The 115343-nt window shown below is 60.1% G+C and carries 92 protein-coding genes, 1 tRNA gene and 3 rRNA genes (2 of these 96 running past the window's edge); 63 read left to right on the forward strand and 33 right to left on the reverse strand.

The features are described from left to right. The 3 genes from DXB53_RS00255 to DXB53_RS00265 form a co-directional block, all read right to left on the reverse strand. Nucleotides 1-841 carry the 5' end (the start) of a carbohydrate-binding domain-containing protein gene (locus DXB53_RS00255; RefSeq protein ID WP_158556469.1) on the reverse strand. Its footprint begins 950 nt before the window's first position, so 841 of the gene's 1791 nt are visible here — the first part of the coding sequence; it begins with the start codon at nt 839-841; its stop codon lies off the left edge, out of view. 271 nt (nt 842-1112) lie between these two features. Then, a complete protein-coding gene (locus tag DXB53_RS00260; protein ID WP_158556470.1) occupies nt 1113-2888 on the reverse strand; it encodes a carbohydrate-binding domain-containing protein in 1776 nt (591 codons plus the stop codon). Nucleotides 2889-3095: 207 nt separating this feature from the next. Beyond that, complete coding sequence (locus DXB53_RS00265) at nt 3096-4409, reverse strand: NCS2 family permease (RefSeq protein ID WP_117582871.1); 1314 nt, start codon at nt 4407-4409, stop codon at nt 3096-3098. A 193-nt stretch (nt 4410-4602) separates the two neighbouring features. Here DXB53_RS00265 and DXB53_RS00270 point away from each other — a divergent pair, with 193 nt between their 5' ends. Both DXB53_RS00270 and bsh read left to right on the forward strand, forming a co-directional pair. After that, on the forward strand, nt 4603-5022 hold the full coding sequence (locus DXB53_RS00270) for a peptide deformylase (protein WP_117582872.1): 420 nt from the start codon (nt 4603-4605) through the stop codon (nt 5020-5022). A 131-nt stretch (nt 5023-5153) separates the two neighbouring features. Then, nucleotides 5154-6119: a choloylglycine hydrolase gene (gene bsh, locus DXB53_RS00275; protein ID WP_117582873.1), complete on the forward strand. Its 966-nt coding sequence runs from the start codon at nt 5154-5156 to the stop codon at nt 6117-6119. Nucleotides 6120-6221: 102 nt separating this feature from the next. Here bsh and DXB53_RS00280 read toward each other — a convergent pair whose 3' ends face one another. Then, complete coding sequence (locus DXB53_RS00280; RefSeq protein WP_117582874.1) at nt 6222-7133, reverse strand: DMT family transporter; 912 nt, start codon at nt 7131-7133, stop codon at nt 6222-6224. Between the two features lie 118 nt (nt 7134-7251). On the opposite strand from DXB53_RS00280, the gene DXB53_RS00285 reads away from it, so the two are divergent. Both DXB53_RS00285 and DXB53_RS00290 read left to right on the forward strand, forming a co-directional pair. Next, nucleotides 7252-8109, forward strand: coding sequence for a LysR family transcriptional regulator (locus DXB53_RS00285; RefSeq protein ID WP_233503763.1), 858 nt, complete (start codon nt 7252-7254; stop codon nt 8107-8109). A gap of 201 nt (nt 8110-8310) precedes the next feature. Further along, nucleotides 8311-9792 carry an aminotransferase class I/II-fold pyridoxal phosphate-dependent enzyme gene (locus DXB53_RS00290; RefSeq protein ID WP_117583002.1) on the forward strand — a complete coding sequence of 494 codons (1482 nt, stop codon included), beginning with the start codon at nt 8311-8313 and terminating at the stop codon, nt 9790-9792. A 199-nt stretch (nt 9793-9991) separates the two neighbouring features. On the opposite strand, the gene DXB53_RS00295 is transcribed toward DXB53_RS00290, so the two are convergent. Continuing rightward, a complete protein-coding gene (locus DXB53_RS00295; protein ID WP_117582876.1) occupies nt 9992-10402 on the reverse strand; it encodes a peptide deformylase in 411 nt (136 codons plus the stop codon). 214 nt (nt 10403-10616) lie between these two features. On the opposite strand from DXB53_RS00295, the gene DXB53_RS00300 reads away from it, so the two are divergent. Then, a complete protein-coding gene (locus DXB53_RS00300) occupies nt 10617-11528 on the forward strand; it encodes a hypothetical protein (RefSeq protein ID WP_117582877.1) in 912 nt (303 codons plus the stop codon). Nucleotides 11529-11923: 395 nt separating this feature from the next. Here the strand turns inward: DXB53_RS00300 and pdxT are convergent, their stop codons facing one another. Together pdxT and pdxS are read right to left on the reverse strand one after the other, a co-directional pair. Beyond that, nucleotides 11924-12511, reverse strand: coding sequence for a pyridoxal 5'-phosphate synthase glutaminase subunit PdxT (gene pdxT, locus DXB53_RS00305; protein WP_117582878.1), 588 nt, complete (start codon nt 12509-12511; stop codon nt 11924-11926). A gap of 20 nt (nt 12512-12531) precedes the next feature. Then, nucleotides 12532-13422 (reverse strand): pyridoxal 5'-phosphate synthase lyase subunit PdxS, encoded by an 891-nt coding sequence (pdxS, locus tag DXB53_RS00310; RefSeq protein WP_117582879.1) that lies wholly within the window; start codon nt 13420-13422, stop codon nt 12532-12534. A gap of 145 nt (nt 13423-13567) precedes the next feature. On the opposite strand from pdxS, the gene DXB53_RS00315 reads away from it, so the two are divergent. Next, complete coding sequence (locus tag DXB53_RS00315; RefSeq protein ID WP_117582880.1) at nt 13568-15004, forward strand: PLP-dependent aminotransferase family protein; 1437 nt, start codon at nt 13568-13570, stop codon at nt 15002-15004. Between the two features lie 542 nt (nt 15005-15546). Continuing rightward, nucleotides 15547-16428, forward strand: coding sequence for a hypothetical protein (locus DXB53_RS00320; protein ID WP_117582881.1), 882 nt, complete (start codon nt 15547-15549; stop codon nt 16426-16428). A gap of 242 nt (nt 16429-16670) precedes the next feature. On the opposite strand, the gene DXB53_RS00325 is transcribed toward DXB53_RS00320, so the two are convergent. Then, nucleotides 16671-17234, reverse strand: coding sequence for a ferritin family protein (locus DXB53_RS00325; RefSeq protein WP_070097113.1), 564 nt, complete (start codon nt 17232-17234; stop codon nt 16671-16673). 253 nt (nt 17235-17487) lie between these two features. On the opposite strand from DXB53_RS00325, the gene DXB53_RS00330 reads away from it, so the two are divergent. The 6 genes from DXB53_RS00330 (at nt 17488) to DXB53_RS00355 (ending at nt 23220) form a co-directional block, all read left to right on the forward strand. Further along, a complete protein-coding gene (locus DXB53_RS00330) occupies nt 17488-18708 on the forward strand; it encodes an iron-containing alcohol dehydrogenase (protein ID WP_117582882.1) in 1221 nt (406 codons plus the stop codon). 8 nt (nt 18709-18716) lie between these two features. Continuing rightward, nucleotides 18717-20096 carry an aldehyde dehydrogenase gene (locus tag DXB53_RS00335; RefSeq protein ID WP_117582883.1) on the forward strand — a complete coding sequence of 460 codons (1380 nt, stop codon included), beginning with the start codon at nt 18717-18719 and terminating at the stop codon, nt 20094-20096. A 91-nt stretch (nt 20097-20187) separates the two neighbouring features. After that, nucleotides 20188-20514, forward strand: coding sequence for an HIRAN domain-containing protein (locus DXB53_RS00340; RefSeq protein WP_117582884.1), 327 nt, complete (start codon nt 20188-20190; stop codon nt 20512-20514). 18 nt (nt 20515-20532) lie between these two features. Beyond that, nucleotides 20533-20712, forward strand: coding sequence for a hypothetical protein (locus DXB53_RS00345; RefSeq protein WP_117582885.1), 180 nt, complete (start codon nt 20533-20535; stop codon nt 20710-20712). A gap of 66 nt (nt 20713-20778) precedes the next feature. Next, nucleotides 20779-21324, forward strand: a complete 546-nt coding sequence (locus tag DXB53_RS00350; protein WP_117582886.1) for a metallophosphoesterase — start codon at nt 20779-20781, stop codon at nt 21322-21324. Between the two features lie 138 nt (nt 21325-21462). Beyond that, a complete protein-coding gene (locus DXB53_RS00355) occupies nt 21463-23220 on the forward strand; it encodes a DUF2130 domain-containing protein (RefSeq protein ID WP_117582887.1) in 1758 nt (585 codons plus the stop codon). 78 nt (nt 23221-23298) lie between these two features. Here the strand turns inward: DXB53_RS00355 and DXB53_RS00360 are convergent, their stop codons facing one another. From DXB53_RS00360 to DXB53_RS00370, 3 genes are all read right to left on the reverse strand, one after another. After that, entirely contained in the window at nt 23299-25980 is a 2682-nt protein-coding gene (locus DXB53_RS00360) for an RNA helicase (RefSeq protein WP_117582888.1), read from the reverse strand. Nucleotides 25981-26289: 309 nt separating this feature from the next. Continuing rightward, on the reverse strand, nt 26290-27129 hold the full coding sequence (locus DXB53_RS00365; RefSeq protein WP_117582889.1) for a tRNA (guanosine(46)-N(7))-methyltransferase TrmB: 840 nt from the start codon (nt 27127-27129) through the stop codon (nt 26290-26292). A gap of 118 nt (nt 27130-27247) precedes the next feature. Continuing rightward, the gene (locus DXB53_RS00370; protein WP_022094355.1) at nt 27248-28120 is read right to left on the reverse strand and encodes a hypothetical protein; all 873 of its coding nucleotides are present in this window, start codon (nt 28118-28120) and stop codon (nt 27248-27250) included. A gap of 267 nt (nt 28121-28387) precedes the next feature. Here DXB53_RS00370 and DXB53_RS00375 point away from each other — a divergent pair, with 267 nt between their 5' ends. The 4 genes from DXB53_RS00375 to DXB53_RS00390 all read left to right on the forward strand — a co-directional run bounded on the left by DXB53_RS00375 (nt 28388) and on the right by DXB53_RS00390 (nt 32890). Next, nucleotides 28388-29110: a helix-turn-helix domain-containing protein gene (locus tag DXB53_RS00375; protein WP_117582890.1), complete on the forward strand. Its 723-nt coding sequence runs from the start codon at nt 28388-28390 to the stop codon at nt 29108-29110. After that, nucleotides 29110-30006, forward strand: coding sequence for a DUF4097 family beta strand repeat-containing protein (locus DXB53_RS00380; protein WP_158556471.1), 897 nt, complete (start codon nt 29110-29112; stop codon nt 30004-30006). The genes DXB53_RS00375 and DXB53_RS00380 overlap by 1 nt, the downstream gene beginning before the upstream one ends. A gap of 97 nt (nt 30007-30103) precedes the next feature. After that, a complete protein-coding gene (locus tag DXB53_RS00385) occupies nt 30104-32011 on the forward strand; it encodes an elongator complex protein 3 (protein WP_117582892.1) in 1908 nt (635 codons plus the stop codon). Continuing rightward, a complete protein-coding gene (locus tag DXB53_RS00390; protein WP_117582893.1) occupies nt 32012-32890 on the forward strand; it encodes a spermidine synthase in 879 nt (292 codons plus the stop codon). It abuts the gene before it with no gap. A gap of 27 nt (nt 32891-32917) precedes the next feature. On the opposite strand, the gene DXB53_RS00395 is transcribed toward DXB53_RS00390, so the two are convergent. The 9 genes from DXB53_RS00395 to DXB53_RS00435 all read right to left on the reverse strand — a co-directional run bounded on the left by DXB53_RS00395 (nt 32918) and on the right by DXB53_RS00435 (nt 42659). Beyond that, nucleotides 32918-35362 (reverse strand): DEAD/DEAH box helicase, encoded by a 2445-nt coding sequence (locus DXB53_RS00395; RefSeq protein ID WP_117582894.1) that lies wholly within the window; start codon nt 35360-35362, stop codon nt 32918-32920. A 116-nt stretch (nt 35363-35478) separates the two neighbouring features. Continuing rightward, nucleotides 35479-36783: an ATP-binding protein gene (locus DXB53_RS00400; RefSeq protein WP_117582895.1), complete on the reverse strand. Its 1305-nt coding sequence runs from the start codon at nt 36781-36783 to the stop codon at nt 35479-35481. Continuing rightward, nucleotides 36776-38530, reverse strand: a complete 1755-nt coding sequence (locus DXB53_RS00405; RefSeq protein WP_233503764.1) for a TerB N-terminal domain-containing protein — start codon at nt 38528-38530, stop codon at nt 36776-36778. Before DXB53_RS00405 ends, DXB53_RS00400 begins: the two co-directional genes overlap by 8 nt. 87 nt (nt 38531-38617) lie before the next feature. Continuing rightward, nucleotides 38618-39403, reverse strand: coding sequence for a DUF554 domain-containing protein (locus tag DXB53_RS00410; protein ID WP_233503765.1), 786 nt, complete (start codon nt 39401-39403; stop codon nt 38618-38620). 49 nt (nt 39404-39452) lie between these two features. Beyond that, entirely contained in the window at nt 39453-40883 is a 1431-nt protein-coding gene (locus DXB53_RS00415) for a hypothetical protein (protein WP_117582896.1), read from the reverse strand. 18 nt (nt 40884-40901) lie between these two features. Beyond that, on the reverse strand, nt 40902-41183 hold the full coding sequence (locus DXB53_RS00420; protein ID WP_117563505.1) for a hypothetical protein: 282 nt from the start codon (nt 41181-41183) through the stop codon (nt 40902-40904). Continuing rightward, nucleotides 41167-41766: a hypothetical protein gene (locus DXB53_RS00425; RefSeq protein WP_147330884.1), complete on the reverse strand. Its 600-nt coding sequence runs from the start codon at nt 41764-41766 to the stop codon at nt 41167-41169. Before DXB53_RS00425 ends, DXB53_RS00420 begins: the two co-directional genes overlap by 17 nt. Nucleotides 41767-41856: 90 nt before the next feature. Beyond that, nucleotides 41857-42366, reverse strand: a complete 510-nt coding sequence (locus DXB53_RS00430) for a hypothetical protein (RefSeq protein WP_117582898.1) — start codon at nt 42364-42366, stop codon at nt 41857-41859. Next, on the reverse strand, nt 42363-42659 hold the full coding sequence (locus DXB53_RS00435) for a hypothetical protein (RefSeq protein WP_089573322.1): 297 nt from the start codon (nt 42657-42659) through the stop codon (nt 42363-42365). The genes DXB53_RS00430 and DXB53_RS00435 overlap by 4 nt, the downstream gene beginning before the upstream one ends. Nucleotides 42660-43005: 346 nt before the next feature. On the opposite strand from DXB53_RS00435, the gene DXB53_RS00440 reads away from it, so the two are divergent. From DXB53_RS00440 to DXB53_RS00450, 3 genes are read left to right on the forward strand one after another with little or no spacing between them, the layout of a single operon-like run. Further along, entirely contained in the window at nt 43006-44607 is a 1602-nt protein-coding gene (locus DXB53_RS00440) for an FAD-binding oxidoreductase (protein ID WP_117582899.1), read from the forward strand. A gap of 2 nt (nt 44608-44609) precedes the next feature. Further along, entirely contained in the window at nt 44610-45425 is an 816-nt protein-coding gene (locus tag DXB53_RS00445) for an electron transfer flavoprotein subunit beta/FixA family protein (RefSeq protein WP_117563500.1), read from the forward strand. Next, nucleotides 45426-46631 (forward strand): electron transfer flavoprotein subunit alpha, encoded by a 1206-nt coding sequence (locus DXB53_RS00450; RefSeq protein WP_117563499.1) that lies wholly within the window; start codon nt 45426-45428, stop codon nt 46629-46631. Here DXB53_RS00450 and DXB53_RS00455 read toward each other — a convergent pair. Then, nucleotides 46628-47440: an HD domain-containing protein gene (locus DXB53_RS00455; RefSeq protein WP_117582900.1), complete on the reverse strand. Its 813-nt coding sequence runs from the start codon at nt 47438-47440 to the stop codon at nt 46628-46630. The two genes, DXB53_RS00450 and DXB53_RS00455, sit on opposite strands and share 4 nt — an antisense overlap. 162 nt (nt 47441-47602) lie before the next feature. On the opposite strand from DXB53_RS00455, the gene DXB53_RS00460 reads away from it, so the two are divergent. The 4 genes from DXB53_RS00460 to DXB53_RS00475 all read left to right on the forward strand — a co-directional run bounded on the left by DXB53_RS00460 (nt 47603) and on the right by DXB53_RS00475 (nt 51069). Then, a complete protein-coding gene (locus DXB53_RS00460) occupies nt 47603-48259 on the forward strand; it encodes an AzlC family ABC transporter permease (RefSeq protein WP_255413543.1) in 657 nt (218 codons plus the stop codon). Beyond that, the gene (locus tag DXB53_RS00465; protein WP_117582902.1) at nt 48249-48572 is read left to right on the forward strand and encodes an AzlD domain-containing protein; all 324 of its coding nucleotides are present in this window, start codon (nt 48249-48251) and stop codon (nt 48570-48572) included. The genes DXB53_RS00460 and DXB53_RS00465 overlap by 11 nt, the downstream gene beginning before the upstream one ends. A gap of 141 nt (nt 48573-48713) precedes the next feature. Beyond that, a complete protein-coding gene (locus DXB53_RS00470; protein WP_117582903.1) occupies nt 48714-49736 on the forward strand; it encodes a 2-keto-3-deoxygluconate permease in 1023 nt (340 codons plus the stop codon). 190 nt (nt 49737-49926) lie between these two features. Beyond that, a complete protein-coding gene (locus DXB53_RS00475) occupies nt 49927-51069 on the forward strand; it encodes a diguanylate cyclase (protein ID WP_158556472.1) in 1143 nt (380 codons plus the stop codon). Between the two features lie 100 nt (nt 51070-51169). On the opposite strand, the gene DXB53_RS00480 is transcribed toward DXB53_RS00475, so the two are convergent. Both DXB53_RS00480 and DXB53_RS00485 read right to left on the reverse strand, forming a co-directional pair. Then, nucleotides 51170-52105, reverse strand: coding sequence for a DMT family transporter (locus DXB53_RS00480; protein WP_117582905.1), 936 nt, complete (start codon nt 52103-52105; stop codon nt 51170-51172). A gap of 99 nt (nt 52106-52204) precedes the next feature. Beyond that, a complete protein-coding gene (locus DXB53_RS00485; protein ID WP_117582906.1) occupies nt 52205-55951 on the reverse strand; it encodes a phosphoribosylformylglycinamidine synthase in 3747 nt (1248 codons plus the stop codon). Nucleotides 55952-56135: 184 nt separating this feature from the next. Between DXB53_RS00485 and DXB53_RS00490 the strand changes: the two genes are divergently transcribed. Continuing rightward, nucleotides 56136-57698, forward strand: coding sequence for a cation:proton antiporter (locus DXB53_RS00490; protein ID WP_117582907.1), 1563 nt, complete (start codon nt 56136-56138; stop codon nt 57696-57698). A gap of 283 nt (nt 57699-57981) precedes the next feature. Here the strand turns inward: DXB53_RS00490 and DXB53_RS00495 are convergent, their stop codons facing one another. Both DXB53_RS00495 and DXB53_RS00500 read right to left on the reverse strand, forming a co-directional pair. Next, a complete protein-coding gene (locus tag DXB53_RS00495) occupies nt 57982-58731 on the reverse strand; it encodes an SDR family NAD(P)-dependent oxidoreductase (protein ID WP_117582908.1) in 750 nt (249 codons plus the stop codon). Nucleotides 58732-58945: 214 nt separating this feature from the next. Then, on the reverse strand, nt 58946-60289 hold the full coding sequence (locus DXB53_RS00500) for a homoserine dehydrogenase (protein WP_117582909.1): 1344 nt from the start codon (nt 60287-60289) through the stop codon (nt 58946-58948). A gap of 250 nt (nt 60290-60539) precedes the next feature. On the opposite strand from DXB53_RS00500, the gene DXB53_RS00505 reads away from it, so the two are divergent. The 8 genes from DXB53_RS00505 (at nt 60540) to DXB53_RS00540 (ending at nt 68644) form a co-directional block, all read left to right on the forward strand. Then, nucleotides 60540-61706 (forward strand): ABC transporter substrate-binding protein, encoded by a 1167-nt coding sequence (locus DXB53_RS00505; RefSeq protein WP_117582910.1) that lies wholly within the window; start codon nt 60540-60542, stop codon nt 61704-61706. A 271-nt stretch (nt 61707-61977) separates the two neighbouring features. Then, nucleotides 61978-63165 (forward strand): ABC transporter substrate-binding protein, encoded by a 1188-nt coding sequence (locus DXB53_RS00510; RefSeq protein WP_117582911.1) that lies wholly within the window; start codon nt 61978-61980, stop codon nt 63163-63165. 139 nt (nt 63166-63304) lie between these two features. Then, nucleotides 63305-64186, forward strand: coding sequence for a branched-chain amino acid ABC transporter permease (locus tag DXB53_RS00515; RefSeq protein WP_117582912.1), 882 nt, complete (start codon nt 63305-63307; stop codon nt 64184-64186). A gap of 9 nt (nt 64187-64195) precedes the next feature. Further along, nucleotides 64196-65275, forward strand: a complete 1080-nt coding sequence (locus DXB53_RS00520) for a branched-chain amino acid ABC transporter permease (RefSeq protein WP_117582913.1) — start codon at nt 64196-64198, stop codon at nt 65273-65275. Continuing rightward, nucleotides 65265-66125: an ABC transporter ATP-binding protein gene (locus DXB53_RS00525; protein ID WP_117582914.1), complete on the forward strand. Its 861-nt coding sequence runs from the start codon at nt 65265-65267 to the stop codon at nt 66123-66125. The genes DXB53_RS00520 and DXB53_RS00525 overlap by 11 nt, the downstream gene beginning before the upstream one ends. Nucleotides 66126-66137: 12 nt before the next feature. Continuing rightward, nucleotides 66138-66839 carry an ABC transporter ATP-binding protein gene (locus DXB53_RS00530; protein WP_035137222.1) on the forward strand — a complete coding sequence of 234 codons (702 nt, stop codon included), beginning with the start codon at nt 66138-66140 and terminating at the stop codon, nt 66837-66839. Nucleotides 66840-67165: 326 nt separating this feature from the next. Further along, the gene (locus DXB53_RS00535) at nt 67166-67843 is read left to right on the forward strand and encodes a copper homeostasis protein CutC (RefSeq protein WP_117582915.1); all 678 of its coding nucleotides are present in this window, start codon (nt 67166-67168) and stop codon (nt 67841-67843) included. 3 nt (nt 67844-67846) lie between these two features. Continuing rightward, nucleotides 67847-68644 (forward strand): DUF4931 domain-containing protein, encoded by a 798-nt coding sequence (locus DXB53_RS00540; RefSeq protein ID WP_117582916.1) that lies wholly within the window; start codon nt 67847-67849, stop codon nt 68642-68644. Between the two features lie 30 nt (nt 68645-68674). Here DXB53_RS00540 and DXB53_RS00545 read toward each other — a convergent pair whose 3' ends face one another. Beyond that, complete coding sequence (locus tag DXB53_RS00545) at nt 68675-69673, reverse strand: bile acid:sodium symporter family protein (RefSeq protein ID WP_117582917.1); 999 nt, start codon at nt 69671-69673, stop codon at nt 68675-68677. Nucleotides 69674-69948: 275 nt separating this feature from the next. Between DXB53_RS00545 and recJ the strand changes: the two genes are divergently transcribed. The 12 genes from recJ to rrf all read left to right on the forward strand — a co-directional run bounded on the left by recJ (nt 69949) and on the right by rrf (nt 86661). Then, a complete protein-coding gene (recJ, locus tag DXB53_RS00550) occupies nt 69949-73236 on the forward strand; it encodes a single-stranded-DNA-specific exonuclease RecJ (protein ID WP_117582918.1) in 3288 nt (1095 codons plus the stop codon). 15 nt (nt 73237-73251) lie between these two features. Continuing rightward, on the forward strand, nt 73252-75612 hold the full coding sequence (locus DXB53_RS00555; RefSeq protein ID WP_117582919.1) for a bifunctional (p)ppGpp synthetase/guanosine-3',5'-bis(diphosphate) 3'-pyrophosphohydrolase: 2361 nt from the start codon (nt 73252-73254) through the stop codon (nt 75610-75612). An 84-nt stretch (nt 75613-75696) separates the two neighbouring features. After that, a complete protein-coding gene (locus DXB53_RS00560) occupies nt 75697-76380 on the forward strand; it encodes an MBL fold metallo-hydrolase (protein ID WP_117582920.1) in 684 nt (227 codons plus the stop codon). A gap of 194 nt (nt 76381-76574) precedes the next feature. After that, on the forward strand, nt 76575-77441 hold the full coding sequence (gene fba / locus DXB53_RS00565; protein WP_035137086.1) for a class II fructose-1,6-bisphosphate aldolase: 867 nt from the start codon (nt 76575-76577) through the stop codon (nt 77439-77441). Between the two features lie 353 nt (nt 77442-77794). Then, nucleotides 77795-79228: a transglutaminase-like domain-containing protein gene (locus tag DXB53_RS00570; RefSeq protein WP_117582921.1), complete on the forward strand. Its 1434-nt coding sequence runs from the start codon at nt 77795-77797 to the stop codon at nt 79226-79228. Nucleotides 79229-79267: 39 nt separating this feature from the next. Then, nucleotides 79268-79354, forward strand: a tRNA-Leu gene (locus DXB53_RS00575). Nucleotides 79355-79785: 431 nt separating this feature from the next. Beyond that, nucleotides 79786-80355 carry a translation initiation factor IF-3 gene (gene infC, locus DXB53_RS00580; protein WP_006234423.1) on the forward strand — a complete coding sequence of 190 codons (570 nt, stop codon included), beginning with the start codon at nt 79786-79788 and terminating at the stop codon, nt 80353-80355. Between the two features lie 32 nt (nt 80356-80387). After that, nucleotides 80388-80579, forward strand: a complete 192-nt coding sequence (rpmI, locus tag DXB53_RS00585) for a 50S ribosomal protein L35 (protein ID WP_006234422.1) — start codon at nt 80388-80390, stop codon at nt 80577-80579. Between the two features lie 46 nt (nt 80580-80625). Then, complete coding sequence (gene rplT, locus DXB53_RS00590; RefSeq protein ID WP_006234421.1) at nt 80626-80985, forward strand: 50S ribosomal protein L20; 360 nt, start codon at nt 80626-80628, stop codon at nt 80983-80985. Nucleotides 80986-81521: 536 nt separating this feature from the next. Beyond that, nucleotides 81522-83027, forward strand: a 16S ribosomal RNA gene (locus DXB53_RS00595). A 399-nt stretch (nt 83028-83426) separates the two neighbouring features. After that, nucleotides 83427-86400 (forward strand): 23S ribosomal RNA (locus DXB53_RS00605). A 145-nt stretch (nt 86401-86545) separates the two neighbouring features. Then, nucleotides 86546-86661, forward strand: a 5S ribosomal RNA gene (gene rrf / locus DXB53_RS00610). The 16S, 23S and 5S rRNA genes sit together here, the layout of an rRNA operon. A 131-nt stretch (nt 86662-86792) precedes the next feature. Here the strand turns inward: rrf and DXB53_RS00615 are convergent. Continuing rightward, on the reverse strand, nt 86793-87260 hold the full coding sequence (locus DXB53_RS00615; protein ID WP_117582923.1) for a hypothetical protein: 468 nt from the start codon (nt 87258-87260) through the stop codon (nt 86793-86795). 275 nt (nt 87261-87535) lie between these two features. Here DXB53_RS00615 and DXB53_RS00620 point away from each other — a divergent pair, with 275 nt between their 5' ends. Further along, a complete protein-coding gene (locus DXB53_RS00620) occupies nt 87536-87967 on the forward strand; it encodes an Hsp20/alpha crystallin family protein (protein WP_099432389.1) in 432 nt (143 codons plus the stop codon). Nucleotides 87968-88048: 81 nt separating this feature from the next. Here the strand turns inward: DXB53_RS00620 and DXB53_RS00625 are convergent, their stop codons facing one another. Next, nucleotides 88049-88858 carry an MBL fold metallo-hydrolase gene (locus DXB53_RS00625; protein WP_199409648.1) on the reverse strand — a complete coding sequence of 270 codons (810 nt, stop codon included), beginning with the start codon at nt 88856-88858 and terminating at the stop codon, nt 88049-88051. A gap of 48 nt (nt 88859-88906) precedes the next feature. Between DXB53_RS00625 and tilS the strand changes: the two genes are divergently transcribed. From tilS to DXB53_RS00650, 5 genes are all read left to right on the forward strand, one after another. Next, entirely contained in the window at nt 88907-90448 is a 1542-nt protein-coding gene (gene tilS / locus DXB53_RS00630) for a tRNA lysidine(34) synthetase TilS (RefSeq protein ID WP_199409651.1), read from the forward strand. Nucleotides 90449-90595: 147 nt separating this feature from the next. Further along, nucleotides 90596-91144: a hypoxanthine phosphoribosyltransferase gene (gene hpt, locus DXB53_RS00635; RefSeq protein ID WP_055251779.1), complete on the forward strand. Its 549-nt coding sequence runs from the start codon at nt 90596-90598 to the stop codon at nt 91142-91144. A 61-nt stretch (nt 91145-91205) separates the two neighbouring features. Next, nucleotides 91206-93275 carry an ATP-dependent zinc metalloprotease FtsH gene (gene ftsH / locus DXB53_RS00640; RefSeq protein WP_233503768.1) on the forward strand — a complete coding sequence of 690 codons (2070 nt, stop codon included), beginning with the start codon at nt 91206-91208 and terminating at the stop codon, nt 93273-93275. A gap of 166 nt (nt 93276-93441) precedes the next feature. Continuing rightward, nucleotides 93442-94632 (forward strand): pyridoxal phosphate-dependent aminotransferase, encoded by a 1191-nt coding sequence (locus tag DXB53_RS00645; RefSeq protein ID WP_117582926.1) that lies wholly within the window; start codon nt 93442-93444, stop codon nt 94630-94632. 159 nt (nt 94633-94791) lie between these two features. Beyond that, complete coding sequence (locus DXB53_RS00650; RefSeq protein ID WP_117582927.1) at nt 94792-95613, forward strand: phosphatase; 822 nt, start codon at nt 94792-94794, stop codon at nt 95611-95613. 68 nt (nt 95614-95681) lie between these two features. On the opposite strand, the gene rlmD is transcribed toward DXB53_RS00650, so the two are convergent. Continuing rightward, nucleotides 95682-97130: a 23S rRNA (uracil(1939)-C(5))-methyltransferase RlmD gene (gene rlmD / locus DXB53_RS00655; protein ID WP_117582928.1), complete on the reverse strand. Its 1449-nt coding sequence runs from the start codon at nt 97128-97130 to the stop codon at nt 95682-95684. A gap of 347 nt (nt 97131-97477) precedes the next feature. Here rlmD and DXB53_RS00660 point away from each other — a divergent pair, with 347 nt between their 5' ends. The 4 genes from DXB53_RS00660 (at nt 97478) to DXB53_RS00675 (ending at nt 102272) form a co-directional block, all read left to right on the forward strand. Beyond that, nucleotides 97478-98338, forward strand: coding sequence for a transporter substrate-binding domain-containing protein (locus tag DXB53_RS00660; RefSeq protein ID WP_099432383.1), 861 nt, complete (start codon nt 97478-97480; stop codon nt 98336-98338). A gap of 150 nt (nt 98339-98488) precedes the next feature. Next, nucleotides 98489-99142, forward strand: a complete 654-nt coding sequence (locus tag DXB53_RS00665; RefSeq protein WP_099432382.1) for an amino acid ABC transporter permease — start codon at nt 98489-98491, stop codon at nt 99140-99142. Beyond that, complete coding sequence (locus tag DXB53_RS00670) at nt 99135-99899, forward strand: amino acid ABC transporter ATP-binding protein (RefSeq protein ID WP_117582929.1); 765 nt, start codon at nt 99135-99137, stop codon at nt 99897-99899. The genes DXB53_RS00665 and DXB53_RS00670 overlap by 8 nt, the downstream gene beginning before the upstream one ends. A gap of 297 nt (nt 99900-100196) precedes the next feature. Continuing rightward, a complete protein-coding gene (locus tag DXB53_RS00675; protein WP_117582930.1) occupies nt 100197-102272 on the forward strand; it encodes a translation factor GTPase family protein in 2076 nt (691 codons plus the stop codon). A gap of 129 nt (nt 102273-102401) precedes the next feature. Here the strand turns inward: DXB53_RS00675 and DXB53_RS00680 are convergent, their stop codons facing one another. Then, nucleotides 102402-103367 (reverse strand): DNA/RNA non-specific endonuclease, encoded by a 966-nt coding sequence (locus DXB53_RS00680; protein ID WP_117582931.1) that lies wholly within the window; start codon nt 103365-103367, stop codon nt 102402-102404. 129 nt (nt 103368-103496) lie between these two features. Beyond that, a complete protein-coding gene (locus tag DXB53_RS00685) occupies nt 103497-104507 on the reverse strand; it encodes a LacI family DNA-binding transcriptional regulator (RefSeq protein WP_233503769.1) in 1011 nt (336 codons plus the stop codon). A 415-nt stretch (nt 104508-104922) separates the two neighbouring features. Here DXB53_RS00685 and DXB53_RS00690 point away from each other — a divergent pair, with 415 nt between their 5' ends. The 6 genes from DXB53_RS00690 (at nt 104923) to DXB53_RS00715 (ending at nt 110915) form a co-directional block, all read left to right on the forward strand. After that, entirely contained in the window at nt 104923-106395 is a 1473-nt protein-coding gene (locus DXB53_RS00690; protein WP_117582933.1) for a PTS fructose transporter subunit IIC, read from the forward strand. 144 nt (nt 106396-106539) lie between these two features. Further along, nucleotides 106540-107808, forward strand: coding sequence for a class II D-tagatose-bisphosphate aldolase non-catalytic subunit (locus DXB53_RS00695; RefSeq protein ID WP_117582934.1), 1269 nt, complete (start codon nt 106540-106542; stop codon nt 107806-107808). Nucleotides 107809-107933: 125 nt separating this feature from the next. Beyond that, entirely contained in the window at nt 107934-108617 is a 684-nt protein-coding gene (gene fsa, locus DXB53_RS00700; RefSeq protein ID WP_006235616.1) for a fructose-6-phosphate aldolase, read from the forward strand. A 64-nt stretch (nt 108618-108681) separates the two neighbouring features. Then, nucleotides 108682-109512: a transketolase gene (locus DXB53_RS00705; RefSeq protein ID WP_089573497.1), complete on the forward strand. Its 831-nt coding sequence runs from the start codon at nt 108682-108684 to the stop codon at nt 109510-109512. Then, nucleotides 109512-110450 (forward strand): transketolase family protein, encoded by a 939-nt coding sequence (locus DXB53_RS00710; protein ID WP_117582935.1) that lies wholly within the window; start codon nt 109512-109514, stop codon nt 110448-110450. The genes DXB53_RS00705 and DXB53_RS00710 overlap by 1 nt, the downstream gene beginning before the upstream one ends. Before the next feature lie 12 nt (nt 110451-110462). Further along, entirely contained in the window at nt 110463-110915 is a 453-nt protein-coding gene (locus DXB53_RS00715) for a PTS sugar transporter subunit IIA (RefSeq protein WP_089573499.1), read from the forward strand. Nucleotides 110916-111226: 311 nt separating this feature from the next. On the opposite strand, the gene DXB53_RS00720 is transcribed toward DXB53_RS00715, so the two are convergent. Next, nucleotides 111227-112105 (reverse strand): ATP-dependent sacrificial sulfur transferase LarE, encoded by an 879-nt coding sequence (locus DXB53_RS00720; protein ID WP_117582936.1) that lies wholly within the window; start codon nt 112103-112105, stop codon nt 111227-111229. 173 nt (nt 112106-112278) lie between these two features. Between DXB53_RS00720 and DXB53_RS00725 the strand changes: the two genes are divergently transcribed. Then, the gene (locus DXB53_RS00725) at nt 112279-112929 is read left to right on the forward strand and encodes an HAD family phosphatase (RefSeq protein ID WP_117582937.1); all 651 of its coding nucleotides are present in this window, start codon (nt 112279-112281) and stop codon (nt 112927-112929) included. On the opposite strand, the gene DXB53_RS00730 is transcribed toward DXB53_RS00725, so the two are convergent. After that, on the reverse strand, nt 112926-114038 hold the full coding sequence (locus DXB53_RS00730) for a LacI family DNA-binding transcriptional regulator (RefSeq protein WP_117582938.1): 1113 nt from the start codon (nt 114036-114038) through the stop codon (nt 112926-112928). The genes DXB53_RS00725 and DXB53_RS00730 overlap by 4 nt on opposite strands. Before the next feature lie 558 nt (nt 114039-114596). On the opposite strand from DXB53_RS00730, the gene glmS reads away from it, so the two are divergent. After that, nucleotides 114597-115343: the start of a glutamine--fructose-6-phosphate transaminase (isomerizing) gene (gene glmS, locus DXB53_RS00735; protein ID WP_117582939.1), read on the forward strand. 1101 nt of this gene lie beyond the right edge of the window; only the first 747 of its 1848 coding nucleotides appear in the window; it begins with the start codon at nt 114597-114599; its stop codon lies beyond the right edge, outside the window.

Raw genomic sequence — 115343 nt, forward strand, 5'->3', positions numbered from 1 at the left:
CCTCGACGGCGGCGTCTTTCTCGGAGCTCGCCTTGACCTGGCTGCCGTCCGAGATATTGATGTTGCCGCCGCTCCAAATGGCCTCACCATCGGCTGAGCTTGCCTCGACTGTGCCGCCACCCTTGATGGTGAGGTTCTTGTCGGTTCCGATACCCTTGTCCTTGGTAGCCCTGGCGGTGACGGCCCCGCTGTCGTCAATCGTGATATTGCCGTTTGCCCTGATGCCATCCGATACGCCCGTGGCGTTGACGTTGCCCGAACCTTTGATAGCGAGATCGCCCTCGGCGTCGATGGCATCAAACCCAGCGCTCGTGGCGTTGACGGATCCGGCTCCGTCGATGTTGATATTACCCGTGGAAAGGATAGCGTCCTCAGTAGATGTCACGCTGAGCGTGCTGCCCGCGTCGCCTTGGATATTGAGCTCGGCGTTCTCATTCTTGCCATGAGAAGCCTTGATGCCTTCGATCCAGTCGGCAGTGACGATGTTGTTTCCCGAGTAATTCACGTTGAGCTTGCCTGCGGCCTGGATCTCGCCGCCGTTATAGTTGTTGAGCTTCAAGTCGTCGGCGCCGTCCCACGACCAGGTGCCGGTCTCGTCGCCCGCCGCAGTGCCGGCGTTGTATTTGGTTTCGCCGACCTTGACCCATTCCGCCGCGAGCGAGACGCTCGGCATGAGCAGCGAGCTCACCGTGAGCGCGCACACGGCGCCTACGACGATGCGGCGCGTCACGCGGCGCCAGCTGCCGTGCGCGAGTCCTATGCGACGGCGAACGTCGGGTTCGGCAACATGGGTTCCGGCGGTAGTGTCATTGCGTTTGGGGGTCGTGAACAAGGCTGCCATGGTTGCTCCCGTTCTCATAGGGCCTATACGGCTAGGTTCAGCGTATCTGCTGGATGTTGCCGGCGGTAGTGCCGTTTGGAGGGCAAAATGGCCAAAATGGGGGAGAAATAGGCCGCACGCCGGCGCAGGGACCGACGCTAAAAGAAAAGCGCGGGGCCGCATGGCGACTCCGCGCTTTATTGTTCAGCTTTTGCAGCCTTGCCCTTACGCTACGAAGAAGTAGACGGGGAAGGCAAGGGCTGCGATCCACCCGTCCTGTGCGAAAAAGTGTTTACGAACGTTTGCGACTCGCCAGGGCGCCTGCGGCGATGGCGGCTGTTCCCGCAAGGGCGGCTGCCACGATGGCTGCGTTCGAGGTGTCGCCGGTTGCCGCGAGCTTGCCGACGGTCTTGGCTCCCTTGGCTGCAACTGCAACGGTCTTGGTTGTCTTCGTGCCCTCGGACTTGGAACCCTCGGGCTTGGTCTTGCCGTGCTTTTCCTCGGGCTTGGTCTCCTCGGGAGGCACGATGACCGTGCTCTTGGCGACAGCGGCGTCATAGGGGGAGTCAATCGTGGCATCGCCCGTGCCAATGGTCTGCCCCGCCTCGTAGACGATGCCGTCGCTGAGCTCTTCCTTGTTGCGATAGTCAATGACTTTGCCGCCTGCAGGCGTCTGGATGATGGCGTCCTTGATTTCGATGGTGCCGATCGCCTTGCCGTCCGCGCTCATGGCAAGGGCGAAGATAGCCGCCGTGTCTCCCTCGGCCGTGACCTTGCTGCGGACGATCGAGATGGTCGCGGGCGTGATGCCCTTCTCGGTCTGCGCGAAGATGCCGATGTTCAGGCCCTCGGACTCAGGGATGATTTCGTCGTTTTGGTCTCCACTGTAGTGGTCGGGGCCGTCGCCGCCGGTCTCGGCATAGCGGGCTATGGCCTTGACAACGGAGTCGCTGATGTAGATATGGCCACCCGCTTCGTCGGAGTAGAAATTACTGGTGGAGATTGCAACCGAGAACCTGCCTTCTGCGAGCGCATCCACAGTCGAGCCGTTCTTGATGACGATGTTGTCCTCATCGGTGAAGAGTGCGCTGGCTTCCCCGCCATCTGAGCTTGCGCGGACCGTCACGGTCGCGCCATCGAGCGTGATGCCCTTGTAGACATAGATGCCATACCCAACGCCACTTGCGTTGAGGGAAGCGTTCGTGACCGTGAGGCTGTTTTTACCGTCGATGGCGGCGTCTTCCTCGGAGCTTGCCTTGACCTGGCTGCCACCCGAGATCTCGATGTTGCCGTCGGCCCAAATCGCATTGTCTTTGGTAGAGCTTGCCTCTACCTTGCCGCCGCCCTTTATGATGAGGTTCTCGTTAGCATCGATACCCTGATCCTCGGTGGCCTTGGCGGTGACGGTTCCGCTGTTGTCGATCGTGATGTTGCCGTCGGCCCTGATGCCATCCGAATCGCCCGTGGCGTTAACGTTTCCCGAGCCCTTGATGGTGACATCGCCCCCGGCATCGATGGCATCGTGCTCGGTGCTCGTGGCGTTGACAGTGCCAGCGCCGTCGATGTTGATGTTGCCGACGGAAGTGATGGCGTCACGAGAAGATGTCACGTTGAGCGTGCTGGACGCGTCGCCCTGAATATTAAGCTCGGCGTTCTCGTTCGCGCCATCCTTAACCTTGATGCCGCGGCCGTTGTCGTTAGTGACGGTGTTGTTGCCCTCGTAGCTCACGTTGAGCTTGCCCGCTGCCTCGATCGCGCCGCCGTTATAGCCGTTGAGCTTCATGTCGTCGGCGCCATCCCATGACCAGGTACCGGCGGCGTCTCCCGTGGGGCCCGCGGCCGCTTCGTGGCGGACGCCGCCAACGTCCACCCACTCGGCTGCGAGCGAGATGCTCGGCATGAGCAGCGAGCTTACCGTAAGCGCGCATACGGCGCCTACAACGATGCGGCGCGTCACGCGGCGCCAGCTGCCGTGTGCGAGCAGCGTGCAACGGCGCAGGTCGGGCTCGACAAAATGGGCTCCAGAGGTTTTGTCATTGCGCTTGGGGGTCGTGAACAAGACGGCCATGGTTACTCCCATCCTCATAGGGCCTATGCGGTTATATCCAGCATATCTGCAGGATGTAGCCGTCGGTAGTGCCGTTTGGAGAGCAAAACGTCCAAAACTTGCGAAGCAATACATCGCGCGTCCGTGTGGTGCCTGGCTTTAAAAGCAAAGCGCGGAGCCGCTCGATGCGACTCCGCGCTTTGCTGTTTGGTATTGCGAATCTTGCGCCTACGCTACAAAGAAGTAGACGAGGAAGGCGAGGGCTGCGATCCACATGAGCGGCTTGATCTTGGAGGCCTCGCCCTTAAAGAGCGCGACGATCACGTAGGCGATAAAGCCCAGGCCAATGCCGGCAGAGATGGAGTAAGTGAAGGGCACGCCGGCGACAATCATGAACGCCGGGAAACCCTGCGACACGTCGGACCAGTCGATCTCGGAGGCCTCGCTCATCATGAGGTAACCGACGTAGACCAGAGCACCGCAGGTGGCGGCGCTGGAAACGATGGTGACGATGGGGGAGAAGAACGCGGCGAGAATGAACAGCACGCCGGTGGTGACAGAGGTGAGGCCCGTGCGGCCACCGTCGGCAGCGCCAGAGGTGGACTCGACGAAGGTAGTGATGGAGGAGACGCCCATAAAGCCACCGGCAGCAGCGGCCACGGAGTCGACGACCAGGATGGGACGGATGTCCTCGACATTGCCGTCCTCGGTCAAGAACTCGCCCTGCTTGGCGACGGCCATCGCGGTGCCCATGGTGTCGAAGAAGTCACTCATGAGCAGCGAGAAGGCAACGACGAGCAGCATCGGGTCGGTCAGAACCTTCACGATGGCCATGTTGCCATCGGCGGTGCTGGCAAACGGGGCGCCAAAGGTCGAGAAGTCGAGCGGTGCGATGAGGCCCTCGGGCGCATGGGTGACGCCCAGCGGGATACCGGCGATAACGGCAACGATGATGCCGATGAGCAGCGAGCCCGGCACGTTGCGGGAAGCCAGGGCAACCGTCACGACGATGGAGATGATGCCGACGATAAAGGTGGGGGAGGTGATGTCGCCCAAGCCGACGAGCGTACCGGCGCCAGCGGTGATGATGCCGGCGTCGCACAGGCCGATCATGGCGATAAACAGGCCCAGACCCACCGAGATGGCGTGGCGCAGGACCACGGGGATGGCATCCATGATGGCCTCGCGCAGGCCGCAAAGGACGAGCAGCAAGATGACGATACCTTCGAGGAAGATAACGCTCATGGCAACGTGCCAGTCACCGCCGCACATGGTGGTGGTGATGCCCGCGATCATGGCGTTGATGCCCAGGCCCGACGCGCAGGCGAGCGGGCGGTTGGCGAAGATGCCCATGCAGATGGTCATGATGCCGGCGCCCAGGCAGGTGGCGCAGGCGAGCGCTCCCGCATCGATGCCAGCGCCCGAGAGCACTGCGGGGTTGACGGCGATGATGTAGGCCATCGCCAGGAATGTTGTCAGTCCAGCGCGAAGTTCGGTCCCGATTGTGGACTTGCGCTCACTGACGTGAAATAGTTCGTCCATGCATACCCTTTCCTTGTTCGGCCCCGAGTTTAGGCCGATTGACACGAACTCACCTACTATATCGCCTTTGAAAGGTTGATGTTCCTCGCGTGTTGAAGTTCGGCGCTTTGTAGCAGACGGACGGTATTATTCGCATGAAAATGTGTAGGTACCGTATACTTAAGCGGTTACAACGACCCCTATGGAGGAACGTATGATTAAAGAGCTCTGCCACGACGAGGCTATCCTGTCCCAGCGTTGCGAGGTTGCGACCGTCGAGGACGAGTCGGTTGCTCAGGACCTGATCGATACCATCAAGTCGCTCGACGATGCCGGCTGCCTTGCCGCCAACCAGATCGGCGTTACCAAGAAGGTCTGCGTCTACCTGGACGACGCCGGCGAGCCCCACGTGCTCTACAACCCTCGTCTGGTGTTTGGCCTGGGCGCCAGCAAGATGGAGGAGAGCTGCCTGACGCACGACGAGATCACCAAGTCCACGCGCTACATCAAGTGCAAGGTTGCCTTTGACCAGATCGTCGACGGCAAGATGAAGGAGTGCCGCCGCGATTACGCAGGCTTTGAGGCGCAAATGATCCAGCACATGATTGATCACTGTCTTGGAAAGTTGGTCTAAGGGGACCAAAGCACCGCACCTCGTCGTTTTTAGTCCGGGTATGACATTGTTGTCATGTCCGGACTTTTTTGTTTAGCGCTCCTTTGTTTGGTGACAATGACCTTAGTAAGAATATTGAGCTAGGAGGCGCTATGTGCACGAGCATTCGATTTACCGATAATTCTGGCCACATGTATCTGGGCCGTAACCTCGACTGGAGCTTTGACTACGGCCAACAGGTTCGCGTGATGCCGCGCGGGTTTCACATTCCGTATTCGTTTATCGACGACGCGACAGCGGCACACGCGGTGATCGGCATGTGCATCGATTACAAGAACTACCCCATGTTCTTCGACTGCGGCAACGATGCGGGCCTCGCCGTGGCGGGTCTCAATTTCCCGGGTTATGCCAAGTATGCCGAGGACCCTGTCGACGGCAAGACCAATATCGCGGCCTATGAGTTTCCCCTGTGGGTGGCAGCGACGTTCTCGACGGTCGACGAGGTCGAGGCTGCGTTGCACGATACGGTGATTGTCGCCAAATCTGCCGGAGAGGGGCTGGGCGTGTCGCTGCTCCATTGGATTATCGGCGACAGGCAGCGTAGCATCGTGGTCGAGATGATGGCTGACGGCCTGCACGTATACGACGATCCGGTCGACACCCTTGCCAACCAGCCGACCTTCCCGTGGCATATGGAAAATCTACGCACCTATATCACCGCCACAAGCGATTTTCCGCAGACGGCGACGTGGCGTGGCGCCGAGCTTAAGCCTTATGGTGCGGGTGCCGGCATGCGCGGTATTCCGGGTGACTGCTATTCGCCGAGCCGTTTTGTAAAGGCGGCCTATCTCAATGCCAATTACCCGCAAAAGGAGAGCGAGGCCGAAAACGTCGTCCGCATGTTCCGCTCGCTCGAGGGCGTGGCGATGATCGAGGGGGCGTCCAAGATGGGCGATGGCAAGTTCGAGAAGACGATCTACACCGGATGCTTTAGCGCTCGCACGGGCAATTATTACTATGCGACCTACGACGACCCGTCGATTCGCTACGTGAGCTTGATGGATGCCGAGGGTGCGAGCCCCGATAGGCTCGTGGTTCCCGAGCCGCGTCGCTCGTAGCCGATAGCTTCACTGCAATGCAAAGCGCCCCTGCGTCTCCTGTGAGGTGCAGGGGCGCTGCGACCTGGGCTTTATCCCGCATGCGCCCCGAGAAAATGTCCCTTAAGCGCGTGCCGCCTGGGCGACACCGGCCTTGGCGTTTGCGCGTTTGCCGGCGAGTTCGCAAAAAATCGCGCCGCCGATGATAAGTGCGGCGCCCATCAGGCGGACCGGTGTTATGGCTTCGCCTAAAAGGACGGCGGAGAACACGACGGCCGAAAGCGGCTCGAGGTAGCCAACGACCGCGACGGTCTGGACGGGCAGCTTGGCGACGGCACTAAAGTAGAGTAGGCAACCGATGCCGGTGTTGACGACGCCGAGCATGACGACGGCGCGCCAATCAATACTGGCGGCGACGCCGGCGGACAGGAATGAGGGAGCGCCCTGCGTGATGAGCGTGAGGACCAGCGCGGTCACAAAGGCGGCACTCACCTGGAGCGCGGAGTTCTCGAGGCCTTCGATGTGTGGTGCACCCTTGCTAGCGATGACCATCAGCGCATAGCAAAATGCCGAGGCGATGCCGCAGACGATACCCGCAATGGGCATATTGCCGCCTAGACCTTGCGCTGCAATGAGAAAAGCACCGCAAGCAACGGCGATAAAGCCGGCGATTTTGCCGCCGGTCAGCTTTTCGCCAAAGATGAGCGGGGAGAGCGCCATAACGATGATGGGGCCGCAGTAGTACAGCAGCGAGGATACGCCGACGCCTATCGTCTGATACGCGCGGAACAGAAAAATCCAGCTGGCGCCCAGTGCGGCTCCCGAAAGGATCAGGGCTGCGGCTTCTCGGGGGCGAGATGGTGCTTGCAACGTATGGCGTTGGGTGATGGCGAGGATGGTGACAAGCGAGAAGGCTCCCAGAAAGGTGCGCAGCAGCACGATATCGGAGCTCGGCAGCGCGATAGCCGCGGCGATGATGCCGTTAGAACCAAACAACAACAATGCTGCTAAATACGTAAACAGTCCGTTGTTCATGCGCTGCCATCCCCTCTATATCCGAACATGTTCACTATGGGTGAACTGGCTTTAGAAGAAAAGCGAATATAATGCATGGAAAACATAACAAAAACTCATGCAAGGGTGGGGACGTGCTGTGGAGACCAATATCCAAAAGATGCAAGTGCTGCTCGAGACGGTGCGTGCCGGCAGCTTTACGCGTGCTGCAGAGCGGCTGAGCTACTCGCAGTCGGGCGTGAGCCGCATGGTGGGCGACCTTGAGGCAGACTGGGGTTTTAAGGTGCTCGACCGCAGCCGCGAGGGCGTGGTGCTTTCTGCCGACGGGCGGCAGGTCATGCCGGCAGTCGAGGCGTTATGCGAAGAGTTTGGCCGCCTGCAGCGACGCGTGGACGAGATGCGAGGGCTCATGCGTGGCAAGATCTGTATCGGTACGTTTTCGAGTGTGGCGACCCATGTACTGCCGCCGGTGATTGCGCGCTTTCGCGCCGATCACCCGGACGTCGATTATGAGTTGCTGATGGGCGATTACTCAGAGATCGAACAATGGGTGGCAGAGGGTCGCTGCGATCTGGGCTTTATCCCGCGTGAGCCACGCGGCGCCGGCATGGCATCGCGACCGTTGGTGCAAGACGAGCTGATGGCCGTGGTGCCAGCGGACTCCTCGCTTGCCACCGCGGAGGTCGTTTCCCTTGCCGATTTGGCCAACGAGCAGTTTATTCTGCTGGAACGCGGCACCGATGACGAGATTACGCCGCTGTTTCGTCGGGCGGGACTGACAGTGCGATCAAAACTGTCGACCTGGGATGACTATGCGATTATGGCCATGGTCGAGGACGGCCTGGGCGTGAGCATTCTTCCCGCGCTCATCTTGCGCCGCTGTCAGTTCGATGTTGCCGTGCGTTCGCTCGAGGGACATCCCCATCGGCAAATCAATGCGATATATCGCACGACTGATGTTTCGCTTGCCGCTGCCCGATTCCTTGAATACCTCTAAACGTGTATACGTCATTGTCCGCCTTGGGCAAATCTTGGGGTTCGGTACATTTTCTTATGAAATTGAACTTTCGAATGAGGTGCCGCGCTATACTGCTGCCTAAATTGAACCTTAGTTCAATTCGTGTTCTATAAATTGAACTTTGCCAGCAAGGAGGTTCCTGTGGCCCAAGAGACGTTTAGCGATCGCCTGCGACAGGCTATGTCCGATCGCGATGTTCGACAGTCGGACGTGATTCGTGCATCGGAGATGTTCGGCAAAAAACTCGGTAAGAGTCAGATGAGCCAATATGTGAGCGGCAAGACGATCCCGCGGCGCGATGTGGCAGAGCTGCTCGCCCGCATTTTGGAGGTCGATGTTACCTGGCTGCTCGCCGGTGACGCCGATCAAAGCGAGGCATCATCGCCCCGCAACGTTTCCAGGCCCGAACCCCATCCCTCAGCTCAAATTCCAAGGAGCGCCACCATGCGTACTTTTTCTAAATCCACCAAGCTCGATAACGTCCTGTATGACGTGCGCGGTCCTGTCGTCGACGAGGCCGCCCGTATGGAGGACGAGGGCGAGCGCATCCTCAAGCTCAACATCGGCAATCCGGCACCCTTTGGTTTCCGCACGCCCGATGAGGTCATTAAGGACATGCGCCAGCAGCTGCCCGACTGCGAAGGCTATTCCAACTCGCGCGGCCTGTTCTCCGCGCGCAAGGCGATTATGCAGTACTCGCAGATCAAGGGCCTGCCCAATGTTCAGATGGAGCACATCTACACGGGCAACGGCGTGTCCGAACTCATTCAGCTTTCGATGAACGCGCTGCTCGACAACGGCGACGAGATTCTGATCCCCAGCCCTGACTATCCGCTCTGGACGGCGTGCGCAACCCTTGCCGGTGGTCATCCCGTGCACTATCTGTGCGATGAACAGGCGGATTGGTATCCCGACCTGGAGGATATGGAGTCCAAGATCACGAGCGCGACCAAGGCCCTCGTCATCATCAACCCCAACAACCCCACGGGCTCTGTCTATCCGCGCGAGGTGCTCGAGGGCATTGTTGAGATCGCGCGCAGGCACCAGCTCATGATTTTTGCCGACGAGATCTACGACCGCCTGTGCATGGACGGCTACGAGCACGTCTCCATTGCCTCGCTCGCCCCCGACCTGCCCTGCATTACGTTTAGCGGCCTGTCCAAGTCGCATATGATCGCGGGTTATCGCATTGGCTGGATGGTGCTTTCGGGCAACCAACGCTGCATGAGCGACTTCATCATGGGCATCAACATGCTCTCTAACATGCGCCTGTGCTCTAACGTACCGGCTCAGTCGATCGTCCAGACGGCACTCGGCGGCCATCAGTCGGTCAACGACTACATCCGCCCCGGCGGTCGTGTCTACGAGCAGCGCAACTTTGTGTACGAGGCGCTCAGCAAGATCGACGGCATCTCGGTGGTCAAGCCGCGTGCGGCGTTCTATATCTTCCCCAAGATGGATGTTAAAAAGTTCAACATCACCGACGACGAGCAGTTTGCCCTCGACCTGCTGCACGAGAAGAAGATCCTCATCACGCGTGGCGGCGGCTTTAACTGGGGCGAGCCCGACCACTTCCGCATCGTGTACCTGCCGCGCATGGAAGTGCTCAAAGAGTCGCTCGAAGACCTCGCCGACTTCTTTGACCATTACCGTCAATCGTAGGGGATTAGGTGTCTGCCGCCACAAGAATCGAGGCGTAGCAGGATAGACATACGACAGCGAGCGAGCCGCATTTGCGCCAAGGTGACGTGAAATGAGAGGGCGCTGACCTTTTGGTCGCGCCCTCGAAATTGAACGTCAGATTGGCGTGAATGCGGCTCGCGCAGCGTCAAGTGGTCCGCCGTTCGGTAGAACGGCGGAACTAGATCACAATTCCGTTGCAGTGGTCGATTTCGTGTTGGATGATCTCGGCGGTGTAACCCGAGAAGTTTTTGATGCGGTGGACGAAGTTCTCGTCCAAATACTCCACCTTAATGCGACGATAGCGGGTACAGGGACGCTCTCCAGCCAGCGAAAGGCATCCTTCGCTCGTCTGATAGGCATTGACCTGCTCAAGAATTTGAGGGTTGTACATCAACAGCGCCCTGTTGCCATCCTTTACGCAGATGATGCGTTTGCGCACGCCGATCATGTTGGCGGCGAGACCCGCGCACTCGTGCTCATGCTCATGGAGCGTATCCAGGAGGTCCTGCCCGGTCACGGCGTCATCGGGACCCGCGTCTTCGGAAGGCGGGCGTAAAAAGAACTCGGATTTCATGATGGGCTTAATCATGGCGGGCTCCTTAAGGTGGACACGTTTGGTTCAGGTCATGATACCGCGACATGTCGCATTAATGTGTGCACATAGATTCTGCAGCTAGATTGGCGGGCGACACCATAAACTAATGGACGTTTTGCCGAGAGGCATGAATGTTTAAAGCGCAAAGAGTGCGCGACGGGCCCCGCGAATGGGGCGATGATGCCCGAGAGGGCCAAGAAGGAGTCTCATGTCCGAGAACGAAGAGATCATGAACGAGACCGAGAACGAGACCATGGCTGCCGAGGTTGAGGCAGTCGAGACCGTGGAGACCGAAGCTGCCGAGGTTGAGGCTGCTGACGAGGTTTCCGCCGAGGAGGAGGCCGAGGTTGTCGAGGCCGCCGTTGATTACGATGACGAAGAGCTGATGGACAAGATGCAGAAGGCCGCCCGCCTGCTGCGTAGCCGTCGCTTTGCTATTTCCAAGGAGGAGGAGGCCAAGGCCGAGCGCATGGCAAACATCGAGCGCGCCATCAAGCTCCTTGACCTCAAGCCCAAGATGGAGCAGAAGGAGATGTCCGACCTGCTGGGCATGCGCCTCCGTGAGCTCGATGGCCTGATGGCCGAGGCCGAGGCTGCCGATCTGGTCGGCCGCATCGACGACGCCGAGGGCGATATGCGCAAGATCGTCGTCTTCGCTGCCGAGGATGCTGCCGAGGGCCTGGTCGAGCTTGCCAACAAGAAGGAGAAGCTCCTGCCCGAGCTTTCTTATGAGGAGGCCACCGAGCTGATGGCCGCCCTCGATAAGGTTATCGCTCCGCTTGTCGCCATGGGCTTGGACGAGGACCGCGGTCCTCGTGGCGGCCGTGACGAGCGCGGTGGCCGTGGCGGTGACCGTGGCGGTCGCGGCGGCTTTGGCGATCGCGGTGGCCGTGGCGGTGACCGCGGCGGTCGCGGCGGCGATCGCGGCGGCCGTGGCGGCTTTGGCGACCGTGGCGGCGACCGCGGCGGTCGCGGCGGCTTTGGCGGCAACCGTGGTGGCTTTGGCGACCGTGGCGGCAACCGTGGCGGCTTCGGCGGCAACCGTGGCGGCGACCGCGGCGGTCGCGGTGGTGATCGCGGCGGCCGCAACGGTGGCGGCTTCCGCGGCAACCGCTTCTAATTGGGTTGCGCGGTTTTACCAAACCGCGCAACTGCTCGACGCTGCGCGGCCACCAGAGCGACAAATTGTCATTCAAAGAGGACGGCATGACCAGAAGGTCTATGCCGTCCTCTTTTCATGCCAATTTGTTCGCTCTGGTGGGCGCTCGCTTTCGTTGCCGAAACATCGACATTGCCTTGGTCGAAACCTGCCAAAAAGGGACAGGTTTATTTTGGTCGGTTTTATCTGGGCAAACGTGGTCATCTATCGCAATGTAGTCGTTGGGGACGTTCTTGTTTGAGTAGTCGTTTAAGAACGTCCCCAACGACTACATAGTATGAGAGTGGATAATCTCCTGGTATGAGCCCATATTCATGCTCAAGGTGGGGGATTATCCACTCTCGTTTCTGTTCTTCCTACATTTGTAGGAGCAGTTCGTGGAGGCGGGTGTCTTCGTCGAGTTCGGGGTGGAAGGTTACGCCGAGCTGGTTGCCTTGGCGGGCGGCGACGATGCGCCCGTCGACTTTCGCTAAGGCCTTGGCGTCGCCGTGGACCTCGACGATGCGGGGCGCGCGGATAAACGTCAGCGGCACTTCACCGTCGATGCCGGCTACCTGCCCCTTGGTTCGAAAACTGCCGAGCTGCCTGCCGTAGGCATTGCGCTCGACAAGTACATCCATGGTTGCCAAACGCGGCGTCCCCTTATCGTCATGGGCGGCAAGGTCGTGAGCCAGCAGAATCAGGCCGGCGCAGGTGCCCAGGACGGGCATGCCTTTAGCGATGCGGGCACGAAGCTCCTCGAGCATGCCCAACTCATCAAGCAGCTTCCCTTGAACGGTAGACTCGCCGCCGGGAAGTACCAGACGGTCAAAGTCCTGCTTCAAATCAGCCGCCTGCCTCAGCTCAATACAACGTGCGCCCAGCTCGGATAGCCTTGCCTCGTGCTCGGCAAAAGCACCTTGGACCGCCAGCACGGCGACCGTTTGGTCTGCATAATCGCTCATGTGCGATCCTTTCTGTTGGACTAGCGCCCGCGCTCCTCCATGATGATTTCGATTTCGTCAGCGTTGATGCCTACCATGGCCTCGCCCAGGTCCTCCGAAAGCTCGGCGATGAGTTTGGCGTCATTGAAGTTTGCCACGGCCTTAACGATGGCGGCGGCGCGCTTGGCGGGGTCGCCGCTCTTAAAGATGCCCGAGCCGACAAAGACGCCTTCGGCGCCCAGCTGCATCATCAGCGCGGCGTCGGCAGGGGTTGCCACACCGCCGGCGGCAAAGTTCACGACGGGGAGCTTGCCCGTGGCATGGACCTCGCGGACCAGCTCGACCGGCACCTGCAGTTGCTTGGCTGCCTCAAAGAGCTCGTCGTCACGCAGGGCACCTACGTCGCGGATCTGCTTTTGGATCTTGCGCATATGGCGCACGGCCTGGACCACGTCGCCCGTGCCCGGCTCGCCCTTGGTGCGGATCATCGTGGCGCCCTCGGCGACGCGGCGCAGCGCTTCGCCCAGGTCACGGGCACCGCAGACAAACGGGACGTCAAACTGGGTCTTATCGATGTGGTAGACATCGTCGGCGGGGGAGAGAACCTCGGACTCGTCGATGTAGTCGATCTCGATGGCCTGCAGGATCTGCGCCTCGACAATGTGACCGATGCGGCACTTGGCCATAACGGGGATGGAGACGGCCTCCTGGATGCCCTTGATCATCTTGGGGTCGCTCATGCGCGAGACGCCGCCTGCGGCACGGATGTCGGCCGGGATGCGCTCGAGAGCCATGACGGCGCAGGCGCCTGCCTCCTCGGCGATGCGTGCCTGCTCGGGCGTGGTGACGTCCATGATGACGCCGCCCTTGAGCATCTGCGCGAGTTCGCGGTTGAGTTTGACGCGATCGGCCTTGCTGGTCTGTTCTGCCATGGTTGCTCCCTTGGTTGGCATGTGCATTGCTTGACGGAACATCCTATCGGGGAGCTGGGTATGGCGAAATACTCAGTTTTCGAGATAATAACAAGGTCAGACTAATACCAGATTGAATGACTTAATAAGGTCAGGTGATAGACTCATGCTTGACTATAATTTGGAAAAACGCGGCGAAGCATCGCTCTATGAGTATGTTTACCAGCAAATTCGAGATGATATTGTTGCTGGACGCATTGCGGCGGGGGAGCATCTGCCGTCTAAGCGCGCCTTTGCGAGTCATCTGGGAGTCAGTGTCATTACCATCGAGAATGCATATAGCCAGTTGCTTGCCGAGGGCTATATTTGCTCAATGCCGCGCCGTGGCTACTACGCTTGCGAGCTTCCGGATGCACCGGTTTTGCCTTTGGTTACGGGGGATATCGACCGCGATGCTGTCTCTGTGGACCCCGGCACGCCTGACGCCGATGGGTGTGCCGAGCGATTCGACTCACTTTCTCCATCCGCATTGGAGGCGGCTAGGCTTTGGCAAGGCGCGCTGCGGGCAACGCTGTCATCCGAAGACGAGCGCGAGATCTTTTCGCCCGCGCCAGCGCAGGGCACCGCTCGGCTACGACGCGCAATCGCTCGCCATCTGCGCGGGACGAGGGGCATGAATGTCGACCCCGACAACATTGTTATCGGTGCGGGCGCCCAGCTGCTCGATACCATGTTGGTTCAGTTGCTTGGCGCGGACAAGGTGTATGCCGTCGAGGATCCAGGCTATTTGCGCTTGACGCGCATCTATCAGGTCATGGGTTGCGAAGTGCGGCATGTCCCGTTGGATGCTGAGGGCGTGGACTTGAGCGCGCTGCAGAAAACCGGGACCGATGTCCTTCACCTGATGCCGTCTCATCAGTATCCGACCGGTCTTGTGACGAGCATTGCGCGTCGCTATGCGCTGCTGAGCTGGGCCGCCGAGCGACCAGGTCGGTATCTCATCGAAGATGACTTTGATTGTGAGTTTCGCCTTGCCGGCAAGCCGATTCCCGCGCTCGCGTCGATCGATGCCGCCCAGTCGGTTATCTACACCAACACGTTTTCGAAGAGCCTTTCATCGGCGTTGCGTTTGGCGTACATGGTGCTGCCCGATGAGCTAATGGAGAGGTTTAAACGCAACCTTGGTTTCTACGCCTCGTCGGTAAGTTCTGTTGATCAGGTTGCCTTGGCGCGTTTGCTGGAATCGGGTGATTACGAGCGGCATGTGAACCGCGTGCGCGTGCGTGCTCGCGAGGCACGCGATGGCCTGGCAGCGCTTGTACGGAAAGCGTTTCCGGCAGGGGAGGTCTCGATCGAGCATGCAGACGCGGGCCTTTACTGTATCGTGGTTGCGGAGCGTGGAATGGGCGGAAGCACTTTTGCACGGGCCCTCACGCGCTCGAGCATCCCTTTTATCGATATCGGTGACTGTTTTTGGTGTGCCGATGGCGCATCTGTCCCTGAAAACTCAACTCAAATTCTTGTTCAGTATGACGATCTGAGTCCAAAAGTACTAACTATCTTGGAATTGCAGCTAATGGGGGGCACTCTGCAACCTAAGTGAGTAGACTTTTAGCACTTTGGCGACCAGGCAGTTTTGTAACAAGCTATCTACCTGCGGTTTTGAAAAGCAGGATGACCGGCCTGATCGGGATGTTCAAAAAAGTCTACTCACTTGCCGCGCAAAGCTCCTGCATGAGAAAAAAATGGGGTTTTCAACAGGGCTTCGTCCAGCTCTTGGCAAGCTTTTGGCCAGTTGGGGAGGGCTGTTGAAAACTCGGCAGTCCGTTCGGCGCCATTTTTGGTGCGTTCGCGCCAATGCGTGACTGACTGGGTTGAAATTCGTGTTTTCCTGTGCCTATGAAGGATCTACTTTGTGACATATCGGCTTTTAGGTACTGGCGTTTGCCCCCTCAGGTCCGCGCTTTGTGTCCGCCGCTTCCACGGCCGGAAGAAGACCGGCAGCGATATGAACTCGCCCGTAACCCGACGGCTGCGGTTGCGCTCGGTTTTCCACTGTATACGTTGGTTCGGACGAGAAACAAACGGACTTGCCCTGCCAGCATTAGGCAGCGGCTGTTCCTTGGTGAGCTCCCCAGGGAATCCGTGCTGGAAACGGAGCATGGGTTTTTGGTTACGTCTCCTCTACTGACGGCATTCATTATGTCGCGGCATCTGACGGATCTTCAGCTTCTTTTGGTATTGGCGGAGATGTGTGGCTCGTTTGCGGTGTGCGCTCTGCCGGCGGCACTTGAGGCGGAGCTTACGCGTGCAATTGATTCGGGCGCGATTTCGACAACGTTCGGTTGGGTGCGATGTCCGTCCGAGGACGGTACCGCTTCGAATTTATGGCGTCGAGATGCTTTGGTTTTGGGCGGAGACCTTGACCGTTTTTGTTCAGATGTTTGCGGGATGCGTTACGGCAATAGATTTATAGCGGTATCGCAACTCGTTCCATTGGACGCCGCGTCGCCTTTTGAGGTCGAGGCGTATTTGCTACTTGCACTGCCGCGATCCCTGGGAGGAGAAGGTTTTTGCGGCATAGAGCTCAATGTTGAAGTGATGCTAAGCACAAGTGCTCGAGCGATTGTGGGAAAGTCCCGTGTATATATCGACCTACTTCTTTCTTCGCTGGACGGCAGGCGACAGGTGGCCATTGAATGTCAGGGAAAGGCCTCGCACGGACGCGCAGGGGATGGCTTGCGTGACGCTGACCGCATGACGGCCCTTCAGGCCATGGGCTACGATGTACTTCTCCTGACACACAGACAGATATCCGATGAGGGTAGATTCCACGCGATCGTTAAGGCCGTATGCAGGATGCTCGATGCTGAATATCGTGATAAAAGCTCAGATGAGCAAAGGGCTGAGACATTACTCCGGTCTGAACTATTCGTTGACTGGTCAAAACTGGGAGAAATCGACAAAAAGATGCCCGTTAGACACAAAAAGGCCCGATCATGGACGGTTGCAAATCTAAGTGAGTAGACTTTTAGCGTGATGGCGACCAGATTGTTTTGCGGCAAGCTATCTACCTGCGGTTTTATAAAGCAATACGGGTGGTCTGCTCGACAAGTTCCCAAAAGGCTACTCACTTAGTTTTTGACGCGAAGCCGATGTCAAAGGTGGTCCTATTTTTGGGGCGTTAACTGGTTTGCAAGACACGAAAAAGGCCCGAACCATGCGGTCCGGGCCTTATAAAGCTAGAGAATGTCTCTCAGGCGTTTGGCTTAGCCGAAGTAGCGCTTTAGCAGGCCGGCGAAAGCCTTGCCGTGGCGAGCCTCGTCGCGAGCCATCTCGTGCACGGTGTCGTGGATGGCATCGAGACCAGCGGCCTTGGCGCGCTTGGCAAGATCGGTCTTGCCGGCGGTGGCGCCATTCTCGGCCTCAACGCGCATCTCGAGGTTCTTCTTGGTGGAGTCGGTCACGACCTCGCCCAGGAGCTCGGCGAACTTGGCGGCGTGCTCGGCCTCCTCGTGGGCGGCCTTCTCCCAGTACAGGCCGATCTCGGGATAACCCTCGCGATGAGCAACGCGAGCCATGGCCAGGTACATACCGACCTCGGAGCACTCGCCCTCAAAGTTGGCGCGCAGGTCAGCAACGATGTCCTCGGAGACGCCCTCCATCTTGGCGACGCCCACAACGTGCTCGGCAGCCCACTCGAGCTGACCCTCCTCCTGCTTTAGGAAGCGAGAGCCGGGAACGCCGCACTGGGGGCACTTGAAATCCTCGGGCAGCTGGTCGCCGTCGAACTCTTCCACATAACCGCAAACGGGGCAAACAAACTTCATAATTCGATCCTTTCGATCGATGGCGATGGCGCGCTCGTCCGGTCCCGTAAGGGCCCTCTCCGGACGTGCGTCTTGACGAGTTCTATTATCCATAAATGCAACCGAATGTGAAGCCTATTAGGAATGATTTTTAATAAAAAATTTTAGGCATGTGAAGATGTTGATTGATTAACGATTTGCAAGCCATATGCGGACGCCGATGAGTACAATCGGTCGAACAAATGTTGACCTATCAACAAATGAAGGAGTTTCCTTTATGCATCTAGCCCGCCGCGCCTGGTGCCGAACATATCAGACGGTTTTTCGCATCGCATTGCCGATCCTGCCCTATACCGAGCCGCGCATTTTGGAGCATGCCGAGGATGTGCCCGCAGTGCTTCAAAAGCGCTCGATCCAGAAGGTCCTTATCGTGACAGACCCTGGTATTGCTCGTTTGGGACTCACGGCATCACTCGAGCGTGCGCTTACGGCTCAGGGGATTGGCGTTACGGTCTATGCCGAAACGCGTGCGAATCCCACGGTCTCAAACGTGGAGGAAGCGGCGTCCCTGTATCGCGAGAGCGCCTGCCAGGCCATTATCGGCTTTGGTGGCGGTTCGGCCATGGACTGCGCCAAGGGTGTGGGCGCACGCATCGCACAGCCAAATAAGCCCATCAACAAGATGCGTGGCCTGTTGCGCGTCCACCGTCTCCTGCCGCTGCTTATTGCGGTTCCCACTACCGCCGGTACGGGAAGCGAAGTCACACTCGCGGCGGTTATCACCGATGACGAGACGCACTACAAGTACCCCATTAACGACTTTGTGCTGATCCCGCGCTTTGCGGTGCACGACCCCGAGTTTACGCGCGGCCTGCCCGCCTCCATTACGGGGCAAACGGGCATGGACGCCCTGACGCATGCCGTCGAGGCCTTTATCGGGCGCAGCACCACGCCCTATACGCGCAAGATGGCGCGCCAGGCGGTGCAGCTCATCCACGACAATTTGCTCGAGGCCTATGAGTGCGGTGGCAACATGTGTGCGCGCCGCAATATGCTTTCGGCGGCGTATAAAGCGGGCGTTGCCTTTACGCGCTCTTATGTTGGATACGTCCATGCCATCGCGCACAGCCTGGGCGGGCGTTACGGGATTCCCCACGGCTTGGCCAACGCCATCATCCTGCCGCACATGCTTCGCGCCTATGGCGAAGCTGCTGCTCCCAAGCTCGCCGATCTCGCCCGCATGGCCGGCATTGCGCCGGCTAATGCGCTGGACAACGTGGCTGCTGAGGCCTTTATCGATTGGGTCGACCGCATGAATGCCGCCTTGGGCATTCCCAAATATGTGACGGGCATTCGCCGCTCCGATATTCCGCAAATGGCGGCCCATGCCGATGCCGAGGCCAATCCGCTATACCCCGTTCCACTTTTGATGGACCGTTTGGAGCTCGAGCGTATGTACGAGGTCGTCGCGGGTGGTATGTTTGAGGATGAGAACTAGGAGGGCCCATGAACACCGAGGAAATCGCGCGCATTGTCGGCGAACAGCGCGCCTACTTTAAGACGCGCGCCACGTTTGATGTCGATGCTCGACGTCGCGCCCTCGTGCGCCTGCGCGAGGCGGTGCGGGCACACGAGACCGATATTGCCCATGCGCTCAAGACCGATTTGGGAAAGTCGCATGACGAGGCCTATATGTGTGAGATCGGCACCTCGCTTTCCGAGATTCGTCATCAGATTGCGCGTGTGGCTCGATGGAGCCGTCCGCGCCTGCGTCCGTGTGACCTCGCCAACGCCGTGAGTGTGTGCAAAACGCAAGCCGTGCCCTATGGCGTCACGCTCATTATGGCGCCCTGGAACTACCCGTTTTTGCTAACGCTCGAGCCGCTTGCCGGCGCCCTTGCCGCGGGCAATACCGTGGTCATCAAGCCGAGTGCCTATGCTCCGGCATCGAGCGCGGTGCTCAGGCAGATTTGCGAGGAAGCATTTGATCCGCGCCTGGTGACGGTCGTCGAAGGCGGGCGTGCCGAGAATGAGGCGCTGCTCGACGAGAGCTGGGACAAGATTTTCTTTACCGGTAGCGTTCCGGTCGGCAAGCTCGTCATGGAGCGCGCAAGTAAAAACCTGACGCCCGTGACGCTTGAGCTGGGCGGAAAGAGCCCCTGCATTGTGGATGCCACGGCAAACTTAAAAGCCGCGGCACGGCGCATCGCCTTTGGTAAATGGCTCAACGTGGGGCAGACCTGCGTGGCGCCCGACTACCTGCTGGTCGATACGCGCGTACACGATGAGCTGTTGGGCCTCATCAGGGAGGAGACCCGTCGCATGTTTGGCGAGCATCCGCTCGACAACGAGGATTACGGTCATATCGTCAACGCCAAGCATTTTGCGCGCGTGCGCGGACTGATCGATCCCGGTAAGGTCGTGCTTGGAGGCGCCGCGCGCGAGGCTTCTCTCAAGATTGAGCCGACGATTTTGGACGGCGTGGCGCCCGATGATGCCGTGATGCAGGAGGAGATTTTCGGCCCCATCCTGCCGGTGCTGACGTATGAGAGCTTAGACAGGGTCGAGACGTTTATTACCGATCGCCCGACGCCGCTGGCCCTGTATATCTTTAGCCAGGACCGCGCGGTTCAGCAGCGCTTTGTGCGTTATGTGCCCTTTGGCGGCGGCTGCGTCAACGACACGATTATGCACTTGGCTACGAGCCATATGGGCTTTGGTGGCATGGGCGCGAGCGGTATGGGGCAATACCATGGACGCGAGAGCTTCGATACGTTTAGCCACAAGAAGAGCATCGTGAACAAGGCAACGTGGTTGGACGTGCCATTCCGCTATGCCCCTTATGCAAGCTGGAAGCACAAGTTCGTGCGCATGTTTGTGCATTAGAATCAGATAAGGATGAATTTATGTCCGCACGGGCCCGTAGACTTCTCGATAAGGTCAAACGCTGGTTTATCCGGCCGTTAGAGGAGTTGCCATGTACGAGCCTTCACGTGTTCTTCTGTCGTTTCATATCGTAGGATTTCAATATGCCGACGGTGCTTTGGTCCTAGGCGATCTTAAAGCGGGCGATAAACTGACGCTGTGTGCCGAGCACGATAATCCCCATGATCCCGAGGCGGTTGCGATCTATTACGGCAACACCAAGCTTGGCTATGTTCCGGGAAACGAGGTCGGCCCGCTGTCCTTGATGATGTATTACGGCCACGAGGATGTGTTTGAGGCCCGCGTACAACAGGTTGCCCCCGAGCGCAGCCCGTGGCATCAGGTGCGCGTTGGCCTCTATGTGGTGGATGCTCGCTAGTCGGCAATGGAGGCTGCCATGTTTGATGACGATGACCTGTTCGATCTGACAGATGACCCGTTTGAGTGGGATATGCTACTTGATGACGATGAGTTGGAGCAGGACCGCAAAAAGCAAAAGGATAAGAACACTCCGGGAAAAGATTCGAATAAAAAGGACAAGCGCCGCCGCGGACTGTTCGGCGGGCTCTTTGGATAACCGCCGCATCGCTACGTCTGTATACTTAGCACGAGTTGAACGCGTTGCGAAATGAGGGCATAGACGATGATGTGGTTTACCGCCGACCTGCACCTGGGCGATACGAATATCTTGCACGACATGGATCGGCCGTTTGATTCGGTCGAGGAGATGAACCGCAAGGTCATCGATGCCATCAATGAGTGCGTGGCTGTGGACGACCGCCTCTATATCTTGGGAGACTTTACCTATCGTTTGCCCCTGGCAGAGGCGGTGCGCCTGCGCGAGCGCATCGAATGCCAGAACGTGACGCTCATCCGTGGCAACCATGACAGCGACTGGGAAGATCCAGCTGCGCCCCAAATCTGGGAAGACGTGCGTGATTACTTGGAGGTTGCTCCCGGCTATGCCAAGGGCCATCGTCTGGTTATGAGCCACTACCCCATGCTCAGCTGGAATGGTAAGGCGCGTGGCGCCATCATGCTACACGGGCATATCCACAGCAGAGGAGACCGCACCAACGCTCGCAACCGCGATCGCGAGCGCCCCATTTACCGCTACGATGTGGGCCTCGACGCCAACAACTACAAGCCCGTAAGCCGAGACCAGATCCTGAATTTCTTTGGACTGTAGCTCGCAAACCGCCACGAAGGGGACAGGCACCTTTGTGGTGGTTCTGGCGCCGTAGTCATTCTGGCAGCGGCGCCTATTTTGTCCGCGCGGCGCGGTAGAGTGTAGGCGGTTGAAGTTTGCGTCCATCGAGGAGCTGCTATGAACGAGATTAAGTGCCCGCATTGCGGCGAAGTTTTTAAGGTCGATGCGTCCGGCTATGCGGATATCGTCAAACAAGTGCGCAATGCCGAGTTTTCGCGCGATCTGGATGAGCGTGTGAGGGCAGTCCAGCGCGAGGGCGAGCAGGCGCTGGAGCTTGAGCGCTCGCGTTCGACGGCTGCCTTGCAAGAGGCAGAGTCTCAGCGCAACGCTCAGCTTGCCGAGCAGAAGAACACTGCGGAGCAGAAGCTGGCACAAGAGGTTGCCAAGCGCGACGCTGAGCTTGCCGAGCTGCGCGCCAAGCTCGAAGGCGCTGCCGCAGAGCGCGAGAGTGCAAGTCGGCGCGCGGCGGTTGAGGCCCGCGCCGATGCTCAAAAGGAGAACGCCGAGCTTCAGCGCGAGATCGACAATTTGCGTGCGCAGCTGGAGCGCAAAGATGACGAAGCCAAGCTCGTCGAGTCGGCGACGCGCAATGCCGCTCAAAACGATTTAGCTGCACGTGATGCTCAGATTGCTGAGCTGCAGGCCAGACTTGCCGCGGCGGACAAGGCCCAGGAGATGGCGCTTGCCGCCGCTGCGGCCGAGTCGCAGCGTGAGCTCGATGCCGCTCGCAGCGAGGCCGAGCGCGCGCTTGCTGACTATCGCGTGAAGGTGCAAGAGAAGTTTTCTGCCGCAAAGGCACAGTCCGAGCAAGAGGCCGAGGGTCTGCGTGCCCAGTTGCGCGAGCAGGAACTGATGGCAAAAATGAACCTATCGGAGGCGGTCGCCGCGGCGGAGCGAGAGCGCGATGAGGCACGTGCCAAGCTGACGAGCGAGCTGGCGGTGCGCGATTCGCGTGAGGAACAGGCCCAGGCAGCCCACGAGCTTGAGCTTGCGCAGGCCAAGCGCGTGAGCGACGAGTTGATTCGCTACAAGGATGAAGAAATCGAGCGTCTTAAGGACATGAAGGTCCGCCTGTCCACCAAGATGGTGGGCGAGTCGCTCGAGCAGCACTGCGAGACCGAGTTTAACCGTCTGCGCATGACGGCGTTTCCCAACGCTTACTTCGAGAAAGATAACGATGCGTCCGAGGGCACCAAGGGCGACTTTATCTTCCGCGAGTGCGACGCAAGCGGCAATGAGGTCATTTCGATTATGTTCGAGATGAAAAACGAGAACGACGAGACCGCGACCAAGCATAAAAACGAGGACTTCTTTAAGAAACTCGATCACGATCGTCGCCAGAAAGGCTGTGAGTACGCGGTGCTCTGTACGCTGCTCGAGCCCGAGAGTGACCTCTATAACGCCGGCATCGTGGACGTGAGCTATCGCTACGAGAAGATGTACGTGATCCGTCCGCAGTTTTTCATTCCCATGATTACACTTCTTCGCAACGCCGCCATGGGTTCGCTGCGCTATAAGCAGGAGCTAGCGGAGTACAAACAGCAGAATATCGACGTCACGAACTTCGAAGCCAAGATGGAAAAGTTCAAGAACGATTTCGGTCGCAACTACGAGATCGCGAGCCGCAAGTTCCAAACGGCGATCGATGAGATTGACAAGACGATTAGTCATCTGCAGAAAACCAAGGAAGCGTTGCTGTCCTCCGAGAACAATCTGCGCCTAGCCAACAAGAAAGCCGACGATCTTACCATTCGCAAGCTCACGTGGGGTAACAAGACCATGAAGGCAGCGTTTGACGAGGCACGCGGGGCTGCGCCAGAGACAAACGATGAGCCCGCCGAGGCGGATTCGTATGAGGTCGAGGATGCCGAGTAAGGCATAGCGTATAGTGCAAAAGCGGGCCGCTGGCGATATTGCCAACGGCCCCGTTTCATTTCGTTCCAGTATGTACGGCTAGTCCTCGATCAAATCTTCGATAAAGCCGACACGGTAGTTCTTGAAGATGACCTCGCCACCGTCTTGCGTGGCGTCCAGATCGACATCGCCCATGATGCCAAAGTCGTGGTCGCCATCCTCGTCGGCAAAGATCTGGTGCACATGCCATACGTGCGCGGTCTTCTCATCGGACTCGTCGATGGAAAACATCGCGGCGCTGCGGGCATCTCCGTCGGTGAGGATTTCCTCGTGCTGCTCGTGGTAAGCGTCGAGTGCTTTTTGCCAGCGAATTTCGCTCATGCCCCAGTCGTCGTCGAGCTCGCCCAGGTCGCGAACATGCTCGCGGGCGGCAAGGGTCACGCGGCGGAAGAGTGCGTTGCGCACCAACAGCGTGCAGCCGCGACGGTCCGCAACGACCTCGTCGATGCCCTGTGGCGGTGCGGCGTCGAGTGCAGCGGGGTTGCCGGCGTTCTCCCACTCGTCCACCAGGCTCGAGTCCACCGAGCGCACCACAAAGCCCAGCCACGAGATAATGTCGCGCAGGCGCTCGTCGCGCTTCTCGATGGGCACGGTGCGGTCGAGTGAACGGTAGGCCTCTGCCAGGTAGCGCAGCAAAATGCCCTCGGAGCGGGCGATGCCGAGCTTTTGGATATAGCCCTTAAAATCGCTCGCGCTTTCCAGCATATTGCGCAGGACGCTCTTGGGAGAGAGCTGGTAGTCGTTGGCCCAGGGCACTTCCTGGCAGTACTTGTCAAAGGCGGCGTCGAGCAGATCCTCGAGCGGCTTTTCATAGGTGACATCCTGAATGCGCTCCAGGCGTTCCTCATATTCGACGCCGTCAGCCTTCATTTCGGCCATCGCGCGGTCGCGCGCGGCGCGCTCCTGTGCGCGCAATACCTGCTTGGGATCCTCGAGCGTTGCCTCGACCATCGAAATCAGATCCAGGGTATAGGTCTCGCTCTCGGGATCGAGCAGCTCCAACGCGGCAAGCAAGAACGGCGAGAGCGGCTGATCGAGTGCGAAGTCCTCGGGCAGATCGACCGTCAGCGCATAGTCGATGTCTGGTGCGGCGTCAGTCGGGGCGTCGGGTACGGGCGGCACCTCGGTGCGAACGACGACGCCGGAATCGATGAGCGTGGCGAAGATTTCGTCGGCGCGAATCTCGAGCTTAGCTTTTTCCTCGGGAGTCTGCAGGCTCGTCTCGATGAGGTCGTGTACGCGGGCTCGGGCATCGCCGCCCTGCTCGACCACGCTAATCACCATGGAGTGCGTGATGCGTAGGCGCGGCTTAAGCGTTTCGGGCTGCGTCTCGATTAGGCGCTCAAAGGTCTGCTTGTTCCAGGTGACAAAGCCCTCGGGGGCCTTTTTCTTTTTAATCTTACGGAGCTTTTTGGGGTCGTCGCCCGCCTTGGCCATAAGCTTGGCATTCTCGATTTCGTGCTCGGGTGCCTCGGCGATGACCATGCCCTCGGTATCAAAGCCCGAGCGGCCGGCGCGACCGGCAATCTGATGGAACTCGCGGGCGCGCAGACGACGCATCTTATAGCCGTCGAACTTGGTGAGTGCGGTGAGCACCACGGTGTGGATGGGTACGTTGATGCCGACGCCGAGCGTATCGGTGCCACAGATGACGGGCAGTAGGCCCTGCTGTGCCAGGCGCTCGACCAGTAGGCGATAGCGTGGCAGCATGCCGGCGTGGTGCACGCCGACGCCGCAGCCGAGCAAGCGCTTGAGGATCTTGCCAAAGGCCGTCGAGAAGCTCGTGCCCTTGGCCGCCTCCTTGATGGCCTCGCGCTGCTCCTTGCTGGCAATACCAAAGTTGGCGAGGGATTGCGCCGTCGCAAGTGCGGCGTCCTGGCTAAAGTGAACGATGTAGAGCGGGGCCTCGCCGCGGCGCATAGCGAGCTCGACGGTGCCCTCGAGCGAGGTCGTCACGTAGTCGTAGCTCAGCGGCACGGGGCGTGGGGCATCGACGACCAGATCGCACGCGGCGCCGGTGTGCTCCTCGAGTGAGGCGGCGATCGCGGTGACATCGCCGAGCGTGGCGCTCATGAGCATGAATTGTGTGTGAGGCAGGGTGAGCAGCGGTACCTGCCAGGCCCAACCGCGATCGGGGTCGGCAAAGTAGTGGAACTCGTCCATGGCGACGCAGCCCACATCGGCATCTTCGCCCTCGCGCAGCGCGTCGTTAGCAAGGATCTCTGCCGTGCAGCAGATGACGGGCGCTTTGGTATTGATATGCGTATCGCCGGTGATCATACCGACGTTATCGCGGCCGAGCACCTGTACCAGGTCGAAGAACTTTTCGCTGACCAAGGCCTTGATGGGGGCCGTGTAATAGCAGCGCTTGCCCTGCGCCATGCCCATAAAGAGCATTCCCAGCGCGACGAGCGATTTGCCCGATCCGGTCGGTGTGCCCAAAATGACGTGATCGCCGGCAGCCAGGTCCATGAGGGCCTCTTCCTGGTGGTCCCACAGCTCAATACCGCGATTGCTCGTCCATTCAAAGAAGCGCTCGAAGGCCTGGTCGGGCGTGAGCCATGGTTCGGGCTCGCTGCGGTCTTCGGGCTCCCACCAGGTGGGGGAGAGCGCGCCGAGCGAACCGAACTCTGCCTCGGTTCCCGTGCCGCCCGAGAATGAGCTGGCGGCCCCGGCGCCGGAGACGGTGCTGGCGACGGTATCTGTCGTAGTCTGTGCCATGTGGTTGCTTTCTCTCGCGATTGTCCGCCAACTATTATGGCGTAGCGTCGCATCGATGCGTTCGCAGGCAAGAAAATGCAGGAAATGGGCGTTCTGCCCAGCCGTTTAGTGTAGTCGCTAGCCAAGTGAGTAGACTATTTGCGATATTGCGAGCACATGGCTTTTGCGTAAGGGCTCTACCTGCGGTTTTAGTTTTCGTTATGCGGGCTGTGCTTGGCTATTGCAAAAAAGTCTACTCACTTAGGTTTGAGGGCCGTTCGCTGGCGCCTATTTGTGCTTGTTTGCCGACGCCGCGACCATCAGAAGCCCCTAGGACTCCTGCGGTAAGCGCTTCTTGCCTTTGCGAGCACGGTTTCTAAAGTTCTCGACGGCTTCTTCCATGCCCAGGGGTACATAGGTGAGCTCATCGAGGTTATCGGGCAGGTAGCAGGCAAGGCTTTGCTCCTGCGCGCGTCCTACTGTGAGCTGTTCGTCGGTTGGCTGCGCTCCGGGCATGGCGCAAATGCCATAGACGACGGCACCCATCTCTCGCGTGCGGCATTCATATTCGGTCTCGGGATGCTCGGGATGGTCGCGGCGGACGTCATCACTTACCCAAAGCGTGTCGTAGCCCGCCGCGGCAAACTGTCCCAGGGCGTAGTCGCGCAATGGCTTGCTGTCGGTGCGCAGCGTAACGGTGGCGCCGTCTGAAAAGAGCGGGCGGTAGAGCATCAGATGGTCGACATGGACGAGTCGTTTTTTGGCGTACTTGGCCTTGGGCTGCGGCGTGGGAAAGTTGATGGTGATGGCATCGAGCTCGCCTGCGGCAAACAGCCGTGGCAGTGATGTGGCGCCTCGGGGCAGGACAAGTGCGTTGGTCAGCTCCTGCTCGCAGATTTTCTGTGCGGCATAGGCGATGCAGATAGGCTCCTGGTCCATGCCGATAAAGAGCGTGTTTGGCTCGCGGGCCGCGCGCTCTACAAGGTACGTTCCCTTGCCACAACCAAGATCCAGGTGAAGGTGCTCAAAAGGCTTGCTGCCAACTGGCGCGCAAGCCGCGCGCCAATCTCCGACATAGGCCTCGGGGTTCGTCTCAATCGCATCGGCGTAGCGCTCCAGGCGCTCCTCGAGCACAAAGTTCTTAGGCGTGCGGACGTGGACGGCTCCCATGAGGCTCCTTGGTCATAAGTATGGAACGCATAGCTGCGCGTTCCGTCAATGGTTTGAAAAAGGGTGGACATAGTTTGCCCGAAAGATGTGGTGCGGTCCGGCGGCGAGTCGTCGGTGCCTACAGGCGCTTGAGAATCACATAGCGGTTGAGCTCGCCGCTGCGACCGTCGGCATGGAAGCGCTCAAGCTCGCGTACGGGAACCTCGCCACTCTTGTAGAACGTACGTACGCCGCGCACCAGGTCGGTGATCTGCTGATCGTCAAAGTGATGGCAATAGCGGTAGGCGTGGCGGTCGTTTTGCCAGCCAATGAGGTGGTCGCCGGCTTCAAACTGCGCGGAATCGTAACCCTCAAACGGCGGGGTGAGTTCGGCGCGGGCTTCGGCTCGAACGGCCTTGCGCGCCATGCGCTCATCGTTCATAAACTCCCAAAAGCTGATGGCGATGATGCCGCCTGGGCGCGTCTGACGTACCAGGGCGTCGAGCACGCGTACGCGGTACTCGCACGACGGCACGTGGTGCATAAAGCCAAAGCAGACCGAGATGTCGGCGAGCGGGGCGTCGAAAAGCACGTCGGGTGTCTCGGCGGGGTTGAGCTTCATGAGGGCGTCGAGCACGTCGAGCTCCTGGAAGTGTAGGTTGGGAATGCGCAGCGCGTGGCCATGGGCATCGATGGCCAGGTCTTGGCACGAGTCGACGCCATAGAACTCAAACGGGCAGCTGGCATCTGCCGAGGGGTTTGCCCCGTCGACGCCCTTGGCGGCAAGTGCGCCGCCGGCGGCAAAGTTCTCAAAGCGCATATTTCCGCAGGCAAGATCGAAGACGCGGACGGGATGCTCGATCGTGGCCACGTCGAGCTGCTCGAGCGCGATGTCCATAGTGCGCACCCAGCCGGGCCACGGGGCCTGGCGCGTATCGGAAAAGGAGGCGGAGTGCTCGCGATAGAACGTATTGTTGAGCTGGATGAGCGATGAGGCGAAATCGCGGTTCACGGCGCGGAACTCCCTCCGTTGGCGGTGCGGAATAAACAGTACGACCATACTACCGTTAACGCCGCAACGGGGACAACCGAGCCGCGGGTCATTGCTTTGTTTGGACACATTTCCGCAGCTCATATGCACCCGCAACCGCCGGTTGTCAAAAATCTCACTAGAATAGGTGGCGTGCTTTTGGCGGTGGCGGATACATTTTTAACTGTGCAAGGCGCCTTAAGAACAAAAACGGTCCGGCGGCACGGCTGGCATCACATAGGAGGAACCATGAATGTAGAAACTGCGCAGCGGCTCGCCGACCTTCGTCGCAGCAAGGGTTTTAGTCAAGAGGGGCTGGCGCGAAAGCTGGGCCTGTCGCGTCAGGCGGTCAGTAAATGGGAGCGTGCGGAGAGTTCGCCCGATACCGAGAACCTGATCTCGCTCGCCAAACTCTATGGCGTGAGTTTGGACGAGCTCCTCAATCCGAGCGATGAGATCGAGGACGATATCGAGTTTGAGAACGAGGACCGCGCCCGTCAGCGCGAGGCCGAGGCGGCAGAGCGCGCCCGCACCCATGAGGCCGCGGCACGCGCCACCGAGGCGGCAACGCAGGCAAGTGACGCGGCAGCCAAGGCGGCGCAGGCGGCAAGCTGGAGTGCACAGGCCGCCAATGCCGCTACGGCGCAGGTGACGGGTGCCGGTGCGGCCGGCCCGACTCCGGTGAAGGGTCCGTTCCAGTCGTTCCCGTACTGGGCCGTGTGCTGGCTGCTGTTCTTTTTGCTGATGTTCCTGTTTGGCGCCGGCCCCTTTGCCGCGCTGATTTTCTTCACGATTCCCATCTATCACTGGGTGGCACGTGCGCTCGATGGCGATTGGGCGCGCGGGGATATTCAGGTTGGTCCGGCGCCGGCGGTCGCTAGGACTAAGGGGGAGGACGTTTCCACAGCGGTTGACGCTGACATGGCTGCCGCGACCACCGCTGAGTCGAGTGCCAAAGAAGGTGATGAATGATGAAGCTCTCGCATGAGTCTAAGAGGCGCTTGGGCATTGGCATCGGAGCGTTTGTGCTCATCATCGGGCTTGTCTTTGGCATTTCGCGGACATTGATTCATTTTGATGGTCCGTGGGATCTCGACGATGTTGTATCCGGCTTGTCTGGTATGGGCGATGCGTTTGACGAGGACGATTCCTTGAATAGCGGTAACTATTCCGCTCGGCCTCAACAGCTTTCGAGCGAAACGTTTGATGCCGACGCGTTCACATCACTTGACTTGGACGTGACGTCGGGCACGGTCGAGGTCAAACACGTCTCCGGCGGGCCGGTGCGCGTAATTGAAAGCGGTCGCGTGGCAACGGGGACCGTCGCCTTCGATGCGGCAACCAAAAATCTGGCCGAGGTTAAGGGTTCTACGCTCAAGATTCGCCAGTTCGATTGCGATGACGAGCGCGCCATTGACCGCACGGTTACCGTCGAACTGCCGCGCGAAGTTGCCGATAACATGGTGGGCATTACAGCGAATGTAGGAGCGGGCGATCTGACGGTCACGGACATTGCGTGTCATGACCTCAGCCTGACGTTGGACTCGGGAGACGTTGAGTTTGCGGGCACCGTAACCGACACCTTGGATGCCGAGGTCGGTTCGGGCGATGTGGCGTTCGAGCTCTACCAGGCCCCCGCGAAGTCGATGGACGTAAGCGTGGGCTCGGGCGATGTGGAGATATCGGTTCCGAACTCTACGGGCTTTAAGGCGAGCCTCACCGTGGGCAGCGGTGACTTTGAGAGCGATTTCCTTCCGCTTGGCTACGATGGCGAGACCATATTGAATGCTGAATTCGACAACGGTGACAAGTCTGCAACGTATCGTTTTAAGGTCGGTTCGGGCGACATGTCGTTCGAATCGGTGTGACATGCGGTTTTCGGAGATCGGTGCATATAGGCATGCTCTTTGATGGAGGCGCCGGGGCCGTGACTGGCTCCGGCGCCTTTGCCTTTACAATGGGGGCATGGAACAGATTATTTTGAACATACTCGAGGCTCTGCGTCGCGGTGAGACCGTGGACGACAAGGCGCTCGTCAAACTGATACATGCCGAGGCGCGCCGTGAGGGTGCCGACAAACGAGATCTGGCCAAGCGCCGTCTGCTGCCGTTCTACCAGCGGGTTAAACGTGAGAAGCCGGCTCGTTGGGCTGGATGGAATGTCGATGCCGAGCTGGAGCGTCAGCTGCTGCAGGTGCTGCGCATGAAGCCGCGCCGCACGGCTTCGGGCGTGGCGACCATTACCGTCATCACCAAGCCGTGGCCCTGTTCGGGCGATTGCCTGTTTTGCCCCAACGATCTGCGCATGCCCAAAAGCTATCTGCATGCCGAGCCGGCATGCGCCCGTGCGGAGCAAAACTGCTTTGACCCGTATTTGCAGGTGAGCGCTCGTCTGACCGCGCTTTCGCAGATGGGGCATGCGACCGACAAGATAGAGCTCATCGTGCTCGGTGGCACCTGGAGCGACTATCCGCAAGGGTATCAGACGTGGTTTATGTCGGAGCTTTTCCGTGCGCTCAATGACGATGCCGTGGCTGGTGTGGCGGCTAACCCCATGTTGGCGCGTCCGGGCATCAGCCGTGCCGAGGCGGGGCGCCTGCTCGATGACGCGCCCGCCGATGCCCTGCCGCCGGTGGTAACAGAGCGCCGCGAGCGCTATCGGGCTGCCGGCATTGCGGCTGACGAGGCTGAGCTTGCTGCCGGCGTTGCCGACGAGCAGGAGCGTGTGGATGCTGCCGTGGGCGGCTATAACCGCGCGGTGCGTCGTCTGTACGGCCCTGGTACGCCGTGGGGCGAGGTCACCGAGTGGCAGACGGCAACGATGGAGGAGCTCGAGCGTCAGCAGCGCATCAACGAGACGGCGAAGCATCGCGTGGTGGGACTCGTTATCGAGACGCGCCCCGATGCTGTAACGCCGCAGGCCCTCATGCTCATCCGCCGCCTGGGCTGCACCAAGATACAGATGGGCATCCAAAGCCTTGACCAGCATCTACTCGATATCAACGAGCGCCGCATTTCGGTGACACAGATCGAGCGGGCGTTTTCGCTCGCGCGCCTGTTTGGCTTTAAGATCCACGCTCATTTTATGCTCAACTTGTTGGGCGCCACACCCGAGGGGGACAAGCGCGACTACGAGCGCTTTATGACCGAGGGGGCCTTTATGCCCGACGAGGTCAAAGTCTACCCGTGTGCGCTCATCGAGGGCTCGCGCCTGGTGGGCTGCTACGAGCGCGGCGAGTGGCGCCCCTATACCGAGGAAGAACTGCTCGATGTGCTGGCCGATGACATCGTGGTGACGCCGGCATTCTGCCGCATCAGCCGCATGATTCGCGACTTTAGTTCCGATGACATCATGGTGGGCAACAAGAAGCCCAACCTGCGTCAGCTCGTCGAGAACCGCCTGGCTGCTCGGGGTGACGGTGCGACGGTGCGTGAGATTCGCTATCGCGAGATCAGCACGGCGGGTGCCGACCTGGATGAGCTATCTCTTGATGAGGAAGTAGCGTACGAGACGCCGGTGACTTATGAGCGCTTTTTGCAGTGGGTGACGCCGCGGGGCAAGATCGCGGGCTTTTTGCGGTTGTCGCTGCCCGATCGCGCTTTTGTTGCCGCACATGCGGACGAGCTGCCGACGATGCCGGACGAGGCGATGATTCGTGAGGTGCACGTGTATGGCATGGCGGCGCGCGTGGGCGATCAGGGCCAGGCAGCGCAGCACCATGGATTGGGACGTTTGCTCGTGGAGCGTGCGTGCCAGATAGCTCGGGACGCTGGCTATACGTACATCAACGTGATCAGCGCGATCGGTACGCGCGAGTACTATCGCCATCTTGGATTTTATGACCATGGCCTTTATCTGCAAAAGGAGCTCTAGATGAACAAGCCGAGTGTTTCTGCCGGCGTCGTTGCCGGCGTTGCTCTGGGAGCCGCGGCGCTTGGTGCGGCCGCTGTCGCTGTTCGTGCTGCCTGTCTGCAGGTCGCGAGGACCCGCAATGGGCTGGCACGTGTGAAGCGCGTGCACGATGAGGGCGGCGACGAAGTTCGCGTATTGGTGCAAGGCGGCGTCTACCAAAGCGCGAGCTATGTTGGCGATCGTTGGGCGGAGCCAGTCTTTGCGTACTATCGTGCATTTGACGATGTGTTTGAGGCCGAGGACGCAATGCGTGATGCTTACGGGCATGGTATCGACCGTATGCTCATGCTGGGCGGCGGCGGGTTTGCCTATCCCAAGTTTGCGCTGATGTCGCACGAGGGCCTGCGCATGGACGTCATCGAGTATGACGGAGAGATAACGCGCTTGGCGCGCCGTTGGTTCTATCTGGATGAACTGGAGCACGCGGTGGGCGATCGCCTGCGGGTGATTACCGCTGAGGCTCGCTCGTATCTGGGTGTGACGAGCGTGGGCCATCGTCGCTACGACGTGGTCGTGAGCGATTGCTTTGGCGGTGCCGAGCCCGTGCGCGAGCTGGCGACCGTTGAGGCGCTGCGCCTGGTGCGGGGCAGCCTGAACCCCGGGGGTATCTACGTGGCCAATATCGTGAGCGCAAACGAGGGGAGCGATGTGACGTTCCTTCGCGACTGCGCTGCCGCGGCACTCGAGGTATTCGTCCACGCCTGGGTGGTCCCATGTGGCGATGCGAAGTTCAGCGGCGAGGAAAACTACCTGCTCATCGCCAGCGACGGCGACTACGCCTTTGCCGAAGCCGTGCCCTTCGACACCGACTTCCTCGGCGCCGTCCTTCACGACAAGTAAGTCTCCCCGTCCCAAAAAAGACTGGTCTTAGGCGTGGTCGCGCCAGCCGTGAACGCGCTGCTTCATGCCCTCTATGTCGAGCACGCCTTCGGCAAAGCCCTTGCGCACAAGCTCTTCGGGAACAAACTCGTCGTAGCGGTCAAAGTAAGGCACCTCGCCAGGATAGACGAGCTCGATGGGATCGAAGTCCTTTTCGGCCTCGGCGGCGAGCACCTCAAAGAACGTCTCCTCGTCGGCCTTCATCTTAAACTGCATAAAGTACGGGCGTGACGGGTCGAGTCCGCGAAGGCCCAGCTCAGCGGCGCATTTGATTTTAAGCATGCGCTCGAGTGCTAGGAAGGCGTAGCTGCCCAACCAGGGGAAGAGCACCCAGGTGTCGCCACCCAGGTTGATGAGCGGCTTAGTTCCCGCGCCCGAAATCTCGGCGGTATGACGAGCCTGCGCCAAGCGAGCCCGTGCGTTACCCATAAGGTACGGATATGCTGCGTGCTCAGTGAGCGCTTGGCGCATGCGCTCGAGCACATGCGTGTTAATGTCGCCGGGGCAGTCGCCAAAGTAGGCCGGCACCCGGCCCTTGACCTGCGTGGCAAAGACAGTGTGGCGCTTCCAGTCCACTTCCTCGACAATCCAGCAGTGTCCGGCGATGGCGATGCGCTCACCGGGCGGGGGCGGATTAACGATCGTGCCCAGCTCAGCCGATTCGCTCCGGACGGTAAACTCCTCGTTTTCCTGGAACACGGCGTAGAACTTAAAGTTGTTGATGATGCGCTCGCCCGCGAGACCCACGATGAGCCCGCCACCTTCGGTGACCTGGATATGGTCGATCTTAATGAGGTGACGTAGCAGCACACGGTAATCGTCTGCCGAGACACGGTGGAAATAGCTGAGCGTGAGCACGCGCTGGGCAAGTTCGGCCGGCGTGAGCTCGCCGGTGCTGGCGAGGGTCGACATAGTCTGGTGATAGAGCAGGCTGTAGGGGAGACGATCGAGCTCGGGTGGCTCGACCCACTTTTCCTCGCGATAGAGTTGTACGAGCGCGATACCCTGCAGGAGCTTCCAGGGAATGGTTTCGGGCATCATCGTGCGCGGCTCGGGCTCTTCCTCGCGCATGACAAACCACATCTCGGGCGGAAGATCGCGACGGCCTGTGCGCCCCATGCGCTGCAAAAAGGAGCTGACGGTAAACGGCGCGTCAATCTGGAAGGCGCGCTCCAGGCGGCCGATATCGATACCGAGCTCCAACGTAGAGGTGGTGACGGTTGTCTGCGTCTGCTCCTCGTCGCGCATGAGCTCCTCGGCCGTCTCGCGTAGCGATGGCGAAAGATTGCCGTGATGGATGAGAAAACGGTCGGGCTCGTGCCGGCTCTCGCAGTAGCTGCGCAGCATGGAGCACACGGCCTCTGCCTCCTCGCGCGAGTTGGCAAAGACCAGGCATTTGCGACCGCGCGTATGCTCAAAGATATAGCCCATGCCGGGGTCGGCGTTGTCGGGCGCCGTGTCGGTGGGGTTGAGAAGCGCCTGCTCGGTCGCTCGTGGGATGTCGACTTCGCCCTCGGGGGCCGAGGAAGTGCGACGGTCTTTGGGAGCGGCCTTGCCCCGCGCCTGCTCACGACATTGACGGTGTTCTTCCTGTGTAAGCTGTCCGCTGTGGCACATGTCTTGTCCGGATGCGGGCAACGCCGCGGGCGCCGCCGTCTCAATACGCTCGCAAGCAAGCACCTCGGCTTCTTGTGGACCTGTGCCTACGAATCCTCGTTGCTGAGCCTGGGGGCCCGAGTTGTAGAAGTGCTCCATGGAGATGCGCCACACGCGGCGCGGTTCCCCAAAGCGGGGGATAACGCAGTCGCGCCCCGTTCCCTGCGAGAGAAAGACGCCCGTGCGCTCGGGGTCGCCGATGGTGGCAGAAAGGCCGATGCGTCGGGGCTGCACGCCTGCCATGCGTGAGAGACGCTCGATAAGGCAGAGCGTCTGCCCGCCGCGGTCGCCGCGCATGAGCGAATGGACTTCGTCGATAACCACATAGCGCAGGTCGCAAAACATGCGCGGGATCGCCATGTGCTTATGGATCAGGAGCGCCTCGAGCGACTCGGGCGTAATCTGTAGGATGCCGCTCGGTTTTTTGATGAGTTTGGCCTTGTGTGATTGCGAGACATCGCCATGCCAGTGCCAGACGGGGATATCGGCTTCTTCGCACAGGTCGTTGAGGCGGACGAATTGGTCGTTGATGAGCGCCTTGAGGGGGCCAATGTAGAGGGCGCCCACGCTTGCGGGCGGGTTCTCCCAAAACTCGGTCAGGATGGGAAAGAAGGCTGCCTCGGTTTTGCCGGAAGCCGTGGATGCCGTCAGGAGCACATTATCTTGCGTGTTAAAGATGGCATCAGCTGCTGCAACCTGGATAGAGCGTAGGCTCTCCCAATCGTGGGAGTAGATGAAGTCTTGGATAAACGGGGCGTAGCGGTCAAAGGCGTTCACGGGGCCTCCTTTCAACAACGAATCTCTCAACGCGGCTGGCAACGGCTTGCTGCATTACTGCTTCAACGTTTGCCCAGATAAAACCTGCCAAAATAAACCTGTCCCTTTTTGGTAGGTTAGATGGTGAACTCGGCGAAGTTGCGGTCGCCGCCTGCGGTGCCGGTGTCGCCTGTTGCGGCTGCCGGCGCCAGCGCGTCGCCGCCGACGCTTTGCAGCAGCTCGGCCACATTTGCATCGGGGTTCTGACACAGGATATCGAGCAGCTCGATAAAGTCACGGATAACCTCACGCGGCGTCAAGTGCGTATCGGTTCCCACGCGGCCGAACTCAATCTTGAGAAAGTCCACCAAGTCGTTTTCGGCAAGCGTGGGCGTCCAGCCAAAGTAGCCGGCATGGATCTGCATGAGTTTTTCGATGAGCACCAGTAGCTCCTCGTAGGTGAGTGGCTGCAGGCGGATGATGGGCGCGAGCATGTCCTTAAGGTCTTCGCGCGCAAAGCGGCCCTGAGCGAGTCGGCTGCGCAGGGCCTCGTAGGAGAACACGCCGCGGCGGCGGTCTTCGATGGAGGTTGGCGTGCCGCCCATGATCATGCCCAGGTACTGCGCCTTGCCCTGGAGCGTGTCGTTGTACATAGTCAGGATCTTCTCGTAGTTGTATTGGCGCGTGATGGCGTTGGGAATCTTATACAGATTCACGAGCTCGTCGATGAGCACCAGCATGCCCTTGTAGCCACTGCAAACCAAAAAGCGCGCAATGAGCTTAACGTAGTCGTACCAGTCGTCATCGCTGATGATGGTCGAGGAGCCCAGCTCGGCGCGTGCCTCGCTCTTGGTGCGGTATTCGCCGCGAATCCATTTGGTCACGCGGCTCATGGTCTCTTCGTCGCCCCCGGATGCGGCCATGCGATAGCGGCGGAGCATGCGGGTGAAGTCGAAGCCGTGGACCATCTCCTCGAGCGGGGCCAGTTGGGCATTGACGACCGACTCGTCGACGTCGGCACACGAGGCGACCCAGCGATCCAGAATAAGGTTGAGCGCACCGCCCTCGGGGCGCGTCTTGGTCGATATATTGCGGATGAGCTCGCGGTAGGTGGCAAGGCCCTGTCCCTGACCGCCCTGCAGGCGGCGCTCGGGCGACAGGTCGGCATCAGCGACGACGAATCCCTCGCCCATGGCGTGCGTGCGGATAGTCTGGAGCAAAAAGCTCTTGCCGGCGCCGTAACGACCGACCAGAAAGCGGAAGCTCGCGCCACCGTCGGCGATGAGACTCAGATCGGTGAGCAGGGCGCGGATCTCGACCTCGCGCCCTACGGTGATGTAAGGAAGGCCGATGCGCGGGACCACGCCGCCCTTGAGCGAGTTGAGAATGACGGCAGCGACGCGCTTGGGCACGCGAGGTGCTGCGGATGCGGTATCACTCATGGTCTAGGTATCCTCTCACGTCTGCTTCGTAGTCCTCGATAATCTGCGGCCCTGCTGCGCTAAATTCAATTACGGTGTCGCCCACCAGGTCAAAGAGCGCCTCGTTGATGGTATCGACGAGCATGTCCTCGCTCTGCTCCGATTGCACTACCGCCGATTCCGCCTGTACTGCGTTGTGCTCGAGCAGCGCGCGGAGATAGGCGTCTGCGGCGGGCGCGAGTTCGTTTGTGGCGTCAGCGGGCGTAGCAGCTGCGAACGCGGGCGTCGGCGCGAGAAGCGGTGCCACGACACCAAACTGTTCGGTGGATATGGTCGGCTCGTCGGACTCGTCCTGCCCTGCGGCCGCCGCGACCGCCTCGACCGTCGCGTCGGCTACGGGCTCGGCTTCCGGTTGCCCTGAGTCCGCTGCCTCGGCTTCTGCGGACGCGCCGTCCTCGCGTTCCTCGTCGATCAAAAGCGCTTCGCGCGTTTGTGCGGCAGCGCTCCGAATGTGCCCCAGCTGGCTCAGATCGATATCGATCTTGACGGGCTGGTGTGCGGCGTCCCACGAAAGCCATGCCACAATCTCGTCATCGATAATCTTGGCCAGATATTTGGGGACCTTTTCTTCCTTCAGGGGATGGGCGGGGTCCAGGGCCAGGCGCAGGCGTTGGTCGCAGGCGCGCATCATCTCGCCAAGTTTGCTGCTCTTTTGTCTGCTGCCGTGAATCCGCATGCATTCCCAAAAACCGTTTTGGCAACGGTAGATATGGATGGGGTCCAGACGGTATTCGCAGTCCTCGTGGCGCTCGGGCGCAAAGAATACGGCCGAGGCAAACATGGTGTAGGGCATTGCCGTCTCCTCCCCAAATAAACTTGCCACGATGCCGGTCTTTCGGTGCGTGTCATAGTAGCGCGCCATGCGGACATACACGGCGCACGCCACGTGGCGCAGATCGCGGTGGTGGCTGCGGTCGAGCCGCGAGCTACTTAGGTTGTACGTGGAGAGGGCGTTGATGGCGGCCATGAGTCGCTCCTCGCGCACCTCATCGGGCGGAAGGGGGAGCGTGGGCTCGGAGGTTTTGCGACGCTTAGGGGTCTGGCCGGACGGTGCCGGTACAAGGTCTCGTGCCGCGCGCCGCAGTTCGATAAGGGCGTTATCGAACATGACGGTTTTAGAGTCGCGAAGCAGCTTGGGGTCGAGCCCGTGGAACACGGCGTAATCTTGCAGCCACACGCGCGCAAACCGGTCGATGCCGGGCTCGAAGGCGCGATAGACATCCCAAAAAGCCTTGATCTTGTTAAAACCATCGAGTGGATTATCTACGCCAATGCCGCAGATCAGCTCATAGAGATACAGAAAGGCAAAGGACGTAGACGTTTCCTCGACGGTTCCGCGGCGCACTTGGGCACGCCAGGTAAAGTAGCCGCGCAGTTGCCGGTCGCTCATGGCGTTGTAGGTGGGAAAGTACGACTTAAAGGTGCCGTTGTAGGGACAGTCGTCCTCAAAGCCGGCCATCAGCAGGCCCTGGCGGTAAAAAAGCTCGGCTTCCGAAAGCCAGCGGCCCGCACCGCCCTTGGGGTCATCCTGCCAGCGCGATATCTCGCGCATTTTACGGTACTGGTCGGGGAGGAAATTCTGCATCTGTCGGCCGGTTTTGAGAATCGGCTCGTCTGCGTAGGTTTCGTTTGAGAAGCGGGCGGACTGATGGGTCCGGGCCTCGGCCATAATGCGCTCGATGAGCATCTTGATGTCCTGGTCGGCCACCGCTCCTCCTCTCGAACGCAGCTACGGTGACCTCATATCATAGCACAGCATCAAACAGATGTTCGAGATACCGCTGCGTTGATAGATTTAGAACAGGAGGGCGTATATGACGGCGATGACGACGGAGGGAAGCATATTGGCCGTGCGGAAGGTCTGAGGACGGATGAGGTTGACGCCGACGCAGAAGATGAGCATGGAGCCTACGAGCGAAAGGCTGTTGAGGGCTGCTGTGGTCATGATGGGGGAGAGCGCGCCGGCAAACAACGTGATCGTCCCCTGGAACACGGCGACGGGCAGGGCGGAGAAGATGCAGCCGCGGCCAAGCGAGGCCGTCATGGTGCAGACGATGATGCAGTCCAGTGCGCCCTTGAGGGCAAGCGTTGACCAGTCGCCGAGCAGGCCGTCCTGGATCGATCCCACAATGGCCATGGCGCCGATGCACACGGTGAGTGAAGTCGAGACAAAAGCGTTGGTGAACTCGTTATCGCCCTCACTGCCAGTCTTGCGCTTGAGCCATTCGCCAAGGTTCTCGATGGAGGCCTCCAAGTTGATGGCCTCGCCGATGAGCGAACCGAGCGCAAATGAGACGATGAGCATGGTGGTACCGGTGGTCGCTAGCGCCTTTCCATCGATGATGAGCATCTTTTGCATGGTGCCGCCCAGGCCGATAAACAGGACGCACAGCCCCGATGCTTTCATGAGCGTGTCTTGGATGCGCGGTGTAATGAAGCGGCCGCCCGCTAATCCCAAAAGACCGCCCGCAACTAAAAGCGCAACGTTGATGATTGTTCCCAAGCCCGGCATGAGCCCTCCTGTATTGATGCCAACGTGGCAATCGTAGCAGAACGAAATGCGAGGCACATCGCGACTCATCTAATACGTTATATAAGTGGTATTAGGAATGATGCGCAGCATTTAAGCCTCAGGTGGTTGTCGGGACATAGGGGTAGTAGTCAAAGCGCAGTGTCATAAGCCGCTGCGGGGATTCAATAGCCGCGGCGATGATATTGGCATCGCGGGCACGATCAAACCCTTCGAGTTCGATCTGATACGAGACGTCTTGCATAATGTCCAGACGTCGCCAGGCTAGAAGTGTGTCGCCATCGAATTCCAAGGTCTTGCCTCCGTCTGGGGCAACGGCGTATAGACGCAGTTTAGCGGTGGTTGCAGGGTCGACAACCGTGACCTTTTTAATTTCGTTTCGAGTATTCTTGGCGCCCAACAAGGTGAGCAGTGTTGGGGCCACGACCTCGCCCGATGGCAAAAAGACGACTTCGATGGATTCGGGAAATGCGATGATGGCCGACTTGCGGACGGGCTGATTGGCGGCGGCAACTTCGATGTTTGCAGCATCGATGACCTCTGTGTGGTCGAGGGCGGCAAGCACGCAGCAGTTACCTTCATCGATCTCCTGAGGATCAGCAAGCCCCAGACTGTCCGCGAGCTCGGGATCGTTTGGACCGGTAGCGGGCTCATTCGGTGCTTCGAAAGAAGCTGGGACGCTGTTTGTCGGCGACGGCGTGTCGCCCGCACCTGCTTCTTTGTCCGTGCTCTCTTCTTGTATGGTTGCGTTGATGGGTTCGTCGTTTGAGGGGAGCGTCTTGGCGTCAAGCGCGGAGGGGACAATCCCGACGGCTCCGGATCCGTTCCACTCCATCTCGAGAAGCGCCGGGTCGGCAAGAATGCGTTGCCTGCCTAGCGTGTGGGTATCGATCGCAATAGGGCCTGCCTCCGTCCCGCGCGTAAGGCTGAGCGATCCGGCTGGCTTCTCGAAATGAATGTCTGTGTCTTCGGTGCTGGCGGCGTAGAACAGCAGGGATGCTTCTCCCGCCGCGATGGCATCGGTGCCCGCCTTGGTCAGCCGCAGCGATGCCGTGAATGAGAGGGTGGGCTGCACATCGTCTGCATTCGCGGCGGCGCAGCCCAGACATATACCGCCTCCTTTCTCGAAAAACGCACCGTCGAAGGCGACCTTCGCTCCGTTCGCCGAGTCATCGACCGAAGCGATATCGATGCGCAACCCCAAATCGCACGGATCGCCATCTGCATCGAGCACAATCGAGCGCCACGTGCAGACGGCGCACCCCGCCTGGGAGCCGTTTGCCTTGTTCGAACGATTGATATCCACGACTATCGAGCCGTCCGTATTACGACGAAGGCATCCCGAGGTTGAGATTGCGGCCTGTGCGAACGAAAAACGCTTGCACGCAATGGCGCTCGACGGATTTGGTGCGGAGCTTAGGGCTGCTGGTAAGGAGTCTGCCATGACGGGAGTCGCCCAAGCGGCGACAGGCGTTCCGGTTGCGAGCGCGCCGCAGAGTGCGACGAGGGGCAAAAGGTTCTTCGATGCCATGGGGTCTCCTTAGCTAATTTAGTGCGGCCTGTCCGTGTTTCGTTTCTGGCTGCGTTTGATGTGCAGACCGAGGCCGGCGGTTCCCGCGCCTGCTGTCGTGGCGCCTGCTGCCAAGAGCCATCGTCTGTCGTCTGTCTGTGCCAACGGTTCCTTGCAGTTGCCGCGGTCGAGCTCCGAGAGGTCGACCGTCACCTGCGTGGCGGCCTGCGCCTGTTCTTGCTGGGCAAAGGCCATGGCTGGCCCAAACGCTAGGATACTGACGGCGGTGGCCAGGGCGACGGCCTTATGCCGTGTGCGCACCGGGCTCGACCGTCCAGGTGATCGTTGCAACTTGATCGCCTTCGCCGGTTACGCGGAAGATGTCGCGCGTGACGCGGGCGACGTTTCCGCTTGTCTTGAGCTTAATTTTGTCCGTGCCGCCGGCAATGCCCTGGTAGCCCATGTCGAAGGCTGCATTCTTGGAAAGATCGAGGCCCGTTTCCTGCATTGCGGCGCTGGCGTTCTGGAGTGCGCCGTCGGGGCCGACCTTAAAGTCGATGGAATTCTGCGCGGTTCCGGCCTTGGCGTCGGCGGCAATGGTCCAGGTGTTCATGGCGTCGATCTTCATGTTGGTGACATGGATGCCGTAGGCCGAATGATTGTCGATGGTGGTCGCGTCTTCTGAGGGGCCCTGAAGCGTGCCGTCGGCCTTGGCGACGAAGGGAATAACCGTCGGAACTTTGAACTCTACGTTGTCGATCTCGGTCCTGACCATTACTTTCGTTGTTCCAGCGCGCCCGGCTGCCATAGCTGGCGTCGGGGCGGCGCCCATTGCGAGCGCGAGCGCGAGCCCTGCGCCCACGACGAGCGCTCTGGCTCCGTTCATGTTCCTGGTGATGTCCATGGTCGTTCCTTTCTATTCGCCGCGGGCCGTCCCCGCGATGATTGGACGAATGCTGATGAATTGCGCGCGGTGCCGCGTCGGCTGAAAAAGCTAGTTCTCGGTTTGCTCAACCCGTACCTTGACACGTGTCGGATTGCCGTGGCTGTCGAGGGTCTTGGCATCGAGTGCCTGAATCTCGATGTATGCCTCGCCTTCTTTGATGTCGCCGGCGGGGCACGTCTCGATTGTCTTGCCGGTCTCGACCACACCGGATTCGTACATGGTCTCGTCGTTTTGGATGACGCGGAATCGCTGGGGAAATTTATTGTCTTGGACGTTTTGCACGTTGACGCGCAGCTTGCCGTCCTCCTGTAGCTGAGCGACCGGCGCGACCGAAATCGTCATCATGTTGTCGCGGACGATGGCATCGAGCTCATCTTGGATTTCTTGTCGCGATTTGCCCTCTGCCGTCGTGACTGAGGCGCCCGCTTCGGGCACGGGCTGCGACTGCCAGGCGTATAGCCCTACGGCGATGAGGGCGCAGACGATAGCCAGGCAGACAACGACGAGTTTCTTGCGACGCCCCAGTCCTGCGAGGCGGGGCGGCTTCTTCGCACTCATGCGGCGTCCTTGGTGGTGTAGACACGTGCGAACGTGGACGGGTCCGCTCCAAAGAGCATGTGAAGCATCAGGCGGCGCGAGTAGATGAGCTCGTCAAAGTCGTGAGGGAGCTCGATGTCGTGGATACGCGCGATGTGGTGGGCGAGCGCCGAGAACGACTCGGGGTCGCAGATAACATCGGTGGTGACGTGGTAGACCGCCGTATCGGGGAACGCCTCTTCGTCGAAAGGCAGGAGATAGGGATCGTCGTCGACCTCGATGGCGACGCCGTACTGGGGCCAGTAATATGCCATGGGAACCTCCCTGCTTCTGGGGCCAAAACTTCTATCGGTTTTGGCTGTCGACGCCGACCGTATCAGCCGCTACTTGACCAATTTCTGACCAAATGCTTGACGGATTGACATCTCCGCAGGTAAAAGGTGGAAAAAATTACTTCAACTTTTTTCGAGCGACAATCGAGCGGTCGGCGACGGCGGGGCGATATGTGTCAAAAGCATCGTCTGCCGAGGAAATCCAGCCGCTCGCCGAATTGCACGAACGTAAAAATCGCCAATTATGGAGACGGTCTCGAACACGTCGACGAAACGATGCGGTAACATCTCCCTGCAAACACTGTAGTTAGCTAAAGGGGGAGTTCGCGTGTCTGCAACCATCAAACCCTTCACCGACGAGTTCGAAGAGTATGGCCGCGATGAATCTCGCGCATCGGGCGAAGCATCGAGCATCTCGTTTCCGACAACGGAAAACGAGGTCCGTGCCATTTTGGAAAAGCTCCATGCCGAGCGTGTCCCGGTAACGGTTCAGGGCGCCCGAACCGGCCTTGCCGCCGGTGCCGTGCCCCACGGCGGGCATATCCTCAATACTTCCCGTATGAATCGCTACTTGGGCCTTCGCCGCGATGAACAAGGCCAATTTTTGCTGCGCGTGGAGCCGGGCGTTGTGCTCTCGGAGCTGCGCAAGCAGCTGAGCAAGAAGATGCTGCCGACCGCTGGTTGGGACCAGGCATCGCTTAAGGCCTACGATGAGTTTCAAGAGGCCCCCGAGCAGTTCTTTCCCACCGATCCCACTGAGGCGTCTGCCTGTCTGGGCGGCATGGCGGCATGTAACGCCTCCGGTGCCCGCAGCTACGCCTACGGCCCCATGCGCCCACATATCACGGGACTCCACGTCGCGCTGGCTGATGGCGATTTGCTTGAGCTCCAGCGCGGCGAGGCTTTTGCCCAGGGCCGCCACCTGTCGCTCGTGACGGCAGCAGGCCGTGCACTCGAGCTCGATCTTCCCGACTACACCATGCCCAAGACCAAAAATGCTTCGGGCTATTTCGTTGCTGAAGATATGGATGCCATCGATCTGTTTATCGGCGCGTGTGGCACAATCGGCGTCATAACCGAGCTCGAGATTGCCCTGCAGGCGGCGCCTGCGGTCGTTTGGGGCGTGAGCTGTTTCTTTGACAGCGAAGACAAGGCCGTGTCCTTCACCGATTCTGTGCGTCCCGTCCTGCCCCACGCGGCTGCCATCGAATATTTCGATGCGGGCGCCCTGGATATCCTGCGTCGTCAGCGTGAGCAGTCGACCGCGTTCGCCTCGCTGCCGGCGCTCGACAAAGAGGCCAAGGTCTGTGTCTACGTGGAGCTCGACTGCGACGACGAAGTTCAGGCGACTGAGGAGCTGTATCACTTGGGGTGGGTACTAGAGCTTGCGGGCGGCAGCGACGATGCGACATGGGTCGCGCGCACCGAGGTCGATCGCGAGTGCCAGCGGTTCTTCCGCCACGCGGTGCCCGAGAGCGTCAACATGCTTATCGATGAGCGCCGCCGCATGGATCCCACCATCACCAAGCTGGGCTCGGACATGTCGGTGCCCAACGCACGCTTGGGCGATGTCATCGGCCTTTATCGCCGCACGTTAGCCGAAAGTGGGCTTGAATCTGCTGCCTGGGGGCACATCGGTAACAACCATCTGCATGTGAACATCCTGCCGCGCGACGCGCAGGACTACCGTCGCGGTGGCGAGCTGTTTGCCCAGTGGGCTGCGGAGGTAACGGCTATGGGCGGTGCCGTTTCTGCCGAGCACGGCGTCGGCAAGATCAAGGCGGGCTTCTTGGAGACGATGTACGGCCACGAGGCCATGGTCGAGTCGGCGCATCTCAAACTCCAGCTCGATCCTGCCGGCCAGCTGGGTCGCGGCAACCTGTTTACGGAGAAGCTCTTGGATGAGCTCGTCCAGAAAGGGGGCGCGTGAAGATGAGTGATTTTCATATGGTGGTGTGCGTCAAGGCGGTGCCCGGAAGCACCGAGGTCAAGATGGACCCCAAGACCAATACTATCGTGCGTGATGGCAAGCAGGCGGTCGTTAATCCCTTCGATGCAAGTGCTCTCGAATGTGCGCTAGCGCTGAAGGACGACTTTATCGGCTTTGGCATGGACGTGCGTGTGACGGTGGTGTCGATGGGCATCCCCGCGACCGAATCGCTGCTGCGCGACTGCATCGCCCGCGGTGCCGACGACGCGCTGCTGCTGACCGATCGCGCCTTTGCGGGCGCCGATACCCTAGCCACCACCTATGCCCTCAAATGCGGCATCGAGGCACTCGATGAGGACTTTGACCTGCTCATCTGCGGCAAGATGGCAGTGGACGGCGATACGGCCCAGATCGGCCCCGAGCTGGCCGGCGCCTTTGGGGTCCCCTGCGTGACCGACGTGAGCTGTGTGCAGAGCGCGGGATTTACGACGTGTGGCTCGCTGGCGCTCGTTCACGGCTGCGATGCCGGCGAGGAGACGGTGTACCTGGAGATGCCGTGTGCGATGACGACCGCCAAGGAGATTGGCCAGCTGCGCATGCCGAGTATTGCCGGTATTCGCGCGGCCGAGGATGCAGACGTGCGTGTGGCCAGCGCTGCCGACGTAAACGCCGATCCCTCGCGTTGCGGCCTTGCCGGATCACCGACGCAGGTCGTGCGCTCGTTTGTGCCCGACCGTGACCAAACGTGCGAGGCCGTTGAGGGAACGGCGTCCGAGCAGGCGGTAAAACTTGCCAAGATTATTGAGGGGATGGCATAGATGAGCGGGCTGATTATCGATAGCGAAGCCTGTATCGGCTGCGGTCGCTGCGTTCGCGCCTGCGCCTCGGGCGGCATTGTGGTGGAGGGTGAGCGCCCCAATCGCTGTGCCCGCGTAACCGACGGCTGTATCCTGTGCGGTGGGTGCGTCGACGCCTGCCCCGTCAACGCCATCTCGATTGAGCGCGACGAGGCCGCCGGCGCGGCAGACCTTGACGCATATCGAGACATCTGGATCTTCGTGCAGACTGACGAGCACGATGCCGTTGCATCCGTGGCCTTCGAGCTCATGGGCAAGGGGCGCGAGCTTGCCGATGCCCGCGGCTGCCGTCTGGTGGCACTGGTCGGCATGAGCCCCGAGGGCTCACTCGGGGACCTGGAGCATCTGATTTGCGCCGGTGCGGACGAAGTTCTGGTCTGTCGTGACGAGCGCCTGCGTCAGAACGACGCGGAGGTCTACGCTCGCTTGATCTGCGATTTGGTAGCCGAGCGCAAGCCCGAGGCCATTCTGTACGGCGCGACCGCCTTTGGTCGCGAGCTGGCGCCCGGTGTGGCCGTGCGCTTGCAGACGGGTCTTACGGCCGATTGCACGGTGCTTTCTATGGATACGGAGACGGGTCTGCTGCAGCAGACGCGCCCGGCGTTTGGCGGCAACCTGATGGCCACCATTATCTGCCCCAACCACCGTCCTCAGATGGCAACGGTGCGCCCCGGCATCTTTAAGGCGCCCGAGTTTGACTATAGCCGCTCCGGCACGATTACCCAGGTAGTGCTTGCGGATGACGTTAAGGCCCGCGTCGAGATCTCGATTCCCGCCGAGGAGTGGGGACAGCAGGCCTCAATTGCCGATGCCGAGCGTCTGGTCGTGGTGGGCCGCGGCATCGGCTCCAAGAAGAATCTGCCCCTGATGCGAAAGCTCGCCGATGCCCTGGGTGCCGAGCTTGGTTGCACGCGTCCCATTGTGGAGGCAGGCTGGTTGGAGTATCGCCACCAAATTGGCCAGACGGGTGTATCGGTCTCGCCCAAGCTTCTCGTGAGTATCGGTGTTTCGGGCGCCATCCAGCATCTTGCCGGCATCGGTGGGGCGGAGTGCATTATCGCCATCAACGAGGACCCGGATGCCCCCATCTTTGGTGCTGCCCAGTACAAGGTTGTCGGTGATGCCGTCGAGGTCGTCGAGGAGCTGCTGGCCCAGTTTGAGCGCTAGGCACGCGCCAGCCAGTCGCGCATCTCGTCCTTTAGGCGGCTCCAGGTTGCCTGCGTGGCGGGGTCGGTAAAGGGCCGCGTAATGCCAAAGGGCGCGTCGAGCAGGCGGTAGATATCGCCTTGCTCGCGCGCCAGCGCGCGGCTTGCCGGATAGACGAGCTCAAACATAAAGCAGATAAGCCCCACCAAGAAGTCGGCGGGCTCATCGCGCTCATCGCGCGCGACGCAGCGGTGCTCGTCAAAGGCGGTAAGCGCCGGTGTCGAGAAGTGGCTGGCGAGAAACGTGTCCTCATCCACCTTGAGGACGGTGTCGACGGTGCTGTCGGCGATGGTGCGCATAATGTCGATCTTGTCGCCATCGCGCACGATGTCGCAGAAGCTCCGCGTGCGCTCGTCGAGCTGTGCGGGTAGACGGAAATCGCTGTGATAGGCGATGCTCGCTCGGATGAGCTCATCTTCTGCCGGGTCATCGATAAAGTCGCGGATGCTCATTACGGCGGGTGCATCGGCGGGATTCTCGCCAAAGAGGACCTCGATGCCCAGCACTGCATGGCTCATGCTCTCGGCGTCCTTAAAGGTGTCCCAGCGTCGCAGCTGCTCAAAGCGGCCCATATCGTGCAGCAGGCCGCAAAGCCATGCCAGGTCAATATCTTCTGACGACCAGCCCTGCTCGCGCGCTACGGCATCGCATGCCTCGGCCACGTGGTACGTATGCTCGATTTTGAGCGCGATGCGTGGGTTGGTGGCGTCGTAGGCATCGGTGTAGCTTTTGAAGGCCGCGCGCGCCCGGTCTCGATCGATAGCTGTCATAATGACTTCCTAAAAAGTTGTGTCTTTCGATCCGGTGGCAATTGTAGGTGAACTTTATTGCCACCGGTTGATATTTCTGCTGCGTTGCAAGGCGCGCTGCAGACGACTTACCAGAATGGGAGTGGCATGGTCCTTAGGATCTTTAAAATCGTCTGGCCAGTGATGCTTACCTATGTTGCAATAGGCGCGCCGTGCGGAATGATCATGGGGCAGACGGGAATGGAGCCCTGGATGGTCTTTGCTCTGAGCAGCACGTTTGTGACGGGCAGCGGCCAGTTTATGATCTGCAATCTTTGGCTGGCGGGCGTACCGGCACCTTCGATTATCGCGAGCGTCGCCGCCATCTCCTCGCGCTTCGCTCTTTACTCGGCATCGATCGCACCCCATCTGGCGGGCGCCTCGAAGCGTCAGACGCTGGCTGTTGCCGCGACGCTCACCGAGGAGGCATACGGCATCTCGCTTGCCAAGCTGGTTGAGGGGGAGGATTGGGGCCCGCGCGAATCCTTCGTGCTCAACGTGATCCTCATCGCGACATGGGGCGCTTCGTGCACGATGGGTGCCATCGTCGGTGCCGTTGTCGATGTTCCCACCGCTATTGCGAGTTTCGTCTGCACGTCGCTCTTTATCTGTCTACTCTTTTCGCAGCGGCTGTCGCGCGGCAACGTTGTCGCGGCGGTTTCGGGCGCGGTGTCCGTCGCCGTATGCAAGTTCTTGGGCCTCACGAATATTGCCGTGCCGGCAAGCGTCGTGGTCGGCATTGCCATTGCGCTGGCGTGCGATGCTGTATTAGACGGAAGAGGTGTCCGCGATGCCCGTTAACGAGTTCTTGGTTCTGTGGCTGTCGTCGTGGGCTGCTATCGCGTTCTTTCGCATCGCGCCGGCGTTTGCCTTGCGCGGGAGAACGCTGTCGCCCCGCATTACCGAGGCCCTGGGTTATATCCCGCCCGCTGCCTTTGCCGCGCTGGTCGCCAACGACTTGGTGAGCCCCGGGGCGTTCGACGCGGGACTCTGGCCTGCCTTGGTTCCCTGGATTGCGGCTGCCGGCGTCGTGGTGGTGGCAATCAGGACAAAGTCGATGTTGTGGTGCTGCGTTTCGGGCATCGTGCTCTATATCGTTTTGAGCCTCGTATAAGAGCGGGACACGTTTAGCATCCCGGCCAACGAATCCAATTTTTCACCGAGCTGGTCTATTTCTTCTGGTACCATGGTCAAACTTTACTGTAGCAAAGCGTGACGTGGGCTTTTGTACCCCGTCAGCGGAAATGGGGGTTTCATGGCACAGGAAGCGACCGCCAACGAGCAAAAGAAATTCAAGGTCCCGCGCATCCCGGGCGACATCATGATCTATCCGATGATCGTCGGTCTTTTGCTCAACACCTTCTGCCCGCAGGTTTTTGAGATCGGCGGCTTCTTTACGGCTGCCTGCCGCGGTGGCTCCAATACCATCGTCGCCGCGATCCTGCTGTTTGTGGGCGCCGGCATCAGCTTTAAGTCCACGCCGGGTGCCATCAAGACCGGTATCGTCGTGCTGATCCCCAAGCTGGTCGTCGCAGCGGCTCTCGGCCTGGGCGTGGCATATTTCTTTAACGACAACTTCCTGGGTCTGAGCTCCGTGTCTATCATCGGCGGCATCACGTTTTGCAACATGGCGCTCTATACGGGCATCATGGGCGAGTTCGGCGATGAGTCCGAGCAGGGCGCCGTCGGTATCCTGTTCTTTACGGCTGGCCCCGCCGTCACGATGATCATCCTCGGTGTTTCCGGCCTCGCCAACATTCCCATTGGCACCATTATCGGCTCCATCTTGCCACTCGTTATTGGCATGGTTCTGGGCAACCTGTTCCCGTTTATCAAGAACCTGCTGGTTCCCGGTGCCAATCCCGCGATTGCCGTCATCGGATTTCAGCTCGGTGCGTCCATGAGCCTGTCGAGCTTTATCACCGGCGGTATTTCCGGCATCTTGCTGGGCCTTGTCACGCTGTTTGTCGTCGGTCCCATCACCTTTGCGTTCGAGCATCTGTGCGGCGGCAATGGCAAGGCCGCTGTGGCTTGCTCCACCATTGCCGGCACGGCTATGACCACACCGGTTGCCCTCGCCGAGGTCGCACCGCGTTACGCCGAGCTTGCGCCCACCGCGTACGCTCAGATCGCCACCGCCGTTATCATCACGGCGATCATGGCTCCGATTCTGACTGGCTGGGTCGACAAGAAGTTCTGCCAAGGCAAGGAGGATCTGTCGCCTGTCGGTGTCGAGGCCATCGAGGAGGCCGTCGCGACTGACATCGATGGCGAGTAGCAATCGATACCCATCAATGATGCCGGCGTGTGCAATTCGCGCCGTATGGGCGCCCGAACAGAAACTGTTTTGCAGTGATGTTCGGGCGCTCTGCTATTATCCCCTTTACCCCTGCGGAGTAAAGGGGTGTTTATTGCCCTGATTCGAATTGGGCGATTCTGACCACTTGGGTATTGAAGGGATGGCGCTAGTGGTTAAGGCACTCAAGATTGAGATATTCGTGCTATGCATGATTGTTCTTATCGGGCTTGCCGTGCGAAGTCGTCGCTCCTTGTTCTCGAGCACCCAGCAGCTATTGTTTAGCATGCTTGGCTACACCTCTGCCGCGTACATATTATTCGATATGATCTGGACGCTTTCGGACGGTGTGGACGGCACGTTGGGCATTGCTGCCAACTGGATTTCCAACGCGGTTTCGTTTTCGCTCTTTGCTATCGCGTGTCTCATTTGGTTTATCTATTCCGAGACGGTGCAGGGTTCTCGTCTTTTGACCTCGCGCTATAGGGTGGTGCTTGTAGCGTTGCCTACGGCTCTGGTGGTCGTGCTGGCGTTTACCAGTTACTGGACGCACGCCCTGTTCTATATCGATTCGCAGGGCGTGTATCGTCGCGGCTTTGCCTATATGATCCAGCCCATCGTCAGCTACTGTTACGTTATACATACGTCCCTGCATGCGTTTGTGCAATCTCGCAGGGTCGAGAGCCTGCAGACGAAGGCCATCTATCGAACCTTGGCATTTTTCGCCATTCCGGCCCTGGTGGGCGGTACCTTTCAGGTCGTATACTCGGTGCCCGGCCTTTGTGTCGGCATAATGATTAGCATGTTGCTGCTTTACATCATCTACCAGGAGCAGCTCATCTCGACCGACCCGTTGACTGGACTTAACAATCGCAACCGTTTTGAGACCTATATGCTGTCGCTCTTCTCAAATGTGGATCAGGCCGAAGATGTATATCTGCTTATGATGGACGCCGACGGCTTTAAGCAGATTAACGATCGCTATGGGCATGTGGAGGGCGACCACGCTCTTCAGGTCATATCCGCTGCGCTCAAAGAAGCCTGCTCGGCGTCTGGCGGCTTTATCGCACGTTATGGCGGCGATGAGTTCGTGGTGCTCCAAAAGGCGACGGCGGAGCAGGACATCATAAGCCTGTGTGCGGCAATCAACGATGAGCTCGCACGTGCCGACGTGCCGTATCTGTTGCGGATGTCCATCGGCTACGCACGGGTCGGTGACGGTGTCGATACCTGGCAAGACTTGCTTCGCGCTGCCGATGCGGAGCTCTACCGCGTCAAGGCCGAGAAAAAGAAAGCCGGCGTCCAGATACGCTAGAAAAAGGGGCGCACGCTTGCGTGCGTGGTGGCCTTCAGCTCACCGATGTACTCCATTAAACTAAAGTATGTGAATCTCTCTGCTAAATAAGGGCAGTTCGCTAGGCTTTTTTGGGTTTGTTGACGATGATGATGCCGCTGCAGACCAAGAGCAGGGCAACGATGACGGTAACGGGGCTCGTGCCGGCGCCCTCGCCAAGCAGCAGTGCGCTCAGCAGTACGCCAAAGACCGGGTTCATAAACCCAAAGACCGAGACGCGGCTGACGGGGTTGACGGCAAGCAGGCGCGACCACAGCGAGTAGGCGACCGCGGAGATAAGCGCCATGTAGATGATGAGCACGATGGCGGGGACAATCGCCGTGGGGGAGAGCGCGCCACCCATCAAAAAGCCGATGGCGGTGAGGACCAGGCCGCCGACCAAGAACTGCCACCCGGCAAGCAAGACGCCGTCGTGCTTGCGCGAGAAGATGCCGATCAGGCAGGTCGAAAGAGCACCCGCGACAGTGGAGGCTAGGATAAAGCCCTCGCCATCGAGCCTGAAGCCAAAGGTGCCATCTGCGCCCGAGAGGTTGACGAGCGCGACGCCGGCAAAGCCCAGCGCACAGCCAAGCACCTTGGCCGTATTGAGCTTCTCGGTGTGAAATGCCAGGGCGGCAAAGAGGATTGCGAGGAAGTTGGCGCTGGCCTCGATGATGGAGCTCGACATGGCGCTGGCGCGCGAGAGGCCCAGATAGAAAAAGAAGTACTGCCCGATAGTCTGGAAGAGCGACAAGACAAAGATGGGCTTGATGTCGCGAGCCTGCGGAATGAGGGGGCGGCGTTGGGCCGCACTCATCCCAACGATAACCAGGGCGCCGGCAAGCGTGAAGCGCAAGCCCGCAAAGAGCAGCTGCGAGGCGCTATCGTGCGCCGGGATACCAAAGAGTGCGTAGCCGATCTTGATGCAGGGAAAGGCCGACCCCCAGAGCGCGCAACAAACAAGGCAGCCCAGGATGAGTCCGGGCAGGGTGGCGAGATACGGCTTGCGGCTTTCCATGGTGTCCTTCCTGTATGCGCGAAGCAAAAAAGAACCCGCCACCGGGTGTGCCGGTGGCGGGTGTTGTTACCCGAGGGGATTGTACCCGATGGGAAAGCTTTAAGCGAAGTAGGCTACGCCGCTCTCAAAGATCGGCATGAACTTGTCGCCGGGGACATGCTCGGGCACGTTGCGGTACAGGTTGTCGCCGCGACGCTCGGCATGGCCCATCTTGCCCAGGACGCGGCCGTCGGGGCTCGTGATGCCCTCGATGGCAAGTGCGGAGCCGTTGGGGTTGATGGAAAGGTCCATGCTCGGCTTGCCGTCCTCGCCCACGTACTGCGTGGCGACCTGGCCGTTGGCGATCAGCTGGGCGAGCACCTCGTCGTTGGCGACAAAGCGGCCCTCGCCGTGGCTGATGGCGACGGTGTAGGGGTCGTCGAGGCTGCACTGCGACAGCCACGGGGACAGGTTGGACGAGATGCGGGTGCGCACCAGGCGGCTCTGATGGCGACCGATGGTGTTGAACGTCAGCGTGGGCGCATCGGGCGTGGCGTCGACGATGTCGCCGTAGGGCACCAGGCCGAGCTTGACCAGAGCCTGGAAGCCGTTGCAGATGCCCAGCATCAGGCCGTCGCGGGCCTTGAGCAGGTCGCGGACTGCCTCGGTGACCTCGGGAGCGCGGAAGAACGCCGTGATGAACTTGGCGGAGCCATCGGGCTCGTCACCGCCCGAGAAGCCACCGGGGATCATGACGATCTGGCTTGCACGGATGCGGCGGGCGAGCTCGTGGGTGCTCTCGGCGACGGCCTCGGGCGTGAGGTTGTTGATCACGAAGGTGTCGGCCTCGGCACCGGCGGCACGGAAGGCGCGGGCGCTGTCGTACTCGCAGTTGTTGCCGGGGAACACGGGGATGATTACGCGCGGGCGGGCGATCTTGGCGCCGCCGTACACGTGGATATCCTTGGCGCGGAAGTCGATGGTCTCGACCTCGGCGGTCTCGCCGGTGCTGCGGTAGGCGAAGACGCCCTCGATGCCGCTCTCCCAGGCCTCCTGGAGCTCAGCGAGCTCGATGACTTCGGAGCCGGTGTCGATGACATAGCCCTCGACGGTGGTACCCAGGGGCTCGACGACAACGCCGTCGGCGACCTCGGGCAGCTCGGCGTCCTCGGCGAGCTCGACGATAAAGCTGCCGTAGAGCGGGGTGAAGAGGCTCTCCACGTCCACGTCCTCGGCAAGCTCGATGCCGATCTGGTTGCCGACGCACATCTTAAAGAGGCTCTCGACGCCGCAGCCGTAGCCGGGCGTGGAGACGGCCAGGGCGTCGCCGTTGGCGGTGAGCGCCTCGACGGCGTCAAACGCGGCGAGCAGCTGCTGAGCGTCGGGGCGGTAGTCCTCACCATAGGTGGCGGGGGCGATGCGCACGACGCGATGCGTCAGACCCTTGAACTCGGGCGAGACGGCACGGGCGGCCTTGCCCACGGCCACAGCGAAGCTGATCAGGGTCGGCGGAACGTTGAGCTCACCGGCCTCGTCCTCAAACGAGCCGCTCATAGAGTCCTTGCCGCCGATGGCACCGGCACCCAGATCGACCTGGGCCATAAGGGCGCCCAGGACGGCTGCCATGGGCTTGCCCCAGCGCTCGGCCTCGGTGCGCAGACGCTCGAAGTACTCCTGGAAGGAGAGATAGGCACGCTTGTGCTCAAAGCCGGCAGCCACGAGCTTGGCGATGGACTCAACCACGGACAGGTAGGCGCCCGCAAACTGGTCGGCCTCCATCAGGTAGGGGTTGAAGCCCCATGCCATAGCGCTCGCCGTGGTGGTCTCGCCGTCCACGGGGAACTTGGCAACCATGGCCGAGCTCGGGGTGAGCTGCGTCTTGCCGCCAAAGGGCATGAGCACGGTTGCGGCACCGATGGTGGAGTCGAAGCGCTCGGACAGGCCCTTGTTGGAGGCGACGTTGAGGTCAGTGACAAGCGAGGTCATGCGCTCGGCAAGCGTGGTGCCGGCCCAGCTGGGCTGCCACACGCTGCGGGCACAGACGTGGGCGACCTGGTGCTTGGGCGCGCCGTTGGAGTTGAGGAACTCGCGGGACAGATCGACGATGGCGACACCGTTCCAGGCCATGCGCATGCGCGGCTCGGCGGTAACCTCGGCGATAACGGTCGCCTCGAGGTTCTCCTCGGCGGCGTAGCCCATGAACTCCTCGACGTCACCGTCGGCGACGGCGCAGGCCATGCGCTCCTGGGACTCGGAAATGGCGAGCTCGGTGCCGTCCAGGCCGTCGTACTTCTTGGTCACGGTGTCCAGGTCGACATACAGGCCGTCGGCAAGCTCGCCCACGGCGACCGAGACGCCGCCGGCGCCAAAGTCGTTGCAGCGCTTGATCAGGCGGCAGGCGTCGCCGCGGCGGAACAGACGCTGCAGCTTGCGCTCGACCGGGGCGTTGCCCTTCTGGACCTCGGCGCCCGAGGTCTCGATGGACTCGGTGTTCTGGGTCTTGGAGGAGCCGGTGGCGCCGCCGATGCCGTCACGGCCGGTGCGGCCGCCCAGCAGGATGATCTTGTCAGTGGGGGCGGGGCACTCGCGACGCACGTGGTTTGCCGGGGTAGCGCCCACGACGGCGCCGACCTCCATGCGCTTGGCAACGTAGCCGGGGTGATAGAGCTCGTTGACCTGGCCGGTGGCAAGGCCGATCTGGTTGCCGTAGCTGGAGTAGCCGGCGGCAGCGGTGGTTACGAGCTTGCGCTGCGGCAGCTTGCCCTCGAGCGTCTCGGACACGGGGACGGTGGGGTCGCCGGCGCCGGTGACACGCATGGCCTGGTACACGTAGCTGCGGCCCGACAGCGGGTCGCGGATGGCACCGCCCACGCAGGTGGCGGCACCGCCGAAGGGCTCGATCTCGGTCGGGTGGTTGTGGGTCTCGTTCTTAAAGAGGAACAGCCAGTCCCGGTCCTCGCCGTCGACATCGACCTTCACCTTGACGGTGCAGGCGTTGATCTCCTCGGACTCGTCGACATCGGTCATGACGCCGGTCTTCTTAAGGTACTTGGCGCCGATGGTGCCCATGTCCATGAGGCAGACGGGCTTGGCGTCGCGACCGAGTTCGTGGCGCATCTCCATGTAGCGGTCGAAGGCCTGCTGCACCACGGCGTCGTCGATCGTCACGTCGTCCAGGACGGTGCCGAAGGTGGTGTGGCGGCAGTGGTCGGACCAGTACGTGTCGATCACGCGGATCTCGGTGATGGTGGGGTCGCGATCCTCATCGCGGAAGTACTGCTGACAGAAAGCGATGTCCGCCTCGTCCATGGCAAGACCGCGCTCGGAAATAAAGGCGGCAAGGCCTGCCTCGTCAAGCTCGCGGAAGCCGTCGAGCACCTCGACGGGTTGGGGCTCGGGGGTTTCCACATGTAGCGTCTCGGGCAGGTCGAGCGAGGCGATGCGCGCCTCGACGGGGTTCACCACGTAGTGCTTGATGGCCTCGATGGCGGCTTCGTCCAGAGCGCCCGAGATCATATAGACCTTGGTGGAGCGCACGGCGGGGCGCTCGCCCTGGCTGATGAGTTGCACGCACTCGCTGGCGGAGTCGGCACGCTGGTCAAACTGGCCAGGCAGGAATTCGACGGCAAAGACGGCGCCATCGCTTGCGGGGAGCTCGTCGTAGGTCACATCGACCTGGGGCTCGCTAAAGACGGTCGGCACGCAGGAGCGGAAAAGCTCCTCGTCGATGCCCTCGACGTCGTAGCGGTTGATGATCCTCAGGGCCTCGATGCCCTTGATGCCGAGAATCTCGGTCAGCTCGCCCTTGAGCTGCTGAGCCTCGACGTCGAACCCGGGTTTCTTCTCCACGTAGATACGAGAGACCATTGGTTCCTGCCTTCCTGATCGGTTGGGCGTACGGTACGGTATGCGGCAGCGGTCGGTTTGCGGGGTCTGCCCTGCGGTCGCCTTGAGCCACATGTTTGTAAACCTCACTATGATACGACAGCTCACGGCACGTTGAGGACGGCGAGGGTGCTACAGTGAAGCGCAAACAAGAGAAAGGCATCACATGGCATTCGTTTCGCTCGCCATCATTGCGCTCGTGGCCTTTGCAAGCCCCTTCATCGCCTCGGCGATTCCTGGAAAACCCGTTCCCGAGACGGTCTTTTTGCTCGTGTTCGGCGCGGTGCTGGGACCTCATATGCTCGGCATTATCCATGTAGATGCCGAGGTCTCGCTCGTGTCCGAGCTTGGCCTGGCCTTTTTGTTCCTGCTTGCCGGCTTTGAGATCGACCCCAAGAGCATCACAGGCGTCGAGGGGCGCTACGGCTTGGCGACGTGGGTCGTCACGTTTGGTATCGCCTGGCTTGCCGTGCGCTTTACCCCGTGGTTCTCAGTCAGTCATTTCGACGGTATCGCCGTGACGCTTGCCCTCACTTCGACGGCGCTCGGTACGCTTGTGCCCATCATGCGTGAGCGCTCGCTCACCGGCACGCGCGTGGGCGACTCGATTCTCGCGTATGGCACTTGGGGCGAGCTCGGTCCCGTGCTCGCCATGTCGGTGCTGTTGTCTGCCCGCACTGGCATCCAAACGCTCGTTATCCTTGGCTTGTTTGCGGTGGTTTGCGTGTTGCTGGCCGTGGTCCCGAGCCGCTCCAAGCGCGTCGGCAGCCGCTTCTTTGCATTTGTTGAGGAGCGCGCCGATACCACGTCGCAGACCTTCGTGCGCCTGACGGTGCTCATCCTGGTCACGCTCGTGGCATTCTCGGCTGTCTTTGATCTCGACATCGTGTTGGGTTCTTTTGCCGCCGGCTTTGTCCTGCGCTATATCATCCCCGAGGGCAACCATACGCTCGAGACCAAGCTCGACGGTCTGGCCTACGGTTTTTTGATTCCGGTGTTCTTTACCGTATCGGGCGCAAAGATCGACCTGACGGCCGTGGCGTCGCGCCCGGGTCTGCTCGCGGGCTTTATCGTGGCGTTGTTGATTATTCGTGCCGTGCCCATTCTTATTTCCATGAGCATTTGTCCTGCGACGCGCGATGTGTCGGCGTATGGTCGCATTACCGTGGCCCTGTACTGCACCACGGCGCTGCCGATCATCGTTGCCGTTACGAGCGTTGCCGTCAACGCGGGCGCGCTGTCGCAAGATATTGCGTCGGTCATGGTTGCCGCCGGTGCCATCACGGTGTTCTTGATGCCATTGCTCGCGCAGCTCTTCTACCGCGTGGTGGATGCCGCACCGGTCGCCGCCGTGGCAGAGGTTGCCGAGCATCCATCCGATGCGCTCGACATCTTGCGCGCCCACCACGACCTAGCGAGCTTGCTCGCGCGCGAGCACGAGCTGCTGACCTCGCATGGCCATGGTCGCGTATTCGAGGGCCTGCCTACGCTCGATACGATTGCCGAGCGTCTTTCCGCCGAGGCAGCGAGCGGCCACATCGATGCCCGCATCGTGGACGCGGCGCACCTGCTTGCCGATAAGACCTATGGAGACGAGGTCGACCCGTCCGAGCTGACTCCGCGTGAGCGCCGCCGCCTGGAGCGCGCCAAGCTCGCCGTGCATGAGTACCGCCGCCGCATGTTGGAGCTTTATGCGCGCGAAGAAGCCGACGAGGACGACGGTAAGTAGTCGATACTTTCTCGGGGAAGCCGCGTCCCGCTTTGAAGGCTCGGAACGGGATGTGGTTTCCGAAACGGGGAGCGTTGGGAAACTGTGTCCCGGAATGGGCGCTCAGAGTGGGATGCAGTTTCCGCGAGAGGCTCGTTAGGGAAAGCGCATCCCATTCTGAGCCGGAATTATGGGACGCAGTTTCCTTTTCGAATAGAAGAAGGTGCGCTGCCTGCGGTTGATGCAGGCAGCGCACCTTCTTGCGTTGAGCTCGGTTGAGGTTTAAAGCTGTGGCTTGCGACCTTTAGGAGCGGGCGGCTCCGTCGACGGGGAGGATGGCGCCCGTGACGTAGGCGGACATGTCGCTCGCCAGGAAGACAAAGGCGTTGGCGACATCCTCGGGCTCGCCCATGCGGCCCAGCGGAATGGTGGCGATGATGGGCTTGATGACCTCTTCGGGCAGGTTGGCGACCATATCGGTCTTGGTCACACCGGGGGCGACGGCGTTGACGCGAATGCCCATGGGGGCGAGCTCGCGCGAGAGCGACTGGACCATGCCGTTGACGGCAAACTTGGACGTGGGGTAGCCGACACCGGAGGGCTGGCCGTACTTGGCGACCATCGAGCTCGTGGTGGTGATGGTGCCGCCGTGGCCGGCCTCGGTCATGATCTTGGCGGCAGCCTGGTGGCCATTAAAGACAGCGACGACGTTGAGGTCCATGACCTTTGCAAACTCCTCGGCCGTGTAGTCCAAAAGGGGGGAGCGCTGGGAGATGCCGGCATTGTTGACGACGGTGTCCAAGCCGCCCATATCGTCGGCAGCCGCGGCGAAGGCTTCGGTTACGGCCTCGAGTGAGGTGAGGTCGCAGGAGCGGCCCCAGACCTTGGCCTCGGGATAGGCAGCTTCCAGCTTCTCAACGGCAGCATCGGCAGTCTCCTGGCGCGAGCCAAATACGGTGACGGCAGCGCCTTCCTCGATAAAACGGCAGGCGATGGCATAGCCGATACCGCGCGTGCCTCCGGTGATGATTGCTTTCTTGCCCTCGAGCAACATGGTGCTTCCTCTCATCGCGGGCGGACATTCGCAGCACAGCGTAGCGGTAGCCGGAATCGGCCGCGTTTGCATATCGGTGAACGGTAGCCCGTGTTACCGATGAGCGGCTCGCGCAAATGTGCTCTGCCGTCGTGCTTAGGGCAGGAGACAAAAGGGCTCCCGTCCCACATCGGACGGGAGCCCTCAAGGCGCGTATTGCTGGGCGAGCGTTGGGTTAGTTCGCCATGACGTCTTCGGTCCAAGCCTCGACGTCCTCGATGCGCAGGACGTTGGCGACCTCGGCCACGCAGTCGACGCTGGCAAGTTCGGCGGCGGCAGCCTGGACGTCCTTCTCGAGTGCGCGGTGCGTCAGGAAGATGACCGAGCAGGCATCGCTGACGCCCGACTTGCCGTCCTCGACCTGGTTGATGAGCGAGATCGAGATGTTGTGCTTGGCAAAGATGTCGACCGTCTCGGACAGGGCGCCCACGCGGTCGGCGACCTTCAGGCGCACATAGTACTTGGTCTGGAGCTCGTCCATGGGCTTAAAGGCGAGGTTGTGGCCATAGGGCTCAATCTCGGGCAGCGGGGCCACGCCGCGGCTGATTTGCTCGGAGAGCGACAGAATATCGCCCACGACGGCGCTCGCGGTGGGGAAGGAGCCTGCGCCCGCGCCGTAGAACATGGTCTCGCCCACGGCGTCGCCTACCACGTAGACAGCGTTCATGGCACCGTTGACCTTGGCAAGCATGTGGTCGGCGGGGATCAGCGTGGGATGCACGCGGACGTCGACGCCGGCGTCGGTGTTGCGGGCGATGCCGAGCAGCTTAATGGTGTAGCCGAGCTCGCGGGCCTGGGCGATGTCCTCGGCGCCGATGGTACGGATACCCTGCTGGTACACATCATCGGTGGTAACGCGGGTGCCAAAGCCGATGGAGGCGAGGATGGCCGTCTTGCTGGCGGCATCGAAGCCGTCGACGTCGGCGGACGGGTCGGCCTCGGCATAGCCCTTGGCCTGCGCGTCGGCAAGCACGTCGGCGTAATCGGCGCCCTCGGCGTCCATGCGCGACAGGATGTAGTTGGTGGTACCGTTGAGAATGCCGGCGATGGTCAGGATCTTGTTGCCCACCAGGTCGTGCTCGAGCGTGCTGACGATGGGGATGCCGCCACCGCAGCTGGCCTCGCACTTAATCTGCACGCCGCACTCACGCGCCTTCTCGGCAAGCGTCTCGACATGGCGGCCCAGCAGAGCCTTGTTGGCGGAGACGACATGCTTGCCATTCTCGAAGGCAGTGGTAAAGATCTCGGTTGCGGGATGCTCGCCTCCGATGAGCTCGACGACGATGTCGACGGCGGGGTCGGTGACGACGTCGTGCCAGTCACTCGTAAAGGCCTCGCGCTCAATGCCTGCCGCCTCGGCCTGCTCCCAAGCAAGCGCGCAGGCGCGGGTCAGCTTAAGGTCGATGCCGTAGGCTGCCAGGTACTCATCGTGGTGGCTCTTGATCAGACGGGCCACGCCGCCGCCGACGGTTCCCAGACCGATCAGACCGACGTTCACGGTGCGCAGGGATTCGCTCATAGATAGCTCCTTCGTGCATCTTATGGATGGATTAACCGCTTAAAGGTTGAGTGCATTCTAGCGTGAACCGGGGGCGCGTGCTCGCCAGGCAACAGGAGCCGCACAAAACGGCACCCCCGAAACGCTGCGGAAACATTGGAAACACGCTCGCTACAAACGGACTTCCGTAACAAACTGTCAACGTTTGCGCCATAAGGTTTGCCCTGTACCGCAAGACGGCCGCACCGCGGCCAGCGAAAAAGGGGACACCATGTTCAACATCAACAGCACGCTCAGCCGTAGGAACTTTCTCGCCGGCGCTGCGGCGCTCGGCAGCACCGCCGCACTCGCTGGTTGCTCGTCGGGTGGCTCGGACGGCGGCACCGCCGATGACGGCAAGACCTTCAAGATTGGCGTTATCGGCCCTCTGACCGGCGCCGCGGCAACCTATGGCGTTTCGGCCGAGAAGGGTGCCAAGCTTGCCGCCAAGGATTTCTCGACCAAGGACCTCAAACTCTCGCTTAAGTCCGAGGATGACGTCGCCGACGGCGAGAAGGCTATCAACGCCTTCAATACCCTGTGCGACTGGGGCATGCAGGCGCTCGTCGGCCCCGTCACGACTGGTGCCGCCGTCGCTGTCTCGGGCGAGATCGCCGACGATATGCTCATGGTCACGCCCTCTGCTTCGTCCCTCGACGTCACCAAGGACAAGACCACGGTTTTCCAGGTTTGCTTTACCGACCCCACCATGGGCGCGAGTGCTGCCAAGTTTTTGGCCGAGAAGTATGCAGACGCCAAGATCGCCCTGTTCTACAACTCCGGCGATACGTACAGCTCGGGTGTTGCCGATGCCTTTGCCGAGCAGGCCAAGGAGTCCAAACTTGATATCGTCGATGCCGAGACCTTTAAGGACGACTCCTCCACGAGCTTTACCAACCAGCTCACCAAGGCCAAGGAGGCCGGCGCCACGCTCATCTTTGCGCCGATCTACTACACGCCGGCGTCCGTTTTGCTCAAGAACGCCAAGGACATGGGATACGACATGACCCTCATGGGTACCGACGGCATGGACGGCCTGCTCTCCGTTGAGGGCTTCGACACCTCCCTTGCCGAGGGCGTGCTGCTCATGACCCCGTTCTCTGCCGACGATGAGAAGAACGCCGACTTCGTCAAGGCATATAAGGACGCCTACGACGAGACGCCCAACCAGTTTGCCGCCGATGCCTATGACTGCGTCCATGCGATTGTCGAGGCTATCGATAAGGCAGACATCGATATTACGGCCGACGGCGCCGACATTGCCGGCGACCTCGCCAAGGCCATGCGTAAAATCAAGATCGAGGGCCTGACGGGCGAGCTCACGTGGAACGACGAGGGCCAAGTCGAAAAGCCTGCTACGGCCTATGTGATTCAGGACGGCAAGTACATCGCTGCCTAAGTGTGCATAAAGCGCAACCGATGAGGCAGTTTTATTCAGGGCGGGGTCGCCTGTAACAGAATGGAAACATTACTTTTACACAATAAAGTGGCATTACTGCATAAAAAAATAGAAATACGCAGAAATATGGATAAATGAACAAATCCAAAGAAAAGTTGAAATAATCGCCACTTTTCCTAACTAAAGCGTCTACTATTTTGCGAACGCCGAACACGGCGAAGGATGGCCTGTCGGGCAACCAAAACCCGACGAGATTTGAGAGGAGAGCCGCATGTCGAGCCTCACCGGTAAGTCATTGAACCCTGTTATGAATCGCAGGAGCGTTATCGCGAGCGCAGCAGGTCTGGGGGCGATGTCCATTCTAGCGGGCTGCTCCTCCAACGGCGGCGACAGTGGTTCCGCTTCGGGCGACGCTTCGTTTAAGATCGGCACCATCGGCCCGCTGACCGGCGCCAACGCGTCCTACGGCAAGTCTGTTACCCAGGGCGTCGAGCTTGGCTGCAAGGACTTCTCCACCAAGGAGCTGCCGCTTGCCAGCAAGGCCGAGGATGACCAGGCCGATGGCGAGAAGGCCGTCAACGCCTTCAACACCCTGCTCGACTGGGGCATGCAGGCCCTCGTCGGCCCGACCACCACGGGCGCGTCGGTTGCCGTTGCCGCCGAGTGTGGTAACGACCCCAAGACGTTCATGATCACCCCGTCCGCGTCCTCCGAGGACGTCACCGACGGCAAGGATTGCGTCTTCCAGGTTTGCTTCACCGACCCCAACCAGGGCGTCAACGCTGCCAAGTTCCTGGCGCAGAAGTATGCGGACGAGAAGTTCGTGCTGTTCTATAACTCCGGCGACGCCTATTCTTCGGGTGTCGCGGATGCCTTTAAGGTTCAGGCTGCTGAGTCCAAGCTCGAGATTGTCGACGAGGAGACCTTTAAGGACGACTCCGCCACGAGCTTTACCAACCAGCTGACCAAGGCCAAGCAGGCCGGCGCCACCATGATCTTTGCGCCGATCTACTACACCCCGGCCTCCGTCCTGCTCAAGAACGCCAAGGACATGGGCTACGACGTCAAGATGATGGGCTGCGACGGCATGGACGGCATCCTGGGCGTTGAGGGCTTCGACACCTCTCTTGCCGAGGGTCTGCTGCTCATGACCCCGTTCTCTGCCGACGACGAGAAGAACGCCGACTTCGTCAACGCTTACAAGGATAAGTACGGCGATACCCCCGACCAGTTTGCCGCTGACGCCTACGACGGTGTGCACGCGGTGGCCGAGGCCCTCAAGGAGGCCGGTCTTGGTGTCGACGCCGACCCGACCGAGGTCGCCGAGAAGCTGTCCAAGGCTATGCTCAAGATTACCGTTGACGGTCTGACCGGCAAGCTCACCTGGAACGATAAGGGTCAGGTCCAGAAGGAGCCCACGGCGTACGTCATCACCGACGGCAAGTACGTACAGGCCTAATAGGCCGCCTTACATAGAGCGGTTTTGATCCCAAGCAGGGGAGGTTTTGGCCTTCCCTGCTTGCTTGGTATCTAGGGACGATGTAACGTCCCTGTTTCATACATCAACTGGAAACCTATTCGAAAGGGGGATGTGGAACATGACAGTCTTTATCCAATACCTGGTCAACGGCCTGTCCATGGGCAGCGTCTACGCCATCATCGCGTTGGGCTACACCATGGTCTACGGTATCGCCAAGATGCTGAACTTCGCTCACGGCGACGTCATCATGGTCGGTGCCTATGTCTCGTTCTGCGCCACGTCGTATCTCGGCCTCCCGGGCTGGGCATCTGTAATTCTCTCTTGTGTGGTCTGCACGGTTCTCGGTGTTCTCATCGAGGGTCTGGCATACAAGCCGCTGCGCCAAGCAGGCCCTCTGGCCGTTCTGATCACGGCCATCGGCGTGTCTTACTTCCTGCAGAACGCCGCGCAGCTTCTGTGGGGCGCCACGCCCAAGAACTTCACTTCGCTCGTCACCTTCCAGGTGCCGGAGTTCTTGGCCAAGTTCAACGTAAGCGCCGTCTCGCTCGTCACCATCGTCGCCTGCCTGGTTATCATGGCCGGCCTGATGTTCTTTACAGGCAAGACCAAGATGGGCAAAGCCATGCGCGCCGTGTCCGAGGACAAGGCCGCCGCTCAGCTCATGGGCATCAACGTCAACCGCACCATCTCGATGACGTTCGCCATCGGCTCCGCCCTTGCCGCCATCGCCGGCGTGCTGCTGTGCTCCTACTCGCCGGTGCTGCAGCCCACGACGGGTGCCATGCCTGGCATCAAGGCCTTCGATGCCGCTGTCTTCGGTGGCATCGGCTCCATCCCCGGTGCCTTTGTCGGTGGCATTCTCATCGGTATCATCGAGGCGATGGCACAGGCTTATATTTCCACGAGCCTTGCCAACTCCATCGTCTTTGGTGTTTTGATCATCGTCCTGCTCGTCAAGCCTGCCGGCCTCTTGGGCAAGTACGTCCCCGAGAAGGTGTAGGTGAGCGTTATGAAGTTTCTTAAAGACAAGCAGACGCGTCACGACTTTGTTACGTACGCCATGTGCCTTGTGGCGTTCGCCATCGTGTTCTTTATGCAGTCTAACCACATGATTCCGCGCATGATCGCCGGTCAGCTGGTTCCCATCACGGCCTATATCGTCATGGCTATCTCCCTTAACCTCGTCGTCGGCATCGCGGGCGACTTGTCGCTGGGCCACGCGGGCTTTATGAGCGTCGGCGCCTATACAGGCATCGTTACCGCGGTCGCCCTCGAGAGCGCCGTTCCCTCCGATCCGATACGTCTTGTCATCAGCATCGTGGTCGGCGCCATCGCTGCCGCCATCCTGGGCTTCTTGATCGGCATCCCGGTCCTTCGCCTGAGCGGCGATTACCTGGCTATCGTGACGCTGGCCTTTGGCGAGATTATCAAAGAGATCGTCACCTGCCTTATCGTGGGCGTCGACTCCCACGGCCTGCATGTGATCTTTAACATCACGGGCAACTCCACGATCGACGACCTGCACCTGCTCGAGGACGGCACCGCCATCATCAAGGGCGCCCAGGGCGCCTCGGGCGTGTCGACGTACTCGACCTTCCTTGCCGGTGCCATCTTGGTCATGGTCGCACTCGTGATCGTGCTCAACCTGGTGCGCAGCCGTACCGGCCGTGCCATCATGGCCGTGCGCGATAACAAGATTGCAGCCGAGTCCGTGGGCATCTCCGTCACCGAGTACCGCATGATCGCCTTCGTGGTTTCCGCCGCTCTCGCCGGCGCTGCCGGAGCCCTCTTCGGCGGCAACTTCTCGCAGCTCTCCGCCACTAAGTTCGACTTCAACACGTCGATTCTGATTCTGGTGTTCGTGGTCTTGGGCGGTCTGGGCAATATGCGCGGCTCCGTCATCGCAGCGGCGTTGCTCACGGTACTTCCCGAGCTGCTCCGTCAGTTCTCGGACTACCGCATGCTCATCTATGCCATCGTGCTGATCCTGGTCATGATCTTTACCAACAACCCGCAGCTTAAAGCGTTCTTCGGTCGCGTCAAGGACCGTTTTGCTTCCAAGAAGGAGGTGGCAGCCGATGCCCAGTAAATTTGAGTTCAACAAGGGCAAGATGGTCCCGTATCCTTCTGGCGCCATCGTTCCCGATCGCGATCTGGGCCAGCGCCCGGCGCTCGAGTGCATCCACCTGGGCATTGAGTTCGGTGGCCTTAAGGCAGTCGACGACTTTAGCCTGACTATCGGCAAGACCGAGATCGCCGGCCTGATTGGCCCCAATGGTGCCGGTAAGACCACGGTCTTCAACCTGCTCACCAAGGTGTACCAGCCCACGCACGGCACCATCCTGCTCGACGGTGAGGACACCTCGGGCAAGTCGGTCTATCAGGTCAACCGCATGGGCATCGCCCGTACGTTCCAAAACATCCGCCTGTTCAACACCATGACGGTGGAGGACAACGTCAAGGTCGGTCTGCACAACCAGGAGCGCTATTCCGGTTTTGAGGGCGTGCTGCGCCTGCCGACGTACTGGAAGCACGAGAAGGCCGCCCATGAGCGTGCCATGGAGCTGCTGTCCATCTTTGATATGGAGCATCTGGCAAGCGAACAGGCCGGCTCGCTGCCTTACGGCGCTCAGCGCCGCCTGGAGATCGTCCGCGCGCTTGCCACCAACCCCAAGCTGCTGCTGCTCGACGAGCCTGCCGCCGGCATGAACCCGTCCGAGACCGCCGAGCTCATGGAGAACATCGTCAAGATTCGCGACACCTTTGGCATTGCCATCATGCTTATCGAGCATGATATGTCGCTCGTCATGAACATCTGCGAGGGCATCTGCGTGCTCAACTTTGGTAAGGTTATCGCCAAGGGCACGGCCGAGGAAATCCAGAACAACGATGCCGTTATCGAGGCATATCTGGGCAAGCAGGATAAGGGGGAGAACTAAATGGCAGAGCCGATGCTTTCCGTCTACAACATCAACGTCTGGTACGGCGCCATCCACGCCATCAAGGACATCTCCTTTAACGTCAACGAGGGCGAGATCGTGGCCCTGATCGGTGCGAACGGTGCCGGCAAGTCCACAACGCTCAAGACGGTCTCGGGCCTGCTGCGCTCTAAGACCGGCTCCATCAAGTTTATGGGCGAGGACATTACCCATACGCCCGCTGATAAGCTGGTTGGTAAGGGCCTGGCTCAGGTTCCCGAGGGACGTCGCGCCTTTTTGCAGATGACGGTCGAGGAGAACCTGGAGATGGGTGCCTATACGCAGCCCAAGTCCACGGTGGCTCCGGGCCTGGAGCGCGTCTACGAGCAGTTCCCGCGCCTGAAGGAACGTCGTCGCCAGGTCGCCGGCACCCTTTCAGGCGGCGAGCAGCAGATGCTCGTTATGGGGCGCGCCCTTATGAGTAACCCCAAACTGCTCATGCTTGACGAGCCTTCCATGGGCCTGGCGCCGATTCTGATTGAGCAGATCTTCCAGATTGTCGAGGACCTGCACAAGGCCGGCACCACGGTGCTTCTGGTCGAGCAGAACGCGCAGATGGCGCTCTCGATCGCCACGCGTGGCTACGTGCTCGAGACCGGCAAGATCACCATGACCGGCACCGGCCAAGAGCTCCTGCACGACGATAACGTGCGTAAAGCCTACCTGGGCGGTTAACTAGTTACGCGGTTTTACCAAACCGCGTAACGGCTCGACGCTGCAAGCCCGCCAGAGCGGCAATCTGCCTTTCAACTTCGGCGGCATGACCAGAAGGTCAATGCCGCCTCGTTTCAAGGCACCTTGCTCGCTCTGGCGGGTTTTCGCTGTCGTTGCCAAAACATCGACGTTGTGGCAGATGCCAACGACTATTCCCTTTAAGTTGCGGTGGAATAGGGACTAAATGGGAGCCTCAGAGGTCAAAAGAGTCCTTATTCCACCGCAACTTCATGGGGGTGTGTGACAATGCCCGTCGGAAAACATCTGCTGTCTTTGGGGGTCTATCTATGCTGTACGAGTTTTGTGCCGAGAACTTTGAGCGTGTGCCGGCGGCTATCGATGCCGGTGCTAAGCGCATCGAGTTGTGCGACAACCTTGCCGTTGGTGGCACTACGCCCTCGGCCGGCGTTATCAGCACTACGGTCAGCTATGCTCACGAGCATGACGCGCGAGTGATGTGCATGATTCGCCCGCGTGGCGGTGACTTTCACTACAATCAGGACGAGCTGCGCATGATGGAGATGGACTTGGGTCTTGCCGTGAGCGCCGGCGTTGACGGCCTGGTCTTTGGCTGCTGCAAGCCCTGTGCCGGCGGCTGGGCGCTCGACGAGCTCACCCTCGGCGCCCTCGTGATGGCTACGGGCTGCGCGACCGAGGAGTGCAAGCGCGGGGTCATCGATATCACCTTCCACATGGCCTTTGACCAGCTCTCGCTCGAGGCTCAGCTCGATGCCATTGACACACTCGCCGACTGCGGCATCACGCGCATCCTGACGCATGGTGGTGCTGCCGGAACGCCGATCGAGGACAACCTGGAGCACCTGTCGCGTCTTGTCGAGTATGCGGGCGACCGCCTGACCATTCTTCCCGGTGGCGGCATTTCCACGGCCAATCGCGATACCGTGGCGGCGGCACTGGGCGTCTCCGAACTCCATGGCACCAAGATCGTGCCGCTGGAGGTATAACCCGTGGCGCTGGTATTTGACGTCCAGCAGGCGAGCGGTAAGCCCGACGATAATCGTCGCCCTGGCACCGCGTGCCCCTTTTGTGACACGGAGGGGCTCGCCAACATCATCCAGCGCGATGGTGACTGCATCTGGCTCGAGAATAGGTTCAAGACCTTGCGCGCCACCCGTCAAACCGTGTTGATTGAATCGGCAGATCACGATGCCGACTTGGTGACCTATGAGCCGGATGAACTCCACCATGTGATGCGGTTTGCTCTGGGCTGTTGGCAGCAGATGATCGATTCCCAGCAGTACCGCAGTGTACTCATGTATAAGAACAAAGGTCCGCTTTCGGGCGGCAGCCTCGTCCATCCACACATGCAGATTGTGGGCTTGGAACAGGAGGACGGCTATGCGGCGCTGACCTTAGCCAACTTTGAAGGCATCGCTGTCTGGCAGCAGGGGAGAATCTCGGTCAACATCTCAACCGAACCGATTATGGGATTCTTTGAGGTCAACGTCTCGGCTCCACAGGGAATCGCCGCCAGCGACGACGCCCGCGACCAAGCCGAAGCGGACCTGTTTGCCGATGCGATTCAGGTGGCCCTGCGCTATATCCTGCACGAGCACCACGGCGGCCGCGCGGAGTCGTACAACTTGTTCTTCTACCACATGGACGGCCGGACCATTGCCAAGGCGCTTCCGCGTTGGGTGGTTTCGCCCTACTTTGTCGGCTATCGTTTGGCCCAGGTTAATGCCGAGACCACGCTCGATATCGATGCTGATCGCCTGCGTGCGCATCTGGAAACGCTCGTATAGCAAGACTAACACCCGCGTAACGCGGACGGTCTAGCGTCCCATGGCGTCGCGGCCGGCCTCGACGCGCTTGCGTTGGGCGGCGCGCTCCTCGCCGGTCAGTCGCTCAAAGAGATGTCCGATAACCGAGGCGAGCACCTGCTGAAACAGCGTTCCGCACATGACGGGAAACACGACTTCGCCTGGAAAGTACTGCGTGGCGATGACGGCGCCCGAAGAGATGTTACGCATGCCGCAGGTAAAGCACATGGTGGTCGTCTCGCTATACGGCAGGTGCAACGCACGGGCGACCAGAAAACCGACGACAAAGCCGCTGATGGCGAAGACCAAAATAAAGAGGGCGACTTCCAAGCGCTCAACATTCATGTGCAACACGTACTCGCTCATGGCGGTGGAGTTGGACGCGATGACCCCCATCATCATGAACTTGCAGGCGGGCGAAAGCGCGGGGGAGAGTTTCTCATGTCCCCATCCGCGCGTGAGCTCGTTGATCACGATGCCGAACACGGCAGGGATGGCGATCATAAAGGCCGTGTTCTGCATCATGCCCGGAACATCGATTGCGACGGTGGCACCCAGCAGGAGCTTCAGCGTGAGCGGAATCGTCACGGGCGAGATGACCGAGGACGTCAGGATGATGGTGAGCGCGAGCGGGCCGTTGCCGCCGAACATGCTAATCCACATAAAGGCGGTGACTGCCACGGGTACGCTGTACTCGAGCGCGATGCCGCAGACAAGGTTTGGGTTGGAACCAAAGAACAGTGAGCTCATGGCATACGCCGCGATGGGGATGAGCACGGCCGAGACAAATAACGCCAAAATCAAATGTAGGGGACGGCGGAACACCTCGGCCACCTGGTGAAAGGTGTTGCTGAGCGCACCTTGGAACGTCATAAAGGCAAACAGGGCGGGAACGATGGGCTTGAGCACGCCGATCTGCCGGGGAAAGAGCACGCCGAGCGTCACGCAAATCGGAACGATGACCTGCATGTGCCCCGCAAGAAACTTGCCCAGTCCAACCCATTGCTTCATATGCTCTTGTGACTCCCTTTGCTCGTGAATCCGTTTTGAATGGATATGCTAGACGCTCGCATGCGTCCGTGCGTCAGAAACGCTCGATTATTTCGAGGGTATTACCGCCCTCGTTTATCGAAACCGCGGCGTGCTGGACGTTGTGCGTCCGCGCTGCACGGTATAATAAATCCGTTCAACAGATCTGCCTGCCGAAGCGGGTATACACAGAGGACTCATCGCTATGAACCGTGAGAGGTATCGCGGCGACCTGCCCCTATCGGGGGTGGGCGCCTATGTCATCGCTTAAGACGACGCATCGCTGGGCAGTCGCTCGGCAAAACCCCGAGCTCGAAAAGGAGCTTTCGGCTGGCCTGGGCATACCCGGGCTGGTGGCGCGCATTATGGTTGCGCACGGCATAACATCCATCGAGGAAGGCCAGCTGTTTTTGACGCCTTCGCTCGATCGCGACTGGGCCGACCCACTCATTATTCCGGGCATGGCGGTCGTTGCCGACCGCGTCGAGCGCGCTATTCGCAACCACGAGCACATCGCGGTCTTTGGCGATTTTGACGTCGACGGCATTACGTCGACTTGTCTGTTGACCGAGGCGCTACGTTCGTTTGGCGCCAACGTCACGCCGTTTATTCCGCATCGCTTTGACGAGGGCTACGGCCTGTCGCGTGCGGCGCTCGACCGCGTCAACGAGCTCGCCCAACCCAACCTGATCGTGACCGTCGATAACGGCATTGCCGCCAAGGAGGAGGTCTCCTATCTGGAGAGCCTGGGGATCGATTTGGTGGTCACGGACCATCACGAGCCGTCCGACCAGGTGCCGCAGGGCGTGCCCCTGACCGACCCCAAGCTCGAGGACGAGGGTCCCTCGCGCGAGCTTGCCGGTGCCGGTGTGGCGCTCAAGCTGGTGCAGGTCCTGGGCGAGCGTTTGGGCAAGCCGTCGTATTGGCGTTCGCTGATCGAGGTCGCGGCGCTGGGCACCGTGTCCGACATGATGCCGCTCACGCCCGAGAATCGCGCACTGGTCGCCGAGGGCATCCAACAGATGCGCGTGACGGCCCGTCCCGGCTATATCGCGCTTGCCGCACTTGCCAAGGCCGACCTTTCTACCATTACGGCCGACGGCCTGTCGTTTTCGCTCATCCCTCGTCTGAATGCTGCCGGCCGCATGGCTGATCCCAAGCTGGCGCTCGACCTGCTGCTTGCCCGCGATCCTATCGAGGCAAGTGCACTGGCAGCCGAGCTCGAGGAAATCAACCGTCAGCGCCGCGAGATCGAGGCGGAGCTCACACGCGACGCCATGGCAAAGGTCGAGGAGACCTATGACGGCGGTCGCGCAATCGTCGTGGGTGGCGAGGGCTGGCACGAGGGCGTCAAGGGTATCGTAGCGAGCCGCCTGACCAACCGTTATCACGTGCCGGCGCTGCTCTTCTCGATTGAGGACGGCGTTGCGCGCGGATCGGGTCGCTCGGTGGGCAAGGTCAACCTGTTCGACGCCGTCGAGCGTTGTTCCGACCTGCTGATTCGTCGCGGCGGACATGCCGGTGCGGTGGGTGTGACCATCGAGGCATCCAAGCTCGATGAGTTCCGCCGCCGCCTTTCCGCCGTGCTATCGGAGCTTCCCGCCGAGGACTTTGAAGACACCGACGAGGTCGCCGCCACCGTCGACCTTTCCGAGCTGAATATCGAGACCATCGAGCAGATCTCCCGTCTTGAGCCGTTTGGCCAGGGCAACAAGGTGCCGCTGCTGGCTGCCGAGGGCGTGACGATGTGCGACCGCGCCGTGGTGGGCAAAACCGGCGAGCACATGCGCTTTGTGGCGACCGATGGCGCCGCGAGTGTGCCGGCCATTATGTTCCGCGTGCCGCAAATCGATAAGCTCATCAACTGCGATAGCGCTGTCGACTTGGTGTTCGAGGCCGTTGCCGAGCATTGGCAGGGGCGTGTGAAGCCCAAGCTCATGATCAAGGATGTTCTGGTCCGCGATACCACGCTGCCCAGCGTCGACGATCCGGCATGCGAGCTTCGTCGTGGCGTGCAGCCGGCGGATTCCGGCCTGCGCCTGGAGTCGCGTAAGCGCGAGACGCTCGCCCAGCTTTCCTATACCGAGCTCACGCGCTCGCTTATCCATAGCTTTATCGGATCGAACCAGCCGCACCGCGCGCAGGTTGAGGCGCTCGATGCCTTGGCCGACCACCAGAGCGTCTTGGCCGTTATGGGAACGGGCCGCGGCAAGTCTCTCATCTTCCATGTACATGCTGCGCGCGAGGCTGTCCTTCGCGGACGTGCGAGCATCTTTGTCTATCCGCTGCGTGCGCTTGTTGCCGACCAGGCCTATCACCTCTCGTCGACGATGGCAGCGCTTGGCATTGGCGTTGGCGTGCTGACCGGCGAGACCGTGGAGGCCGCACGCGATGATGTGTTCGCCGGCCTAGCTTCGGGCCGCACCGGTATCGTGCTCACGACGCCCGAGTTCCTATCTATCCACCGTGACCGCTTCGCGCGTTCGGGCCGCATCGGCTTTGTCGTTATCGATGAGGCGCACCACGCCGGCCTTGCCAAGGGCGGCGACCGCAGCGCCTATCTCGACATGCCCGATATCCTCAAAGCCCTGGGCGACCCGGTTGTTATGGCTGCGACGGCCACCGCGACGGCTCCGGTCGTGGCCGAGCTTGCCCGCATGCTGCCGATTACTCGCACGGTGGTCGACGAGACGGTGCGCGAGAACCTGCAGCTCGAGGACGACCGCGACCTTGCGAGCCGCGAGAATCGTTTGGTGTCGATCGTGGCGACGGGGGAGAAGACCGTCATTTACGTCAATTCGCGCGACCAGTCCGTGGCGCTCGCCAAGACGTTGCGCAAACGCGTGCCAGACTGTGCGACCCATATCGCGTTCTATAACGCCGGGCTCGCGCGTTCCGATCGCCGCCGCGTAGAGGAAGCGTTTCGTGACGGAAACCTCAGTTGCATCGTTTCGACCTCTGCCTTTGGTGAGGGCGTGAACTTGCCCGATATCCGCCATGTCGTGCTCTACCACATGCCCTTTGGCGCCATCGAGTTCAACCAGATGAGCGGACGCGCCGGTCGCGACGGCCAACCTGCCGTGATTCACCTGCTCTATTCGTCGCGTGACGCTCGCATTAACGAGCGCCTACTCGACTGTTACGCGCCCGAGCGCGATGAGCTTGTCACGCTCTATCGAGCGCTGCAGACCATGTGGCGCTCCAACCGTGGCAAGACGGGGGACGATTCATTCTGCGCAAGCGATATCGACATTGCGCAGATGTGCCTTGCCATCGATGCTCGCACGCCGGTCGACGAGCGCTCGGTGGAAAGCGGCCTGGGAATCTTCGAAGAGCTCGGTTTCTGTCGCGTTTCGGGGTTTGACGATACGCGTCGCATCGCGATGGCCGAAAACCCTGGCCGCGTGCAATTGAGCAGGTCAATTCGCTATTTGGAGGGCTTGCGCTCGCGCATGGAGTTCTCGGCTTTCCGGAGCTGGGCGCTCGATTCGTGCGCTTCTGATATGCTAGCCAAAGTTAACCGCCCGATCGTACCGCGGGCCTAGGGGAAGGGGACCTCGATGGATGCCGCAGCCCGTACCGCCCATGATTCCACCCTCCAGCCGTTTTCGGAGATGGAGCACTATAAGCATGCCGATGAGCTGCCGCCCGAGATTATGGCGGACAGCTACGACAAGCTAGAGCGCCTGTGCCTCAAATATATGAATGAGGACGACTTCTCTAAGGTGGAGCAGGCCTATTGCTTTGCTGCCGAGAAGCACTGCAACCAAAAGCGCCGCTCGGGTGAGATGTACATCAACCATCCCGTCGAGGTGGCCATCATTTTGGCCGATCTCAAGATGGACTGCGATGTGGTGTGCGCCGCGCTGTTGCACGATACCGTCGAGGATACCGAGACCTCGCTTGCCGATGTTTCCGGCCTGTTTGGCGATACGGTGGCCGAGCTCGTCGATGGCGTGACCAAGCTCACCAACATCGAAGTCGACAGCATGGACGAGAAGCAGGCCCTCACGCTGCGCAAGATGTTCCTTGCCATGTCCAAGGACATCCGCGTCATTATCGTCAAGCTTGCCGACCGCCTGCATAACATGCGTACGCTGGCGGCCCTTCGCGAGGACCGTCGCCTGTTTAAGGCCCGCGAGACCATGGACGTATACGCGCCCTTGGCCGACCGTCTGGGCATGAGCTCTATCAAGTGGGAACTCGAGGACCTGTCCTTCTTTTACCTGGAGCCCGATGCCTACCAGCGCATCTCGCGCATGGTAGCCGAGTCGCGCGAGGTTCGCGAGCGCTATCTGGCCGAGACTATCAAGACGCTCACCGATGAGCTCAACCGCATTGGCCTGGAGGGCTTTCAGATCAACGGCCGTTCCAAGCACTATTGGTCTATCTATCAAAAGATGAAGCGCAAGGGCAAGGAGTTCTCCGAGATTTACGACCTGGTGGCGCTGCGCGTCATCACCCATTCGGTGCGCGATTGCTATTCCACGCTCGGTGCGGTGCATACGCTGTGGCACCCCATGCCCGGTCGCTTTAAAGACTATATCGCCATGCCCAAGGTCAATAACTACCAATCGCTTCACACGACGGTTATCGGACCCACGGCTCGTCCGCTCGAGATTCAGATTCGAACCTACGAGATGCATGAGCAGGCCGAGTACGGCATTGCCGCCCACTGGCTGTATAAGAAATCGGGCGGATCGTCTGCGTCTAAGACCAATGATGCCCAGCGTCTGGATGACCAGATTAACTGGCTCAAACATTCGCTCGATTGGGCTGCGTCTGATGAGATCACCGACGCCAAGGAATACCTGCATTCGCTGAAGGTCGACCTCTTCGATCAGGAGATTTTCGTCTTTACGCCCAAGGGCGAGGTCATGGCGCTTCGTGCCGGCTCCACGCCGCTCGACTTTGCCTACGCCGTTCACACCGAGGTGGGAAACCACTGCGTCGGCGCTAAGATCAACGGTGCGGTGGCCCCGCTCACGCACGAGATCAAGACGGGCGACCGTGTCGAGATTCTGACCAACAAGAGTTCCAAGCCGTCGCGTGATTGGCTCAAGATCGTTAAGACACCTTCCGCCAAGTCAAAGATCCGCCGTTACTTCGCCGCCGCGACCAAGGACGACGACGCTGCCGCCGGCCGCGATATACTGGCTAAGGACCTGCGCAAGCGCGGATATGGCATCTCTACGCCACGATCCACGCGTGCGCTCAACGCCGTGGCGGAGCAGTTTAACTATAAGCAGCTCGAGGACCTGTTTGCCGCCGTTGGTGCGGGCAAAGTCGCCCCACGTGCCGTTGGCAATAAGGTCGAGCAAATCTTGGACCCCAAACCCGAGGAACAGCTCACCAAGGCCGAGGCTATCGCCGAGGTCGTCAAGCAGCCTGCCCGCGGCTCCAACCGCAAGCCGCAAAAGCGCGGCAAGAGCGCCAGCAACGGCATTATCGTCAAGGGCGAGAGCAACAGCGGCCTGCTGGTCCGTCTGGCCCATTGCTGCAACCCCGTGACGGGCGACGACATCGTCGGCTTCATCACGCGCGGTCGTGGCGTTTCGGTGCATCGCGCCAACTGCCCCAACGTCAAGGGTCTTATGGAGCATCCCGAGCGCATGATCGATGTGGAATGGGACGGCGCTGCCGACACCCTCTTCCAGGTCGAGATCGTGGTCGAGTGCCTGGACCGCATGGGCCTGCTCAAGGATGTCACCATTGCCATTGGCGATGCGGGTGGCAATATCCTTTCTGCCGCCACGTCGACCAACCGCGAGGGTATTGCAACCCTGCGCTTTATGGTCGAGATCTCGGACGCGAGTGGTCTGGATCCGCTGCTGGCCTCTATCAGCAGCGTTGACTCGGTCTACGACGCGCGTCGCTTGATGCCCGGCGAGGGTGGAGCCCAGCTTAAGCGCCGCGTTTAGTCGCGACGAACGTGCCATATTATCGATATTCGCTACACTCGAGGCATCGTTTGATGCCTCGAGTTCTATAGAGAGGAGAGGGACATGAGTGCTGTGTCCTTGGATTTAACTCCCAAGGGATCGGTCGAGATCGAGACGCTCGTAAACGGTCCCATTCAGACCAATAGCTATGCTGTCATTTCGGACAATGAGTGCGTGATTATCGACCCCGCATGGGAAGGCGAGCGCTTGGTGGAGCATATTCGAGCCGAACACCCCGATGTGCAGGCGCTCGGCGCCGTTTGCACGCACGGTCACGCCGACCATGTTGGCGGTGTCGCTGGAGTTCGGGCCGCCGTTGGCGCCGACGTCCTGTACGAGCTGTGTGGCAAGGACGCAGCAGTGCCGCATGCGAATATCGAGGAGCAGCGAGCGATGTGGGGCATCGAGACGCCCGATCCAGGTGAGCCGACGCGGCTGCTTGCCGAGGGCGACACCATTGAGCTGGGCGACATTTGCCTGCAGGTAATTGAGGTGCCCGGGCACACACCGGGCGGCATCGTTCTGTTCGCCGCCACTGAGCAGGGGAACATTGCCTTTGTGGGCGACACGCTATTCCCGGGTGGGCATGGCCGCACCGATCTTTCTGGAGGAGACGAGGCGGCGATCCTGCGCTCGCTCTCCAAGCTCGCCCAGCTTCTCCCGCCCGATACCGTTTGCCTAACCGGCCATGGCGATTCGACCACCATGGCACGCGAGCTCATGCAGAGCCCTTTCATGCAGATGTAGCTTAATAGTCGGCTTTTGAAGCACGAGAAGCGTCCAAACGTCAAGCTATTTTTCCCCAACGGGTCGATTTCGTAGGGCAAACGGTCAAAAAAGTCTGTTTGGACGATATTCGTGAACAAACGAACGTTTATGCTCGGGTGCGCCGTGGTAAAATCTCAGGCGTTATCGGAGCAACCTTACAGGAGGTTTCTTTTATGCTCGTCAACGCAGCAGACATGCTCAAGAAGGCCGAGGCCGGCAAGTACGGTCTTGGTGCCTTCAACACCAACAACCTCGAGTGGACCCTGGCTATTCTCCAGGCCGCCGAGGAGGCCAAGTCTCCGCTGATCCTTCAGTGCACCGCTGGTGCCGCTAAGTGGATGGGCGGTTTCAAGGTCTGCGCCGACATGGTCAAGGCTGCCGTCGAGGCCACGGGCGTTACCGTTCCCGTCGCCCTTCACCTCGATCACGGTTCTTACGAAGACTGCTTCAAGTGCATCGAGGCCGGCTTCACGTCCATCATGTATGACGGCTCTCACGAGGAGACCTTCCAGCTTAACCTCGACCGCACCAAGGAGCTCGTTGAGCTTGCCCACTCCAAGGGCATGTCCATCGAGGCCGAGGTCGGTGGCATCGGCGGCACCGAGGACGGCGTGACCTCCAGCGGCGAGCTCGCTGATCCTGCTGAGTGCAAGCAGATCGCTGACCTGGGCGTCGACTTCCTCGCCTGCGGCATCGGCAACATCCACGGCGTGTACCCCGCCGACTGGGCTGGTCTTTCCTTCGAGCGTCTGGGCGAGATTAAGGCCCAGACCGGTGACCTGCCCCTCGTTCTGCACGGTGGCACCGGCATCCCCGAGGATCAGATCAAGAAGGCCATCTCCCTGGGCATCTCCAAGATCAACGTCAACACTGACCTGCAGCTCGTCTTCGCCAAGGGCGTCCGCGAGTACATCGAGGCTGGCAAGGATCAGCAGGGCAAGGGCTTTGACCCCCGCAAGCTCCTCAAGCCTGGTCGCGACAACATCGTTGCCCGCACCAAGGAGCTCATGGAGGAGTTTGGCTCCGTCAACAAGGCGTAAGTAGCGGTTTAACTTCCCGCCGGAGGCCCCGTTTCCCCTACGCTGTTTCCCTCGCGCTCACCTGGCTTTGCCAGAAGTCGCGCGACGGAATCAGCTCCGGGGAAACGGGGCCTCCTTTGTTAACTCGCTACAGGGTTACTGGGCTGAATTAAAATGGCTACTGGCTTCGCCAGAAGTCGCGCCAAGGAAACGGTTCCGGGGGACGGGGCTTCCTTCGTTTAACGCCGCAGGCTTACAAGTCTGAATTCATTTTTAGAGGTACCGTTTATCGGTGTTGAGAGCTCCTTTATTGGGGCTTTCTTTTTTATCTCGCTACAATGTGCTTCAAGAGTTCTAATGACTTGGAGTTTGGTATGGCTGTTATTGATGTACTGCCTTCGGATGAGAAGGTTATTGACGAGGGCCCTGTTGGTTGCTCTGTCGATGTTTGCTGTGATGATTTTCGCCATCTCGATATTGGGCTAACGCCTGAGATTCTTCGTCTTAAGGATGCCGGATATTTGACGCAGGCTGTTGCTGCCTGCGATCGCCTTTTGGAGCAGAACCCTGAGCCTTCGCTGGCTGCTTGTGTTCGTGCAGAGCGGTATCGCATGCTCGAGACGCCGCTTCATTTTTCGGTGTCGCGTGATCGGGCCATTGCGATGATTCGCGAGGAGTGGCCTGAGTTTACCGAAGAGCAGTTCGATGACCTGATTAATCGTAAGCGTATTGACTGGCGCTTTATCGATGGCGAGCTGTTTGTTCTCGATAACTTCCTCGATTCACTTCGCGTGTACCCCAAGGAGGTCCCGGGTCTGCGTCCCGATTCTACGGATGGAATTGCGCTGCGCAACCAGATGCTCGAGGAGATGGAGTCGCGGGGCGGGCTGTCTCGCGCCATCACGCTTAAGGCATGCGTGTCTGTCCCCGGTGCTTTGGAGGGAGAGACTGTTCGCGCGTGGCTTCCCGTTGCCGCCGCCTGCCGCCAGCAATCTCAGGTCGAGATGCTTGATATGACGCCGGAGGGGGCCGTTGCTCCTGCGAGCGCCTCGGCGCGTACTGCCTCGTGGGTCTCCTTGACTGATCGCTCGTTCTCAGTGACCTATCGCTATCAAATCGATGCCGCTTATCGCGATATCTATGGGGGTGCGCTTCCGGCGCATCCGTGTATGGACGCGCCGCTGCCCGAGGACACCTCCGAGGACCGTCCGCACATTGAGTTCACGCCATATTTACAACAACTGACCGAACATGTCGTTGACGGGCTCGAGGATCCGCTCGATCGCGCCCGTGCTATCTATGATTACCTGACACAGCATATCGACTATCGCTATCAGCCACCGTACCTGCTTTTGGGATCTATTGCCGACGACTGCGCACACTCGCTCCGCGGCGATTGCGGCGTTATGGCGCTCACGTTTATCACCATGTGCCGCATCGCGGGCGTTCCTGCCCGTTGGCAGAGCGGCCTGTATGTTGCGCCCGATTCGGTGGGACCGCACGACTGGGCCGAGTTCTATACACCCCAGACCGGTTGGCTTAACGCCGACGTATCGTTTGGTTCCTCCGCACGCAGGATGGGGGAGGAGTGGCGTCGTCGTCACTACTTTGGCAATCTCGACCCGTGGCGTATGGTGGCCAACGATCGATTCCAGGCTGAGTTTGTGCCTGCTTTCGACGGCATGCGCGAGGATCCCTACGACAACCAGATGGGCGAAGCCTCGGTTAACGGACGCGGGTGCCGCCAGCGTGAGATGCTCCGTTCGGTCGAACTCATCGAAATGCTCGAAGTTCCATTTTCGGACTAATCAACAGAAAGCTGTGATAAACTAACTCACGCATTACGTGCCCGAGTGGCGGAATTGGCAGACGCAGTGGACTCAAAATCCACCGTTGGCAACAACGTGCGAGTTCGAGTCTCGCCTCGGGCACCATACATGCAGCTGAGCGTTCAAGGGGGTTAAGACCCCCTTTTTCGTGCCGAACTCGCGTGAGCGCGCGGAGCGTTAAGCAAACAGGCCCGTGGCCTGTTTGTAGCGGAGCGTGGCGAGGGCGCCATGCGCCCGAAGCCCGGGGCTTCGCGAAGCGAAGGCCCTTCGAGTCTCGCCTCGGGCACCATACATGCACCTGCGCTTCAAGGGGGTTGCGGCCCCCTTTTTCGTGTACGTAATGTGATAACGCGCGGTACGTGTTATTATTCGCAAGGCGTTGTTCCCGCAATGCCCTAAAGAGGAACCTGAGGGTTCCCACCTTTTGGCGCCAATGAGCAGCTGACTGGTCATACAACTTAGATTCCCTTCCTCATACCGAGGATGTCTATGTGTACGACCTGGTTGCAAAGAAGCGCCGGGTTATTTTTTTATGAATGGAGGTAGGGAAAATAGCTAAGTCTGATGACACCCGCATCAACGACGAGATCACTGCATCTTCGTGCCGTTTGATTGGCGTCGATGGCTCTCAGCTCGGCCTGTTCGCCATCCGCGATGCCCAGCGCGTCGCCGACGATCAGGGTCTCGACCTGGTCGAGATCGCTCCCAACGCGGAGCCGCCGGTCTGCAAGGTCATGGACTACGGTAAGTTCAAGTACCAGCAGGCCATGAAGGCCAAGGCCGCTCGTAAGAACCAGTCCAAGGTCGAGGTCAAGGAAATGAAGTTCCGACCCAAGATCGACGTTGGCGACTACGAGACCAAGAAGGGCCACGTTCTGCGTTTCCTCAAGAAGGGCGCACGCGTTAAGATCACCATCATGTTCCGCGGCCGTGAGATGGCTCACCCGGAGCAGGGTCTTAACGTTCTCGAGCGTCTCGCCGAGGATCTCAAGCCTTACGCTACGGTCGAGTCCAAGCCTAAGATGGAAGGCCGTAACATGCTTATGCTGCTCGCCCCGATTAAGGGCGCCTTCGATGAGGATAAAGCGGCAAGCGATACCAAGTAACTAGTGTTCTGTAACCGATTAAGGAGTATTTCATGCCTAAGATGAAGTCCCACAGCGGCACCAAGAAGCGTTTCCGCAAGACTGGTACCGGCAAGCTTATGCGCGCCAAGGCTTTCAAGAGCCACATCCTGAGCAAGAAGTCCACCAAGCGTAAGCGTGGCTTCCGTCAGGAGACCGAGATTGCCGCTGCCGACCGCAAGGTCATCAAGTCGCGTCTCGCCTAAGTTCGCGTTCCCATTTTTCGTTTTACCGTCTAGGAGTTGATAGAACATGGCACGTATTAAGCGCGCTGTTGCCGCCAAGAAGAAGCGCCGTACCGTTATGCACCGTGCGAAGGGTTACTACGGTGCCGCTTCGCGTACTTACAAGCATGCTAAAGAGCAGGTCCAGCACTCCCTGCAGTATCAGTATCGTGATCGCCGCAACAAGAAGCGCGAGATCCGCTCTCTCTGGATCACCCGTATCAACGCTGCTGCTCGCCTGAACGACATCTCTTACTCTCAGTTCATGCACGGCCTGAAGGTTGCCGGCATCGAGCTCGACCGCAAGGTCCTGGCTCAAATGGCTTACGAGGACATCGAGTCCTTCAACGAGCTGGCTACCATCGCCAAGAAGGCTCTCGAGGCCTAATTGATTCTCTTGAATCGCTAGGGGAGTGTCGCGCTGTGCGCGGCGCTCCCTCTTTTTATCTAAAGCGCTGGTTTATTTAGCAAAAGCGCGGGTAGATAGACAGTTACAGGTGACCGATCTTTATATATCTCTAAACCGAAGGGTCATCATCTGATACGTGCAGTATTTCTGCACCAGCCTTTCTATTTCTTATATAGGAAGCGATACATTGTGTAGGACTTGTGAAGAGTGGAATTGACGTCCCACATCGCTTCGCGGTCTGGCAATATATCTCCTTGCCGCGCGGCCCGGTCGGACCGGATCAGCCGCCAGGCGTGCACCTTGAGAACCGGATACTGCGAGGATGGACACACCAGATGTGTCGCATCCGGGCAGACATCGAACCATTTGAAATGGTCTAACTTGGATTTGTTTTTCGCAAGGCCGCCGAGAGGCGGCCCCGAGAAATTCCTTTTCCTATACTAAAACCATATGAATCGAACGGAACCGATCAGCGATGACTGAGAGGACCGGACGGGCTCGAAGCCCAACACATTTGGACGGAGAGTTCGATCCTGGCTCAGGATGAACGCTGGCGGCGCGCCTAACACATGCAAGTCGAACGGCACCCCTCTCCGGAGGGAAGCGAGTGGCGAACGGCTGAGTAACACGTGGAGAACCTGCCCCCTCCCCCGGGATAGCCGCCCGAAAGGACGGGTAATACCGGATACCCCGGGGTGCCGCATGGCACCCCGGCTAAAGCCCCGACGGGAGGGGATGGCTCCGCGGCCCATCAGGTAGACGGCGGGGTGACGGCCCACCGTGCCGACAACGGGTAGCCGGGTTGAGAGACCGACCGGCCAGATTGGGACTGAGACACGGCCCAGACTCCTACGGGAGGCAGCAGTGGGGAATCTTGCGCAATGGGGGGAACCCTGACGCAGCGACGCCGCGTGCGGGACGGAGGCCTTCGGGTCGTAAACCGCTTTCAGCAGGGAAGAGTCAAGACTGTACCTGCAGAAGAAGCCCCGGCTAACTACGTGCCAGCAGCCGCGGTAATACGTAGGGGGCGAGCGTTATCCGGATTCATTGGGCGTAAAGCGCGCGTAGGCGGCCCGGCAGGCCGGGGGTCGAAGCGGGGGGCTCAACCCCCCGAAGCCCCCGGAACCTCCGCGGCTTGGGTCCGGTAGGGGAGGGTGGAACACCCGGTGTAGCGGTGGAATGCGCAGATATCGGGTGGAACACCGGTGGCGAAGGCGGCCCTCTGGGCCGAGACCGACGCTGAGGCGCGAAAGCTGGGGGAGCGAACAGGATTAGATACCCTGGTAGTCCCAGCCGTAAACGATGGACGCTAGGTGTGGGGGGACGATCCCCCCGTGCCGCAGCCAACGCATTAAGCGTCCCGCCTGGGGAGTACGGCCGCAAGGCTAAAACTCAAAGGAATTGACGGGGGCCCGCACAAGCAGCGGAGCATGTGGCTTAATTCGAAGCAACGCGAAGAACCTTACCAGGGCTTGACATATGGGTGAAGCGGGGGAGACCCCGTGGCCGAGAGGAGCCCATACAGGTGGTGCATGGCTGTCGTCAGCTCGTGTCGTGAGATGTTGGGTTAAGTCCCGCAACGAGCGCAACCCCCGCCGCGTGTTGCCATCGGGTGATGCCGGGAACCCACGCGGGACCGCCGCCGTCAAGGCGGAGGAGGGCGGGGACGACGTCAAGTCATCATGCCCCTTATGCCCTGGGCTGCACACGTGCTACAATGGCCGGTACAGAGGGATGCCACCCCGCGAGGGGGAGCGGATCCCGGAAAGCCGGCCCCAGTTCGGATTGGGGGCTGCAACCCGCCCCCATGAAGTCGGAGTTGCTAGTAATCGCGGATCAGCATGCCGCGGTGAATGCGTTCCCGGGCCTTGTACACACCGCCCGTCACACCACCCGAGTCGTCTGCACCCGAAGTCGCCGGCCCAACCGAGAGGGGGGAGGCGCCGAAGGTGTGGAGGGTGAGGGGGGTGAAGTCGTAACAAGGTAGCCGTACCGGAAGGTGCGGCTGGATCACCTCCTTTCTAGGGAGATAAATCTTCTAGAGAGATCAACTTAACTCGAATAGAGGGCAGGAGCCCGTCCGGTGGATGTCGCCCGGGGGAAGTCCCCGCAGCACCCGGTCCCCGGGGTCGCACCCGCGTACCTTGAGAGCCGCATAGCGATAGGAGAGAGATGGAAGATCATTCTTCCAGACTCGATTCTTTTCTGCGATTTATCAGACAGAATGATAGCAATCATTCATCCGATCCAAACAAGAAGAATTCACTTATATATGAGTGAGGAGCATCTGATCGCGAGCACAGTCAACTACTGTGCCGCGGTATGAGATACCCGAATTGCGACATACGAGCGCTATTCATGATATCGATTAATTTAACTTAATTAGCGACACGTGGATATCCCGCGGGCCCGATGCGGTCCCGCAAGATACCACGGGCGCACGGCGGATGCCTTGGCACAGGGAGCCGATGAAGGACGCGGCAAGCTGCGATAATCCCCGGCGAGGAGCACACATCCTTCGACCCGGGGGTCTCCGAATGGGCGAACCCATCCACAGAGGTGTGGATATCCCCCCGCTGAACGCATAGGCGGGGGGAGGACAACCCGGGGAACTGAAACATCTAAGTACCCGGAGGAGAGGAAATCAATCTCGAGACTCCCCGAGTAGCGGCGAGCGAAAGGGGACCGATGGCCAAACCGTCGAGCGGGCATACCCGGCAGGGGTTCCGCCGGCGGGGTTGCAGGGCCGCGCATCCGGGGGCTGCCGCCCCCGGGCGCAGGTCCGGCTGGGGAGCGGAACGGCATGGGAGGGCCGGCCGCAGCGGGTGACAGCCCCGTACGCGAACCCAGACCGGACGGCGCGACGCGGTCCCTGAGTAGGGCCGGGCACGTGAAACCCGGTCCGAACCTGGGTGGACCACCATCCAAGCCTGAGTACTACCCTGTGACCGATAGCGCACCAGTACCGTGAGGGAAAGGTGAAAAGCACCCCGGGAGGGGAGTGAAACAGTACCTGAAACCGTGCGCCCACGAGCAGTCGGAGCACCCTTGTGGTGTGACGGCGTGCCTTTTGTAGAATGAGCCAGCGAGTCGCTGGCGCGGGGCGAGGTTAACCGAAAGGGAGCCGGAGCGAAAGCGAGCCTTAACAGGGCGACTTGAGTCCCGCGCCGCGGACGCGAAGCCGGGTGAGCTATCCGTGGGCAGGCTGAAGCGGGGGTAAGACCCCGTGGAGGGCCGAACGCACGTCGGTTGAAAACGGCGGCGATGACCTGCGGATAGGGGTGAAAGGCCAATCAAACCCGGAGATATCTCGTTCTCCCCGAAATAGCTTTAGGGCTAGCGTCGCGCGTTCACCGCCGGAGGTAGAGCACCGGATGGACGAGGGGGCTTCGCCGCCTACCGAATCCAACCGAACTCCGAATGCCGGCGGCCCAGAGCGCGGCAGTCAGAGCATGTGGGCTAAGCTGTGTGCTCGAGAGGGAAACAGCCCGGACCGCCCGCTAAGGTCCCCAAGTTCCAGCCGAGTGGCAAAGGATGTGCGTCCGCCCAGACAACCAGGATGTTGGCTTAGAAGCAGCCATGCATTCAAAGAGTGCGTAACAGCTCACTGGTCGAGTGGACATGCGCCGACAATACACGGGGCTAAGCTGGACACCGAAGCGGCGGGATTTTATTTTATAGAATCGGTAGGGGAGCTTCCCATGGGCGGTGAAGCCGCCGGGCGACCGGCGGTGGAGCGCATGGGAGTGAGAATGCTGGCATGAGTAGCGAGAGACGAGAGAGTAACTCGTCCGCCGTGAACCCGAGGTTTCCTGGGCAAGGCTAATCCTCCCAGGGTCAGTCGGGGGCTAAGGCGAGGCCGGGAGGCGTAGCCGACGCGCAGCAGGCAGACATTCCTGCACCGCGCACGCGGCGCTACGACCGACGGGGCGACGGATGGGGGTGGCTCGGCGGGGTTCTGGACGTCCCCGTGATGGAGCGCGGCCCGCGGACCAGGGAAATCCGGTCCGCACGAGGGCGAGGCTCCGGACGAAGCGATCAAGCGAAGCGAGTGAGCCCGAGGTCCCTAGAAAAACCCCTAGGCAGGCGCGTGCGCGCCCGTACCGCAAACCGACACAGGTGGGTGGGTAGAACATACCGAGGCGATCGGGTCAACCATGGTCAAGGAACTCGGCACAATGGCCCCGTAACTTCGGGAGAAGGGGTGCCCGCGCGTACGTGAACGGACTTGCTCCGGGAGCGGAGGCGGGCCGCAGTGGAGAGGCCCAAGCGACTGTTTACCAAAAACACAGGACTCTGCAGAAGCCGCAAGGCGACGTATAGGGTCTGACGCCTGCCCGGTGCCGGAAGGTCACGCGGAGGAGTTAGCGCATCGCGCGAAGCCCCGAAGCCAAGCCCCGGTAAACGGCGGCCGTAACTATAACGGTCCTAAGGTAGCGAAATTCCTTGTCGGGTAAGTTCCGACCTGCACGAAAGGCGCAACGACTTGGGCGCTGTCTCGACCATGGACCCGGTGAAATTGCACTGGTCGTGAAGATGCGACTTACCCGCGGAAGGACGGAAAGACCCCGTGAACCTTCACTGCAGCTTGGCATTGGCCGCTGGTCCCGCGTGTAGAGGATAGGCAGGAGGCATCGATCCGGAGGCGCCAGCCCCCGGGGAGCCGCCCTTGGAATACTGCCCTCGCGCGACCGGCGTCCTAACCCGAGGCCGTCAACCGGCTCGGGGACCGTGCCAGGCGGGCAGTTTGACTGGGGCGGTCGCCTCCTAAAGGGTAACGGAGGCGCGCGAAGGTCCGCTCGGGACGGTCGGCAACCGTCCTTTTGAATGCAAGAGTACAAGCGGGCTTGACTGCGAGGCCCACAAGCCGAGCAGGTGCGAAAGCAGGCTCTAGTGATCCGGCGGCCCCGAGTGGGTGGGCCGTCGCTCAACGGATAAAAGGTACTCCGGGGATAACAGGCTGATCTTGCCCAAGAGTCCACATCGACGGCAAGGTTTGGCACCTCGATGTCGGCTCATCGCATCCTGGGGCTGGAGCAGGTCCCAAGGGTACGGCTGTTCGCCGTTTAAAGCGGTACGCGAGCTGGGTTCAGAACGTCGTGAGACAGTTCGGTCCCTATCCTCCGTGGGCGCAGGAGAATCGATGGAGGCTGCCCCCAGTACGAGAGGACCGGGGTGGACGCACCTCCGGTGAACCGGTTGTCGACCAACGGCACGGCCGGGTAGCCGCGTGCGGCGCGGATAACCGCTGAAGGCATCTAAGCGGGAAGCCGTTCCAGGGATTAGTTCTCCTTCCGGTAAGGGCCCAGGTAGACTACCTGGTCGATAGACGGCAGGTGCAAGGCTGGCGACAGCCTCAGCCGAGCCGCACTAATCGCCCGAGCTCTTCCGGAACCGCACCTCGCGGCCCGCGGGACTGAGCGCTCATGCGCGCGGTCCGGGCACGAGGATGCCCCCGAGTCACCTTTCCTATGCGCCATGCGGCCCCCAGGGCACGTGAGTAGACACCGGACACCGTAACGGTGGGCGCCGCCCACCGGTCAGCGGCCAGAGCATGGGGGGCACGCCCGGTCCCGTTCCGAACCCGGAAGCTAAGCCCCATCGCGCCGAGAGTACTGCGGGGCCAGCCCGTGGGAGGCCAGGGCGCCGCTGACCGGTGGACGGCACCGAGCCGTCATCGAGATTGAAGAAGGGGGAGGCCTCGCGGCCTCCCCCTTTTTTTGCGTTTACGGGGTGTAAATGACTCAATTACACCAGACGATCTTGTTGTTTTCGGTATTGAGCCTTTATTTAAAGAAAATAAATCGTATAACAAGGGCAACTGCTATGGCCGCAATGATCATAAGCAGGATTGTCAGCTGATGCTGCTTGCGTCGTTTACTTGACGAAACGAAGATTGACTTTCCCTGTTTTGGCGTTTCGAGATAGCGAGCCGAATGCGTCAAGGTTTGCTTGGGTCGAGGCCCTCTTTGTTGATGAGCGGCGGATGCTTTCATCGGCTCATCACTAGCTGCGCTGTTTTTAGATAATGGTGCGTCTTTCAGATATACAGGGTCTCCCGAGGCGACGCCCATATGTTTGCGCCCCGTTTGCGCTTCTTCGAGTGTTTGATATCGGTTTCTTGTCACATATTTGGGCTCTGGGTCATTGATAGGCTCTTGCGAGATGTGGGGGCGATGGAATCGAATCGGTTGCGGGCTGGATGCTTCGTCCTGCTCCGGCATAAACGTGTTGTCCTGTTTTTGATCGTCCATGATGCCCTTAGTTCGTCATCAATATCGTGTATGCGCCCATTGTAAGCCAGCCGTCTAGTTTTGATGGGATTGCATACATTATTTAAGCCTACGTTCAAATTCCGTTTATTAGACAAAACCTTAGTCAACCAGACTTAGATATGCTTATATAAATAGACTCAAAAAACTTTATAGTCGATGTATATATAAGAAGCGGCTGGGCATATATAACAGCGTCAAAAGAAGTCCCAGTCACCTAGAAGATGACTCGGCAGTCCTTACAAGGAGTGGTAAACATGGCAAGCATGGTTCCTTATCGTTCGGTTTTTGGCGTCCGTCCTTCTGCAAGTTCGCTGTTCGATTTGTTTGATGACATGACCGACCTGGCGAATAGCTCGATTGCCTCCAAGGCGTTCCCCGTTGACGTTGAGGACAAGGGCGATGGCTACGAGGTCAAGGCGTATCTTACCGGTGTCGCCAAGGATGACATCGACGTCGAGCTCAATGAGGGTCGCCTGTCGATCAGTGTGAACGTCGAGGAGAGCGCAGAAAACGAGGGCAAGAACTTCCTCCAGAAGGAGTTCGGCTCGTACAGCGCGACGCGCGGCGTGTATCTGAAGGACGCTTCGAGCGAGGGCCTTTCGGCTAAGTATGCTGACGGCATCCTGACCGTTACGGTTCCCAAGATTGTCGAGAAGAAGAACGTCACGAAGATTTCTATCGACTAACGATGGCTCTGCTTCAATCGAGAGTATGAATTAAGGGGGCTGGGAAGTGATTCCCAGCCCCCTTTTGTTGTCTTGAGTGGGCTATTGAATAGTTGTCGGTTGATACTGACTTGCAGGGCGTATCGAGAGCTTCCGTGGCCCTTGAAAACAGGTGGCTGAGCTGCCGAGTTCATCATCGAGACTTGCATCAAGCGCGTTGGCATAGCTTTTGACGGTAAGGCTTGGACGATTATTGTCCTGGCTGATATGCATGGCGATGAGCTGTTCGGTGCGATCGGTAACAAGTTCTCGCGCGGCTTCGGCGGCCTGGTTGTTGGAGAGGTGCCCCTTTGTGGACAGGATGCGCTCCTGAAGAAAGCGTGGGTACGGTCCTTCGCGCAACATAGTTACATCGTGGTTACTTTCGAGCGCGAGAACTCGACAGTCTTTGAGGATGCCTACGGCCTTGCTCGATAACTCTCCGGTGTCGGTGGCAAACCCAATGGAATCATCGAGAGCATTAAATCGATAGCCGACAGGATTGATGACATCGTGTGATGTTGAGTAGGTTTGCACGTGGATGCCGGCAATGGATAGGGTGTCACCGGGATCGAACTCCTCGACAGACAGATACGAAAGATTTTCTTTGCTCGAAAGTGTGCCCCTGCTGGCATAGAGGGGGCCGTGCCAGTGCTTGCACCAGACTTCGAGACCTTTGATGTGGTCGCTGTGCTCATGAGTGATGAGAAGAGCCGAGACGTTATCTGCCGAGAGCCCCAGTTCTGCCATGCGCTTTAATGTCTCGCGGCGAGAAAGACCGTCGTCAATCATGATGAGCCCTCGGGGGCCTTCGATGAGCGCGCAGTTGCCTTTTGAGCCGCTGCCAAGGATATGAAGGTGCAGACGAGACATAATATTCCAAAGGATACAATGGGTGCGAACGAATAGAGGAGGAAGCAAATGCCAACGGTATCTCAGCATTATGGACACCATGCTGCATCGTGGGCTGATGATAGGGCCCTGGCAACGCGGCAGACGGCTGCCCCCGTGGTGCTCATGGTATCAGGTGGTGCGGACTCGACGGCATTGCTCCTTATGGCATGCACATCAAAGTTGGATATTCTGGATGGGCGTGGTGTGGCCCCCATCGCGCGCGAGCGACTGCACGTGCTGCATGTGAACCATCATCTGCGCGGCGAGGCATCCGATGGCGACGAGGCCTTTGTGCGCGGCCTATGCGCACAATATGGCTTGCCGCTGTGTGTTGAGCATGCCTATTTTGATGATGAATCGGGCAATATCGAGGCGGCTGCCCGCGAGGTGCGCTATGCCGCGGCGCGGAGGTATGTTCGCGAGCTCTGCGCCCAGACGGGGGCACCGCGAACGGCGGCTCGTATCTGCACTGCGCACACGTCTTCGGATCGCGCTGAAACGTTTTTGATGAACGCGATTAAGGGTTCGGGGCCCGCTGGCCTATCGAGCATTCCTCGCCGGAGGAATATCGTGGTGCGTCCCCTGCTCGACCTGACTCATGATGAGCTCGTGGGCTATTTGCAGGTGCATGGTCAGCCGTGGCGAGAGGACGAGAGCAACGAGGACGTGTCGTACTTGCGTAACTATGTGCGCCATCGAGTGATGCCGGTGGTGGCGCAGCGCAACGCGAGTGTCTGTAAGACGATTGGCGCCGCCTGCGAGATCTTGGGCGATGAGGACGCCTTTCTTTCCCAGCTTTCCGCACAGTCGTTTCGAAGCTGCCTGCGTAAGGAGGCGGCGGGTGCACTGGTTCTTGACGCTCGCCGACTGGCCGCGGCCGAGGTGGTGATTGCTCGGCGCATGGTGCGACTGGCAATTAAGCGTATCGACCCCGACGCTCGCCCGGAGATGCGGCATGTGGAGCGCGTGCTCGCCTGTGTCGCCGAAGGCTCGGGTTCGGTCACGCTGCCGGCGGGAATCGATGCGCGCGTGGAGTTTGGCATGCTGTCATTCAAGGCTCCGGCGGCGCGCGAGGGGTTAGTTGCCGATTGGGTCACCATTCCCGGTCGATTGCCGCTGGGGGCGGGCCGCGTTCTGGTGGCAGAGCCGATGGCCGTCGAGCCGGGGTGTGATATTGTGCGCCGTGCCCGCGAACTCGCGGGTGCCGGAGGGGCGGCCGCGATGGTGGATGCTGCGACGCTGGGCTTTGCCGATCGCGATAGCGAACGGATGCTCGCCGGCTCGTGCGGGGAGATTCCCGCCGAGGCGCGTTTGGCGCGTCTGTGGGTAGACGGTCCCGCGCCGGGGGATGTGATGTGTCCGTTGGGCATGAGTGGGCGAAGTAAGAAGGTATCCGACCTGCTCAACGAGGCTCGTATTCCCGTTTCTGAGCGCGCAGGCGTTCCTGTGGTGAGAACGGCTCCGGGAGGTGCCGTGGTATGGGTCGCAGGCGTTCGCACGGACGAGCGTTTTAAATGCACGGCCGCAACGCGCGTGGCATATCTGCTTCGTGTGGTCGATGCGGAGTAGCGTCCCACGCCAGCTATTCTGTGCGACGTTGACGGTATTCCCGCGCTGATGGCGTACGGGCTGGAAAATATACCCCGTGCGCTGCTAGAATGTGAAGTTCGCGTCCATACGGCGGTGTGTGGGCGATAAGCACAAGAAAGGGTTGTCATGGCTTCTCAACATCCGGATATCGAGAAGGTTCTGTTTACGCAGGAGGATATCGACGGTATCGTCTCTCGCCTAGGCGAGCAGATTACTCGCGACTACGCGGGTAAGGATCTGGTGCTGATTGCGGTCTTGCGCGGCGCCGTGGTCTTTATGGGCGACCTGATGCGCAAGATCGAGCTGCCGACCAACATCGATTTCATGGCTGTTTCGAGCTATGGCGACGGTGTGAAGTCCTCGGGCATCGTGCGTATCATTAAGGACCTGGATATCGACATCCGCGGTCGCGACGTGCTGATCGTCGAGGACATTCTGGACTCGGGCCTGACGCTCAAGTATCTGATGAAGAACCTCGAGAGCCGCAAGCCCGCCTCGCTGGAGGTCGCCGCCTTCCTGTGGAAGGACGTTGAGGACCGTACCTCGGCCGTCACGCCCAAGTATGTTGGAACCCATTGCCCCGATGCCTTTGTGGTGGGCTACGGCCTCGACTATGCCGAGCGCTATCGTAACCTTCCGTATCTGGGCATTTTGAAACCGGAGGTTTATTCGTAAGATGCCCGATGACCGTAACGATAACAATTCCCAGACTCCCCGGGAGCCTAAGATCCCGGGGATGCCCGGAGGCAAGAAGCCCACGCGTACGGGCTGGCTGTATTTTATTTTGGCTTGCGCGCTTCTGGGCTACGCCTTCTTTAACATGGGCTCCGGCTTTGCCAACTCCAGCAATACCGTTAAGCTCGCGACGAGCGAGATGGTCAACGCCATTAAGCAGGACCGTGTCGAAGATTTGACCTATACGGTTCAAGACGGAAGCGTGGCGGGTCATTACTGGAAGACAAAAAAGGACAAGGGCGATACGAGCGAGCTCAAGAGCTTCTCCTCGACCTATGTCGGCTCCGATTCGCTTGCCGAGCTTATGGCGGAGCACCCCGATACCAAGTACATCGTCAACACCAATGACCCCGATTTTTGGGGCGACCTGGCGATGAGCGTGCTTCCGACGATCGCCCTGATCGCCATCATGTTCTACTTTATGCGCCAGATGATGGGCGCCAACAACAGGAACATGCAGTTTGGCAAGACTAACGCCAAGACCAACGAGGCCACACGCCCCAAGGTCAAGTTTGAAGACGTTGCCGGCGTGGACGAGGCAGTCGAGGAGCTCGAGGAGATCCGTGACTTTTTGAGCGATCCGGATCGCTATCGCAAGCTGGGCGCCAAGATCCCGCGTGGCGTGTTGCTGGTTGGCCCTCCGGGCACCGGTAAAACGCTGCTGGCCAAGGCCGTTGCCGGCGAGGCGGGTGTGCCGTTCTTTAGCATCTCGGGTTCCGACTTTGTCGAGATGTTCGTAGGTGTCGGCGCCAGCCGTGTGCGTGACCTCTTTAAGGAGGCCAAGTCCCAGGCCCCGTCGATCATCTTCATCGATGAGATCGATGCCGTGGGACGTCAGCGCGGAGCCGGCTTGGGCGGCGGTCACGACGAGCGCGAGCAGACGCTCAACCAGCTGCTGGTCGAGATGGACGGCTTTGAGGAAAGCGAGTCGGTCATCCTGATCGCTGCGACCAACCGTCCTGACATCTTGGATCCGGCATTGCTGCGTCCCGGCCGTTTTGACCGTCAGGTTACGGTCGACCGTCCGGATGTGAAGGGCCGCGAGCGGATCTTGCGCGTGCATGCCGAGAACAAGCCGATGGACGAGGACGTTAAGTTTGAGAAGCTCGCCCAGATGACCGTTGGCTTTACTGGTGCCGATTTGGCGAACCTGCTCAACGAGTCTGCGTTGCTGGCCGCTCGCCGTCATCGTTCCGTGATCTCGATGGACGAGGTCGAGGAATCGATGGAGCGCGTGATTGCCGGACCGCAGCGCAAGGGTCGCGTGATGACCGAGGTCGAGCGCACCACGATTGCCTACCACGAGAGCGGTCACGCCCTGGTGGGCCACATCCTGGAGCACTCCGATCCGGTCCACAAGATCTCGATCGTCAGCCGCGGTCAGGCTCTGGGCTACACGCTGCAGCTTCCGCAGGAGGACCACTTCCTCAAGACCAAGAACGAGATGCTCGACGAGCTCGCCGTGTTCTTGGGCGGTCGCGTTGCCGAGGAGCTCATGTGCGATGACATCACGTCGGGCGCAAGCAACGACCTGGAGCGTGCGACCAAGATGGCGCGCGAGATGGTTACGCGTCTGGGCATGAGCGAGGAGCTGGGTACGCAAGTGTTTGGCGAGGCGCAGCATCAGGTGTTCCTTGGTCGCGATTACGCCGATCACCAGGATTATTCCGAGGAGACGGCGCGCCGCATCGATATCGAGGTTCAGCGCATTATGCGTGAGGCCCATCGTCGTGCGGTCGAGATCCTGGACGCCCGTCGCGATCAGCTCGATCTGATGGCGAAGGTGCTGCTTGAGCGCGAGACTGTCGAGGGCGATGCCGTGAATGCCCTGCTCGATAACGAGTGGGACGCCTACCTTGAGCGCGAGGGCGATATCCTGGCGGCCAAGGAGGAGCGCAATGCCAAGGCGGCCGGCATGCCGACCAAGAAGCGCGCGCCTCGTATGAGCGAGGAGGAACTGGCGGCTGATGCCGCGGCCTTTGCGCAGGCGGCCATGCAGGAGGATGCCGAAGCCGCATCCGATGATGCTGATGATGACCATGCCGTCGTCGATGCCGACGCCGACAAATAGCCTTTGTAGCGAAAGCCTCCGCGGGGAAACCTGCGGAGGCTTTTTCTTCGTTGATTGGGGACAGACTTAAATGAGCGTTTTCACGCATTTAAGTCTGTCCCCAATCAACATTGTGGCGCTCTAGTTGGCTAAAGCGTACAATAGCGCCTATGCGAAAGGGGAACAGATGATCAATGAAACTATGTATGCTCGCGGTGCGGAAAGCTCCATCATCCGTGAGATCTTTAGCTATGGCCTTGAGCGCAAGGCACAGATCGGCGCGGAGAACGTATTCGATTTTTCGCTGGGTAACCCGAGCGTTCCGGCACCTGCCGCCGTGGCTGAGTCCATTAAGAAGGCCTTGGAGCTGCCGAGCGACCAGCTGCATGGATACACGCCTGCGCCGGGTCTGCCGCAATGTCGAGCAGCCGTCGCCGACTCGCTCAACCGTCGCTTTGGCACGAGCTATGAGGGCAAGGACGTCTTTATGACGGTGGGTGCCGCGGCTTCGCTCACCTGCACGCTCAATGCCGTTACGAACCCGGGCGATGAGGTTGTTGTTATCGCCCCGTACTTTCCGGAGTATCGCGTGTGGATTGAGAAGGCCGGCTGCACGTGTGTTGAGGCGCTCGCCGATGAAGATACGTTCCAGCTGAGCGTGAGTAACGTGCTCAAGGCGATTACTGATAAGACGGCTGCCGTCATCATCGACTCGCCCAACAATCCGACCGGTGCCGTGTATACATGCGACACGCTGACGCGACTGGCCAATGTTCTGCGCGAGGCCAACGCTCAGCGCGATCCCGAGAATCCGATTATGCTCATCTCTGATGAGCCGTATCGCGAGATTGTCTATGGCGCCGAGGTGCCTTGGGTGCCTTCGATCTACGAGCACACCATCGTGTGCTACTCGTATTCCAAGTCGCTTTCGCTACCGGGCGAGCGCGTCGGGTGGATCCTGGTTCCCAATACGAATCCTCAGGCAGCTCGTCTAATGCCCGCCGTTGCCGGTGCCGCCCGTACGCTGGGCTTCGTGTGTGCACCGGCGCTCTTCCAGCGTGTAATCATCGACTGCATTGATGAACCGAGCGATGTCGAGGCCTATGCTCGCAACCGCACCGCGCTTACCGATGCACTAGCGGAGTACGGCTACACCTATGTTGAGCCGGATGGCGCGTTCTACCTATGGGTGAAAGCGCTGGAGTCCGATGCGAATGCGTTCTGTGAGCGCGCGAAGAAGTATGAGCTGCTCGCGGTGCCTTCGGATAGCTTTGGCGTGCCGGGCTGGTTCCGCCTGGGCTACTGCGTGAGCTATGAGACAATCGTCAACTCGCTGCCTGCCTGGAAGCAGCTGGCCGACGAATATCGTCGAAAGTAAAGCGCTCTGCTTACAATGTTTTACGTGAAACGGGGTTTGGTTTTAAGCCAGACCCCGTTGTCTATGCCGTTGTGTGATTGGGATGAAGCAGTTTTACGACTGCCGAAAGCTATGCGTACAATGAATATACGCGACGGCCATACTGGACAAGGAGACCCGATGCCCTACCTTCTTTCTTGTGATATTCATACTCATACGATGTTCTCTGCGCATGCGTACTCAACCATCGAGGAGAACATCTATTGGGCGGCGGAGCGCGGCCTTCAGGTGCTCGGTTCCGCCGATCATTTAAGCTCGATGGTTACGCCTTGTCCCAATGACCTGCGCAGTTTCCAATTCTTTATTAACCAGGATATCTGGCCGCGCATTTGGAGCGGCGTGCTGGTGCTGCGTGGTGCCGAGGCTGATATCGTTTCGCTGGACGGCAGCTTGTTTGGCGAAGACATTCCCGTTTCGCTCGATATCGCCGGCGATTCGTATAGTCGTGAGCATTCGCTGTTCGATTTGGTGACGCGTAATTTGGATTATTTGGTGGCAAGCGTGCATAACCCGCAGTTTGCCGAAGGCGCGACGCTCGCCCAAACGACCCAGATGTACATCAATGCCCTGGAGCACCCCAAGGTGTTCATGCTGGGCCACACAGGGCGCTCGGGCGTGCCGTTCGATATCGACGAGGTGCTGTTGGCGGCTAAGGCCAAGCACAAGATTATCGAGATCAACAACCATAGTCTTGAACACGGTGTCGACACTGAGCATTGGGCCGTATGCCGCAAGATCGCCGAGCGCTGTGCCGAACTGGGCGTGGGCATTGGCGTGTCGACCGATGCCCACATTGGCATGGCCATTGGCAAGCTCGATCACGCGCGCAAGATGCTCGACGAGATTCACTTCCCGCTGGATTTGATCGTGACGCGCGACCGCGAGACGCTGCTACGCGAGATGGCGGCAGCCGGCGTGTGCGACCTGCGCAAGGGGATGTAGCGGAATTTATAAACCAAGCGAGGGGGGCGGCCCGCCTGGGCCGCCCCCCCCTCGCTTGTGCCGGTGGATTAGCGGCGTTCGAGGACCGCTACGGTTTCGGTGTGGTCGGTGTGAGGGAACATGTCGACCGGCGTGATCTTGAGCAGGCGATAGCCTCCGTCGAGGAGCTGATGCAGGTCGCGCTCTTGAGTCACGGGGTTGCAGCTGATATAGGTGATGCGGCGCGGCTTAAGCGCGCAGGCAGCTTCGAGGAACTCGGGCGTGGAGCCGGCGCGCGGCGGATCGATGGAAAGGACATCGACCCGCTCGTTGTTATCGGCGGCATCCAGGATGTAATCGGTGGCGTCGTCGGCCATAAACCAAGCGCTGCGGGTGAGGCCGTTGAGCTCGGCATTGCGACGTGCGTCGGCAATGCCCGCCGGGTTGCGCTCCACGCCGAGCAGCATAATGCCGATACCCTTGTTCTGGGCATCTTTAGCTGCGCAAAGACCGATGGTACCGCCGCCACAGTAGGCATCCATGAGCACATCGCCCTGGTGCAAATCCATGCCGTCGATAGCGAGCTGATAGAGCAGCTCGGTCTGTTGCGGGTTGGTCTGATAAAACGCGGTGGGGGAGATGTCGAATTCGCAGCCGAGCAGCTGGTCGCGCATGCATTCGGCGCCATGCGCGATGCGGGTTTCCTCGCCGAGGATGGCGTTGCCGGGGCGTCCGTTGATGTTTTGGGCGACGGTGACGATGCGCGGATCGAGTGCGGCGACAGCCTCAAAGAACTCCTGCGCATGCGGCAAGTCACGCTGAGCGGTCACGAGCGTGACCATGACCTGGTCGGTACGCCAACCGCAGCGGACGACGGCATAGCGAAGCAAACCAAGATGCTTGTCCTCATTAAAGGCGGGAATATGCAACCGCTCAGCTTCGCGTGCGATGCCGTTGAGAATCTGACGGGCGCCTGGTGCCTCGACGGGGCATTCGGGTACGGCAACGATCTTGTGCGTGCCGCGCTCAAAGAAACCGCAACGGACAGTGCCCTCTTTGCCGGGGGCAAAGGGAGTGGCGGCCTTATGGCGAAAACCGCGCGGCGCAGGATATTTGCCCGGGTCGCCCAGGGTGACACCCATGCCACGAATAGGATCTACAGCAATGCCCTCACGCTCACAAAGCGAAGCAAAAAGCTCCTCCATGGCAGCCTGCTTGGCGGCGAGCTGCTTCTTATAAGGACGATTGAGCGCCGTGCACCCACCGCAAGCTTTCATGATCGAACAGGGGGACTTGGGGTCCACGGCCTTACGCGCAGACGAAGCCGGATCTTTATGCGAGCGCTTGGAGCGAGTCTGAGATGCCTTATCCTCGCCTCGACGAGAGCCAGAACGCTTGGCCTTAGCCCTGCTCTTAGTCGATTTGCTTTTTGCAGCTTTAGAAGACTTGGATCTCGTAGAAGATTTCTCCTCCTTCGACCCCTCAGTCGCCTCCATCAAAGCACGACGAGCCCTACGTTCCGCACGAGATTCTGCCATCAATAACCCCACTAATTCATGAATTAAAGCTGCAAGTATTGTACCGTGCCAAGCCAGCAGACGATATACAAGCGGTTTAATCGTGTCAGTGATAAGTCCAACGACGTTTGCCCGGCGTGGGCGGGGAGCGGCGCGTAATTAAGTTTATCGCGAGTTCCGCACGCAAAGGAAAGCACTTAATGTGCTTTCCGTCTTGCGCAGGACTGTAGAGCAGGAAACTTAATTCCGCGCCGCTCCCCGCCCGCGCCGGGCAAACCCTCCCTTGTACTTTATCTAGGTAGAGTGTATGATTCTGAACGTTACATGACTCACTTTACCTAACTAAAGTGCCATCAAGGGGGAATACCATGAATACCGATATGTCTCGTCGTCAGTTTGTTGGTCTAGCCGGCTCACTCGCTACGGTTCTAGGCCTTGGCCTGGTTGGTTGCGGCGGTGGTGCTGGCAAGGGCTCCGCTGCTGGCTCTGCCGCGGCCAAGGATGTGAAGGGCGCTGCGGAGTCCAAGAAGCTCGTGGTGGGCTTTGATAAGTCCTATCCTCCGTACGGCTTTGTGGGCGACGATGGCGAGTACACCGGCTTTGACCTTGATCTTGCCAAGGCTGTTGCCGATAAGCAGGGCTGGGAGGTCAAATACGAGGCCATCGATTGGGATGCCAAGGACACGCTGCTCAACTCCGGTGCCATCAACTGCATCTGGAACGGCTTTACCATGGAGGGTCGCGAGGACGACTACACGTTCTCCGAGCCGTACATGCTCAACGAGCAGGTGCTGGTGGTAAAGAAGGATGCGGGCATCAAGAGCTGGGACGATCTTGCCGGCAAGACCGTGATTACCCAGACCGATTCCGCTGCGCAGGATGTACTCGAGGGTGACCAGAAGGATCTGGCGGCGACGTTTGCCACGCTCGACACGATCGGCGAGTACAACACGGCCTTTATGCAGCTCGAGAGCGGCGCGGTCGATGCCGTGGCGTGCGACCTTTCGATTGCCCAGTATCAGCTTGCCGCCAAGCCCGATGCTTATACGCAGCTTGATGAGCCGCTGTCCAGCGAGCACTACGCCGTCGGCTTTAAGAAGGGCGACACCAAGTCCGCCGACGCCGTGACCGAGTCGCTCAAGGCACTCTATGAGGACGGCACGGTCAAGGACCTGTGCGACAAGTATTCAAGCTATGGTCTTTCCTTCGACAACTGGGTGCTCAAATAGCGGCTTTCCCAGGCACCCGATTTTGCCGTTCAAACCGTCGCTTGCGTACATTTAGTACGCGGCGCTCCTCTTTCACGGCAAACTCGGGCACCTGGAAAACCCGCTTTAGCATTGGGTTCGCTGTTCCGTTACTGTGAAAGAGAGCTTGGGTTGTCTATTCAGGTCATGATGCAGATGCTTGGCCAGGGATTCTTGGTCAGCTTGCAGCTGTTTGTGCTGACGTTGCTCGGGTCGATTCCGCTGGGAATTCCCGTGGCGTTTATGCGCATGAGCAAAATTGCGCCGCTTCGCTGGATCGCGCGCATCTATATTTCGGTCATGCGCGGCACGCCGCTCATGCTACAGATGTTTGCCATCTACTTCGCCCCGTACTACGTGTTCGGCATCTCGCTCACGCCCGATTCCAAGTGGACGGCGTGCGTTGTGGCGTTCATCATCAACTACGCCGGCTACTTTGCCGAGATCTATCGCTCGGGCCTGCAGTCGATTCCGCGTGGTCAATATGAGGCCGCCGAGGTGCTGGGCTACTCGCGTCTGCAGACATTTTTGTACATCGTGATGCCGCAAGTTGCCAAACGCATTTTGCCGGCGATGGGCAACGAGATCATCACGCTGGTCAAGGACACATCGCTGGCGTTTGCCATCGGTGTGGGGGAGATGTTCTCGACGGCCAAGGCGCTGGTTGCCTCGCAAGTGAGTATGGTGCCGTTTGCGATCGCGGCGCTGATTTACTGGGTCTTTAACTTTGTGGTCGAGATGCTGCTGGGCGCCGCCGAAAAGAAGCTGGACTATTATCATGACTAACTCAGTGATGAAAATCGAAAGCGCGCGTAAGGCGTTTGGCGGCAATGAGGTGCTCAAGGATATCTCACTCGAAGTCAAGCGCGGTGAGGTCGTGGCGATTATCGGGCCTTCGGGCGGCGGTAAGTCCACGCTGCTGCGCTGCGCCACGCTGCTCGAGACGCTCGATGGTGGCTCGCTCTCGTTTGGCGACCTTGCGGTTGCGGCGGATGCGGGATCGGGTGCGGTCTATGCGAAGGGAGATGTTCCCAAGCAAGCGCGTTCGCGTTTTGGTCTGGTGTTTCAGAACTACAACCTGTTCCCGCACTATACGGTGATGAAAAACATCACCGATGCTCCGATTCGCGTGCTCAAGCGCCCGCGTGAGCAGGCGGAGGCGCGTGCGCATGAGTTGATCGCGCAGATGGGGCTTACGGGCAATGAGAACAAGGTGCCATGTGAGCTTTCGGGCGGCCAGCAGCAGCGCGTGAGTATTGCCCGCGCCCTGGCGCTCGACCCGGAAATCTTGTTCTTTGATGAGCCGACCTCGGCGCTCGATCCCGAGTTGACGGCCGAGGTGCTGCGCGTCATTAAAGACCTCGCCGCGCAGAATATGACGATGGTGATCGTGACCCATGCGATGCAGTTTGCGCGCGATGTTGCCGACCGCGTGGTCTTTATGGACGGCGGCCGCATTGTCGAGGAGGGTCCTGCCGAGCAGGTTATCGACCATCCGCGTGAGCAGCGCACCCGTGAGTTCTTGAGCCGTATCGAGAGCTAGACTCAACTATATATTGAGATGAAGCCGTCGCAGGTCTTATGGTCTGCGGCGGCTTTTATTTGTATCGATGGGGTTTAATAATCCTCTCGCCTGCTCGCCCCATCCTCTCGCCGCCTGTATTCATACGTGTGCCGAAAGGTATGCATGGACAGCCGTCCGTGAGGGTAGGGTGGTGGCATAGGACATTTGGAGGGTGAGTCGGCTCGGCTGCCGACCATGCTGCTCCCGGGACGGCACCGACCGCGAACTCTCCCCGTTGGCGTCGCGCATTGCGCGCGGCCCTGCAAGGAGGTCATCATGGGTGCTCCCAAGACCGGTAACGTAAGGAACGTGGTGCTCGTAGGCCAAGGCGGGGTGGGCAAGACTTCACTCGCCGAGGCCATGCTCCACCTTTCCGGCAAGACCGCCCGCCTGGGCGGCCACGACGGCACCAAGCCCACGCTCGACTATGACCCCGAAGAGGTCAAGCGTGCGTTTTCCATCTCGACGACCATCGCGCCGATCGACTGGAAGGGCGCTCGTATCAATGTGCTCGATGCCCCGTGCTACCCCGATTTTATCGGCGACGCCTTTGCCGCGATGAGCGTCTGCGAGACGGCCCTGTTTGTGGTCGACGCCGAGGCCGGCCCGCAGCCTACGACGGTTAAGCTCTGGTATGCCGCCGAGGATCTGCGCCTGGCGCGTGCGGTGTTCGTAAACCGCCTGTCGCGCTCCGAGGCCAGCTTTGCGACCACAATGGACCTGCTGCAGGAGCGCTTTGGTACGCGCCTGGGCGCCGTGACTCTTCCCTGGGGCGAAGGCGAGGACTTTGACGGCATCATCGACCTGGTGCGCATGAAGGCGCGCCACTGCAACGGCGCCGAGGCCGTTGAGTCGGAGATTCCCGAGGAGTATCGTGCCCAGGCCGAGGAGGCCCATGACCATCTGTGCGAGCTGGTGGCCGAGGCCGACGACGAACTGATGATGAAGTACTTGGAAGGCGAGGAGACGCTGACGCAGGAGGAGCTTGAAGGCCTGCTGTCGAAGGCGATTGCCGAGCGCATCTTTGTGCCGGTCTTTGCGGGCGATTGCATTAAGGAGCAGGGCGTCAACTCGCTGATGGACGACATCGCGACGTACTTCCCGGCGCCGACCGACTACGGCGAGATGCCGCTCATCGACGGCGATTCGCTTAAGATCTCGAGTGACGATGACCGTCCGGTGGCGTTTGTGTTTAAGACGCTGGCCGATCCGCAGCAGGGTCGCATCAGCTTTATCAAGGTGCTGACGGGTACGCTTGAGCCGGGTCTTGAGCTGATCAACGCGCGCACGCGCAAGGGCGACCGTCTGGCTCACCTGTATGTGATGTGCGGTCGCGACATGACCGAGGTCGGTCACGCCTATGCCGGCGACATCATCGTGGCGCCCAAGCTGGCGGCCGAGACGGGCGATACGCTCTCCATTACCGGTAAAGTCGAGGCTGCTGCGTTTAAGTTCCCCAACTCGCAGTATCGTATCGCCATCGAGGCCGAGAATCGCGGCGACGAAGAGAAGCTCTACACGTTTATCGAGAAGGCCTGCAAGGCTGATCCGACCATGAGCATCGACCGCGACGAGGAGACCGGCCAGACCATTATCTCCGCCGTTGGTGAGGCGCAGGTTTCAGTGCTGCTCAACCGTCTGGAGGACCGCACCAAGGTCGTGGCCAAGAGCGTGCCGATCCGCATTCCGTATCGCGAGACCATTCGCCGTACGGCAAGTGCCCAGGGCCGCCACAAGAAGCAGACCGGCGGCGCCGGTCAGTACGGCGACTGCTGGCTGCGCGTGGAGCCGCTCATTGGGCCCGACGGCACGAGCGATGGCTATGAGTTTGTGGACGAGGTCGTGGGCGGCCGCATTCCGCGCTCGCTGATCCCCGCCGTGGACAAGGGCGTCCAGGAGACCATGAAGGACGGCATCATTGCCGGCTATCCGCTCACGGGCATTCGCGTGGCTGTGTACGACGGCTCGTATCACAGCGTCGACTCCAACGAGATGGCGTTCCGCGCGGCGGCTCGCATCGGCCTGCGCAAGGCATGTGCCGATGCCGACCCGGTGGTGCTGGAGCCCATCGAGGAAATCACGGTGACTATTCCCGAGAGCTACGCCGGCGCCGTGATGGGCGACATCTCGGCCTCGCGCGGTCGCGTGACGGGTATGGAGACCGATGAGCGCGGCGACACCGTGGTCATTGCCCAGGCGCCGCTGGCCGAGCTGACGGATTACTCGACGCGCCTGCGCTCTATCACGCGCGGCACGGGCGACTTTACCATGAAGCCCGCTGGCTACGAGCAGGTGCCTTATGACGTTCAGGCCAAGCTGGTCGAGCGCTATGAGGAGGGCCGCGCTAAGTAGCGTGTGGTTTTGCCTGCAATGTGGGTGCTGACGAAAAGGCCGCCCTGGGTAACCGGGGCGGCCTTATTTGATCCCTTGGGGACGGAGGAAAACGGATCATTTTTTGGGTTACGGGCGGCGCGGTCGGCACTAGTCTCCGGATGCCTGGTTGCGGCCGGTGGCGTAGTCGATCTGCACGTGCGGCTGCAGGTTGTAGCAGTACACGTGGAAGCACAGGGTTTTGCCGTGGTCCTCGATCGATTGTGCTTCCAGACGAATGCCACGACAGACGAGCTCCTCCTCGTTGTACATAGGCGTGACGCGATAGAGCACGTGGTTGCCCGTGTCGCGGACGTAGTCGAGGATCTGCTCTTCAAACGGCAGCATGCCCGTCTCGTTGAGATAGCGCGTGCCGGTGAGGAGATTCTTGCGGTTGGCGTTTTCGCCGCAGAGTGACCAGGCGATGAGGTGGCAGCGGTTGTAGAGGCTCTGGCCTGGAATAAAGTCGTAGCGCTGCTGGTGCCAACCGGCAGGATGGATACGCGAGATATCGCCGCGCTTGCCCTGACCGAGCGATTCGGGGCCCACGCAGGCGAGCGCCTTGCGAGTGCGGCCCAGGCTGTCGAGCTTGGAGAATTTCTTAAAGCAGCCCTCTTCGGTGGCACGATCGTATTCATCGAGTGTGAATGACGGCGTGCCGAGCGGGTGCGTGCTGTCGGCGCGAAGGGCAACGTAGGGGTTGCCGGCGTAGTCTGGAATGCTGCTGAGATAAACACCGCGGGCGCGGTTGAGGTCGGGGTTTTCTACCTCGTCGATGGGGGCGGCGGCGCTGTCTGTGGAAGCGTCGTCGCCGGTGTCGGTTGCGACGGAATCGGAGCCATTGCCGGAGTCCTCGGAGCTCGCTGTTCCCGATTCGAGCCGGGCGACCAAGTCCGCTTCGTCGTCGGTACGGCTGGGACTCTCGTTTTGCTTCTCGGCCAGAGTCGCCGCCTGCTCATCACTTTGCGGCGACAGCAACTTGGGCGCCCCATCGAGCGATCCCGTAAACAGCGCAAACCCCAGCACCACGGCGGTGCCGATGGAAAGTGCTTGCTTGTAGGCGGACTTGCGCGACATTGAGGCTCCTGGATGGACGGTTGGGAATCTACCAGTCTAGCAGGAGCCGGCAGAGGCCGTTCTGTCGAACAAATACTTAAGATTTGGGACAAACGCTACTGGTTCATTTGCTTCATATTTGACGTATGGCTAGATCGAGGTGGAGTCGAGCCAGTTGAGCTTGCACTCGAGAATGCGCTGCTCGCCGGGTTGGCTGCTGCCATCAAGCAAGGCGAGCAGCATCTCGGCCGCCTCCCTGCCTTCCTGGTCGACGGGCTCGATGATCGTGGAGACGGTCGGCGTGGTGAGGTTGGTCCAGTCTTCGCAGTTGAGTCCCAAAAGACCTATTTGCTGCGGAAGTAGATGGGCCATGGGTTGGAGGGCCTTGTAGACACGGGGAAGCGCCCATTGGTTTTGTACGAAGATGAGCGTGCGCTTGGCGGGGTTGAACTTGTATTTAAAGTATTCGGTAAGCTCGTTGATTGACGGCTTGTTGTGATCGATGGGGATGGCTTTGTAGAGCTGCCCATTCGCGGCCAATGCCTCGGCATATCCCTGAAAACGTTCCATGCGAGTGCGCATTTCGGTCATGTTGGCGGCGATGGAAAAGAAGTCTTCGTAGCCGGCGTCGAGAAGCGCCTGCGTGGCATTGTACACGCCGTCGTAGAGGTTGGTTTTGATCCAGCTGGTGCCTGGGCTGTAGATGGCCGCGTCAAAAAAGACGACGGGCTTGCCGGCGCGCTTGATGCGGTCGTGGACTGCCTTGAAATTTGCCGTGGGCTGGATGATAAAACCATCGACGCCCAGTGAGAGCATTTTGTCGACATACATGAGCTCGGTCTCGGGGTTAAAGTTGCTCGTGCAAACGACCGTCTGGTAGCCCGCGGGGAGCATGACCTGCTCCATGCCGTTGAGGACGAGGCCCGCCCATTTGTTGGTGTTATCCAAGATGATGATGGCGATGACGTGGGTCTGCTTGCCGGTGAGCGTTTGCGCTTGGGCGTTGGGAACGTATCCGAGTTCCTTGATGACGCGCGCAATCTTTGCCTGCGTCTTCTCGCTAAGCTTTTCTCGTTTGTCGTTGAGGTAATACGAGACGCTTGCCGTCGAGGTTCCCGCCTCTCGAGCGACGTCTGCGATCGTAACGCGCTGTTTTGCCACAGCGACTCCTTCCGACAGATGAGCATTTTCCAACATGATGACTTTGAGTCTTGGTGAGGGATGCACTTTGGTGAGCGACTTTTTCCTTTCATATGAGTATGCAACAAATGCGGTATATGGGTGGGGTCGAAATTTGTGACCGGCATGCGCATCTGCCGTCTACCGAGAAAATCAAATACTTCTTGACTTTTGAAATCGATGGTAAAATCGCAGGATTCATTTTTGGTTAAACGCATAACTAAATAACGTAACCAACGCTCTGACCTGCGCGTTTACCGAAATAAACTGGCATTAAGAAAAACGAGCACCTATATTGGTCTTGTCGAAAAGACAGCAAGTCCAAACGGCAGGGGATGCTCCGGAGGCCTCCGCAAACGGTGTCTTGCGCACGCAACTCTATGAAAAGAGGGAAGCAATGAAGATCGTAGGCGTTGCCGCCTGTACCGTGGGTATCGCCCACACGTATATGGCCCAGAAGGCGATTCAGGATGAATGCGCCGCTCGTGGCATCGAGTGCAAAGTCGAGGCTCAGGGTGGTCTGGGTATCGAGAATGAGCTCACGCAGGAAGACGTTGATTGCGCCGACCTGGTGCTCGAGTCCGTCGACGTGGGTGTCGAGAACGAGGACCGTTTTGAGCAGAAGATGGCCGAGGGCAAGTTCCTCAAGGTCGGCACCTCGGATGTAATCGCCGATCCGGTAAAGATTATCGACCAGGCTGTCGAGATCATCAAGGCGACGGGCGGTGCCGTTGACGCGTCCAAGGCCGAGGCCAAGGCAGAGAAGAAGGCCGTCTCCGCTGCCCCGCAGGCCCCGACACCGGCGTCCAAGCAGTCCATCTTTGCCGACCCTGGCAAGACGCTGCTCAATGCATTCAATACCGGCGTTTCCTATTTTATCCCCATCGTCGTTATCGGTGGCGTGTTCCTCGCCTTCTCGTTGGCATCCGGTACTGCCGGTGCTAGCGGCATGGAGGTCACCAACCCGTTGATGGTGAGCCTTAACACTATCGGCATGGCCGGCATCTCTATGATGATTCCGGTGCTTGCGGCATACATCGCCTACTCGATGGCCGGTAAGCCCGCACTTGCCCCCGGCTTCGTCCTGGGCTACTTGGTTAACAACGCCGTCGTCACCCCGAGCGGCAACAGCGTTTCGACCGGCTTCTTGGGCGCCATGATCATGGCTGTCATCTGCGGTTACTTTGTCCGCTGGATGAAGACCTGGAAGGTCAACAACACCATCCAGACCATCATGCCCATTCTGATCATCCCGATTCTGACCTCGCTCGTCCTGGGCATGGCTTACATCTACATCCTGGCCACGCCGCTTGGCTTTGTGATGGATTGGCTCACCAGCGTGCTCGGCAGCCTGCAGGGCGGCTCCGCCGTCGTCCTGGGCCTGGTCATTGGCGTTATGACCGCTTTCGATATGGGTGGCCCCATCAACAAGACCGCTTCGACCTTTACCATGGCCATCATGGCCTCCGGCATCTACGGCCCCAACGGTATGTTCCGCGTCGCCGTCGCCATTCCCCCGATTGCTTGCGGCCTCGCTGCGCTCATCGCCAAGAACAAGTTCGATGACGCTGACCGTCAGATGGGCATCTCTGCGCTGTTCATGGGCTGCATCGGTATTACCGAGGGCGCTATTCCCTTCGCGGTCAAGGATCTTGGCCACACCCTGCCCGGCATTTGCATCGGCTCTGCCGTGGGCGCGGCGCTTGCCGCCTTCCAGGGCATCGACTGCTATGTTCCGCATGGTGGCTTTATTGTCGCCCTGGCCACCAACAACGTCGCGCTGTTCTGCCTGGACATCGTGATTGGCTCCTTGGTCGCCGCTGCAATCCTGATTGCCATGAAGCCCACGCTCGATAAGCAGGCCAAGTAAACCTTTAAGGACTCCGGTTGTGCGGAGGGATGGATTTGACTCCGCACAACCGCCCCTACACAACAAAATCCATCCGCACTGATAGGGCCCACATCTGGGTCCCAGGGAACTTTTGTCAAAAATCCTCTGGAGAAGGAGAACAAAATGTCCAACCTCACCATCCGCCAGGCCGTTCAGGGCATGCTCAAGCTGCAGGACAGCGGCGATCACGCAACCATGGTCGGCATTGGCCCCATGAGCCCCAACCTGATTCAGGCCGTGTTCGAGCTTGCCAAGGACGAGGATTTCCCGCCCATGTTTATCGCTAGCCGCAACCAGGTCGATATGGACGAGATGGGCGCCGGCTACGTCAACGGTTGGGACCAGACGCGCTTTGCCGCCGACATTAAGAAGGTTGCCGACGAGGTGGGCTATACCGGTCCGTACTACCTGTGCCGCGATCACGGCGGTCCGTGGCAGCGCGACGAGGAGCGTAACGCCCACCTGCCTGAGGACGAGGCCATGGCGCTCGCCCGCAAGTCCTTTGTCGCCGACATGGAGGCAGGCTTTGACCTGCTGATGGTCGACCCCACCAAGGACCCCTATCAGATCGGCAAGGTTATTCCGCTCGACGTGGTGCTTCGCCGCACGATCGATCTTATCGACTATCTTGAGCAGTACCGTCGCGAGCATAACCTGCCCGAGGTTGCCTATGAGGTCGGTACCGAGGAGACCAATGGCGGCCTGACCTCCACCGACAAGTACGAGGAGTTCATTTCTCAGCTGCAGCCCGAGCTCGAGAAGCGCGGCTGCCCCATGCCCACCTTTATCGTCGGCCAGACCGGTACGCTCACCCGTTGGACCGAGCAGGTCGGTCATTACAACTTTAAGAATGCCCGCGAGCTCGCCGACATGGCCAAGCGCTACGGCGTGGGCCTGAAGGAGCACAACGCCGACTACCTGGACGACGCGACGCTGCTCGAGCACATCCCGGCACACGTGACCGCTTCCAATGTCGCCCCTCAGTACGGCACCGAGGAGACCCGCGCTTACCTCAAGCTCTGCGCAACCGAGCAGATTCTGGTCGACAACGGCCTGTGCGACGATCCCTCCGATCTGTATCACACGCTGCTGGTCAAGGCCATCAAGACCGAGCGCTGGCGCAAGTGGATGACCGGCGACGATGTCAACCTGCAGGTTGACGACATTCTGGCCGACGACGAGCTCAGCCTGAAGATTCTGGATGTCTCCGGCCACTACGCGTTCAACGATCCCGAGGTCAAGGAGCAGGTCGAGAAGCTCTATCGCAACCTCGCTGCCCAGGACATTGACGGCAAGCGCTTTGTGATCGAGCACATCAAGCGCCCGATCAAGCAGTACGTCGTCGGTCTTAACCTCAAGGGCGTCACGAGCCGCATCGAGAAGGCTCTCTAAGTAGCTTTTCCTACACGACGCCGGGCCTGGGGCATGTCCCAGCTGCAGGCCCGGCACATAGGACAAAGGGACATCCCCTTTGTCCTATTTTTTGAGTTTTGGATTCCTTAGAAGGAGTTTGCACCATGAAGTTCTTTATCGATACCGCCAACCTTGACGAGATCGCCGAGGCCAAGAGCTGGGGCTGCCTTGCCGGCGTCACCACCAACCCGTCCCTGTACGCCAAGACCGGCGGCAAGCTCGCCGACTTTGAGCCCCATATGCTCAAGATTGCCGAGCTCTGCGAGGGCCTGCCCGTGTCTGCTGAGTCCACCGCGACCACTGCCGAGGGCATGATCGAGGAGGGCAAGCGCCTTGCCGCCCTGGCTCCCAACATCGTGGTCAAGCTTCCCGTGTGCGAGGCCGGCCTCGCCGCCTGCCGCGCCCTGGCCGATGCGGGCGTGCGCGTCAACATGACGCTTGTTTTCTCGCCGACGCAGGCCCTCATGGCCGCCAACGCCGGTGCCCGCTACATCAGCCCGTTTGTCGGCCGCTTTGACGACATCGCCGAGGACGGCATCTCGCAGCTCGACAATGTCGTGACCTGCATCAAGAACTATGACTGGACCGGCAAGAACGTCGACGACACCGTCGAGATCATCACCGCTTCGGTCCGCACGCCCAACCACGTGACCCAGGCGGCTCTTCTTGGTGCCGACATCGCGACCGTGCCCATGGCCGCTCTCAAGAAGTGCCTGCATCACCCGCTGACCGACCAGGGCCTCGCCTCTTTTGAGGCTGACTGGCAGAAGGTCGTCGCTCAGGCTTAACGACCGGGTTGCCCTCGGCATCGCGCCATCCGGTGCCGGGGTTGTTCTCAAGAGAGGAATTCGTATGACCAACCAGGAGCTGGCGAAGGTCGCCAATGAGGTCAGGAAGGGTGTCGTGACTGCGGTTCACGCGGCCAAGTCGGGACATCCGGGTGGATCGCTCGGTGCAGCCGACATCATGACGTATCTGTACTTTGAGGAAATGAATATCGATCCTGCCGACCCTCACAAGGCCGATCGCGACCGCTTTGTGCTCTCCAAGGGTCACGCGGCGCCGGGCCTGTATTCGGTGTTGGCAAATCGCGGCTATTTTCCCGTCGAAGAGCTCGAGACGCTCCGCCATATTGGCAGCCGACTGCAGGGCCATCCCAACATGAACGATACCCCAGGCATCGATATGTCCACCGGCTCGCTCGGTCAGGGCATCTCTGCTGCAGTTGGAATGGCGCTTGCCGCTAAGCACTGGGGCGACAGCTACCGTGTCTACACGTTGCTGGGCGACGGTGAGTGCGAGGAAGGCCAGGTGTGGGAGGCGGCTATGTTTGCCGGCAACCATGCGCTCGACAATCTTGTTGCCGTCGTCGACCACAACGGCTTGCAGATTGACGGCACGATCGATGAAGTCAACTCGGCCATGCCGCTTGCCGACAAGTTCCGCGCCTTTAAGTGGCATGTGATAGAGCTAGCCGATGGCAACGACATGGCGCAGATTGAGGCGGCTTTCGCCGAAGCTCGCGAGGTGACCGGCGCGCCCGTCGCTATCATCGCCGAGACGGTGAAGGGCAAAGGCGTCTCCTTTATGGAGAACCAGGTTGGCTGGCATGGCAAGGCGCCCAATGACGAGCAGTTTGAGCAGGCCATGGCCGAGCTCGCGGCAGCAGGAGAGGAACTCTAATGGCAGAGGTCAAAAAAGTCGCCACGCGCGTAAGCTACGGCGAGGCACTCGTCGAGCTGGGCAATGAGCACGATGACTTTGTAGTGCTCGATGCCGACCTGGCTGCCGCTACGCAGACGGGTAAGTTTAAGACTGCCCATCCTGAGCGCTTTTACGATGCCGGCATCGCCGAGAGCAACCTGATGGGTCTTGCCGCCGGCATCGCGACCACGGGCCGCGTTGCTTTTGCGAGCACCTTTGCGATGTTTGCCGCCGGTCGCGCCTACGAGCAGGTCCGCAATTCCATTGGCTACCCGCACCTCAACGTCAAGATTGGCGCCACCCATGCCGGCATTTCGGTGGGCGAGGACGGCGCCACGCACCAGTGCTGCGAGGATATCGCACTCATGCGTACGATTCCGGGTATGACGGTGGTCGTTCCCGCCGACGATGTCGAGGCCCGCGCCTGTGTGCGCGCCGCCTATGAGTTTGAGGGGCCGGTCTACATGCGCTTCGGCCGCCTGGCAACACCGGTCATCAACGATCACGAGGACTACGAGTTCAAGATCGGCCGCGGTGTTGTTGTACGGGAGGGCTCTGATGTCACGATCGTCGCGTGCGGTCTCATGGTCGCTGAGGCACTCGCTGCTGCCGAGGCGCTCGCTGCCGACGGCATCGATGCTGAGGTCATCAACATGCATACGATCAAACCGCTCGATGAGCGTTTGGTGGTTGCCAGCGCCAAGAAGACCGGTCGCGTGGTCACCGCCGAGGAGCATTCGATTATCGGTGGTCTTGGCGAGGCCGTTGCCTCGGTGCTCGCGGAGCAGCATCCAGTGCCGATGCGTCGCGTCGGCGTGCGCGATGTGTACGGCGAGTCCGGCCCTGCGGTCGATTTGCTGCATAAGTACGGTTTGGACGCCGACGGCATCGAAGCTGCGGTCAGGTCCGTGTTGTAAGGAAGGCTTTCCATGGGGTTTGTATCTGCCAACCAAGTGACGATTGGCTACGCCGCCGCCTCGCGCGAGGACGCGCTGCATTATCTGTCCGAGCAGGCTGTTGAGCTTGGTTTTGCCGATGACGCGTCTGCTGTAGAGGCGGCTTTTATTGCTCGCGAAAACGAGGCCGAGACTGGCCTCGTCGCCGGTTTTGCCGTTCCGCATGCCAAGAGCGATGCGATCCATACGCCGGGCGTGGCCGTGCTCAAGCTGTCCGAGCCTGTTGAGTGGCCGAGCTTTGATGGCGTGCCCGTCGATGTGGCGCTCGCGCTGTACGTGCCCGCCGGCGAAGCGGGAACCACGCACCTGCGTCTGCTCTCCAAGGCTGCCGTGATGCTGATGGATGCTGGCTTCCGTGACAGGGTGCGCGAAAGCACCGATCCTGTCGAGATTGCCGAGCTCATCAACGCCGGGCTCGAGGGCTAGAACGGGCTCTCCGTTCCATTAATCGATCCTTCTCCAAGGAAAAGGGCCGCGACGCTATAGGCGTCGCGGCCCTGTCTGCGTTTCCCCAGATAAAACCTGCCAAAATAAACCTGTCCCCCTTCTGAAGGTCGGCAACAATTTATGTAGTTCAGGTTGAGCATACGCGAGCGAGCAGGTTCCGGGTGCGGCAAGGTGACGTGAAACAAGCGGGCGCTGACCTTTTGGTCGCGCCCGTGCAGTTGAACGTCAGATTGCCGTGCCCGGAACCTGCGCAGCGCCGAGCGGTTACGCCGTTTGTAAAACGGCGTAACTTAAAGGTTCATGTTGCCGTGGATGTAGGGGGTGACCTCGGGGGAGATATGGCCGCAGCCTAGGTTACGCAGGGCAGATTCGATGGCGGCAGGAAGCGGGGCCTTGCCCCCGTCGCTGACCGCGGTGTTGCCGAGGGCGGCAATCTTGGCGACGTCTGCCGGCGCGGCCTCGATATGCATGCAGCCGCCGACGAGGCGTGCGCGGACCTGGTCCAGGCCAAGGTCGTGCAGGTAGTCCTCGCAGGCGCGGATCACATCGACCTTCTCGCGCGTGAGCTCCTCGCCCGTGGGGACGCGCGTGGCCAGGCAGGCTCCTGCCGGCAGGTTCCAAACGGGATAGCCCCAGGCGCGCAGCAGCTCGCGCTCTTCGTCCTTGGTAAAGCCGACCTCCATGAGGGGCGAGCGCACGCCGAGCTCCTGGGCGGCGCGCATGCCGGGGCGGTAGTCGCCGCGGTCGCTTGCGTTGCTGCCGTCGATGACGGTGGGAAAGCCCAGCGACTTGGCGTGGTTGACGATGGCGGTAAAGCCGGCGCGCTTGCAGTGGTAGCAGCGGTCGGCATCGTTGCAGGCTACTTGGGGGAGCCGCAGCTGATCGACCGAGAGGTTGAGCACGGGGAGCTTGAAATGCGGCCCCTCATCGGTCTGCCCGTCAACCGCCCGCTCAAACGAAGCCTGCTCGGGCGTGCCGATGAGCGGCGTGGTGAGGTGAACGAGAAGCGTGCTGGCGGGCATGATGCGGGCGCAGACCGCGGCCAAAAAGCTGCTGTCGACGCCACCGGAAAAGCCGATGGCGACGCGTCCGTATGCCAAAAGCAGCTGCTCGAGCGCTGTGAGTTTGTCCTGAAGCCCCTCTGCAGGTGCGGTGGTGTCTGAAAGCATGAATCGATCCTTGCCGTTGAGTACTCGGTCGAAAACTATAATCCTACCGAGCCGCTTGTCATAAGACTTCTATCTATGTAACGAAAGTGCAATATGCTATATACGTTATATACAAGTTTACAGGTGCGGTAAAGTTGCGGGAGTACAGCAGCGCGAAGCGATGGGGGACCGATATGATCAAGGCCGTTATTTTCGACATGGACGGAACGCTGGTCGATACCGAGCGTTTGGGTATCAAGGCGTGGAAGGCGGGCGCGGCCGAGCTGGGATTCGCGATTGATGATGCGCTGATCCATCAGTTTATCGGCCGCACGCTGCCCGATGTCATGGAGATCCTTGATGGGCATTACGGCGGCCGCGAAACCGCTGAGGCGATCTATCGTCGTCACAAGGAGATTCGCGACGAGATGGTCAAGACCGATCTGGAGCTTAAGGGCGGTGCCGCCGAGTGCCTGGACGAGCTGCTGGCTGCGGGCTATCACGTGGGTCTTGCGACGTCGTCGCGCCATGTTACCGCCGAGCGCAACCTTAAGATGGTCGGCCTCTTTGATAAGTTTGAGACGGTGACCTGCGGCGAGGACGTCGTACACGGCAAGCCCGACCCTGAGATGTACCTGCTCGCCTGCGAGCGCGCGGGCTTTGCTCCCGAGGAGTGCGCCGTGGTCGAGGATTCCCGCAACGGCTGCGTCTCGGGCATCACGGCCGGCTGCCACGTCTTTGCCGTTCCCGACATCGTGCCGCTGCCGCAGGACGTGGTGGATGGCTGCGAGGCTGTGCTCGATACGCTGTTCGATCTGCCGGCGGCGGTTAAGGCCGTGTGCTAAAGGTAGGCGCCGAGGTTGATGGCGGTGGCTTCGGTGTGACTGCTTGCCTGGGTGCTGGCGCGCTCCAGTAAAAACGGGCGTACGAGCTCTTGGCGGTTGATATCCTCGGCGGCGGTGACTGCGGTGACGGTGCGCGCTGCAGAGCCGACGCGGATATGCTTGGTCTTTGCCGGGGCCTTGTTCTCGATTTGCTCCATCAGCAGTTGGACACCCTTGCGGCCAATTTCGTAGCCCGGCGGCGCCACGGTGGTAAGAGGAACCGACCCGCTCCATGCAAGGGGGTTGCCGTCGCAGCCGGCCACGCGGACCTGCTCGGGGACGGAGATGCCTTTGTCGGTCAGCGCCGAGATAACGCCCGAGGCCAATACGTCGGTCAGACCGATGACAAAATCGGGGCGCTCGTCAGCAGGGCGCTCGGCAATCTGGGCACCGATACTGTAGCCGTCGGCTGCGGTATTCCATTCGCCGGCGTCGATGACCTCAATTTTGATATCGGGGTGCAGGGCGAGGGCCTTGTGAATGCCGAGTACGCGCAGTGTGAGCTGCATGAATGCCGCTCTGCCCACAACGGTGATATGGCGTGCGCCGCGGGCGATGGCGAGCTCGGCGATAATGCGCCCCTGTGCCTCGTTGTCGGCGGCCACGTAATAACCGGGCTCGGAGCAGTGGATGTCCAGATGGACGATCGGCACGGGCATTTTGGTCATGGCGGGGTGCCAATCGGGAGATGCCATGGGCTGCACCATGACGCCGGACATCTGCGTGCCCATAAAATAGCGCAGGTAATGGTCCTCGAGAATGTCGTCGTTATCGGCGTTGGCGATGAGCAGGTCATAGCCGTGCTTGCGTGCCTCGTTATGGGCGCCGCTGGCAATTTGGAGCGAGAAGCCATGGTCGAGGCGGGGGAGGACCAAGCCAAAGGACTTGGTGGCGCCGCCTGCGAGCTGACGGGCACTTTGGTTGGGCAGGTAGCCAAGGCGATTGATGGTCTCGTTGATGAGCTTGAGGGTCTCGGGGCGCAGCTTTTCGGGATGGTTGAGCGCGTTGGAAACCGTGCCCAACGAAACCCCGGCCTCGCGCGCGACGTCGCTGATTTTTACCTTTGCCATGGCGGCCCCTTTGATGCGTTTCAAGTACAAGTCCGATTGTAGCATCGCCCGCCCCCAGGGTGTCAAAACCTGCCAATTAGGGACAGGTTTATTTTGGCAGGTTTTATCTGCGGAAACGCCGTTGCCAGCGCGACCACCACAAAGGGGGCAGGCACCTTTGTGGTGGCTTGAGCTACCCGGGCCTTCAATTGTCTCGATCTGTAACATCTGGACGGCAAAACCAGCTCTACCTGTTACAGGTCGAGACATAGTGCTGGGATCGAACCGTAATGTCTCGATCTGTAACACTAAGCCGGCTTATTGCGGCCCAGATGTTACAGATCGAGATCTTTCGCCGGGATAGGCCGCCGCCCCGGTCCAAACCACCACAAAGGTTCCTGTCCCCATTGTGGCGGTTTGGACCGGCTGGGCATGTGTGCATCGGGTGGTATCTAAGTTGAGATACCACTTCTGGTATATCAGCTTGCGCTTGCGTGAGTACAATACTCGAACGTTATACGTCTCAGCGCCCCCTGTGCGTGGACGTCTTGCAGTCACGCGAACGAAGGGATTTATCCTATGTGCGGAATTGTCGGCTACACCGGCTCTGATATTGCAAAGAACATCCTGGTCACGGGCCTCAAGCGTATGGAGTATCGCGGCTATGACTCCTCGGGCGTCGCGCTCGAGGTGGGTGAGGGCGCCGCGGCGCACCTCGACGTCATCCGCCGCGTGGGCAAGGTCGCGGGCCTGGAGAGCGAGCTTTCCAACATCGACAGCGACGCTACCTGCGGTATCGGCCACACCCGTTGGGCCACCCACGGCAAGCCCTCCGTCGTTAACGCCCATCCCCACACCAGCTGCGACGGTCGTATCGCCATCGTCCACAACGGCATCATCGAGAACTTCGCCGAGCTGCGCGAAGAGCTGGAGGGCCGCGGCCACCACTTTAAGAGCGAGACCGATACCGAGGTCTTCGCGCATCTGATCGAAGAGGCTTATGCCGAGACGCACGACCTGATGGCCTCCGTGCGCGAGGCTTGCACCCACGTGGTCGGTGCCTATGGTCTGGCCGCCGTGTGCGCTGACGAGCCCGGCGTGATCGCCGTGGCCCGCAAGGATTCCCCGATCGTAGTCGGCGTGGGCGAAACCGGCTCCTATGTTGCTTCCGATGTCATCGCGCTCATCGACGCCACCCGCGATGTCGTGGTGCTCGAGGACGGTCAGTTTGCCAAGCTCACGCCCGCGGGCGTCGAGTACACCGACGAGGCCGGCAACGTTATCGAGCCCAAGGTCACCCACATCGACTGGGACCTGGACATGGCA

Source organism: Collinsella sp. OM04-5, from assembly GCF_003439125.1.
Classification (GTDB): domain Bacteria; phylum Actinomycetota; class Coriobacteriia; order Coriobacteriales; family Coriobacteriaceae; genus Collinsella.

What these genes read in the sequence shown, in the direction of transcription:
- DXB53_RS00260 (WP_158556470.1), bottom strand. Translation starts at nt 2,888, where the DNA reads ATGGCCGTCTTGTTCACGACCCCCAAGCGCAATGACAAAACCTCTGGA.
- DXB53_RS00265 (WP_117582871.1), bottom strand. Translation starts at nt 4,409, where the DNA reads ATGGACGAACTATTTCACGTCAGTGAGCGCAAGTCCACAATCGGGACC.
- DXB53_RS00270 (WP_117582872.1), top strand. Translation starts at nt 4,603, where the DNA reads ATGATTAAAGAGCTCTGCCACGACGAGGCTATCCTGTCCCAGCGTTGC.
- bsh (WP_117582873.1), top strand. Translation starts at nt 5,154, where the DNA reads ATGTGCACGAGCATTCGATTTACCGATAATTCTGGCCACATGTATCTG.
- DXB53_RS00280 (WP_117582874.1), bottom strand. Translation starts at nt 7,133, where the DNA reads ATGAACAACGGACTGTTTACGTATTTAGCAGCATTGTTGTTGTTTGGT.
- DXB53_RS00290 (WP_117583002.1), top strand. Translation starts at nt 8,311, where the DNA reads ATGTCCGATCGCGATGTTCGACAGTCGGACGTGATTCGTGCATCGGAG.
- DXB53_RS00295 (WP_117582876.1), bottom strand. Translation starts at nt 10,402, where the DNA reads ATGATTAAGCCCATCATGAAATCCGAGTTCTTTTTACGCCCGCCTTCC.
- DXB53_RS00300 (WP_117582877.1), top strand. Translation starts at nt 10,617, where the DNA reads ATGTCCGAGAACGAAGAGATCATGAACGAGACCGAGAACGAGACCATG.
- pdxT (WP_117582878.1), bottom strand. Translation starts at nt 12,511, where the DNA reads ATGAGCGATTATGCAGACCAAACGGTCGCCGTGCTGGCGGTCCAAGGT.
- pdxS (WP_117582879.1), bottom strand. Translation starts at nt 13,422, where the DNA reads ATGGCAGAACAGACCAGCAAGGCCGATCGCGTCAAACTCAACCGCGAA.
- DXB53_RS00315 (WP_117582880.1), top strand. Translation starts at nt 13,568, where the DNA reads ATGCTTGACTATAATTTGGAAAAACGCGGCGAAGCATCGCTCTATGAG.
- DXB53_RS00330 (WP_117582882.1), top strand. Translation starts at nt 17,488, where the DNA reads ATGCATCTAGCCCGCCGCGCCTGGTGCCGAACATATCAGACGGTTTTT.
- DXB53_RS00335 (WP_117582883.1), top strand. Translation starts at nt 18,717, where the DNA reads ATGAACACCGAGGAAATCGCGCGCATTGTCGGCGAACAGCGCGCCTAC.
- DXB53_RS00340 (WP_117582884.1), top strand. Translation starts at nt 20,188, where the DNA reads ATGTACGAGCCTTCACGTGTTCTTCTGTCGTTTCATATCGTAGGATTT.
- DXB53_RS00345 (WP_117582885.1), top strand. Translation starts at nt 20,533, where the DNA reads ATGTTTGATGACGATGACCTGTTCGATCTGACAGATGACCCGTTTGAG.
- DXB53_RS00350 (WP_117582886.1), top strand. Translation starts at nt 20,779, where the DNA reads ATGATGTGGTTTACCGCCGACCTGCACCTGGGCGATACGAATATCTTG.
- DXB53_RS00355 (WP_117582887.1), top strand. Translation starts at nt 21,463, where the DNA reads ATGAACGAGATTAAGTGCCCGCATTGCGGCGAAGTTTTTAAGGTCGAT.
- DXB53_RS00360 (WP_117582888.1), bottom strand. Translation starts at nt 25,980, where the DNA reads ATGGCACAGACTACGACAGATACCGTCGCCAGCACCGTCTCCGGCGCC.
- DXB53_RS00365 (WP_117582889.1), bottom strand. Translation starts at nt 27,129, where the DNA reads ATGGGAGCCGTCCACGTCCGCACGCCTAAGAACTTTGTGCTCGAGGAG.
- DXB53_RS00375 (WP_117582890.1), top strand. Translation starts at nt 28,388, where the DNA reads ATGAATGTAGAAACTGCGCAGCGGCTCGCCGACCTTCGTCGCAGCAAG.
- DXB53_RS00380 (WP_158556471.1), top strand. Translation starts at nt 29,110, where the DNA reads ATGAAGCTCTCGCATGAGTCTAAGAGGCGCTTGGGCATTGGCATCGGA.
- DXB53_RS00385 (WP_117582892.1), top strand. Translation starts at nt 30,104, where the DNA reads ATGGAACAGATTATTTTGAACATACTCGAGGCTCTGCGTCGCGGTGAG.
- DXB53_RS00390 (WP_117582893.1), top strand. Translation starts at nt 32,012, where the DNA reads ATGAACAAGCCGAGTGTTTCTGCCGGCGTCGTTGCCGGCGTTGCTCTG.
- DXB53_RS00400 (WP_117582895.1), bottom strand. Translation starts at nt 36,783, where the DNA reads ATGAGTGATACCGCATCCGCAGCACCTCGCGTGCCCAAGCGCGTCGCT.
- DXB53_RS00410 (WP_233503765.1), bottom strand. Translation starts at nt 39,403, where the DNA reads ATGAGTCGCGATGTGCCTCGCATTTCGTTCTGCTACGATTGCCACGTT.
- DXB53_RS00415 (WP_117582896.1), bottom strand. Translation starts at nt 40,883, where the DNA reads ATGGCATCGAAGAACCTTTTGCCCCTCGTCGCACTCTGCGGCGCGCTC.
- DXB53_RS00425 (WP_147330884.1), bottom strand. Translation starts at nt 41,766, where the DNA reads ATGGACATCACCAGGAACATGAACGGAGCCAGAGCGCTCGTCGTGGGC.
- DXB53_RS00430 (WP_117582898.1), bottom strand. Translation starts at nt 42,366, where the DNA reads ATGAGTGCGAAGAAGCCGCCCCGCCTCGCAGGACTGGGGCGTCGCAAG.
- DXB53_RS00435 (WP_089573322.1), bottom strand. Translation starts at nt 42,659, where the DNA reads ATGGCATATTACTGGCCCCAGTACGGCGTCGCCATCGAGGTCGACGAC.
- DXB53_RS00445 (WP_117563500.1), top strand. Translation starts at nt 44,610, where the DNA reads ATGAGTGATTTTCATATGGTGGTGTGCGTCAAGGCGGTGCCCGGAAGC.
- DXB53_RS00450 (WP_117563499.1), top strand. Translation starts at nt 45,426, where the DNA reads ATGAGCGGGCTGATTATCGATAGCGAAGCCTGTATCGGCTGCGGTCGC.
- DXB53_RS00455 (WP_117582900.1), bottom strand. Translation starts at nt 47,440, where the DNA reads ATGACAGCTATCGATCGAGACCGGGCGCGCGCGGCCTTCAAAAGCTAC.
- DXB53_RS00460 (WP_255413543.1), top strand. Translation starts at nt 47,603, where the DNA reads ATGCTTACCTATGTTGCAATAGGCGCGCCGTGCGGAATGATCATGGGG.
- DXB53_RS00465 (WP_117582902.1), top strand. Translation starts at nt 48,249, where the DNA reads ATGCCCGTTAACGAGTTCTTGGTTCTGTGGCTGTCGTCGTGGGCTGCT.
- DXB53_RS00470 (WP_117582903.1), top strand. Translation starts at nt 48,714, where the DNA reads ATGGCACAGGAAGCGACCGCCAACGAGCAAAAGAAATTCAAGGTCCCG.
- DXB53_RS00480 (WP_117582905.1), bottom strand. Translation starts at nt 52,105, where the DNA reads ATGGAAAGCCGCAAGCCGTATCTCGCCACCCTGCCCGGACTCATCCTG.
- DXB53_RS00485 (WP_117582906.1), bottom strand. Translation starts at nt 55,951, where the DNA reads ATGGTCTCTCGTATCTACGTGGAGAAGAAACCCGGGTTCGACGTCGAG.
- DXB53_RS00490 (WP_117582907.1), top strand. Translation starts at nt 56,136, where the DNA reads ATGGCATTCGTTTCGCTCGCCATCATTGCGCTCGTGGCCTTTGCAAGC.
- DXB53_RS00495 (WP_117582908.1), bottom strand. Translation starts at nt 58,731, where the DNA reads ATGTTGCTCGAGGGCAAGAAAGCAATCATCACCGGAGGCACGCGCGGT.
- DXB53_RS00500 (WP_117582909.1), bottom strand. Translation starts at nt 60,289, where the DNA reads ATGAGCGAATCCCTGCGCACCGTGAACGTCGGTCTGATCGGTCTGGGA.
- DXB53_RS00505 (WP_117582910.1), top strand. Translation starts at nt 60,540, where the DNA reads ATGTTCAACATCAACAGCACGCTCAGCCGTAGGAACTTTCTCGCCGGC.
- DXB53_RS00510 (WP_117582911.1), top strand. Translation starts at nt 61,978, where the DNA reads ATGTCGAGCCTCACCGGTAAGTCATTGAACCCTGTTATGAATCGCAGG.
- DXB53_RS00515 (WP_117582912.1), top strand. Translation starts at nt 63,305, where the DNA reads ATGACAGTCTTTATCCAATACCTGGTCAACGGCCTGTCCATGGGCAGC.
- DXB53_RS00520 (WP_117582913.1), top strand. Translation starts at nt 64,196, where the DNA reads ATGAAGTTTCTTAAAGACAAGCAGACGCGTCACGACTTTGTTACGTAC.
- DXB53_RS00525 (WP_117582914.1), top strand. Translation starts at nt 65,265, where the DNA reads ATGCCCAGTAAATTTGAGTTCAACAAGGGCAAGATGGTCCCGTATCCT.
- DXB53_RS00530 (WP_035137222.1), top strand. Translation starts at nt 66,138, where the DNA reads ATGCTTTCCGTCTACAACATCAACGTCTGGTACGGCGCCATCCACGCC.
- DXB53_RS00535 (WP_117582915.1), top strand. Translation starts at nt 67,166, where the DNA reads ATGCTGTACGAGTTTTGTGCCGAGAACTTTGAGCGTGTGCCGGCGGCT.
- DXB53_RS00545 (WP_117582917.1), bottom strand. Translation starts at nt 69,673, where the DNA reads ATGAAGCAATGGGTTGGACTGGGCAAGTTTCTTGCGGGGCACATGCAG.
- recJ (WP_117582918.1), top strand. Translation starts at nt 69,949, where the DNA reads ATGTCATCGCTTAAGACGACGCATCGCTGGGCAGTCGCTCGGCAAAAC.
- DXB53_RS00555 (WP_117582919.1), top strand. Translation starts at nt 73,252, where the DNA reads ATGGATGCCGCAGCCCGTACCGCCCATGATTCCACCCTCCAGCCGTTT.
- DXB53_RS00560 (WP_117582920.1), top strand. Translation starts at nt 75,697, where the DNA reads ATGAGTGCTGTGTCCTTGGATTTAACTCCCAAGGGATCGGTCGAGATC.
- fba (WP_035137086.1), top strand. Translation starts at nt 76,575, where the DNA reads ATGCTCGTCAACGCAGCAGACATGCTCAAGAAGGCCGAGGCCGGCAAG.
- DXB53_RS00570 (WP_117582921.1), top strand. Translation starts at nt 77,795, where the DNA reads ATGGCTGTTATTGATGTACTGCCTTCGGATGAGAAGGTTATTGACGAG.
- infC (WP_006234423.1), top strand. Translation starts at nt 79,786, where the DNA reads ATGGAGGTAGGGAAAATAGCTAAGTCTGATGACACCCGCATCAACGAC.
- rpmI (WP_006234422.1), top strand. Translation starts at nt 80,388, where the DNA reads ATGCCTAAGATGAAGTCCCACAGCGGCACCAAGAAGCGTTTCCGCAAG.
- rplT (WP_006234421.1), top strand. Translation starts at nt 80,626, where the DNA reads ATGGCACGTATTAAGCGCGCTGTTGCCGCCAAGAAGAAGCGCCGTACC.
- DXB53_RS00615 (WP_117582923.1), bottom strand. Translation starts at nt 87,260, where the DNA reads ATGGACGATCAAAAACAGGACAACACGTTTATGCCGGAGCAGGACGAA.
- DXB53_RS00620 (WP_099432389.1), top strand. Translation starts at nt 87,536, where the DNA reads ATGGCAAGCATGGTTCCTTATCGTTCGGTTTTTGGCGTCCGTCCTTCT.
- DXB53_RS00625 (WP_199409648.1), bottom strand. Translation starts at nt 88,858, where the DNA reads ATGTCTCGTCTGCACCTTCATATCCTTGGCAGCGGCTCAAAAGGCAAC.
- tilS (WP_199409651.1), top strand. Translation starts at nt 88,907, where the DNA reads ATGCCAACGGTATCTCAGCATTATGGACACCATGCTGCATCGTGGGCT.
- hpt (WP_055251779.1), top strand. Translation starts at nt 90,596, where the DNA reads ATGGCTTCTCAACATCCGGATATCGAGAAGGTTCTGTTTACGCAGGAG.
- ftsH (WP_233503768.1), top strand. Translation starts at nt 91,206, where the DNA reads ATGCCCGGAGGCAAGAAGCCCACGCGTACGGGCTGGCTGTATTTTATT.
- DXB53_RS00645 (WP_117582926.1), top strand. Translation starts at nt 93,442, where the DNA reads ATGATCAATGAAACTATGTATGCTCGCGGTGCGGAAAGCTCCATCATC.
- DXB53_RS00650 (WP_117582927.1), top strand. Translation starts at nt 94,792, where the DNA reads ATGCCCTACCTTCTTTCTTGTGATATTCATACTCATACGATGTTCTCT.
- rlmD (WP_117582928.1), bottom strand. Translation starts at nt 97,130, where the DNA reads ATGGCAGAATCTCGTGCGGAACGTAGGGCTCGTCGTGCTTTGATGGAG.
- DXB53_RS00660 (WP_099432383.1), top strand. Translation starts at nt 97,478, where the DNA reads ATGAATACCGATATGTCTCGTCGTCAGTTTGTTGGTCTAGCCGGCTCA.
- DXB53_RS00670 (WP_117582929.1), top strand. Translation starts at nt 99,135, where the DNA reads ATGACTAACTCAGTGATGAAAATCGAAAGCGCGCGTAAGGCGTTTGGC.
- DXB53_RS00675 (WP_117582930.1), top strand. Translation starts at nt 100,197, where the DNA reads ATGGGTGCTCCCAAGACCGGTAACGTAAGGAACGTGGTGCTCGTAGGC.
- DXB53_RS00680 (WP_117582931.1), bottom strand. Translation starts at nt 103,367, where the DNA reads ATGTCGCGCAAGTCCGCCTACAAGCAAGCACTTTCCATCGGCACCGCC.
- DXB53_RS00690 (WP_117582933.1), top strand. Translation starts at nt 104,923, where the DNA reads ATGAAGATCGTAGGCGTTGCCGCCTGTACCGTGGGTATCGCCCACACG.
- DXB53_RS00695 (WP_117582934.1), top strand. Translation starts at nt 106,540, where the DNA reads ATGTCCAACCTCACCATCCGCCAGGCCGTTCAGGGCATGCTCAAGCTG.
- fsa (WP_006235616.1), top strand. Translation starts at nt 107,934, where the DNA reads ATGAAGTTCTTTATCGATACCGCCAACCTTGACGAGATCGCCGAGGCC.
- DXB53_RS00705 (WP_089573497.1), top strand. Translation starts at nt 108,682, where the DNA reads ATGACCAACCAGGAGCTGGCGAAGGTCGCCAATGAGGTCAGGAAGGGT.
- DXB53_RS00710 (WP_117582935.1), top strand. Translation starts at nt 109,512, where the DNA reads ATGGCAGAGGTCAAAAAAGTCGCCACGCGCGTAAGCTACGGCGAGGCA.
- DXB53_RS00715 (WP_089573499.1), top strand. Translation starts at nt 110,463, where the DNA reads ATGGGGTTTGTATCTGCCAACCAAGTGACGATTGGCTACGCCGCCGCC.
- DXB53_RS00720 (WP_117582936.1), bottom strand. Translation starts at nt 112,105, where the DNA reads ATGCTTTCAGACACCACCGCACCTGCAGAGGGGCTTCAGGACAAACTC.
- DXB53_RS00725 (WP_117582937.1), top strand. Translation starts at nt 112,279, where the DNA reads ATGATCAAGGCCGTTATTTTCGACATGGACGGAACGCTGGTCGATACC.
- DXB53_RS00730 (WP_117582938.1), bottom strand. Translation starts at nt 114,038, where the DNA reads ATGGCAAAGGTAAAAATCAGCGACGTCGCGCGCGAGGCCGGGGTTTCG.